This window comes from Dietzia sp. B32 (assembly GCF_024732245.1).
In the GTDB taxonomy this organism is placed as follows: Bacteria; Actinomycetota; Actinomycetes; order Mycobacteriales; family Mycobacteriaceae; genus Dietzia.
In genome coordinates, this window is record NZ_CP093845.1 from 3,465,758 (window position 1) to 3,580,512 (window position 114,755).

At 70.2% G+C, this 114,755-nt stretch carries 105 protein-coding genes and 1 tRNA gene (2 of these 106 running past the window's edge); 61 read left to right on the forward strand and 45 right to left on the reverse strand.

All coding sequences use genetic code 11. The annotated features are described in order from the left end of the window. Positions 1-2,045, forward strand: the 3' portion of a protein-coding gene (gene ileS / locus L8M95_RS16325) for an isoleucine--tRNA ligase (RefSeq protein ID WP_260487130.1). 1,165 nt of this gene lie to the left of the window's left edge; the window shows 2,045 of its 3,210 coding nt (coding positions 1,166-3,210); its start codon lies off the left edge, out of view; the stop codon is at positions 2,043-2,045. Positions 2,046-2,058: 13 nt separating this feature from the next. After that, positions 2,059-3,516 (forward strand): DNA polymerase IV, encoded by a 1,458-nt coding sequence (locus tag L8M95_RS16330; RefSeq protein WP_260487131.1) that lies wholly within the window; start codon positions 2,059-2,061, stop codon positions 3,514-3,516. A 129-nt stretch (positions 3,517-3,645) separates the two neighbouring features. On the opposite strand, the gene L8M95_RS16335 is transcribed toward L8M95_RS16330, so the two are convergent. Then, complete coding sequence (locus L8M95_RS16335; RefSeq protein ID WP_260487132.1) at positions 3,646-4,716, reverse strand: asparaginase; 1,071 nt, start codon at positions 4,714-4,716, stop codon at positions 3,646-3,648. 163 nt (positions 4,717-4,879) lie between these two features. Between L8M95_RS16335 and L8M95_RS16340 the strand changes: the two genes are divergently transcribed. Beyond that, positions 4,880-5,371 (forward strand): hypothetical protein, encoded by a 492-nt coding sequence (locus L8M95_RS16340; protein WP_260487133.1) that lies wholly within the window; start codon positions 4,880-4,882, stop codon positions 5,369-5,371. A gap of 28 nt (positions 5,372-5,399) precedes the next feature. On the opposite strand, the gene L8M95_RS16345 is transcribed toward L8M95_RS16340, so the two are convergent. Further along, a complete protein-coding gene (locus L8M95_RS16345; protein ID WP_260487134.1) occupies positions 5,400-6,410 on the reverse strand; it encodes a hypothetical protein in 1,011 nt (336 codons plus the stop codon). Positions 6,411-6,480: 70 nt separating this feature from the next. Here L8M95_RS16345 and lspA point away from each other — a divergent pair, with 70 nt between their 5' ends. The 6 genes from lspA (at position 6,481) to ilvA (ending at position 14,825) form a co-directional block, all read left to right on the forward strand. Next, positions 6,481-7,155: a signal peptidase II gene (gene lspA, locus L8M95_RS16350; protein WP_260487135.1), complete on the forward strand. Its 675-nt coding sequence runs from the start codon at positions 6,481-6,483 to the stop codon at positions 7,153-7,155. Next, positions 7,148-8,074, forward strand: coding sequence for an RluA family pseudouridine synthase (locus L8M95_RS16355; protein ID WP_260487136.1), 927 nt, complete (start codon positions 7,148-7,150; stop codon positions 8,072-8,074). The genes lspA and L8M95_RS16355 overlap by 8 nt, the downstream gene beginning before the upstream one ends. Beyond that, positions 8,071-8,859: a hypothetical protein gene (locus L8M95_RS16360; RefSeq protein WP_260487137.1), complete on the forward strand. Its 789-nt coding sequence runs from the start codon at positions 8,071-8,073 to the stop codon at positions 8,857-8,859. The genes L8M95_RS16355 and L8M95_RS16360 overlap by 4 nt, the downstream gene beginning before the upstream one ends. 181 nt (positions 8,860-9,040) lie before the next feature. Further along, positions 9,041-9,925, forward strand: a complete 885-nt coding sequence (gene rarD, locus L8M95_RS16365; protein ID WP_260489290.1) for an EamA family transporter RarD — start codon at positions 9,041-9,043, stop codon at positions 9,923-9,925. Positions 9,926-9,958: 33 nt separating this feature from the next. Next, positions 9,959-13,507 carry a DNA polymerase III subunit alpha gene (gene dnaE / locus L8M95_RS16370; RefSeq protein WP_260487138.1) on the forward strand — a complete coding sequence of 1,183 codons (3,549 nt, stop codon included), beginning with the start codon at positions 9,959-9,961 and terminating at the stop codon, positions 13,505-13,507. Between the two features lie 43 nt (positions 13,508-13,550). Next, positions 13,551-14,825, forward strand: coding sequence for a threonine ammonia-lyase IlvA (gene ilvA / locus L8M95_RS16375; protein ID WP_260487140.1), 1,275 nt, complete (start codon positions 13,551-13,553; stop codon positions 14,823-14,825). 143 nt (positions 14,826-14,968) lie between these two features. Here the strand turns inward: ilvA and L8M95_RS16380 are convergent, their stop codons facing one another. The 4 genes from L8M95_RS16380 to L8M95_RS16395 all read right to left on the reverse strand — a co-directional run bounded on the left by L8M95_RS16380 (position 14,969) and on the right by L8M95_RS16395 (position 18,084). Further along, positions 14,969-15,466, reverse strand: a complete 498-nt coding sequence (locus L8M95_RS16380) for a hypothetical protein (protein WP_260487141.1) — start codon at positions 15,464-15,466, stop codon at positions 14,969-14,971. Between the two features lie 361 nt (positions 15,467-15,827). Then, positions 15,828-16,571, reverse strand: coding sequence for a hypothetical protein (locus tag L8M95_RS16385; protein WP_260487142.1), 744 nt, complete (start codon positions 16,569-16,571; stop codon positions 15,828-15,830). Positions 16,572-16,596: 25 nt separating this feature from the next. Continuing rightward, positions 16,597-17,301 carry a hypothetical protein gene (locus tag L8M95_RS16390; RefSeq protein ID WP_260487143.1) on the reverse strand — a complete coding sequence of 235 codons (705 nt, stop codon included), beginning with the start codon at positions 17,299-17,301 and terminating at the stop codon, positions 16,597-16,599. 39 nt (positions 17,302-17,340) lie between these two features. Then, positions 17,341-18,084, reverse strand: a complete 744-nt coding sequence (locus L8M95_RS16395) for a hypothetical protein (protein ID WP_260487144.1) — start codon at positions 18,082-18,084, stop codon at positions 17,341-17,343. A 274-nt stretch (positions 18,085-18,358) separates the two neighbouring features. On the opposite strand from L8M95_RS16395, the gene L8M95_RS16400 reads away from it, so the two are divergent. Then, positions 18,359-20,017 (forward strand): hypothetical protein, encoded by a 1,659-nt coding sequence (locus tag L8M95_RS16400; RefSeq protein ID WP_260487145.1) that lies wholly within the window; start codon positions 18,359-18,361, stop codon positions 20,015-20,017. A gap of 31 nt (positions 20,018-20,048) precedes the next feature. Here L8M95_RS16400 and treZ read toward each other — a convergent pair whose 3' ends face one another. After that, positions 20,049-21,896, reverse strand: coding sequence for a malto-oligosyltrehalose trehalohydrolase (gene treZ, locus L8M95_RS16405; protein ID WP_260487146.1), 1,848 nt, complete (start codon positions 21,894-21,896; stop codon positions 20,049-20,051). Between the two features lie 98 nt (positions 21,897-21,994). On the opposite strand from treZ, the gene L8M95_RS16410 reads away from it, so the two are divergent. Continuing rightward, entirely contained in the window at positions 21,995-22,672 is a 678-nt protein-coding gene (locus tag L8M95_RS16410) for a YigZ family protein (RefSeq protein WP_260487147.1), read from the forward strand. 4 nt (positions 22,673-22,676) lie between these two features. Next, positions 22,677-22,916 (forward strand): hypothetical protein, encoded by a 240-nt coding sequence (locus L8M95_RS16415; protein ID WP_256821287.1) that lies wholly within the window; start codon positions 22,677-22,679, stop codon positions 22,914-22,916. Between the two features lie 66 nt (positions 22,917-22,982). Here the strand turns inward: L8M95_RS16415 and L8M95_RS16420 are convergent, their stop codons facing one another. Further along, complete coding sequence (locus L8M95_RS16420; protein WP_260487148.1) at positions 22,983-23,693, reverse strand: nitroreductase; 711 nt, start codon at positions 23,691-23,693, stop codon at positions 22,983-22,985. A 445-nt stretch (positions 23,694-24,138) separates the two neighbouring features. On the opposite strand from L8M95_RS16420, the gene L8M95_RS16425 reads away from it, so the two are divergent. Beyond that, the gene (locus L8M95_RS16425) at positions 24,139-25,068 is read left to right on the forward strand and encodes a type IV toxin-antitoxin system AbiEi family antitoxin domain-containing protein (RefSeq protein WP_260487149.1); all 930 of its coding nucleotides are present in this window, start codon (positions 24,139-24,141) and stop codon (positions 25,066-25,068) included. Positions 25,069-25,281: 213 nt separating this feature from the next. Next, positions 25,282-25,647: an RNA-binding S4 domain-containing protein gene (locus tag L8M95_RS16430; protein ID WP_260487150.1), complete on the forward strand. Its 366-nt coding sequence runs from the start codon at positions 25,282-25,284 to the stop codon at positions 25,645-25,647. 95 nt (positions 25,648-25,742) lie between these two features. On the opposite strand, the gene treY is transcribed toward L8M95_RS16430, so the two are convergent. Genes treY through L8M95_RS16445 form a run of 3 tightly spaced genes read right to left on the reverse strand, consistent with a single transcriptional unit; the run spans position 25,743 to position 32,587 of the window. Next, on the reverse strand, positions 25,743-28,223 hold the full coding sequence (treY, locus tag L8M95_RS16435) for a malto-oligosyltrehalose synthase (RefSeq protein WP_260487151.1): 2,481 nt from the start codon (positions 28,221-28,223) through the stop codon (positions 25,743-25,745). Positions 28,224-28,225: 2 nt separating this feature from the next. Then, positions 28,226-30,370, reverse strand: a complete 2,145-nt coding sequence (glgX, locus tag L8M95_RS16440) for a glycogen debranching protein GlgX (protein ID WP_260487152.1) — start codon at positions 30,368-30,370, stop codon at positions 28,226-28,228. A 57-nt stretch (positions 30,371-30,427) separates the two neighbouring features. Beyond that, positions 30,428-32,587 carry an acyltransferase family protein gene (locus L8M95_RS16445; RefSeq protein WP_260487153.1) on the reverse strand — a complete coding sequence of 720 codons (2,160 nt, stop codon included), beginning with the start codon at positions 32,585-32,587 and terminating at the stop codon, positions 30,428-30,430. A gap of 141 nt (positions 32,588-32,728) precedes the next feature. Here L8M95_RS16445 and L8M95_RS16450 point away from each other — a divergent pair, with 141 nt between their 5' ends. Beyond that, the gene (locus L8M95_RS16450) at positions 32,729-33,355 is read left to right on the forward strand and encodes a hypothetical protein (RefSeq protein WP_260487154.1); all 627 of its coding nucleotides are present in this window, start codon (positions 32,729-32,731) and stop codon (positions 33,353-33,355) included. Here the strand turns inward: L8M95_RS16450 and L8M95_RS16455 are convergent. Further along, the gene (locus L8M95_RS16455; RefSeq protein WP_260487155.1) at positions 33,324-34,028 is read right to left on the reverse strand and encodes an NUDIX domain-containing protein; all 705 of its coding nucleotides are present in this window, start codon (positions 34,026-34,028) and stop codon (positions 33,324-33,326) included. The genes L8M95_RS16450 and L8M95_RS16455 overlap by 32 nt on opposite strands. A gap of 75 nt (positions 34,029-34,103) precedes the next feature. Between L8M95_RS16455 and nadA the strand changes: the two genes are divergently transcribed. From nadA to L8M95_RS16470, 3 genes are all read left to right on the forward strand, one after another. Then, positions 34,104-35,198: a quinolinate synthase NadA gene (nadA, locus tag L8M95_RS16460; protein ID WP_260487156.1), complete on the forward strand. Its 1,095-nt coding sequence runs from the start codon at positions 34,104-34,106 to the stop codon at positions 35,196-35,198. Positions 35,199-35,326: 128 nt separating this feature from the next. Then, positions 35,327-36,166: a carboxylating nicotinate-nucleotide diphosphorylase gene (gene nadC, locus L8M95_RS16465; protein WP_260489291.1), complete on the forward strand. Its 840-nt coding sequence runs from the start codon at positions 35,327-35,329 to the stop codon at positions 36,164-36,166. A 64-nt stretch (positions 36,167-36,230) separates the two neighbouring features. Then, positions 36,231-36,755, forward strand: a complete 525-nt coding sequence (locus L8M95_RS16470; RefSeq protein ID WP_260487157.1) for a hypothetical protein — start codon at positions 36,231-36,233, stop codon at positions 36,753-36,755. Between the two features lie 36 nt (positions 36,756-36,791). Here L8M95_RS16470 and L8M95_RS16475 read toward each other — a convergent pair whose 3' ends face one another. From L8M95_RS16475 to L8M95_RS16520, 10 genes are all read right to left on the reverse strand, one after another. Further along, entirely contained in the window at positions 36,792-37,358 is a 567-nt protein-coding gene (locus L8M95_RS16475) for a hypothetical protein (RefSeq protein WP_260487158.1), read from the reverse strand. Between the two features lie 39 nt (positions 37,359-37,397). Then, positions 37,398-38,402 (reverse strand): cation diffusion facilitator family transporter, encoded by a 1,005-nt coding sequence (locus L8M95_RS16480; RefSeq protein ID WP_260487159.1) that lies wholly within the window; start codon positions 38,400-38,402, stop codon positions 37,398-37,400. Beyond that, positions 38,399-38,962, reverse strand: coding sequence for a transporter substrate-binding domain-containing protein (locus L8M95_RS16485; RefSeq protein WP_260487160.1), 564 nt, complete (start codon positions 38,960-38,962; stop codon positions 38,399-38,401). The genes L8M95_RS16480 and L8M95_RS16485 overlap by 4 nt, the downstream gene beginning before the upstream one ends. Before the next feature lie 29 nt (positions 38,963-38,991). Further along, the gene (locus L8M95_RS16490; RefSeq protein ID WP_260487161.1) at positions 38,992-39,873 is read right to left on the reverse strand and encodes an NAD(P)H-hydrate dehydratase; all 882 of its coding nucleotides are present in this window, start codon (positions 39,871-39,873) and stop codon (positions 38,992-38,994) included. Beyond that, positions 39,870-40,664 (reverse strand): histidine phosphatase family protein, encoded by a 795-nt coding sequence (locus L8M95_RS16495; protein ID WP_260487162.1) that lies wholly within the window; start codon positions 40,662-40,664, stop codon positions 39,870-39,872. The genes L8M95_RS16490 and L8M95_RS16495 overlap by 4 nt, the downstream gene beginning before the upstream one ends. After that, positions 40,661-41,842 (reverse strand): zinc-dependent alcohol dehydrogenase, encoded by a 1,182-nt coding sequence (locus L8M95_RS16500; RefSeq protein ID WP_260487163.1) that lies wholly within the window; start codon positions 41,840-41,842, stop codon positions 40,661-40,663. Before L8M95_RS16500 ends, L8M95_RS16495 begins: the two co-directional genes overlap by 4 nt. A 114-nt stretch (positions 41,843-41,956) precedes the next feature. Further along, positions 41,957-42,499 (reverse strand): hypothetical protein, encoded by a 543-nt coding sequence (locus L8M95_RS16505; RefSeq protein WP_260487164.1) that lies wholly within the window; start codon positions 42,497-42,499, stop codon positions 41,957-41,959. Further along, the gene (locus L8M95_RS16510; RefSeq protein WP_260487165.1) at positions 42,496-43,461 is read right to left on the reverse strand and encodes a hypothetical protein; all 966 of its coding nucleotides are present in this window, start codon (positions 43,459-43,461) and stop codon (positions 42,496-42,498) included. Before L8M95_RS16510 ends, L8M95_RS16505 begins: the two co-directional genes overlap by 4 nt. Continuing rightward, positions 43,439-44,317, reverse strand: coding sequence for a hypothetical protein (locus L8M95_RS16515; protein WP_260487166.1), 879 nt, complete (start codon positions 44,315-44,317; stop codon positions 43,439-43,441). The genes L8M95_RS16510 and L8M95_RS16515 overlap by 23 nt, the downstream gene beginning before the upstream one ends. 4 nt (positions 44,318-44,321) lie before the next feature. Further along, a complete protein-coding gene (locus L8M95_RS16520; protein WP_260487167.1) occupies positions 44,322-44,615 on the reverse strand; it encodes a hypothetical protein in 294 nt (97 codons plus the stop codon). Positions 44,616-44,905: 290 nt separating this feature from the next. Here L8M95_RS16520 and L8M95_RS16525 point away from each other — a divergent pair, with 290 nt between their 5' ends. Then, complete coding sequence (locus tag L8M95_RS16525) at positions 44,906-45,805, forward strand: hypothetical protein (protein WP_260487168.1); 900 nt, start codon at positions 44,906-44,908, stop codon at positions 45,803-45,805. 23 nt (positions 45,806-45,828) lie between these two features. Here L8M95_RS16525 and L8M95_RS16530 read toward each other — a convergent pair whose 3' ends face one another. Next, positions 45,829-46,974, reverse strand: coding sequence for an alkaline phosphatase family protein (locus tag L8M95_RS16530; protein ID WP_260487169.1), 1,146 nt, complete (start codon positions 46,972-46,974; stop codon positions 45,829-45,831). Between the two features lie 110 nt (positions 46,975-47,084). After that, positions 47,085-48,842 (reverse strand): HNH endonuclease signature motif containing protein, encoded by a 1,758-nt coding sequence (locus tag L8M95_RS16535; protein ID WP_260487170.1) that lies wholly within the window; start codon positions 48,840-48,842, stop codon positions 47,085-47,087. Positions 48,843-49,048: 206 nt separating this feature from the next. Here L8M95_RS16535 and L8M95_RS16540 point away from each other — a divergent pair, with 206 nt between their 5' ends. Next, positions 49,049-49,567 carry a hypothetical protein gene (locus L8M95_RS16540; RefSeq protein WP_260487171.1) on the forward strand — a complete coding sequence of 173 codons (519 nt, stop codon included), beginning with the start codon at positions 49,049-49,051 and terminating at the stop codon, positions 49,565-49,567. 69 nt (positions 49,568-49,636) lie between these two features. On the opposite strand, the gene L8M95_RS16545 is transcribed toward L8M95_RS16540, so the two are convergent. From L8M95_RS16545 to L8M95_RS16560, 4 genes are read right to left on the reverse strand one after another with little or no spacing between them, the layout of a single operon-like run. Beyond that, the gene (locus tag L8M95_RS16545; protein WP_260487172.1) at positions 49,637-49,990 is read right to left on the reverse strand and encodes an MmcQ/YjbR family DNA-binding protein; all 354 of its coding nucleotides are present in this window, start codon (positions 49,988-49,990) and stop codon (positions 49,637-49,639) included. Positions 49,991-50,019: 29 nt separating this feature from the next. Beyond that, on the reverse strand, positions 50,020-52,605 hold the full coding sequence (locus L8M95_RS16550) for a GNAT family N-acetyltransferase (protein ID WP_260487173.1): 2,586 nt from the start codon (positions 52,603-52,605) through the stop codon (positions 50,020-50,022). After that, a complete protein-coding gene (locus L8M95_RS16555) occupies positions 52,602-53,972 on the reverse strand; it encodes a lysine N(6)-hydroxylase/L-ornithine N(5)-oxygenase family protein (protein WP_260487175.1) in 1,371 nt (456 codons plus the stop codon). Before L8M95_RS16555 ends, L8M95_RS16550 begins: the two co-directional genes overlap by 4 nt. Next, entirely contained in the window at positions 53,969-55,510 is a 1,542-nt protein-coding gene (locus tag L8M95_RS16560) for a pyridoxal-dependent decarboxylase (RefSeq protein ID WP_260487176.1), read from the reverse strand. The genes L8M95_RS16555 and L8M95_RS16560 overlap by 4 nt, the downstream gene beginning before the upstream one ends. Positions 55,511-55,733: 223 nt before the next feature. Between L8M95_RS16560 and L8M95_RS16565 the strand changes: the two genes are divergently transcribed. From L8M95_RS16565 to L8M95_RS16585, 5 genes are all read left to right on the forward strand, one after another. Further along, positions 55,734-56,840: an iron-siderophore ABC transporter substrate-binding protein gene (locus L8M95_RS16565; RefSeq protein ID WP_260487177.1), complete on the forward strand. Its 1,107-nt coding sequence runs from the start codon at positions 55,734-55,736 to the stop codon at positions 56,838-56,840. 95 nt (positions 56,841-56,935) lie between these two features. Beyond that, the gene (locus L8M95_RS16570) at positions 56,936-57,997 is read left to right on the forward strand and encodes an iron ABC transporter permease (protein ID WP_260487178.1); all 1,062 of its coding nucleotides are present in this window, start codon (positions 56,936-56,938) and stop codon (positions 57,995-57,997) included. Then, positions 57,994-59,073: an iron chelate uptake ABC transporter family permease subunit gene (locus L8M95_RS16575; RefSeq protein ID WP_260487179.1), complete on the forward strand. Its 1,080-nt coding sequence runs from the start codon at positions 57,994-57,996 to the stop codon at positions 59,071-59,073. Before L8M95_RS16570 ends, L8M95_RS16575 begins: the two co-directional genes overlap by 4 nt. A gap of 44 nt (positions 59,074-59,117) precedes the next feature. Then, positions 59,118-59,954: an ABC transporter ATP-binding protein gene (locus L8M95_RS16580; protein ID WP_396119814.1), complete on the forward strand. Its 837-nt coding sequence runs from the start codon at positions 59,118-59,120 to the stop codon at positions 59,952-59,954. Next, on the forward strand, positions 59,951-60,889 hold the full coding sequence (locus L8M95_RS16585) for a siderophore-interacting protein (RefSeq protein ID WP_260487181.1): 939 nt from the start codon (positions 59,951-59,953) through the stop codon (positions 60,887-60,889). The genes L8M95_RS16580 and L8M95_RS16585 overlap by 4 nt, the downstream gene beginning before the upstream one ends. Before the next feature lie 6 nt (positions 60,890-60,895). On the opposite strand, the gene L8M95_RS16590 is transcribed toward L8M95_RS16585, so the two are convergent. From L8M95_RS16590 to L8M95_RS16605, 4 genes are all read right to left on the reverse strand, one after another. Then, positions 60,896-61,669: a phosphodiesterase gene (locus L8M95_RS16590; protein ID WP_260487182.1), complete on the reverse strand. Its 774-nt coding sequence runs from the start codon at positions 61,667-61,669 to the stop codon at positions 60,896-60,898. A gap of 62 nt (positions 61,670-61,731) precedes the next feature. Continuing rightward, positions 61,732-62,331 (reverse strand): energy-coupling factor transporter transmembrane protein EcfT, encoded by a 600-nt coding sequence (locus L8M95_RS16595; RefSeq protein WP_260487183.1) that lies wholly within the window; start codon positions 62,329-62,331, stop codon positions 61,732-61,734. Then, on the reverse strand, positions 62,332-63,036 hold the full coding sequence (locus tag L8M95_RS16600) for an energy-coupling factor ABC transporter ATP-binding protein (protein ID WP_260487184.1): 705 nt from the start codon (positions 63,034-63,036) through the stop codon (positions 62,332-62,334). It lies immediately after the preceding gene. Further along, a complete protein-coding gene (locus L8M95_RS16605; RefSeq protein ID WP_260487185.1) occupies positions 63,033-63,620 on the reverse strand; it encodes a biotin transporter BioY in 588 nt (195 codons plus the stop codon). Before L8M95_RS16605 ends, L8M95_RS16600 begins: the two co-directional genes overlap by 4 nt. Before the next feature lie 166 nt (positions 63,621-63,786). Here L8M95_RS16605 and L8M95_RS16610 point away from each other — a divergent pair, with 166 nt between their 5' ends. Beyond that, positions 63,787-65,043 (forward strand): hypothetical protein, encoded by a 1,257-nt coding sequence (locus tag L8M95_RS16610; protein ID WP_260487186.1) that lies wholly within the window; start codon positions 63,787-63,789, stop codon positions 65,041-65,043. Here L8M95_RS16610 and L8M95_RS16615 read toward each other — a convergent pair. The 4 genes from L8M95_RS16615 to L8M95_RS16630 form a co-directional block, all read right to left on the reverse strand. Beyond that, the gene (locus L8M95_RS16615; protein WP_260487187.1) at positions 65,030-65,587 is read right to left on the reverse strand and encodes a TetR/AcrR family transcriptional regulator; all 558 of its coding nucleotides are present in this window, start codon (positions 65,585-65,587) and stop codon (positions 65,030-65,032) included. The genes L8M95_RS16610 and L8M95_RS16615 overlap by 14 nt on opposite strands. A gap of 61 nt (positions 65,588-65,648) precedes the next feature. Next, positions 65,649-66,347, reverse strand: a complete 699-nt coding sequence (locus tag L8M95_RS16620; RefSeq protein ID WP_260487188.1) for an ABC transporter ATP-binding protein — start codon at positions 66,345-66,347, stop codon at positions 65,649-65,651. Then, positions 66,344-67,471, reverse strand: a complete 1,128-nt coding sequence (locus L8M95_RS16625; protein WP_260487189.1) for an ABC transporter permease — start codon at positions 67,469-67,471, stop codon at positions 66,344-66,346. Before L8M95_RS16625 ends, L8M95_RS16620 begins: the two co-directional genes overlap by 4 nt. Before the next feature lie 81 nt (positions 67,472-67,552). Next, positions 67,553-68,152, reverse strand: a complete 600-nt coding sequence (locus tag L8M95_RS16630) for a helix-turn-helix domain-containing protein (RefSeq protein WP_260487190.1) — start codon at positions 68,150-68,152, stop codon at positions 67,553-67,555. 105 nt (positions 68,153-68,257) lie between these two features. On the opposite strand from L8M95_RS16630, the gene L8M95_RS16635 reads away from it, so the two are divergent. The 3 genes from L8M95_RS16635 to L8M95_RS16645 are packed head-to-tail and all read left to right on the forward strand — an operon-like array spanning position 68,258 to position 71,548. After that, positions 68,258-69,211, forward strand: a complete 954-nt coding sequence (locus L8M95_RS16635) for an NAD(P)/FAD-dependent oxidoreductase (RefSeq protein ID WP_260487191.1) — start codon at positions 68,258-68,260, stop codon at positions 69,209-69,211. Continuing rightward, positions 69,195-69,878 carry a bifunctional 2-polyprenyl-6-hydroxyphenol methylase/3-demethylubiquinol 3-O-methyltransferase UbiG gene (locus L8M95_RS16640; RefSeq protein WP_260487192.1) on the forward strand — a complete coding sequence of 228 codons (684 nt, stop codon included), beginning with the start codon at positions 69,195-69,197 and terminating at the stop codon, positions 69,876-69,878. The genes L8M95_RS16635 and L8M95_RS16640 overlap by 17 nt, the downstream gene beginning before the upstream one ends. Before the next feature lie 59 nt (positions 69,879-69,937). Beyond that, positions 69,938-71,548: an NERD domain-containing protein gene (locus tag L8M95_RS16645; protein WP_260487193.1), complete on the forward strand. Its 1,611-nt coding sequence runs from the start codon at positions 69,938-69,940 to the stop codon at positions 71,546-71,548. 81 nt (positions 71,549-71,629) lie between these two features. Here the strand turns inward: L8M95_RS16645 and L8M95_RS16650 are convergent, their stop codons facing one another. Together L8M95_RS16650 and L8M95_RS16655 are read right to left on the reverse strand one after the other, a co-directional pair. After that, positions 71,630-72,088 (reverse strand): Hsp20/alpha crystallin family protein, encoded by a 459-nt coding sequence (locus L8M95_RS16650; RefSeq protein ID WP_260487194.1) that lies wholly within the window; start codon positions 72,086-72,088, stop codon positions 71,630-71,632. Positions 72,089-72,471: 383 nt separating this feature from the next. Further along, entirely contained in the window at positions 72,472-73,158 is a 687-nt protein-coding gene (locus L8M95_RS16655; protein WP_260487195.1) for a YceI family protein, read from the reverse strand. Between the two features lie 148 nt (positions 73,159-73,306). On the opposite strand from L8M95_RS16655, the gene L8M95_RS16660 reads away from it, so the two are divergent. From L8M95_RS16660 to L8M95_RS16780, 25 genes are all read left to right on the forward strand, one after another. Beyond that, a complete protein-coding gene (locus L8M95_RS16660) occupies positions 73,307-73,882 on the forward strand; it encodes a serine/threonine protein kinase (RefSeq protein ID WP_260487197.1) in 576 nt (191 codons plus the stop codon). Further along, the gene (locus L8M95_RS16665) at positions 73,882-74,835 is read left to right on the forward strand and encodes a hypothetical protein (RefSeq protein WP_260487199.1); all 954 of its coding nucleotides are present in this window, start codon (positions 73,882-73,884) and stop codon (positions 74,833-74,835) included. Before L8M95_RS16660 ends, L8M95_RS16665 begins: the two co-directional genes overlap by 1 nt. A gap of 207 nt (positions 74,836-75,042) precedes the next feature. Further along, positions 75,043-76,383 (forward strand): histidinol dehydrogenase, encoded by a 1,341-nt coding sequence (hisD, locus tag L8M95_RS16670; protein ID WP_260489292.1) that lies wholly within the window; start codon positions 75,043-75,045, stop codon positions 76,381-76,383. Beyond that, entirely contained in the window at positions 76,380-77,519 is a 1,140-nt protein-coding gene (locus L8M95_RS16675) for a histidinol-phosphate transaminase (RefSeq protein ID WP_260487200.1), read from the forward strand. Before hisD ends, L8M95_RS16675 begins: the two co-directional genes overlap by 4 nt. After that, entirely contained in the window at positions 77,516-78,139 is a 624-nt protein-coding gene (hisB, locus tag L8M95_RS16680) for an imidazoleglycerol-phosphate dehydratase HisB (RefSeq protein ID WP_163375643.1), read from the forward strand. Before L8M95_RS16675 ends, hisB begins: the two co-directional genes overlap by 4 nt. A 7-nt stretch (positions 78,140-78,146) precedes the next feature. Then, positions 78,147-79,394 carry an MFS transporter gene (locus L8M95_RS16685; protein WP_260487201.1) on the forward strand — a complete coding sequence of 416 codons (1,248 nt, stop codon included), beginning with the start codon at positions 78,147-78,149 and terminating at the stop codon, positions 79,392-79,394. Further along, the gene (gene hisH, locus L8M95_RS16690) at positions 79,391-80,059 is read left to right on the forward strand and encodes an imidazole glycerol phosphate synthase subunit HisH (protein ID WP_163375645.1); all 669 of its coding nucleotides are present in this window, start codon (positions 79,391-79,393) and stop codon (positions 80,057-80,059) included. Before L8M95_RS16685 ends, hisH begins: the two co-directional genes overlap by 4 nt. Before the next feature lie 22 nt (positions 80,060-80,081). Continuing rightward, on the forward strand, positions 80,082-80,333 hold the full coding sequence (locus L8M95_RS16695) for a hypothetical protein (RefSeq protein WP_163375646.1): 252 nt from the start codon (positions 80,082-80,084) through the stop codon (positions 80,331-80,333). Further along, positions 80,333-81,088 carry a bifunctional 1-(5-phosphoribosyl)-5-((5-phosphoribosylamino)methylideneamino)imidazole-4-carboxamide isomerase/phosphoribosylanthranilate isomerase PriA gene (priA, locus tag L8M95_RS16700; RefSeq protein WP_163375647.1) on the forward strand — a complete coding sequence of 252 codons (756 nt, stop codon included), beginning with the start codon at positions 80,333-80,335 and terminating at the stop codon, positions 81,086-81,088. Before L8M95_RS16695 ends, priA begins: the two co-directional genes overlap by 1 nt. A gap of 66 nt (positions 81,089-81,154) precedes the next feature. Further along, complete coding sequence (locus L8M95_RS16705; RefSeq protein WP_260487202.1) at positions 81,155-82,069, forward strand: inositol monophosphatase family protein; 915 nt, start codon at positions 81,155-81,157, stop codon at positions 82,067-82,069. Positions 82,070-82,076: 7 nt separating this feature from the next. Beyond that, entirely contained in the window at positions 82,077-82,850 is a 774-nt protein-coding gene (hisF, locus tag L8M95_RS16710) for an imidazole glycerol phosphate synthase subunit HisF (RefSeq protein WP_163375649.1), read from the forward strand. Further along, on the forward strand, positions 82,847-83,200 hold the full coding sequence (hisI, locus tag L8M95_RS16715; protein WP_163375650.1) for a phosphoribosyl-AMP cyclohydrolase: 354 nt from the start codon (positions 82,847-82,849) through the stop codon (positions 83,198-83,200). Before hisF ends, hisI begins: the two co-directional genes overlap by 4 nt. Positions 83,201-83,205: 5 nt before the next feature. Then, positions 83,206-83,385: a tautomerase family protein gene (locus tag L8M95_RS16720; RefSeq protein ID WP_163375651.1), complete on the forward strand. Its 180-nt coding sequence runs from the start codon at positions 83,206-83,208 to the stop codon at positions 83,383-83,385. Further along, positions 83,382-84,923 carry an anthranilate synthase component I gene (locus L8M95_RS16725; protein WP_260487203.1) on the forward strand — a complete coding sequence of 514 codons (1,542 nt, stop codon included), beginning with the start codon at positions 83,382-83,384 and terminating at the stop codon, positions 84,921-84,923. The genes L8M95_RS16720 and L8M95_RS16725 overlap by 4 nt, the downstream gene beginning before the upstream one ends. Next, positions 84,920-85,567 (forward strand): TIGR02234 family membrane protein, encoded by a 648-nt coding sequence (locus L8M95_RS16730; protein ID WP_240341258.1) that lies wholly within the window; start codon positions 84,920-84,922, stop codon positions 85,565-85,567. Before L8M95_RS16725 ends, L8M95_RS16730 begins: the two co-directional genes overlap by 4 nt. A gap of 95 nt (positions 85,568-85,662) precedes the next feature. After that, positions 85,663-86,475: an indole-3-glycerol phosphate synthase TrpC gene (trpC, locus tag L8M95_RS16735; protein WP_260487204.1), complete on the forward strand. Its 813-nt coding sequence runs from the start codon at positions 85,663-85,665 to the stop codon at positions 86,473-86,475. 66 nt (positions 86,476-86,541) lie between these two features. Next, positions 86,542-87,837, forward strand: coding sequence for a tryptophan synthase subunit beta (gene trpB, locus L8M95_RS16740; RefSeq protein WP_260489293.1), 1,296 nt, complete (start codon positions 86,542-86,544; stop codon positions 87,835-87,837). Further along, complete coding sequence (gene trpA / locus L8M95_RS16745; RefSeq protein ID WP_260487205.1) at positions 87,834-88,625, forward strand: tryptophan synthase subunit alpha; 792 nt, start codon at positions 87,834-87,836, stop codon at positions 88,623-88,625. Before trpB ends, trpA begins: the two co-directional genes overlap by 4 nt. Continuing rightward, positions 88,622-89,530 carry a prolipoprotein diacylglyceryl transferase gene (gene lgt, locus L8M95_RS16750; protein WP_260487206.1) on the forward strand — a complete coding sequence of 303 codons (909 nt, stop codon included), beginning with the start codon at positions 88,622-88,624 and terminating at the stop codon, positions 89,528-89,530. Before trpA ends, lgt begins: the two co-directional genes overlap by 4 nt. 46 nt (positions 89,531-89,576) lie before the next feature. After that, a complete protein-coding gene (pyk, locus tag L8M95_RS16755) occupies positions 89,577-90,995 on the forward strand; it encodes a pyruvate kinase (protein ID WP_163375656.1) in 1,419 nt (472 codons plus the stop codon). Positions 90,996-91,201: 206 nt separating this feature from the next. Beyond that, entirely contained in the window at positions 91,202-91,915 is a 714-nt protein-coding gene (locus tag L8M95_RS16760; protein ID WP_163375657.1) for a M23 family metallopeptidase, read from the forward strand. 139 nt (positions 91,916-92,054) lie between these two features. Then, positions 92,055-93,140, forward strand: coding sequence for an S-(hydroxymethyl)mycothiol dehydrogenase (locus L8M95_RS16765; protein WP_260487207.1), 1,086 nt, complete (start codon positions 92,055-92,057; stop codon positions 93,138-93,140). Further along, positions 93,137-93,796, forward strand: coding sequence for an MBL fold metallo-hydrolase (locus L8M95_RS16770; protein WP_205475720.1), 660 nt, complete (start codon positions 93,137-93,139; stop codon positions 93,794-93,796). The genes L8M95_RS16765 and L8M95_RS16770 overlap by 4 nt, the downstream gene beginning before the upstream one ends. Positions 93,797-93,862: 66 nt before the next feature. Further along, positions 93,863-96,610, forward strand: coding sequence for an HAD-IC family P-type ATPase (locus L8M95_RS16775; protein ID WP_260487208.1), 2,748 nt, complete (start codon positions 93,863-93,865; stop codon positions 96,608-96,610). A gap of 81 nt (positions 96,611-96,691) precedes the next feature. Next, positions 96,692-97,141, forward strand: a complete 450-nt coding sequence (locus L8M95_RS16780) for an SRPBCC family protein (RefSeq protein ID WP_260487209.1) — start codon at positions 96,692-96,694, stop codon at positions 97,139-97,141. A gap of 67 nt (positions 97,142-97,208) precedes the next feature. On the opposite strand, the gene L8M95_RS16785 is transcribed toward L8M95_RS16780, so the two are convergent. From L8M95_RS16785 to L8M95_RS16795, 3 genes are all read right to left on the reverse strand, one after another. Next, a complete protein-coding gene (locus tag L8M95_RS16785) occupies positions 97,209-99,035 on the reverse strand; it encodes an MDR family MFS transporter (RefSeq protein ID WP_240341259.1) in 1,827 nt (608 codons plus the stop codon). Continuing rightward, positions 99,032-99,502 carry a MarR family winged helix-turn-helix transcriptional regulator gene (locus tag L8M95_RS16790; RefSeq protein WP_163375661.1) on the reverse strand — a complete coding sequence of 157 codons (471 nt, stop codon included), beginning with the start codon at positions 99,500-99,502 and terminating at the stop codon, positions 99,032-99,034. Before L8M95_RS16790 ends, L8M95_RS16785 begins: the two co-directional genes overlap by 4 nt. A gap of 147 nt (positions 99,503-99,649) precedes the next feature. After that, positions 99,650-99,726: transfer RNA gene (locus L8M95_RS16795), tRNA-Leu, on the reverse strand. Between the two features lie 79 nt (positions 99,727-99,805). On the opposite strand from L8M95_RS16795, the gene polA reads away from it, so the two are divergent. The 4 genes from polA to L8M95_RS16815 all read left to right on the forward strand — a co-directional run bounded on the left by polA (position 99,806) and on the right by L8M95_RS16815 (position 105,339). Beyond that, positions 99,806-102,598, forward strand: a complete 2,793-nt coding sequence (gene polA / locus L8M95_RS16800; RefSeq protein ID WP_260487210.1) for a DNA polymerase I — start codon at positions 99,806-99,808, stop codon at positions 102,596-102,598. An 85-nt stretch (positions 102,599-102,683) separates the two neighbouring features. Continuing rightward, complete coding sequence (locus L8M95_RS16805) at positions 102,684-103,586, forward strand: ABC transporter substrate-binding protein (protein ID WP_260487211.1); 903 nt, start codon at positions 102,684-102,686, stop codon at positions 103,584-103,586. An 11-nt stretch (positions 103,587-103,597) separates the two neighbouring features. Then, positions 103,598-104,581 (forward strand): amino acid ABC transporter permease, encoded by a 984-nt coding sequence (locus L8M95_RS16810; protein WP_260487212.1) that lies wholly within the window; start codon positions 103,598-103,600, stop codon positions 104,579-104,581. After that, the gene (locus L8M95_RS16815; protein ID WP_312027425.1) at positions 104,578-105,339 is read left to right on the forward strand and encodes an amino acid ABC transporter ATP-binding protein; all 762 of its coding nucleotides are present in this window, start codon (positions 104,578-104,580) and stop codon (positions 105,337-105,339) included. Before L8M95_RS16810 ends, L8M95_RS16815 begins: the two co-directional genes overlap by 4 nt. Before the next feature lie 81 nt (positions 105,340-105,420). Here L8M95_RS16815 and L8M95_RS16820 read toward each other — a convergent pair whose 3' ends face one another. Continuing rightward, positions 105,421-106,176, reverse strand: a complete 756-nt coding sequence (locus tag L8M95_RS16820; RefSeq protein WP_260489295.1) for a class I SAM-dependent methyltransferase — start codon at positions 106,174-106,176, stop codon at positions 105,421-105,423. 142 nt (positions 106,177-106,318) lie between these two features. Between L8M95_RS16820 and rpsA the strand changes: the two genes are divergently transcribed. After that, positions 106,319-107,797, forward strand: a complete 1,479-nt coding sequence (rpsA, locus tag L8M95_RS16825) for a 30S ribosomal protein S1 (RefSeq protein WP_260487213.1) — start codon at positions 106,319-106,321, stop codon at positions 107,795-107,797. 387 nt (positions 107,798-108,184) lie between these two features. Here rpsA and L8M95_RS16830 read toward each other — a convergent pair whose 3' ends face one another. Then, positions 108,185-109,756 (reverse strand): DUF4185 domain-containing protein, encoded by a 1,572-nt coding sequence (locus L8M95_RS16830; protein ID WP_260487214.1) that lies wholly within the window; start codon positions 109,754-109,756, stop codon positions 108,185-108,187. A gap of 90 nt (positions 109,757-109,846) precedes the next feature. Here L8M95_RS16830 and coaE point away from each other — a divergent pair, with 90 nt between their 5' ends. Then, positions 109,847-110,938 carry a dephospho-CoA kinase gene (gene coaE / locus L8M95_RS16835; RefSeq protein ID WP_260487215.1) on the forward strand — a complete coding sequence of 364 codons (1,092 nt, stop codon included), beginning with the start codon at positions 109,847-109,849 and terminating at the stop codon, positions 110,936-110,938. Between the two features lie 38 nt (positions 110,939-110,976). Here the strand turns inward: coaE and L8M95_RS16840 are convergent, their stop codons facing one another. Next, positions 110,977-112,533: a DUF4185 domain-containing protein gene (locus L8M95_RS16840; RefSeq protein WP_260487216.1), complete on the reverse strand. Its 1,557-nt coding sequence runs from the start codon at positions 112,531-112,533 to the stop codon at positions 110,977-110,979. A gap of 1 nt (position 112,534) precedes the next feature. Next, positions 112,535-113,953, reverse strand: coding sequence for a DUF4185 domain-containing protein (locus L8M95_RS16845; RefSeq protein ID WP_312027426.1), 1,419 nt, complete (start codon positions 113,951-113,953; stop codon positions 112,535-112,537). Positions 113,954-114,079: 126 nt separating this feature from the next. Between L8M95_RS16845 and uvrB the strand changes: the two genes are divergently transcribed. Beyond that, positions 114,080-114,755, forward strand: the start of a protein-coding gene (uvrB, locus tag L8M95_RS16850; RefSeq protein WP_260487217.1) for an excinuclease ABC subunit UvrB. The gene runs 1,454 nt beyond the window's last position; the window shows 676 of its 2,130 coding nt (coding positions 1-676); it begins with the start codon at positions 114,080-114,082; the stop codon falls past the right edge of the window.

The window sequence follows — 114,755 nt, forward strand, 5'->3', positions numbered from 1 at the left end:
TCACCTACGAGGTCCCGCCGTACGCCGGCCAGCTCGTCTTTGACGCCAACGCGCCGATCTCCCGCGACCTGCGGGCCGACGGCCGGCTGATCCGCCACGAGACCATCGAGCACTCCTACCCGCACTCGTGGCGTTCCGGGCAGCCGCTCATCTACATGGCGTTGCCGGCGTGGTTCGTCAAGGTCACCGCGTTCCGGGACCGCATGGTCGAGCTCAACCGCGAGCACATCACCTGGATGCCGGAGCACGTCCGCGACGGGCAGTTCGGCAAGTGGCTCGAGGGCGCCCGCGACTGGAACATCAACCGCAACCGCTACTGGGGGGCGCCGATCCCGGTGTGGGAGTCCGACGACCCCGCCTACCCGCGCGTCGACGTCTACGGGTCCCTCGACGAGCTGGAGGCCGACTTCGGCGTCCGGCCCACCGACCTGCACCGCCCGTACATCGACGAGTTGACCCGACCCAACCCCGACGACCCGACCGGCAAGTCCACGATGCGCCGCATCCCGGACGTGTTCGACTGCTGGTTCGAGTCCGGCTCGATGCCGTTCGCCCAGGTCCACTACCCCTTCGAGAACAAGGAGTGGTTCGAGACCCACAACCCGGGCGACTTCATCGTCGAGTACAACGGCCAGACCCGCGGCTGGTTCTACACGCTGCACGTGCTGGCGACCGCGCTGTTCGACCGCCCGGCGTTCACGCACGTCGCCGCCCACGGGATCGTCCTGGGCAACGACGGCCTCAAGATGAGCAAGTCCAAGGGCAACTACCCGGACGTCAACGAGGTCTTCTCCCGCGACGGCTCGGACGCCATGCGCTGGTTCCTCATGAGCTCGCCGATCCTGCGGGGCGGCAACCTCGTGGTGACCGAGCAGGGCATCCGCGAGGGCGTCCGCCAGGCCATGCTGCCGCTGTGGAACACCTACAGCTTCTTCCAGCTGTACGCCGCCCGGCGGGCCACCTGGCGCACGGACTCCCCGCACGTACTGGACCGCTACATCCTGTCCCGTCTGGCCTCGACCCGCGACGCCATGACCGACGCACTGGACGCCACCGACATCGCCGCGGCCTGCGACGAGCTGCGCCTGTTCGCGGACGCCCTGACCAACTGGTACGTCCGCCGGTCGCGCTCGCGCTTCTGGGCCGGCGAGGACAGTGGCCAGGATTCCCGCGACGCCTTCGACACCCTCTACACGGTGCTCGAGACCACCATGCGCCTCGCGGCCCCGCTGCTGCCGCTGATGAGCGAGGTCGTGTGGACCGGCCTCACCGGCGAGGAGTCGGTGCACCTGGTGGACTGGCCGACCGCCGACGAACTGCCGGGGGATGAGGGCCTGGTCGAGGCGATGGAGGCGGTGCGCGACGTGTGCTCGACCGTGTCCTCGATCCGCAAGGCCAAGCACCTGCGCGTGCGCCTGCCGCTCAACTCGCTCACCGTCGCGATGCCCGACGCCGGGCGGCTCCAGCCGTTCACCGGGCTCATCGCCGACGAGGTCAATGTGCGCGAGGTGCGCCTCACCAGTGACGTGGCCGCCCACGGCCGGATGGAGCTGGCGGTCAACGCGCGCGCCGCCGGGCCGCGGCTGGGCAAGCAGGTCCAGGCCTGCATCAAGGCCGCGAAGTCCGGCGACTGGACCGAGACCGACGGTGTCGTGGTCGCCGGCGGCGTGGAGCTCCAGGAGGGTGAGTACGAGCACCGGCTCGTGGCCGCCGATCCCGAGTCCACGGCGGCGCTGCCCGGCGGTGCCGGTCTGGTCGTGCTCGACCTGACGGTCACGGAGGAGCTCGAGGCCGAGGGCTGGGCCAAGGACCGGATCCGGGAGATCCAGGAGGCCCGCCGCGGCGCCGGGTTCGACATCTCCGACCGCATCCGGGTGCGCATGGAGGTACCGGCCGCCCGCCGCGAGTGGGCGGACCGTCACGCGCAGCTCATCGCCGGCGAGGTGCTGGCCACCGATTTCGCGGTGGTCGACGCGTTGGACCCGGCTGACGGGACCCCGGCCGAACTAGCCGAGGGCGTCCGGATGACGCTGGCTCGGGTCTGACCGGCGGCTCGTCATGAGTGGCGGGCAGGACCGGTGGGTCCTGCACGTGGACATGGACGCGTTCTTCGCGTCCTGTGAGCAGTTGACCCGGCCGACCCTGCGGGGTCGGCCGGTGCTCGTCGGCGGGCAGGGTGGCCGCGGCGTGGTGGCGGGCTGTTCGTACGAGGCACGGGCCTTCGGGGCGCGGTCGGCGATGCCGTCGCACCAGGCCCGCCGGCTCGTGGGCCCCTCGGCGGTGTTCGTCTCCCCGCGGATGCCGGTCTACCGGGCACTGAGCCGCCGGGTGTTCGAGGTGTTCGCCGAGCACGCGCCGGTCGTGGAGCAGATCTCCGTGGACGAGGCGTTCCTCGAGCCGCCCGAACTGCGCGGTGCGGATGTCGAGCGGACGCGGCGGTGGGCCCACGAGTTGCGGGCCGCGATCCGCGAGGCCACCGGGCTACCCGCCTCGGTGGGGGCGGGCGCGGGGAAGCAGTACGCCAAGATCGCGTCGGAGTTGGCCAAGCCCGACGGGGTGGCGGTGGTGCCGCGTCGCGATCACGCCGAGGTGCTGTATCCGCTGCCCGTCCGGAGCCTGTGGGGTGTGGGCCCGGTGGCGGGGGAGCGGTTGTCCCAGTTCGGTGTGGCCACGATCGGGGACCTCGCGGAGATGGACGACGACGACGTGGCCCACGCGCTCGGCAGGTCCGTGGGCCCGGCGATCGCCCGGATCGCCCGCGGGTACGACGACCGTCCGGTCCACGAGCGCGCCGAGGCCAAGCAGATCAGTGCGGAGAGCACGTTCGCCGCCGATCTCACCACTCCGGGCCAGGTCACGGCAGCGGTGCGCCGGGCGGCGGAGGCCGCGCACCGCCGACTCCTGTCCGACGGCCGCGCGGCGCGCACGGTGACGGTCAAGGTCAAGCGGTCGGATTTCACCTCGATCACCCGCTCGTACACCCTGCCGCAGGGCACCACGTCACTGGAGACGATCGTCGCGGTCGCCCGATCGCTGGCACCGGACCCGGTGGAGTTCGGGGCGATTCGGTTGCTGGGCGTGGGGGTGTCGGGCCTCACCGACTTCTACCAGGACGCGCTCTTCGAGCAGGAGTTCGTCCCCGGGGACCGGACGGGGCCGGGTGACGACGACGAGGACCTGCCCGACATCGTGGGAGTGGGCACCACGGTCACCACCGATGGATCAGACGTGGCCGACCCCGGGTCGGGGCCAGCGGGCGACGGGGCGTCCGCGGGGCGGGAGGCCGCGGAACTCCCGGCGATCGGGGCGTGGCGGCAGGCCGGGCACCAGAGTTTCGAGACGGGCGCGGACGTGCGACACCCGGAGTTCGGGCACGGCTGGGTGCAGGGGTCGGGTCACGGCCGGGTGTCGGTGCGGTTCGAGACGGCGGCGACGGGTCCGGGCCGGATGCGCACGTTCGCCGAGGACGACCCGGACCTCGAACCCGCGGACCCCCTGGACTCCCTGGGCTGGTAGTTCGCCGACCATCCCCCGGGACGTACGCGCCCGGATCGGTCCATTCCGGCAGCGCACCCGGGCGGTTCGTGGGCGAAGAGGGCGCGCAGGCCGAAGGGGGCGCGGCGCCTAAGGGGTTGCGCAGGCCGCTCAGCTGTAGAGGTGGTAGCGCGCCCACCGTCGACGCACCTCTGCGGCCGCACCGTCACCGCCGTCACCGCCGTCGCCATTGTCACCGCCGGCACCGTTTGCAGCGTCCGCGGTGGACAGGAGCGCCGCGAGCAGGACCCTGGCCTGCCCGGACCGCAGGTACCCGCAGCTCAGCACGCCGCGGGTCGCGAGCTCGGCGCCACCGCCCCGCCCACCGTAGGTCGAGCTCGCCTCGCCCCGCGGCACCCGGGTGGACGCGACCACCACGAGGTCCGGTCGGTCGTCGGCGAGGCGGGCGACCGCGTCGGCGACGAGCGGTGGCAGGTTTCCGGATCCCGAGCCCTCGAGCACCAGTCCGCGCGCGCCGGCCTCGACACAGGCGAGCAGTGCGACCGCGTCCGCGCCGGGCGGGCAGGCGACCACGTCGACCCGGGTGTCGGCGAACCGGGCCCGGGCGGGCAGGGTGGGGCGTTCGAGTTCCGGGGGCAGGTCCTCGACCGGGTGCTCGGGTGAGTTGCGGGCGAAGGCGACGGGGTCGGTCGTGTGCCACTTGCGCACGCCGCGGGCCTGGAGGATCGCCCGGCCCAGCACCACGAGCACCCCCAGGCCGCCGGAGACGGGGTCCGCCGCCAGGAGCACGGCGTCCAGCAGATTGGCGGGCCCGTCGGCCTCGGGGTGGTCGGCGGGGAGCTGCGCCCCGGTGATCGCCACGGGCCGCGGGTCGTCGTGGTGCAGATCGAGCGCGATCGCGGTCTCCTCGAGGGTGTCGGTCCCGTGGGTCACCACGACCCCGGACACCCCGGGATCGGACAACACGTCGGCCACCGCGTCGACGAGCAGGTCCCACTCGGCGGGGCCGAAGGTGGAGGAGTCGGCGTCGAGAACCGTCCGCGCGCTCACCCGGATCTCCTCCGGTAACACCGCGCGGAGGCCGTCGAGCATGGCGTGCGTCGCGGGGTCGGAATCGCCGGCCAGGACCGCCCCCTCGGGCGTCGTCGAGGCGGTGATCGTGCCCCCGGTGGTGCAGATCACGATGTGGGGGGTATCGGTGCTGGTCTCGGCGTTGGTCACCCGGTCCACAGTGCTGGGCTGACGGCCCGTCGTCAACCATCCCGGCCGCCGACGATGGAACAATGGCGCATCAGTGTTCGTTGGGCCGGTGACCCGGCCCGCCAGCCATGACCAGCTCGGTACCGCATGCCCGGTGCCGAACATCTCGACGAAAGGACCCCGTGTGAGCCTTCGACGCACCATCGCCGCCGTCTCCCTGTCCGCCTTCGCCCTGGGCGGCCTCGCCGCCTGTGGAGGCGGGGAGGACGGCGGGCGTGAGACCGCCCCCGCGCCCACCACGAGCGCGCAGGAGACCGCCATCCCCACCGCCGAGGAGCTGACCCAGCTGCTCGCCCGGGCGTCCGACCCGGCGGTCCCGGTCGAGGAGAAGGTCAACCTGGTCGAGGGCGGTGCGGAGGCGCCCGAGATCTTCGACCAGATCGCCGCCCTCAAGGCCGAGCAGGGGGCCGACGTGACGATCACGGGCGCGGCGGAGGGAGACATCCCCGGAACGCTCATCGCCAACGCGGTGATCGCCCAGCCCGGCCAGGAGAACATCAACGTCCAGGCCCAGTTCATCGACCAGGGCGGTCAGTGGCAGCTGCAGAAGGCGTTCGCCTGCGCGCTCATCACCAACGCCGGTCTGGAGCCGCCGGCCACCTGCGCCGGCGTCTGATCGCGGATCGCACCGGACTGCTCGCGAGTCAGTCCACGCTGCGGAACTGCAGCACCGAGTCCTCGTCGTAGGTCGTCCGTCGTCCCGAGTCGGGATCGACGTAGACGGCCCGCGTCGAGGACTCGGTCGTTCCGTCCACGGGTAACGCGGCCCGCAGATCCACCGTGAGCTCGCCCGAGCCGTCGACCTCGTAGGACTCCACATCGAGGGTCACGCCGGGCCCGCCGTCAGAGGCGGGCGCGGCCAGGGTGGCGGCCGGGTCGGGGGCGGTGGTCGTCGACCGGACCGTGGCCACGTCGCCCTCGAGCCCGACCAGTTCGTAGGTGACGACCCGCGTCGGGGCCACCGCGTCGTCGACCTGTCGGGTGACGGTCCAGCGGGCGCCGACGCCGATCGCCTCGGTGGGGAACGCCACCGTCGCGTCCGACACCGCGTTGGCGGTGATCTCCACGCCGGCGCGTGCGGCATCGGTGGCCGCCGACGGCGCGGCCAGCGACAGCTCCCGGACCACGCCGTCGGCGCTGCGGTTCCAGGTGACGGTGAAACCGGGAGCGGTGGCGAACTGGGCGTTGCGGAGTTCGTCGACGGAGGTGAACTCCCGCGCGGTGACGGTGGCCCGCTGCGCGCCGTCGACGTCGGGCTCCGACCGCCCCTCGACGGTGAGCGTCTGCGCGGGGGTGTCGTCGGAGCGCGGCTCCGCCCCCGGAACCTCGGTCCGCGAGGTGGCGGACCGGGTGACGGCCACGACCGCCGGCTCCCGGGAGGGGGCGTACGCCAGGACCCGCCGCTCGCCCCCACCGGCGTCGATCAGGTCCACGACCGGGGCGGGGCCGGGATCGACGGTCAACTCCGGCTCGAGGTCCTGTCCGTCCTGCGCAGATGACGACCCCGGGCCGCTGGCGGCGAGGTCCGCGGCATCGTCCTCGCCGCACGCGGACGCGCCTGCCACCAGCGTCACGGCCAGCGCCGCCGCGACGAGACGTCGACCGCGGCGGGCGGTGCGGGAGGGGCTGGGGGAGACGATCGATCGCAGATCCACGGCCCCGAGCCTAGAGGGTCGCCCACCCGGCGCAGGCGGGCCCGCGGCGGGATCAGGGATACTGGTGCCCATGACGGAGACCAACGGGACGCCGCCCGACGCACCGGGGCCCACGCCCGGCAGTGCGGCACCCCAGGATGCCTCGCCCGCGAGCACCGCGCCCCACAACCCCGCGCACCACAACCCCGCGCCCCACAACCCTCTGCCCCACTACTTCCGGCACGGGCCGGTGGTCATGCTGGTGATCGCCGCGGTGATCATCCTCATCGACCAGGTCGCCAAGGTGCTGGCCGTGGCGAACCTGGAGAACGCGCGGCCCGTGGAACTCGTCGGCGACACGGTCCGTCTGGTCCTGCTCCGCAATCCGGGCGCCGCGTTCTCCATGGGTACCGAGTTCACGGTGGTGCTGAGCATCATCGCCACGGTCGTGGTGGCGGGGCTGATCTGGTTCTCCCGCCGGGTCCACTCACGGTGGTGGGCGTGGGGCCTCGGCCTCATCCTGGGCGGCGCCGCCGGCAACCTCGTGGACCGCTACCTCCGGGCGCCCGGCATCCTGCAGGGCCACGTCGTGGACTACGTGTCCATCGGCTGGTGGCCCGTGTTCAATGTCGCGGACTCCTGCCTGGTCGCCGGGGTGATCGTGGTGGCTGTGGCCGTGTTCCGCAACATCGACGTCGACGGCTCGCGGGTGTCGGGCCACTCCGGCGCCGCGGGCGAGGCCGAGAGGGACCCCGCCGATGGGTGAGGTCCGCACCTTCCCCGTCCCCGACGGGCTCGACGGGATGCGGGTCGACGCCGGGGTCTCCCGGCTCCTGGGCATCTCGCGGACCGCGGTGGCCGACCTTGCCGGCGAGGGCAAGGTCCTGCTCGACGGGCACACCGTGGGCAAGTCCGACAAGCTCACCGGGATGTCCTGGATCGAGGTCGAGATGCCCGCACCGCGGGCCGAGCCGGCCGTGGTGGCCGAGCCGGTCGAGGGGATGGCGGTCCTGTACTCGGATGAGGACATCGTCGTCGTCGACAAACCGGTCGGCGTCGCCGCACACGCCTCGGTCGGCTGGACCGGTCCCACCGTGATCGGCGGCCTGGCCGCCGCCGGGTACCGCATCTCCACCTCCGGCCCGCCGGAGCGCAAGGGGATCGTCCACCGGCTCGACGTGGGCACCTCCGGCCTCATGGTGGTGGCGGCGTCCGAGCGGGCGTACACGCTGCTCAAGCGGGCGTTCCGCGACCGCACCGTGGACAAGACCTACCACGCGCTGGTGCAGGGCCACCCCGATCCGATCTCGGGCACCATCGACGCGCCGATCGGGCGTCACACGTCCAACGACTGGCGCTTCGCCGTCACCTCCGACGGTAAGCACTCGATCACCCACTACGACACCCTCGAGGCACACCAGGCCGCGACGCTCGTGGAGGTCAAGCTCGAGACGGGCCGCACCCACCAGATCCGCGTGCACTTCTCCGCGCTGCACCACCCGTGCGCCGGTGACCTCACCTACGGCGCCGACCCGGTCCTGGCCAGGCGGCTGGGGCTCGAGCGGCAGTGGCTGCACGCGGTGGGGCTGGGCTTCGAGCACCCGGGGACCGGCTCGCGGGTGGACTTCACCAGTACCTACCCCGACGATCTCCAGCACGCGATCGACGTCCTGCGCTCGGCATGACCCTCGCCGCGCGGGTGCTCAAGGTGGCCGGCGTGGGGGTGGTGATCGTGCTGTCACTGGTCGCGGTCCTCACCGCGCTGCGCACCGAGCTGCCGCGCAGTCCCGGCGTGATGACCGACGCCCTGGGTCCCACCGACGGCGAGCGCGTCGACGACTACCTCGCCCGCGCGGCCGACTCACTGGTCGCCGCGGACGGCGGGGGAGAGGCCGCACGGGGTTCCGGCGGAGATGACGACGACGACGACGCCCCCGCCTCCGACACCGACGCCCACCGCTGGGCCCTCGTGACGGCGGGCTGGGCGTGGACGGTGCCCGAGGCGGCCGGCGTGGTCCGGGAACTGCCGCGCGTCTCGGGGCTGTACGTGCAGGTGCCGGTCGACGGGGTCGCGATGCCCGTCACCGGGGCGACCCTGGCCGAGCCGGTGGCGGGGGAGACCGGACGCGAGCCAGTCTTCCACCGCGGTCTCGAGCAGGTGATCCGGCGCCTCGAGGCGGGGCCGCCGACCGGACCCGGGGTGCCGCAGCCGTCCGACGCCGGACGGGCCGCCGCCACCTCCAACCTGACCGTCGCGCGAATCCGTACCGGGGAGCCGGCGATCATCGGGTTGCTCGCCCGCGGCACCACCGCGCAGTTGCGCGCGGTGGCCGATCAACCCTGGGTCCGCGCGGTCGAGGCCCTGCCGCCGGACGCGGTGTGGGAACGCTTCGCCGTCCGCCCGCTGCAGCCGCAGCAGGTCGACGCGGCCTACCCGCTGCCCGACGACGGCCCCGTCCCGGCCTCCTGAACCGCGCACACCCACCGACGGCGCGTGCTCGTCCTCGGGACGGCACCTGCCGGCGGGCCCCCCACCCCCGAACGGCGCACGCCCCGCGGGCCCGAGCCGGGGCGTGGCTAGGGTTGCGCCGGTGAGCAACAGGGGTCCGAGCGGGCGGGTGAGCAACAGCGAGAAGTCGGCCGCCGGCGGGATGGTCGCCGGCATCGCCGCCTACACCCTGTGGGGATTCTTCCCCGCGTTCTTCCCACTGCTCGAGCCCGCCGGCGCCGTCGAGATCGTCGGTCACCGGATCGTGTGGTCGCTCGTCGTGATGGCAGTGGTCCTCACGGTGCTGCGGCGCTGGCGCGACCTGTGGGCCATCGACCGCGTCTCGTGGGCCCGGGTCGCGGGCGCAGCCCTGTTCATCACCGCCAACTGGGGCGTGTACGTCTACGCGGTGAACTCCGAGCGGGTCACCGAAGCCGCCCTCGGGTACACCATCAACCCTCTGGTCTCGGTCCTGCTGGGCGTCCTGCTGTTCCGCGAACGGCTCACCCGCCCACAGTGGCTCGCGGTGGCCCTCGCCGTCGTCGCCGTGGGGGTCCTCACCGCCGGATACGGTCACTTCCCGTACCTCTCGGTCATCCTCGCGCTGAGCTTCGGCATGTACGGGGTGTTCAAGAAGAAGCTGCGCGTGGACCCGGTGATCGGGATGACGGGCGAGGTGCTGGTGATCGCCCCGTTCGCGACGGTCCTGCTGCTGTGGCTGGGGGCGACCGGCGCGGGCACGTTCAGCACCGAGGGCGTGGGGCACTCCGCCCTGCTGGCGACGTCGGGCCTGGTCACGGTGGTCCCGCTGCTGCTGTTCGCCGTGGCCGCGCAGCGCATCCCGCTGGCCACCGTGGGGATGCTGCAGTACATCGTCCCGGTGCTGCAGATGGCCTGGGGACTGCTCGTCGTGGGCGAGCGGCTCGACGCCGTGCAATGGGTCGGGTTCGCGCTCATCTGGGCCGCGGTGATCGCGTTCACGCTGGCCGGTAGGCAACCACGCTCCCGTCGAACTGGCGTTTCTGGTCCTGTCGGAGAACCGACCTAGACTGTCTCGGACAAGCCGTAGGAGGAATGCTGCGTGGGCGACCAGTTCGTGCATCTGCACAATCACACCGAGTTCTCGATGCTCGACGGGATGGCGCAGATCGACCCGCTGTTCGCGGAGGCGTCCAGGCTCGGGATGCCGGCGGTCGGGATGACCGACCACGGCAACATGTACGGCTCCTCGGACTTCTACAAGCAGGCCAAGAAGTCCGGCATCAAGCCGATCATCGGGATCGAGGCGTACGTCGCCCCCGAGTCGCGCTTCAACAAGAAGCGCGTGCTGTGGGGCGAGAAGCACCAGAAGAGCGACGACGTCGCCGGCTCGGGCGCGTACACCCACATGACGATGGTCGCCGAGAACGCCACCGGCCTGCGCAACCTCTTCCTGCTGTCCTCGCTGGCCTCCTACGAGGGACAGCTGGGCAAGTGGGCGCGCATGGACGCCGAGATCCTCGCCGAGCACTCCGAGGGGATCATCGCGACCTCCGGGTGCCCCTCCGGTGAGATCCAGACGCGGCTGCGCCTGGGCCACACGAAGGAGGCCTACGAGGCCGCGGAGAAGTGGCAGTCGATCTTCGGCAAGGACAACTTCTTCCTCGAGCTGATGGACCACGGGATCGACATCGAGCGGCGCGTCCGCGAGGACCTGCTCAAGCTCGGCAGGGACCTGGGGATGCCGCCGCTGGTGACCAACGACTGCCACTACGTCACCCGCGAGCAGGCCCACTACCACGAGGCCATGCTGTGCGTGCAGACCGGAAAGACCCTCGCCGACGAGAACCGCTTCAAGTTCGACGGTGACGGTTACTACCTCAAGTCCGCCGACGAGATGCGCGCCCAGTGGGACACCGAGGTCCCCGGCGGGTGCGACAACACCCTGTGGATCGCCGAGCGCGTCCAGCCGTACGACGACATCTGGGCGCCCAAGGACCGGATGCCCAAGTTCCCCGTGCCCGAGGGCGAGACCGAGGACACCTGGCTGGCCCGGGAGGTCCACAAGGGCCTCGAGTGGCGGTTCCCGGACGGCGTCCCGCAGGAGTATCTCGATCGCGCAGCGTTCGAGCTCGAGGTCATCAAGGGCAAGGGCTACCCCGGCTACTTCCTCGTGGTCGGTGACCTCATCGAGCACGCCCGTTCCATCGGGATCAAGGTCGGCCCCGGCCGAGGCTCCGCCGCCGGCGCCCTGGTCGCGTACGCGCTGAAGATCACCAACATCGACCCGATCGAGCACGGGCTGCTGTTCGAGAGGTTCCTCAACCCCGAGCGCCCGTCCGCGCCGGATATCGATATCGACTTCGACGACCGCCGCCGCGGCGAGATGATCCGCTACGCGTCCGACAAGTGGGGCGCCGACAAGATCGCCCAGGTCATCACGTTCGGCACCATCAAGACCAAGGCCGCGATCAAGGACGCCGCGCGCGTGAACTTCGGCCAGCCCGGATACGCGATCGCCGACCGGATCACCAAGGCGCTGCCGCCGGCGATCATGGCCAAGGACATCCCGCTATCCGGCATCACCGACCCCAAGCACGAGCGCTTCGGTGAGGCCGCCGAGGTCCGTCAGCTCATCGAGACCGATCCCGACGTCAAGCGGATCTACGACACGGCCCGCGGGCTCGAGGGCATGGTCCGCCAGGCCGGCGTGCACGCGTGCGCGGTGATCATGTCCTCCGAGCCCCTGCTCGACGTGATCCCCATGTGGAAGCGCGCCCAAGACGGCGCCCTCATCACCGGCTGGGACTACCCGTCGTGTGAGGACATCGGCCTGCTCAAGATGGACTTCCTGGGCCTGCGCAACCTCACGGTGATCGGCGACTGCCTGGAGAACATCAAGCTCAACCGCGGCGAGGAGATCGACCTCGACACCCTGAGCACCGAGGACCAGGCGACGTACGACCTGCTGGCCCGCGGCGACACCCTGGGCGTGTTCCAGCTCGACTCCGGTGGCATGCGCGAGCTGCTCAAGCGGATGAAGCCCACCGGCTTCAACGACATTGTGGCCGCCCTCGCCCTGTACCGCCCCGGCCCCATGGGCATGGGGACGCACTGGAACTACGCCGACCGCAAGAACGGCAAGCAGGATCTGGTGCCCATCCACCCCGAGCTCGAGGAGCCGCTGCGGGAGATCCTCGGTGAGACCCACGGTCTGATCGTGTACCAGGAGCAGATCATGGCGATCTCCCGCGAGCTCGCGGGATACACGGCCGGCGAGGCCGACGGTTTCCGTAAGGCCATGGGCAAGAAGAAGGCCGAGGTGCTGGCCGCCGAGTACGAGAAGTTCTCCGGCGGAATGTTCGAGCGGGGCTTCTCCAAGGACGCCGTCGACGCGCTGTGGGGCACCATCGAGCCCTTCGCCTCGTACGCGTTCAACAAGTCCCACGCCGCCGGCTACGGCCTGGTGTCCTTCTGGACCGGTTATCTCAAGGCCAACTACCCGGCCGAGTACATGGCGGCGCTGCTCACCTCCGTCGGTGACGACAAGGACAAGGCCGCCCTGTACCTGTCCAACTGCCGCCAGATGGGCATCAAGGTCCTGCCGCCCTCGGTGAACGAGTCGCTGACCAACTTCCTCTCGGTGGGCACGGACATCCGCTTCGGGCTCGGCGCCGTGCGCAACGTCGGCGCCCAGGTGGTGGACTCGATCGTCGCGGCCCGCGAGGCCAAGGGCGAGTTCAGCGACTTCTCGGACTACCTGGCAAAGATCGACCAGACCGCCTGCACCAAGAAGGTCACCGAGTCCCTCGTCAAGGCCGGCGCCTTCGACTCGCTCGGCCACCCGCGCAAGGGCCTGTTCCTGGTCCACGCCGACGCCGTGGAATCGGTGATGTCCACCAAGAAGGCCGAGGCGGTGGGGCAGTTCGACCTGTTCGGCGGGGGAGACACCGACGACTCCGGCGCGGAGTCGTTCAATGACGTCTTCGCCGTGCGGGTCCCCGACGAGGAATGGGATATCAAACAGAAGCTCGCGCTGGAACGCGAGATGCTGGGTCTGTACGTGTCCGGTCATCCCCTCGACGGGCTCGAGGCCGCACTGGAGGCCAAGACCGACACCACCATCGCCACCATCCACGAGGGCGAGCTCTCCCACGGCACCGCCGTGACGATCGGCGGGATCATCTCGGGCGTCGACCGGCGGGTGAACAAGAACGGCGAGCCGTGGGCGATCGTCACCATCGAGGACTTCAACGGTAGCGTCGAGGTGCTGTTCTTCCCCAAGACCTACCGACTCGCGGCAATGGACATCGCCGAGGACGCGGTGGTCCTGGTAAAGGCGCGCATCAACATCCGTGAGGACCGCGTCTCGGTGTTCGGAGACACCCTCGAGGTGCCGGATCTGGTCGTCGGCGGGAACGGGGCGCCGCTGGCGCTCACGCTGCCGACGAGGATGTGCACCATCGAGACCGTCACCGCCCTCAAGCAGGTTCTGGGGCGACACCCGGGCCCGTCGGACGTGCACCTGCGATTGGTCAACGGCAGTTCCTCGACCGTCCTGCGGCTCGACGACCACCTGCGGGTCGAGACATCGTCTTCACTGATGGGGGATCTCAAGGCGCTGCTCGGCCCCGGCTGCCTCACGGGCTGACCGGGTTGGCGGTGATCGTGGGCGCGGTGGGACACTGGTGGCTGTGACCGTCACCGATTCCACCACGACCCAGGTCGTCACCCCCGACGACATCGACGAAGCCGCCCGCCGGATCGGTGACGTGGTCCGGTGCACCGACCTCCAGATCAGTGAGCGGCTGAGTGAGCAGACCGGCGCGCACATCCTGCTCAAGCGCGAGGACCAGCAGGACGTCCGCTCGTACAAGATCCGCGGCGCCTACAACCTCATGGCGCAGCTGAACAGTGACGAGCGCAGCGCCGGCGTCGTGACGGCCAGTGCCGGGAACCACGCCCAGGGCGTGGCGTTCGCCTGCCGGGTGCTGGGCATCAACGGGCGGATCTACGTACCGACCAACACGCCCAAACAGAAGCGGGACCGGATCCTCGCCCACGGACGCAGCTGGGTGGAGCTCGTGGTGACGGGGACGAACTTCGACGCCGCCCAGACCGCGGCCCGGGCCGACGCGGAGCGCACCGGGGCGACGATGGTCCCGCCGTTCGACCACCCCGACACGATGGCGGGGCAGGGCACCATCGCCGCCGAGATCCTCGCCCAGCTCGACGAGACGCCCGACGCCGTGGTGGTCCCCGTCGGCGGCGGCGGCCTGGTCGGTGGCGTGGCGACCTATCTCGCCGAGTACGCGCCCGACTGCAAGATCATCGCGGTCGAGCCCACCGGGGCCCCGTCGCTGACCAAGGCGCTCGAGGCGGGGGAGCCGATCACCCTCGAGACCGTCGACACCTTCGTCGACGGGGCGTCGGTCGCCCGACTCGGCGAGTTCCCCTTCGGCATCATCTCGTCGATGTCCGAGCGGATCCAGGTCCTCACCGTGGACGAGGGTGCTGTCTGCACCGAGATGTTGGAGCTGTACCAGAACGAGGGCATCATCTCCGAGCCCGCCGGCGCGCTGTCGGTGACGGCTCTGCATCAGCTCGAGATCGACGAGGGCGCCACCGTCGTCTGCCTGGTCTCGGGCGGCAACAATGACGTCTCGCGCTACAGCGAGATCATCGAGCGCTCCCTGGTCCACAAGGGGCTCAAGCACTACTTCCTGGTCAAGTTCCCGCAGGAGCCCGGCCAGCTCCGTCGGTTCCTCGACGAGGTCCTGGGCCCCGAGGACGACATCACGCAGTTCGAGTACCTCAAGCGCAACAACCGCGAATACGGCGCCGCGCTCGTGGGTATCGAGCTCGGCTCGGCCACCGGCCTGCACTCGCTGCTGGAGCGGATGGACGCCTCCCGGATCGACTGCGAGCGCCTCGAGCCCGGCACCGCCGCGTACGAGTATCTGACCTGACGGGCGGGCTGCGCCGCCGTACCGACGGCTCCCTCCGTTCCGACCGCTGACACGACAGAACCCCTGCCGGACGATCTCTCGTCCTGCAGGGGTTCTGCCGATCAGGCGCGTACGGGCGAAGGTCGGGAGTCCGACCCCAGGCGCTAGTTCAGGTTGGCCAGCCCGTCGGATGCGGACTCGATCATGCCGCCGACCGAGCCGGCCTGGACTCCGGTGAGCATCCCGAGCAGGTCGGAGGACATTCCAGCGGAACCGGTGTTGGCCTCCTCGAGACCGCCGGGGTCGATGTTCCCGGCGATCTGGCCCATCGAACCCGCGGACCCGGTCGACGAACCCGCCTCGAGGCCATCGACCGCCTGCTCCTGAGAACCGAGGTCGCCGGCGGAGTCCGACACCGATCCCACAGAACCGGTGAGGGAGCCGTTGGCGCCGACAGAACCGTCGAAGAAGCCGTCGAGGTTCCCGGCGTTCTCATCGGCGATCAGGCCGGCCAGTGAGCCGAGACTGCCGAAAGACGGAGCCGCGACGACGGGCCCGGTCTGGGCGCCGGCGGTGGCCGCGGTGCCGAACACTGCGAGTGCACCGAACGCGCCGACGGCGACGGCGGTACGCAGGGTCGAACGAAGCGAGGCGGATGCCATGAAGAGTCCCCTTAAGGAAGTTGGAAGGTCTCGTTCCCCTGATGGCCGAGACTGTGATGCGCCTAACAAATTGGACGCTTGCTAAGCGTTACATATGCGGGGTGTGATTGCAAACACATTTCTGAAAAGTGTCCAGCAGCAGTGCTTTTCGGTGGTGAAAGCCCCTATGAGCAGCGCGGATAAGTCCGTTGCTTCTTCGCCTCCGGGGCGTTGAGCGCGGTCCGTGACGCCCCTCGGGTCAAGCGTGAGGATTTAATCACTGCTCTCGTGATGATCTCGTAACCACACGTGGCCGCCCGCATGGTCGCCGAGAACCATGTCCCGGCGATCATGTGAGCGACTGAGTGGTCCCGCCCCGGTGCTAGCGGTTGCCCGTCGAACCGATCGGCAGAGTTCCCTCGTTGGTTGGCGACGGAGGCCCGTTCTCGTACCCGGCGAACGCGAAGGCGTCGTCCCCGGACGTGCATACGAGGTAGACACCGGCGTCGAGCTTGTTCATGTCCCGCACCCCGTTGCTCGGCGGTCCGAGGTTGATGGTTCTTGTCAGGGGGGCGGCGCCGCTGTTGAGGGAGAAGTTGGCGGTCGTGCCGGTCTGACCCTTCATTGTCGCTTTGTAATGCTGACTGGAGATCCAGTCGCGAGCGGCGTAGGAGTCGCCGAGGAACGGCGCGATGCTTCCGGTCGGGAGAAAACCGAGAATGGGCGCCCATCCGATATCAACCGTGAGGTCGCCATCGCCCGCCCCGACGTTGCCGGTGCTGCCGAAACTGTCCTTGGGGTCGGGTTTGTAGGGAAAGTTCGCGTAGTACTGGACAGCGGCCTGGGCGACCCTCGCAGTCGTCGCCGTCGCGCCGATCCCGGAGTCGTTGGCAGGTCCATTACATGTGAGATTGCGGCCGGAATTGTTCGTCATCACGAATCGCACGCTCGCGGAATCCGGCTGGGTTACGGCGATGTCGACCCCGGGCAGCCAGGTGATGACGGTTTTCCCGGCAGCAAGGTCTCCGGGGATCACGTTCTGGGCCAGTGCTGTTGTCGGTGCCGCGACTGCGGCGATGGCCATGGCTGCCGCGGCGATGAGCGTGGCGCGTCGTGCCAGTGTCATAGGTTCTCTCCGTCGGGATCTTCGGTCAGATGGTGGGCGCGGAGCCGGTCTCGTAGCCGGCGAACACGTAGTGGCGTTCAGGGCTGCCGCTGGTGGTGCGGCAGTAGAACATCGCGCCTGCGTCGAAGTCGGTCCGGATTCCGGAGGCCGGAGTTCCGAGGGCTGCGGTCCAGTTGACGGTTGCATTACCGCCCACGTTGAACGCCGTGGCGTTGCTGACCTTGGGGTCTCCCGTGTGGCCGTTGATCCGCGCGTCGGTCTGGGCGGCGTAGATGCCCATGTATTCGGAGCGGGTGTCGCCCACCGGCTTGTTGAAGCTCCCGGTCGGGAAGAAATCCAGGAGACTTCCGAAGGCCAGGGGGTCGAGGGTGATGGGCGCCTCCACGTCCAACTCGACGCCCCCGACCGGAACGAACACGTTCTTGGAGTAGTACTTCATCGACCTCGCCACGATCATGGCTTCGGTGACTTGCCCCGGGTACTCGTTTCCACGGACGCCGGGCGTGGCGCACCGGAAGGTGGTTCCGGTGGTGTTCTGAATGGTGCCCGTGACCTGTGTGGCGGCCGCTCCCGCGGGATTGACACGGACGAGAAGGCGGTCGCTGTTGGTGATCACCACCGTTCCGGTGTCTATTGCTCCAGGAATCTGGGCGCTTGCGGCGCCCGGCGAGCTCAAGCCCACGACGATGGCGGCCATGCCGGCGAGGGCACGACGGGACGGTTTCTTCAATGGTCTCTCCTGGTACGGCACGAGGGGGCAATTCTGGGGTCAGCTGCCGAAGCGGCCGGTCTCGGAAGAGGAGATGCTCCCCAACGGAATGCTCGGGGTGTCCTCTCCGTGATAGCCGGAGTAGATGTAGTCCTGCCCACCGCGCTGGCAGCCAAATACAGCGCCCGGTCGGAAGTTCGCAGGACGAAGCCCGGCGGCGGCATCGTTCAGTTGGGCGGTGAAGGTGATTCCGCTCCGTGCCGGAATGGACACGGAACCGACCGTGGCGACCAGCCCGTTTACGCGCGCCTCGGTGTACAGCTCGCCCAGGCGGCCGGCCGCCCCGAACTCCGGGCGAAGCCCCCCGGTCATGCTGCCCGGGACCAGGTCGGTGACACTCCCGAGGCCCGCCGCCATGTTCATATCGATTAGCGCCCCGCTGCCGACGTGAATGGGCAGGCTGGGGTCGAAAGCGTGAAGGTATTTGGCGTAGTAGTCGACCGTGCGGCTGACGATCTCCGAGGTGGTGACGGTCCCGGCCGGGGTCATGGTGCCTGACCTGTCGCCGCGGATTCCGGAGCACGTCACAGCGGAGTCCGAATTGTTCTGCAGGCTCACCCCGACGGTGCCGGCCTCGAGGTTGGGGGCGTCGACGGCGACCTGAATGGTCGTGTCGTCCACGATCACCACGCTCTTGCCCGGAGTCACCCCGGGCAGCTGTGCCGACGCTGTCGCGCCCGTCCCGGATGCGCTGACGACGGCAACCGCCACCGCGAGGCGACTGAGTGTGCGAGATCTGGGCATCCGTCTAGCTCCTGGTTGTAGGTGTCACGCGTGCGGAGTGCACTGGACGGTGTGCGACCAGGCTAGGGGAAGTATGGATGCGAGTGATGAGAAACACAACCCGATTCTCTAAGTCGCCGTTAAGTTGCTGCGGTGCAGGTCTTGGTCCTATGGAGGCCCCGCGTGGACTAAAACTAATCATCGACTGCTAATGTGATGAACGTCTCAGAAAGTGCTGCAGGGGTCCCCCTGGGGTCGTCGCCATCGATCACAATTTCGTTAAGGAGCCGCGTTAATGGCCCTGTGGAAGAAGTCGTCCACCGTTGTGGCTACCGTCCTTCTCGGAGGCCTTCTAGCGCCGCTCGCGCCGCCCGCGTACGGGCAGGATGCTGCGATCGTGGTGCCGGTCACTCACTCCTGCCAGTCGATCTACAACGGCACGGACGTCGAGAAGGAGTTCAAGATCGGCCTCGGCACGGGGCCGGGTGGAGCAAACCAGGTTGTAGTGCGCTACCCGGCGCAGGTGGCTCCGGGTGAAGTGTTCACCGCGTACGTCCAGCCTGGGGCGATGACGACGGCAACGGGTCCGAACAATCAGTACGAAGCCGGGCGACTGAGCTACGACGTCGCTATTCCCACGAACGCGACGATTCTTGGTGTGGACGCCATCGGAGGCGAGATGGGGATCTCGTCGGGCAGCAGCGCACTGCGGATCGACCGGTACGACAGTCTTGATGGATGGAATGGTCCAGTTGCCCGCATCTGGGGTGGCGCTACCGTCGTCTTGAACACCAACACGACCGGCGTAATCGAATCGGGTTACTGGGACGCCGGGCTCAGGGTCAACGGGGGATCCACATTCCGCTTCCCGGAGCTGGCGCTACGCATGCGAGCCCCCGTGACCAGGTCTGGCGAATCGATCGCAGTCGGGCTCAAGGGTGCCGGGTCCCACACGCGGGGAAGTGCCACCAACGGGGCTCTCAACACCTTTCAGGGCGCACACCGGTCCGGATACACGATCGGTTCGTACTGGTGGAGCTCTCGCTTCTACTGTAGTTCCTCCCAGAACGCGTCGGCTCTCACATCAACGCTGGTCAGCGGCTCGTCTGCCCGCTACCTCGCCAAGACCACCACCGTGATGACGAGCGAGGGAGCCCACCTACCCCGCTCGGCCAGGACACCGACGCTGTCCGCGAAAGTCTCGACGACCGAAGAACTAATGTCCAACGTCCGTGCGGGCGGCGCCGTGATGAGGTTCGATATCAAGGACCTGTCCACCGGAACCGTGATCGGTTCTTCGACCGCGTCGATCAATGCCGACGGAACCGCCTCGACCAACTCGTTCCAATTCCCCGACATCAGCGCAGGAGAGATCCGCGACAACTACGAGGTGACCGCCACGTACACCGGGCGAGCGGATGACATCGAGGCCAGCACGTCCGCGCCGACGAGCTACTCGGTGGGCTACAACGAGATCAACGCGACGGTTGCCCTCTCGTCCACCAACGGGCAGCTCGCGAATGGCACCATGCCCGTCACTCTCAGGGCCAACGTCACCCCACCGTCCGGGCGCTCGTTCCCGGCGAACCTCCAGATCCAGCTGTACAAGGACGACCAGCCGCACGGTGCCCCGCTGCCCGTGCCCAGCGGCACGGGCACCAAGCAGATCGCCTTTCCGGTGGACACCCTGACGCAGGCGCAGAACACGAAGACCTACCGCTACCGCGCCGAGATCGTGCCCCTGATCATCAACGACCTGGACCGTTACGCGGGACAATCGCCGGTCTCCGTCGCTGCCATTGTCACCGGGACGAACCCGAGCTCGCCCCTGCCAGAGGGCGGCGAGGGCTCGGTCAGCCTCGAAGGATTCTTCCGCGCTCCTCAGCTGGTGTGGGATTGGCTGACCGGGAGTATCGGGCAGGGCGGCAGGTTCTCGGTGGGGTTCGCAAACTAGAGCCTGGTCGGCCCGGACACTGCTGTCCCATTCAGCCGGTCCGCACCACCGCGAACCCGAACGCCTGGCAGAACACCGAGTCGTCGTCGGCGACCGCCCCCGAGGCGAACACCGCCTCGCCGGTCAGCGGGACCCGCGACGGCTCGGTGCCCAGGTTCACCACCAGGGCCAGGGATCCGCGGTGGACCACCAGCCAGCGGTTGTCGTCGGCCTCCACGCCGCAGTCCACCCGGACCGAGCCCAGCCACGGATCACTGAGTTCGGGCTCGGCCTTCCGTAGGGCGATGAGCGCGCGGTAGGTCCGCAGGATCTCGGCATGCTCATCGGCCGCCTGCTCCGTGCGGTCGAGCACCGAACGACGGTACGTGTCCGGATCCTGCGGGTCCGCCACCGTGTCCGGATCCCAGCCCATCGCCGCGAATTCGCGGGTCCGGCCCCGGCGTACCGCCTCGGCCAGCTCGGGCTCGGGATGCGAGGTGAAGAAGCAGAACGGCGTCCGCGCCCCCCACTCCTCGCCCTGGAACAGCATCGGGGTGAACGGCGAACACAGCACGATCGCGGCCTTGGCCAGCTGCTGTTGCGGCGTGAGGTTCATCGACGGCCGATCGCCGGCCGCGCGGTTGCCCACCTGGTCGTGCGTCAGCGTGTAGGCCACGAACCGCGATCCCGACACGCGGCCCACGTCCAGCGGCCGCCCGTGCACGCGCCCGCGGAACGTCGAGAACGTCCCCGCGTGCAGGAACGCGCCCGTGAGCACCTGCCGCAGTGACTCGAGCGACCCGAAGTCGGCGTAGTAGCCCTGGCGCTCCCCGGACACGGCGGCGTGGATCGCGTGGTGCACGTCGTCGTCCCACTGCCCGTCCAGGCCGTAGCCGCCACCCTCGCGCGCGGTGACCAGTCGCGGATCGTTCTGGTCCGACTCCGCCACCAGCGACAACGGCCGCCCCAGATGCGTCGACAGCGACTCCACCTCCACCGTCAACTGCTCGAGCAGATGCACGGCCGACGCGTCGTGCAGCGCGTGGACCGCGTCCAGCCGCAGCGCATCCACATGGAACTCGTCGAACCAGCGCAGCGCGTTGTCGATGATGTAGCGCCGCACCTCGCCCGCGTGCTCGCCGTCCAGGTTGAGCCCCGACCCCCACGGGCCGTCCGCGGCGGACAGGTACGGGCCGAACTCCGGCAGGTAGTTCCCAGATGGGCCCAGGTGGTTGTAGACCACGTCCAGACACACGCCCAGACCCCGTGTGTGGCAGGCGTCGACGAAATCCTGGAACGCGTCCGGCCCGCCGTACGGCTCGTGCACCGCGAACCACGCGACGCCGTCGTAACCCCAGCCGTACTCGCCGTTGAAGGCATTGAGCGGCATCACCTCGACCATGTCCACGCCCAGTTCGACCAGCTCGTCGAGGTGCCCGATCGCGCTGGTCAGCGTCCCGCCGGCCGAGAAGGTGCCCACGTGCATCTCATAGATCACCGATCCGGCCAGCTGTCGCCCCGTCCACCCCTCGTCCGTCCAGCGGGACGGGTCGAGGCGGTGCACCCGCGACAGCCCGTGCACCCCGTTCGGTTGACGCGGCGACCGCGGGTCGGGCCGCGGCGGGCCGACCTCGTCGTCGTCGCCGGTCAGCACGAACCCGTAGTCCCTGCCCTGCTCACGGGGGATGCCGCACGTCCACCAGCCGTCCGAGGCGCGTCGCATGGGGACCGGGTCTGCGGCGGGGGAGTCCAGCACCAGCCCCACCCCGCGGGCCGTGGGCGCCCAGACGGAGAACATCTCGTCGCGCGGGGTGGCGCCGGCGGGGACGGTGGACGAGGTCGGCGCGGTCGTGGCTGCCGCGCTCGAGTCGGGCGGGGTCGCTTGGCTCGGTGAGGTCACACCGCCCAGCGTAGGGAAAACGCGCCGCCGCGGGGAGACGCGAGCGATCACCGTCGGCCGACCTGCGCCCATCCACGACCAACGGCGATACTGGGGACATGACCGACTCCCCGCCCCGCGTGCTCCGGCTCACCGCCGGACCGGACGTGACGGGGGAGTACGAGGAGAAACGCTCCAGGTTCGTGGCCGTGCTGAGACGGTGCGACGACGAGGAGGACGCCCGCGTCCTGATCGCCGAACTCCGGGCGGCGCACCCGTCGGCTCGCCACCACTGCAGTGCCTTCATCGTGGACGTTCCCGGGTCCAGCCGAATCGAGCGGTCAAACGACGACGGCGAGCCCTCCGGCACCGCCGGGACACCCATGCTGGACGTGCTGCGGGGAAGTGGCCTCACCGGGGTGTGCGCGGTGGTCGTGCGGTGGTTCGGCGGCACCAAGTTGGGCACCGGCGGGCTGGCGCGGGCCTACTCGGCGGCGGTGTCCGAGGCGGTCGACTCCGCGTGGCTTGATGGTCGCGTCGCGGAGGTCACCCGCACCCCCGCGTGGGCGGCCGAGGTCGACCACGCCGTGGCCGGCGGTCTCGAGGGGGCGCTGCGCTCGGTCGGTGCCCGGGTGATGGACGTCGACTACGGCCGGCGGGTGCGGTTGACCGTCGCCGGCCAGATCGACGTGCTCGGTCCGATCCTCGCCGCCCGCACCTCGGGCGGGGTCGAATGGGAGTCCGCGGGTGTGGCCACCACCGAGAACGCGGCCGTTCGCCCGGATATGGAATCCTGACTACATGAGCATGCAGCCCTACCAACCGAACTCGATCGAGCAGCAGAAGCAGCAGGTCCGCAAGGATGCGCGCACCACCGCGATCGCGCTGGGTGTGACGGCTGTGTCGCTGCCCATCGCGCTGTTCGCGAGCTCGTTCTTCACGGTGGTGGCGATCCTGGCCGCGATCGTGGCGATCTACAACGGCAACAAGGTCCGCAAGGCCATCTCCGGCAAGTCCGGGCAGAAGCGCGAGCTGTACTGAGACGAACCGGGATGGACCGGCTGCGACGCGGGCGGAGTCGACCGCGGCGAGCCGGTCGCTCCGGGCTCAGCCGTGGCGGCGCACCACGTCGGTCAGGTCGGCACGCTCGGCCCTGAACGTGTTGGCCGGGTGGTCGGCGTCGGCGTAACCGAACGAGATCCCGCACACGATGAGCCGGTCCTCGGGGATCTGCAGGTGCTCGCGGACCGCGTCCGAATAGAGGGCGATCGCGGCCTGGGCGCAGGTGGCCACTCCCAGTGACGTTGCGGCCGCCAGGAACGTCGACACATAGCCGCCGCAGTCCACCGCGCCGTACGTGCCGAGGCCCGCGTCCGAAGTGATCACCGCGACGTGCGGGGCGCCGAAGAAGCGGTAGTTCTCCAGCATCTGACGCAGCCGCGCATCCTTGTCCGACCGCTCGATGCCGAGCGCCGAGTAGAGCCCGAATCCGCTCGCCCGGCGGCGATCGCCATACACACCGTCATACCGCTCCGGTGCGGGAAAATCCGAGCTCATGTCGCTGGAGAGCACGTGGTCGGTGAGGTGCTTACCGAATGCGGCCGTCGCCTGCCCCGTCACCAGCTCCACCTGCCAGGCCTGCGAGTTGCACCACGACGCCGTGCGCTGGGCCATCCGGAAGATCCGGTCGATCGTCTCCTCCGGGACCGGCTCCGAGGTGAAGCCTCGGCAGCTGTTGCGGCCGTCGAGGATCTGCTCGAGCGTGGCAGCGGCGTCGAGCGTGGCGGCGGCGTCGAGCGTGGCGGCGGCGTCGGTCATGGGTCCTCCAGTGGGCGGCGGGGCGATGTGATCCCAGTCTCGCACGGTGCCCCGGGCGACGTGACAGGGGCTGCAGCCGCCTGCGCTGCCACTACTGCCCCAGCCGCCCCACCCGCACCCGCATCCGACGCCGCACCCGCCGCCGCACCCGCCGCCGCACCCGCGGCTGAGCACAACACGAGCCACGGGACCGCGGGCGATCGACTGACCTGTCGGATTCCGACTGACCTGTCGGATTCCGACTGACGCGCGGGATCCCGCAGGTGAGTCGGAATCGGACAGGTCACGATGCGTCGCCCCGGCCCAGGGCAGTCGCCGCTCGGCGGACGAGGGTCCAACGGGAGTGGCGGTGCCCGTTATCCACAACCGCTGCCGCCTCCACAGGTGAGCGTGAATCGGGCGTCTGAAACCCGGCCCGGAGCGGTGCCTCGGTGATCATCAGCGTGTGCACGAGATCAACGAACTACGCCAGATGCTGTTGACGACCGACGAATTGGTCGGCCGGGGAATGTCCAGCCAGTTGCTCAGCCGATCGGTGGCCTCCGGAGAACTGGTCAGGCTGCGACCCGGGTTCTATGTCCCGGGCACCGCCAAGGAGCTCCCGCGGGAGTCCCGTCACCTGCTGTCGGTGTTGGCGGCGGATGCTGCCCTGGGCTCGCCCGTGTTCTCCCACTCGTCTGCCGCTCTGGTGCACGGCTTGCCCGGATGGGGTCTGCCGCTGGGGCGGGTCACCACCTCGGCTGCGGGTGACAAGGGCCGCAGCCGTACGTCGCGTCTGGTCACGCACCACACGGTGGGGCTCGACGAGGAGGAGGTCACCAGAGTCGACGGGCTGCAGGTGACGACTCCGGCGAGGACTGTGGTGGATGTCGCGCTGTCAACGGGAAGGGACGCTGCGGTGTCGGTCGCGGACGCCGCCCGGCATCGTGGACTCGTCACGGACCCGGACGTGGAACTCGCGTTGCAGCAGGCCTCGGGACGAATGGGGATAAGGAAGGCCCGGTCGGCGTTGGGCCTGGTCGATCATCGGAGCGAGAGCGTGGCGGAGACGCTGAGCCGGCTGACGTTCATCGATCACGGGCTGCCGACGCCCGAGACCCAGGCGAACATTTTCGACACCCACGGCAACCGCATCGCGCGGGTGGATTTCTTGTGGCGCGAGTTCGGGGTGATCGGGGAATGCGATGGGTTCGGCAAGTACTTCGACGGCGCGGACGGGTTCGAACTCAGACGCCGACTGGCTCGTGAGAAAGACCGGGACGCTGAGTTGCTGGCCCTCGGCTATCGGGTCCTGCACTGGCGGTGGGCGGATCTCGAGCAGCCGCGTCTCCTCGCCGAGCGGATTCGAAGAGTCCTCTACCCGGCCGCCGCGTGAGCCGAGGGAGTGCGGAGGGCGCCGGGGAACCACGACACGGCGCGGCAAGACCCGTCACTCCGTCCCGCCCGCCCTGCCCGTCGTGGCTACCCATCCCGGCTGACCTGTCCGATTCTGCCTGACCTGTCCGATTCTGCCTGACCCGTGGGGTCCCGCAGGTGAGGCGGAATCCGAGAGGTCAGGTTGCGGGCATGGTGGGGTTATCCTCGCGCCATGAGTGTTCGGGTGGACGCGTGGACGTGGTCGGTGCGGTTGTTCCCGTCGCGGACCAAGGCGGCGGCAGCCTGCCGTGGCGGGCACGTCAAGGTCAACGGCGAGGCGGTGCAGCCGTCGAAGCCCGTCGTACCCGGCGACCGCGTGCAGGTCACCGGCGCCCTCGGGCGGGTCCGCATCCTCGAGGTGGTGCGGACGGTCAACAAGCGGGTCGGCGCCCCGGTGGCCGCGACCTGCTACATCGACCATTCGCCCCCGCCTCCGCCCAAGGAGGTCCTGGCCTCCCAGCCGCGGCGGGACCGCGGCGCCGGACGGCCCACCAAGCGGGAGCGGAGGGAGACCGACCGGCTGCTGGGCCGCGACTGAGAGCCCGCGGCTGAGCGCCCCGCGAATGACGGATCCGCAGCTGAGCGCCCCGCGACCGAGGGCCCCGCGTCCGAGCGACCCGGCGAGCTCGCGAGTCAGCCGTCCTCGCGGACGATCACCACGACCGCCGTGTCACTGAGCAGCTCGCCGAGATCGACGCGGCCCGAGATCGGCGACCCGTCCGGGCGGACCGACCACGACCCCTCCGGCAAGAGCACCTCGGTCCCGGTGAACTCCGCGGCGGGCAACACCGCGGTGCGCCGCCGCGCGATCATCCCGACCGCCGGCCGATCATCGACGGCCCGCGTGAACGCCACCACGTCGGAGGCGGCGGGCCCCTGCACGGGCAGCGGCACGTACGCCCCGCCGGTCAGGGCCTCCGGATACGCCCGCCGCAACCGCAGCAGTTCGCGGACCAGCACGAACTTCGGGTGTCCCGCGCGGGCGACGGCGCCGGAGCGCAGCGGCCCGTAATCAACGAACCGGCGGTTGTCGGGGTCGACGAGGGAGTCCTCCCACACCTCCGTCCCCTGGTAGACGTCGGGGATGCCGGGGCCGAGCAGCTGCGCGGCCTTGGCGATCAGCGAGTTGTCCCGGCCCGCCGGCGCGATGCGCTCGACGAACGGCCCGAGCACCCCGCCGCCGGAGTCGATCAGAGCATCGATCCACCGGTGCACGCCGGACTCGAAATCGGCATCCTGATCAGTCCACGTGGTGTGGACGGCGGCCTCACGCATCGCCTTGTCGGCGTAGTCGTGCAGGCGCGACCGCAGTTCGTCGGTCGGTCCGCCCCGCTCGGGCCACACACCAACGATCACCTGGAGCAGGAAGTATCCGGCGTCCTCGGCGGGCGGCGGGAACCGGTCGAACACGCGCGAGACGAAGTCCGCCCACTCGTCGGGGAGCTGCGAGAGCACCGAGATCCGCGCGCGGACGTCCTCGCCGCGCTTGGTGTCGTGGGTACTCAGGGCCGTCATCGCCAGCGGGGTGTCGCGGGCCCGTTCGGCCATCGTCAGGTGGAACGCCTCGACCGGCAGGCCCATCCGCCCGGGGGAGCCGCCGACCTCGTTGAGTGAGACCAGCCGCCCGAGCCGGTAGAACAACCGGTCCTCCTCGGCCTTGGCGGTGGCGGCGCCGGTGACCTGCGCGAGCCGGGTGGACGCCTCGCCGCCGCGGGCCAGCGCCCCGGCCACGAGCCCCAGCGCGGGTGCCAGCTCGGCCCGCTGCCGACGCAGCTCCCCGAGGATCATGGGCAGGGTGCCGCGCAGGACGGGGTAGTCGGCGCGGTAGAACGGCGTGCGCGCGACCACCGAGATCAGTGCTTCCCGGAGGAGGGCGTCCTCGTCGTCGTCGCTTCCATATCCGTCGTCGCTTCCATACCCGTCGACCCCGGAGCCGTCCGGCCCCACAGCGGCCTCGCGGCGCACCGCGCGCGCCAACCGCGCCAGCTCGGGCGCCAGATCCTCCTCCACGATCTGCCGCTTGAGTTCGGCGGACTGGGCGTGGACCTGGTCCTCGTCGCCGGGGCCGCCGCTGTACCGTCGGGCCAGTTCCGACAGCGGGCCCTCACCGCGGGGGTCGACGAGCAGGTGGTCGATCAGCCGCAGCGCGTCGTACCCGGTGGTGCCGTCGACGCCCATGGTGGGGTCGAGCACCTCGGGCGGGGTCGAATCGGTACCGGGCGCGAGGATCTTCTCCACCAGCAGTACACGGTCGTCACCGGCGAGTTCCCGCAGTCGACGCGCGTACCCGACGGGGTCGGCGAGCCCGTCGGGGTGATCGACGCGGATGGCGTCGACGAGGTCCTCCTCGCACCAGCGGCGTACCTCGGCGTGGGTGGCGTCGAAGACCGCGGGGTCCTCCTGCCGCAGCCCGGCCAGCCCCGTCACGGTGAAGAACCGCCGGTAGCCCAGCAGCGGCTCACGCCAGTGGACGAGTCGGTAGTGCTGGCGGTCGTGGACCTCCTGCGCGGTGCCGTCGGCGGTGCCCGGTGTGATGGGGAACCGGTGGTCGTAGAAGCCGAGCTCGGCCTCGCCGGAGTCGGTGTCGGTGGGTGCGACGACGACGAGGTCGGCCACGTCGTCCGGTGACCCCAGGACGGGGATCGCGATCTTGCCGCCGGCCCCGTTCGCGTCCTCGGTGTCGAAGTCGAAGAACGGGAACTGCGGCGAGTCGGAGCCCCGCTTCAGCGCGTCCCACCACCACGGGTTGGCGGCCGGCTCGTCCACACCGAGGTGGTTGGGGACGATGTCCACCACGAGACCCAGCCCGTGGGACCGGCACGCCGCCCGCAGTGAGCGCAGCGCGTCGATCCCGCCGAGTTCCGCCGAGACCGTGGTCGGATCCACGACGTCGTATCCGTGCGTGGAACCGGGTGTGGCGGTCAGGACGGGCGAGAGGTACACCGCGCCCACGCCGAGGTCTGCCAGGTAGGGCACGAGGTCCTCGGCGTCGGCCAGGGTGAAGCCGCGGCCGTCGGGGTCCGAGGCGGGGGTGCGCAGCTGGAGGCGGTAGGTGCTCGCCAGCACTGCTGCGCGGGCCAGCGGCGTCGCCCCGGTCGGGTCCTCGACGGCCATGCTCAGCTGACCTTGCGCAGGACGATGGTGCCCCGGTCGGCGACGCTGATGGTGTCGTCCGAGCTCAGCTCACCCGCGCGCTCCTCCAGGTGGTCGGCGGTGTCGAGGACGACCTCCCATGTCTCGGCGTAGTCGGAGCCGAGGAGGGAGAAGTCGATGGGCTCGTGGTGGGCGTTGAACAGCATGAGGAACGAGTCGTCGACGATCCTCTGGCCGCGCGGATCCGGCTCGTGGATCCCCTCGCCGTTGAGGTACACGGCCATGGACTTGCCGAACCCGGAGTCCCAGTCCTTGCTGGTCATCTCCGACCCCTCGGGCGTGAACCACCCGATGTCCTGAGGCTCCTCCTCGCCCCGCAGCGGGGAACCGAAGAACCGGCGGCGACGGAACACGGGGTGGTCTTTGCGCAGCTGGACCAGGCGACGGGTGAAGTCCAGGAGATCCTGCTTCTCGTCGTCGAGATCCCAGTCCATCCAGGAGATCTCGTTGTCCTGGCAGTAGACGTTGTTGTTGCCGTCCTGGGTGCGGGCGATCTCGTCGCCGTGGGCGATCATCGGCGTGCCCTGCGAGAGGATCAACGTGGTGAGCAGGTTGCGTCGTTGACGGTGGCGCAGCCGGAGGACCTCCGGGTCGTCGGTCGGCCCCTCGACGCCACAGTTCCAGGAGCGGTTGTGGCTCTCGCCGTCGTTGCCGTCCTCACCATTGGCATCGTTGTGCTTCTCGTTGTAGCTCACCAGGTCGTTGAGCGTGAAGCCGTCGTGGGCGGTGACGAAGTTGATCGAGGCGTTGGGCCGGCGACCGGTGTGCTCGTACAGGTCCGAGGACCCGGTGAGGCGCGACGCGAATTCCCCCAGGGTCGCGGGCTCGCCGCGCCAGAAGTCGCGCACGGTGTCGCGGAACTGCCCGTTCCACTCGGTCCACAACGGTGGGAAGTTGCCCACCTGGTACCCGCCCTCGCCCACGTCCCACGGCTCGGCGATGAGCTTGACCTGGCTGACGACCGGGTCCTGCTGGACGAGATCGAAGAACGAGGACAGCCGGTCGACGTCGTGCAGGCCCCGGGCCAGCGCGGAGGCCAGGTCGAAGCGGAACCCGTCGACGTGCATCTCCAGGATCCAGTACCGAAGGGAGTCCATGATGAGCTGCAGCGAGTGCGGGTGCCGGACGTTGAGGGTGTTGCCGGTACCCGTGTAGTCCATGTAGTGCTTCTCGTCGCCCTCGACCAGCCGGTAGTAGGCCTGGTTGTCGATGCCACGGAAACCGATGGTCGGGCCCATGTGGTTGCCCTCGGCGGTGTGGTTGTAGACCACGTCGAGGATCACCTCGATGTCGGCTTCGTGGAAGGCCTTCACCATGGCCTTGAACTCGCTGACCGCGTCCCCGGGTCGGTCGGAGAACGCGTACTCGTTGTGCGGCGCCAGGAACCCGAAGCTGTTGTAGCCCCAGTAGTTGCGCAGCCCCATGTCGATCAGTCTCTGGTCCTGCATGAACTGGTGGACCGGCATGAGCTCGATCGCGGTGACGCCCAACTCGGTGAGGTAGTCGATGATCGCCGGGTGGGTCATCCCGGCGTAGGTGCCGCGCATCTCGGCGGGGATCTCCGGGTGCGTGGCGGTCATGCCCTTGACGTGGGCCTCGTAGATCACCGTGTTGTGGTACTCGTGCCCGGGCGCCCGGTCGTTGCCCCAGTCGAAGTAGGGGTTGATCACGACGGTGGTCATGGTGTGCCCGAGCGAATCGTCGGTGTTGCGCTCGTCCGGGTTCTCGAGGTCGTAGCTGTGCAGACTCGGGTCCCCGTCGAAGGAGCCGTCGAAGGCTTTGCCGTACGGGTCCATGAGCAGCTTGGACGCGTCGCACCGCAGGCCGTTCTCGGGTTCGTACGGTCCGTGGACGCGGAATCCGTACCGCTGCCCCGGCGTGACGCCGAACAGGTAGCAGTGCCAGATGTGGTAGTCGACCTCGGTGAGCTCGATGCGCTGTTCGTTGCCGTCGTCGTCGATCAGGCAGAGCTCCACCCGCTCGGCTACCTCGGAGAACAGCGAGAAGTTCGTGCCGGTGCCGTCATAGGTGGCCCCCAGCGGGTAGGGGGTACCGGGCCAGGCTCGGATGAGCTCCGGGGCGGACTGCGTCTCGTCGTCTTGGGTCACGAGAACCAAGGGTAGTGCCTAGCGGCGTCGAGCCGCCGTTGTGCGGACAGCGGCGGGTCACCACCACCCGGTGGCGGGCCCCATCTGACGGGCGAGTTCGCCAGAGGCGGACCGGACCCACGAGCCCGAGAGGTGGTGGGAGTCGTGGTAGACGATCACGTTGCCCACCACGGCGGGGCAGTCCTCCGGGTTGCACAGGCCGTCGCTGAGGTCGAGCAGGCGAACCGAGTCCAGGCCCGCGGCGGCGATCGCGGCGGGGTTGATGGGGGAGATGGAGCGCTCCCGCGGCATACCGCACTCCTCCGGGGTGCCGCCGTCGCCGAGGCAGTCGCTGGCGCGGATGGGGCCGCGGCCCCGGTTGAGCCACGGGGTGTCGCGGATGGCGATCACGCCGATGCCCTGCTCGCCCAGCGCCCGCCACAGGTCCACGTACTGGCGGGGGGTGACGTCGGGCCCCACGACGCCGACCGGGCGGGTGGCGGTGGTGAACACGAAGTCCGGGTTCAGTCCGACGAGGGCGGCGAGCGCCTCGGGGGTCCATTGTGCGCAGCTCTCGTACAGCGGTTCGTCACCGTCGGAGACCGAGGCGTCGAGTGTGAGCGGGCAGCCCATCTTGAGGACGGTGACCACCCGGAAGCCGTAGTGCCGGCCGACCTCGTCGAGGCCGCTGATCCAGTGTTCGGCGTGGGATCCGCCGGTCAGGGCGATCGTGCGGGGGGAGGTGACGTCGCCGTACACGCACATCTCGACCTCGGTGGACTCGAAGTCGGAGATGCAGCCGTCCAGGGTGCTGGCGGGGAGGTCGTTGCCGACCTGGATGAGGGAGGGCACGTACGACACGTCGTCGGGCACGGGGACGTCCTCGAGGTACGCCCGCGCGCCGGGGTGGTCCGGGTCGGTGAGGGAGTCGACGTAGGGGACGGCCGAGCGGGAGTTGGAGGTGGCGCCCCACCAGCCGACGGTGCCCAGATTGGCGACGGCGGCGACGACGACGAGGACGCTGGCGCCCACGAACAGCCTCTGCTCACGGGCCGAACGGGCCGGACCGCCCCGTTTCCGGTCGCGTGCCGCAGCCGCCGGGGTGGTGCGTCCGCGTGCCCGGCTGGGCATCCGCACCGGGCGTTCGACGTACTTCTCGGTGATGAGCGCCAGCACGATCGAGATGGCGATGATCACGAGTCCGGAGACCACGGTGATCTCGGCCTCGCGGTCGTGGGACAACCACAGGATGAGCAGCGGCCAGTGCCACAGGTACAGCGAGTAGGAGATGTCTCCCAGGCGCCGGAACACCCGCGCGGACAGGAGCCAGGTGATCGGGTCCTTCCACGGGGTGGCGCGCTGTCCGGGCGGCAGGTTGCCGCCGAGGATGATGAGCAGGGCGCCGCCGATGGGGTACCAGGCGAGGGGGCCGGGGAAGTAGCCGGCGCCGTCGAAGAGGAAGCCGGTGCTCACCACGAGGAACAGGCCGGCGGCAGTGGCGAGCAGTCGCAGCGGCCAGGGCAGGACGATCCCGGCGAGCACGATGGCCACCAGTCCACCGACGAGGAGCTCCCACATGCGGGCGCCGGTGTCGTAGTAGTTCCACGCCTGGTTGGTGGCCTGCCCGAGGACCGCCCACCATGCCGAGGCCGCGGTCCCCGCGGCGACGACGCCCACGAGCAGCCATTTCGGTGTTCCGCGTCGGATCACGAGGCGCCAGAGGGCGGTCCCGCCCAGGATCACCGCGAGGGCCACGAGGTAGAACTGCCCCTGGACGGACATGGACCACAGGTGCTGCAGCGGCGAGATGGTGGCGTCGGCCGCGGCGTAGTCCGACGCCGTGAACGCCAGTTCCCAGTTCTGGTAGTAGAGCAGCGAGGCGACGGTCTGCTCGAAGATGGCCGACCACTGGGTGGGCGGCTTGATGAGCACGGTGCCCAGGACGGTGGCGGCGATCGTCACGACCAGGGCGGGGTAGAGCCTGCGGACCAGCCGCTTGAGGTGCGGCAGGGGGGAGAGCGGGGAGCCCGGGTCTCCGGCGCCGCGCAGGAGCGACCCGAGGAAGAAGAAGCCGGACAGGGTGAGGAAGACGTCCACGCCGCCGGAGACCCGGCCCATCCAGATGTGGAAGACCACCACGAGTGCGATCGCCAGGCCGCGCAGGCCATCGATGTCGTGCCGGTAGGCCATCGTCCCGCGGCGCCGACCGGCAGGCGCGGGAGCAGATGTGGTGGCCACTGGCGGGTACTTCCTGACGTGTCGTCCGGTTGGTCGGTGGGGCCCGGCCCGGCGTCCGGGCACCGTGCCGGAAGCCGGCGGAGCCGGGTCCGATTACACCACAACGGGTCGGCACCACCGGCGTTGGTACAGTCCGTGCGCATGACCAGCCCGTCGTCGTCGACCACTCCCGCGCGCCCGGGCGGTACGGTCGCGCACGCGGCGTCGACCCTGCTCGGCGTGGTGGGCCCGTTCCTCGCCGCGGTGCTGTTGTGGATCGTCGCGGCGCCCCGCGCGGAACTGTTGTCGGTGGGCGACGGCCGGGGGCTGCGGCTACCGGATTCGGGGGCGGACGGCGGCAGTCAGCTGCTCGTCCTGGTCGTCCTGCTGGGGTTCGCGACCGTCTGCGCGGTAATGGTGCTGTGGCGGCGACATCCTCATCTCCGGCGGCCGGCGGGCGTTCCCGCGCTCGCGGTGCTGCCGGGCCTGATCTGCGCGCTCGCCGCCGCGGCCGCCACCCCGCTGGCCGATGTGCTGGCCGCGCCCCCGGGCGATGCCCCCTACGGCGAGCTCGTCCGGCAGGCGCCGGCCGCCGGCGATCTGTTCTTCGACCGCATGGTCTTCGGGACCTCCGGCCCCGCGTGGGACTGGTTCCCTCCCGGCCTCGACTGGGTGGTCCTCGGGGCCATGATCGCGGCGTTCACCGTGGCGGTCCTGGCGTACCTCAGTCCCGCGGGGGATCTGGGTGACCCGTCCGTCACCCGGCCGTCGTCGGCGGGCGCAGCGTAGCGAACTGGTCGGTGATCCGTAGCCGTCGTTCGGCGAACGCGTACAGCGCCGCCGGCCGACCCCCCGACGGCCCCGGCGGAGCGCTGCGCCCGCACCGCACGAGCTCGCCGCGGCGGGTGAGGACGCGCTGCAGGTTGGTCGGGTCCACCGGGTGGCCGAGGGCGGCGCCGTAGAGCTGCGCGAGGAATGACAGCGTGAACTCCTCGGGCGCCAGGGCGAACCCCAGGGTGGAGTAGGAGAGCTTGGCCGCCAGCCGGGCTCGTGCGCGGGCCACGATCTCGGCGTGGTCATAGACGGTGTCCGGCAGCTGGTCGACCCGGAACCATGCCGTGTCGGTGGGGATCGCCGGGTCCGCGTCGCTGGGCAGGACTCCGAGGAAGCCGGAGGCGAACACGCGCCGGCCGGGGATGCGGGCGGGGTCGGAGAACTCGGCGACGGACTCCAGGTGGCTCAGTGATCGGACGTCGACCTTCTCGGCGAGTTGCCGGGTGGCGGAGGCGGGGAGGTCCTCGTCGTCGCGGACCTCGCCACCGGGTAGAGCCCACCTGCCGGCGGCCGGCCCGAGGGAGTGTTGCCACAGCAGGACGTGGAGCGCGGGAGCGGCGGCCCCGGGGACCGGCCGCACCTGGGTCACCACGACGAGGACCTCGTGACCGGTGTTACACTGCATCATGTTTTCGATTGTAAGTCGAAAACGACCGGCCGGTGGTTTGCCGGTCCGCACCGATTCACCCGGGAGGGGGCAGCGATGAGCACTGCCACAGGACTGAACACCGCGAGCACGACGGTCGCACCGAGGCCGGACACCGTCGTCGGGCGGCTCGATTCGCCGCTCGCGGCGAAGATCCGTCACGACGGCGCGGTGTACACGGGCGTCGAGCCCGACGCGCAGTGGGCGTCCGAGATCCGCCGACTCGCCGCCGAGCGCGACGCGGTGATCCTCGCGCACAACTACGAGGTCCCCGCGATCCAGGACATCGCCCACCATGTGGGCGACTCCCTCGCCCTGTCGCGCATCGCGGCGGAGGCGGAGCAGTCGACCATCATCTTCTGCGGCGTCCACTTCATGGCGGAGACCGCGAAGATCCTGTCCCCGGACAAGACGGTCCTCATCCCCGACGAGGCCGCGGGCTGCTCGCTGGCCGATTCCATCACCGCCGAGCAGCTGGCGGAGTGGAAGTCCGAGCACCCGGACGCGGTGGTGGTCTCCTACGTCAACACCACCGCCGCCGTGAAGGCCCTCACCGACATCTGCTGCACCAGTTCCAACGCGGTCGAGGTGGTCGAGTCGATCGACCCGGACCGCGAGGTGCTGTTCCTGCCCGATCAGTTCCTCGGCGCGCACGTCCGGCGCAAGACGGGCCGCGAGAACGTCCTGGTGTGGGCGGGCGAGTGTCACGTCCACGCCGCGATCAACGGTGACCAGCTCACCGCCAAGTCGCAGGCGCACCCGGGCGCCGAGCTGTTCGTCCACCCCGAGTGCGGTTGCGCCACGAGTGCCCTGCACCTGGCCACCGAGGGTGCGGTCCCGGCCGACCAGGTCAAGATCCTGTCCACCGGCGGGATGGTCGACGCCGCCCGCGCCTCGGGTGCCCGCGAGGTCCTCGTGGCCACCGAGGTCGGGATGATCCACCAGCTGCGCAAGGCCGCCCCGGAGATCGACTTCCTGCCGGTCAACGACCAGGCCAGCTGCCCCTACATGAAGATGATCACCCCGGCCGCGCTGCTGCGCGCGCTCGTGGAGGGGGCCGACGAGGTGCACGTCGACCCGGTCACCGCCGAGGCCGCGCGCGGGTCCGTCGAGCGGATGATCGCGATCGGCAACCCGGGGTCGGGGGAGTGAGCGGGGCCGGCGCGTCGAACGTGGCGCCCGGGGCCGACCGTGACGACCCCCGCGCCGACGACCCCCGCGCCGACGACCACCGGGGCGACGACGACGAGGTCTTCGACCCCGACACCCGTGCCGACGCCCTGATCGCGGTACGGCGTGCCCTCGAGGAGGACCTGCGATACGGCCCGGATGCCACCTCGCTGGCGACGGTGCCCGCAGACGCCCGCGCCACGGCCCGCCTCGCGACCCGCTCCGACGGGGTCGTGGCCGGACTGCCGCTGGTGGAGATGGTCCTGGCCGAGGTGTTCGGCCGGGCCGAGCCGGGGCGGGCGGACTTCTCGGTGGTTCTGCACGCCCACGACGGGGACCGCGTCTCGGCCGGCGACGTGGTCGCCGAGATCAGCGCTCCGACGCTCGGGTTGCTCACCGCCGAGCGGACCCTGCTCAACCTCGTGTGCCACCTGTCCGGCGTGGCCACCGCGACCCGCGCGTGGGCCGACGAGCTCGCCGGGACGGGCTGCGCCGTTCGCGACACCCGCAAGACCATGCCCGGGATGCGGTTGCTGCAGAAGTACGCGGTCCGCTGCGGTGGCGGGGTCAACCATCGACTGGGCCTGGGCGACGCGGTGTTGGTCAAGGACAACCACGTGGTGGCCGCTGGCGGGGTGCTCCCGGCGTTGGCCGCGGTGCGGGAGCGCTTCCCGGATCTGCCGTGCGAGGTCGAGGTGGACTCGCTCGAGCAACTGGACGAGATGCTGGGAGCCGGCGTGGACCTCGTCCTGCTCGACAACTTCCCCGTCTGGCAGACCCAGATCGCGGTCCAGCGCCGCGACAAGGTCTCACCGGCCACCCGCCTGGAGTCCAGCGGTGGGTTGACGCTCGACGCGGCGGCCGATTACGCCCGCTGCGGGGTCGATTATCTGGCGGTCGGGGGCCTGACCCACTCCGTCGCGGTGCTCGATCTGGGACTGGATATGTGAGGTCCGCCCCACCGTGGCCTTCGGGCTCGGGCCACCGGCCGCGGTCCGCGTAAAGTCGAGGACCATGACGGGGTTCTGGGACTCAGGCGAGAAGAGCACGGCAGCGGAACGACGATTGCAGCGGATGGAGGAGGCGCGCCGCCGCGTCGAGGCGGGGGAGAACACCTCGCCGCCCCCTCCGCCCGCACCCGCCAGGAGCACCAGGCCGACGCGCTCCGCCCGCACCGCCAAGGCCCCGACCGTCGACCCGCTCGCGGTGACCGGAGCGCAGTTCGCGGTGTGGCGCAGTGTGCAGCACTTCTGCAGTACCGATTCCACGCCCGACGCCCGTGGCGCCGACCTCGACCTGCTGGTGGCCTGGTCCGACACGATCCAGCCGTTCCGGCTCCGGCAGCGCATCGTCGCCAGGTTGGACAACGAGGGGGCCTGGCTGCCCGTCAGTTACGCCAAGGACGGTGCCCGCGAGCCCATCACCCAGGCTCAGGCGGAGCGCTACCGGGAGGCCCGTCTCGGCGAGACCACCCTGTCCGGCGGGGCCCAGAAGCCGCTCAAGGAGACCGATCACCCGGACGAGACGGTCGCCCTGTAACCAGCCCTGACGTGCCCCGGCCCCGCCGGCCGCGTGTCAGCGGTCCCCGAGCGCGAATCGCCGCCCCTCGGGCCGCGGGCCCGTGGCGAGGACGATCTCGTCGGCTCCGGCCTCGGCGGCCGCCGCGTCGGTGGTCTCCTTGGCAGCGGTGACCTCGTCGTCGTCGCTCCCACCGGTCTCGCCCGCAGCGCTGTCCCCCGCAGCGCTGTCACCCGCAGCGCCATCACCCGAACCGCCTCCGGCAGGGTCGCCCTCGCCGGTCGCGCGGACCATCTCACCGTCGCCGGGTAGCGGATCGACGGCCACGATCGTCCCCTCCTCGAGCAGGTCGATGATCGCCGTGCGCGCGGCGCGGGCGTAACGCAGGTTGCGCAGGGCCGGGGTGTCCGCCTCGGGGGCGGACGGGTCAACGTCGACCAGCCGGAGCGGCTCGCCCGACGGTGCCTCGTAGGCCTCGCACACCGACTCGATCAGTTCGTCGAGTGCCAGGCTGTCGCGCTCGCCGAGTTTGTCGACCACGATCATGCGGGCTCGTTCGAGCGCGGGCTGCTCGGGTTCGGTGGCGGCGTCGATGGCGGTTCGGATGGTCTCGAGTGAGGTCATACCCCGAGCCTGCCAGTCCGGGCGGCGGCGTGCAGCCGGTCAGCAGGGGCGGTGGGCGTCGTGCACCTGCGGCACCACCGTCACCACCACGTCTTCGATCTTCCAGCTCAGCTCGGCCAGCCGACGCCGGACGTCCGCGAGCCGCTCGACGGTGACCTCCCGGCCGGGCGACGGGACCAGGAAGGCCTCCACATGGAAGACGTGCCCCTGGTCGCGAACCCGCGCGCCGTGGTCGTCTGCCCAGTCGACACCCGCCAGGAGGTCGTCGATCCGGTACACGAGTGGATGCGGGTCGGTGCCGTCGAACCGGGTGGGACGCGCGTCGGCCAGGCCTTCGATCGCACCGCGCAGGTTCGACCACCCGTCCCGCACGATCGACACGCTCACGACCAACGCCGCCACCGCATCCGCCCACCACAGGCCCACCGCGATCCCGAGGACGCCGACGATGGTGGCCAGGCCGGTCTTCCAGTCCGCGCGGTTCATGTCCGCATCGGCGTAGAGGACCTTGTCGTGCAGCGTCTCGGCGGGTGCGGCCTTCATCCGGCCGAGGAAGAACGGCCCGATGACGGACAACCCCATCACCACGATCATCAGCCACCCGGACCAGACCACCCGCCCGCCGATCTCCACGACCCCCAGCGGCGGCCGCTCGCCCGTCACCAGACCCGTCGCGGAGTCAAAGACGAGGAACGCCCCCATCGTCAGTAGAGCCACCGCGGCGACGAGATGCCCGATCCCGACGGCGCGATGCCGGCCGTAGGGGAAACGAGCCGACGGCGGAGTCCGCGCGATCCGCACCGCCACGAGGAACGCGATCGGCGGCAGGAGGGACAGCGAGTCCTCGATCCAGGCGGCCTTCATCGCCTGCGACTGGCCGGACACGGCGTACACCGCTGCGACGGTGACGACCAGTACCGCGAGGGTCGCCCACTCCAGGCGGACCGCGCGACGCAGCGCGGCCCGTTGATCGTCGGGCAGGTCGTCGCGCCCGATCCCCGACGCGCCGCGGCTCCGTCGGTCGTCGTCCCTCTCGGCACTCATGATGCGCCCCCGGATTCGGCGAGGTAGGTCTCCAGCGCCACCAACAGCGCGTTCTCCCCGAGGGGAGTGGCCATCACCATCTTCTCGGTGTCCCCGTCGGGGGTGACCTCGTCGGTGTACGGCCTCGTCAACGCGATCTCCTTCTCCCACGGGGAGTCGGAGGTCAGCCCGCCCACGACCACGTCGAGGTCCCCGCGGGCCATCGCCATCACGAGTTCACTCTCCGCGCCGGGCGTCCACTCGACGTCCGCGGCGTACGACTCGGCGAATCCGGTGACCAGGTCGATCTCCCGCCCGGCGACCCGGCCGTCGTCGTACACCTCGGTCCACGGCGGGTTCTCCGACACGCCCACCCTCAGCACGCCGTCGGTGATGCGCCCGAGACTGCCGTCGGTGTCCTTGGGGAGTGGTCCGCCGCAGGCGGCGCCGAGGACCGCGACGAGGACCGCGACAACGACGGTGAGAACGACGGAGTGAGCGACGGAGACGACGCCTCGGCCGGTCGTCTCCAGCGGGCCGCGGGTACGACCACGCTCGACTGGATTTCGACGGACGTGCATGGGATTCCCCACCTTCCGCGTCGACCCGTTCAGGACGAGAGTTCCACCAGCACACCGGGGATCTCGGGCAGCAGTTCGCGCGCGAGGAATCCGGTCACACCGACCCGGGCGGACAACCGCTCCCCGGCCCGACCGTGACCGAAGGTCGCCCACGCGGCGGCCTGGGCGGGTTCGGCCCCACGGGCGAGCAACCCGCCGATGAGCCCGGCCTTGACGTCACCCGACCCCGAGACGCCGAGACCGAACGAGCCGGATTCGTCCCGCCATAACCGGCCGTCCGGCGCGGCGATCCACGAGGTCGCAGTGCCGGTCACCACCACGGCCCCGGCTCGCCCGGCGAGCTCGATGGCGTGTCCCGGGGTGTCGGACTCCACCTCGTCCTCGGGCACGTCGAGGGTGCGGGCGAGCTCCCTGGGATTAGGGCTGAGGACCGCGCGCCCCTCGAGGTGCGCGAGCCCGTCGGGATTCTCCGTGACGTAGGCCATCCCCAGCGCGTCCAGCACGAGCGTGGTGTCCAGCCGGGGCACGACATCGGAGAGCAGCTCCACCGCGGCGACCTTGTCGCATATGCCCGGACCCAACACCACTGCGTCACACCCCTGAGCGAGTTCGACGATCGTGTCCGCGCCCGCGGCGGTGAGCTCGCCGGCGTCGTCCTCGGGTAGACCGACGGTCTTCGATTCCGGGATATGGATCGCGAGGGTCGACGCCACCGACCCGGCCGTGGCGATCTGCAGTTTGCCGGCCCCGCACCGCAGCGCCGCCTCCGCGGCCAGCAGCACCGCGCCCGGGGTGGACCGGCTGCCACCGACGACCAGGACCCGCCCTCGACCCTCCTTCCCGCCGTCGGGGGAGGGGAGAGCCCACCCGCGGAGCAGGTGCGGCGTGAGGACCGACTCGCTGCTGCTCACCGCGCCGCCTCCTCGGTCCCAGCCGGGATCTCCCGGGTCATCGGCTCGTCAGCTCGCTCTACGGCCGTCGTGTCCGCGTAGCGTTCGAGTTCGAGTCGCTCGGTCCGGGCGCCGGCGCGCGGGCCTGTGCCCGTGCCCACCCGGTACGTCGTCACCGAACAATTGGGCAGGGGGTCCTCCCGGTCGATCCGGAGGACCTCCTCCTCGGCCATCTGCTCCAGCGCCACGCGGAAACACATGATGACCGCCTGGTGGCTGAAGACCGCGACCCGCTCGCCGGCGTACTGCTGACGCAGATCCGTCAGTAGATAGCGCACCCGCAGGAGCACATCGGTCCAGCTCTCGCCACCGGGAGGACGGTAGTAGAACTTGCCGATACGGTCCCGCCGCTCGGCTTCCTCCGGATACCGCTCCCGGATCCCACGGCCGGTGAATCCGTCGAGAATCCCCAGATCACGCTCACGCAGCCGTTCGTCGGTGAGCAGCGCGGCACCGCCGGACCCATCTCCGCGCGCATGACCACCGACCACCTCGAGTGCCGCCGAGGCCGTGTCCGCCGCCCGGCGATACGGCGAGGTCAGCCACACGGTCGGGCGGGCCTCGGTGGGCAGGTCCCCGAGCCAGGCACCCACCGCCCGGGACTGGCGCACCCCGGCGTCCGACAACGGCGTGTCGGCGTCGCGGTGGTCCAGGTCGAGTTGGTGGGCACCGGCGGCGCGGGCATTGTCGTTGGCGACGTTGCCGACACTCTGGCCGTGGCGGACAAGCAGGAGTCCCGCGAGTTCGGTCACGGCTCGAGGACCACCTTCACGGCGCCGTCCTCCTTCTTCTGGAACATCTCGTATGCGCGGGGTGCGTCGGCCAGCGGGAGCCGGTGGGTGGCGAAGTCGTCGACGCCCAACGGATCGTCGTCGGTGAGCAGCGGCATGATCTCCGGAACCCAGCGCTTGACGTTGGCCTGGCCCATCTTCAGGGTGATCTGCTTGTCGAACAACGTGAGCATGGGCACCGGATCGGCGGTGCCTCCGTACACACCCGAGAGCGAGATTGCCCCGCCGCGGCGCACGATGTCTATCGCCGAGTAGAACGCCCCGAGTCGGTCGACCCCGGCGTGCTCCATCATCTTCTTGCCGAAGAACTTGGGCATCAGACCGACCGCGGCATGCGCAGCGCTCGCCACGGGAGAACCATGGGCTTCCATGCCGACCGCGTCGATCACCGATTCGGGCCCGCGGCCGTCCGTCATGTCGCGGATGACGTCGCCGATCTCGCCGGGAACGTCAGTTGGATCGATCACCTCCACCCCGCGGTGGGCCTGGCGGGCCCGGCGCTCGGCTACGGGGTCCACGCCGATCACGCGGTGTCCACGGTGCGCGGCGATGCGTGCGGCCATGTCGCCGATCGGCCCGAGGCCCAACACGACGACCGTGCCACCGTCGGGGATCTCCGCGTACTCCACGGCCTGCCAGGCGGTGGGCAGGACGTCGGAGAGGTAAAGGTATCGGTCATCCGAATGCTCGTGCGGCACCTTGATGTGGGTGTTCTGCGCCTGGGGGACCCGCAGGTATTCGGCCTGACCGCCCGAGACACTGCCGTACAGCTCGGAGTAGCCGAACAACGCCGCCCCCATGCCCTGGTCACGCACCTGGGTGGTCTCGCACTGGGTGTTCAGGCCCTTGTCGCACATGAAGCAGTGGCCGCAGGAGATCTGGAAGGGCATCACCACGCGGTCGCCGGGCTTGAGCCCGGTCACCTCCGCGCCGACCTCCTCCACGATTCCCATGGGCTCGTGTCCGAGGATGTCGCCCTCGTTCATGAAGGGACCCAGCACCTCGTACAGGTGTAGATCCGATCCGCAGATGTTGGTGCTGGTGATCTTGACGATCGCGTCGGTGGGCTCCTGGATCTGTGGATCAGGGACGTCCTCGACGCGGACGTCGCGCTTGCCGTGCCAGGTGACTGCCTTCATGAGCGGGCTCCTCTCTGGTCGTGCCATGCGCGTTCACGCATGCCTCCGACCGTAATAACGCAGGGCGGCCTCCGCATCCGGTAGACGTGGCCACCGGCTCGCCGCGGTCGGAGGTCAATCCAGTGCGCGTAAGACCTCCGCATGACTCGTCAACTGGTCGGCGAATGTCGTCACAACCACCTGGCGCAGTACCGTCGCCCCACCTCCCGATCCACAGGCGGTGTCTCCGCTGACGACTCCTTCGCCGCTGTCGCCTCCGTCGTCGCGCCACACGGTGGCGATCGTGGAGGCTGTGAGTTCATGGTCGCCCACGCGGAACTCGCCCAGGGTGTCCGCGACCCACCGGCCTCGGTCATCCTTCACCCGCTGTGTCGCCCGTAGCCGCCACCCGCCGAGAACTGCCGCAGTATCGGCGAGCCTGTCGAGGACCGTCGTGCAGTCCACCGCCGGTCTGATCCTCGCAGTGGAGACCACGACCGTCGGTTGGAAACCCTCCCTGCCCAGGCCCGGGTGCACCCACACCGCGGCGTTGCCGACCGGTTCGTTCTGCTCGACCAACCGCCAGCCGTCGCCGGGGTCGAGGCTTCTCAGTGACGGCTCCTCCAGCGGTTCGAGGACGCAGCCGTGAATCTGCAGGAATTCTGGGAGCGTCGTCATCGGGCGCTTTCCTCGCCGGCGCGGATGATCTCTCCGGTACCGCGCTCCCAGCGGTCCCCGACGCGCATCTTCCGGCGGGTGTTCCATCCCGGACCGACGAACAGTTCAGCACCCCAGGGCGTGGCCAGCAGCGGACGCAGCTCTGGGTTCTCGATCAGCAGGTAAGTGGCATTGATCAGGGTATTGGGGTCGATCTTGTACCCGGAGCAATCGATATTGATCACGTCGACGCCGTTGAACCGGAATCGCTTCCCCCTTCCGCGGCTCGGGACCTCGTCTCGCACCGCCACCTGTACCCCGGCCCGTAGGTTGCGCCTGTTCGCGTAGTAAATCCGGGAGCCGCCGCCGTGCTTGAGGTTCGCGTCGCCGATCGCCCTGACGTCGAGTACCTCTGTCCACGGAATGGTCGTGCGGAAGCGCCCGCGGTGGTGTTCCAACCCTTCCGGGGTGAAACGCAGTAGGTGCCGATGCCCGGCGAGGAGAAACGACAACAGAACGAATCCGTACAACCCGACAGCCGTCACGAGCAGTCGCGGCGGTGCGAATCGTGAGCCGAGCGTCATGTGGGGTTCGAGGTACTCGAGTGCCGCGAAGGTGGCCAATGCGACAACGCCGACGAGCGTCGGTACATGGAAGCGTGCAAGGGTGACCGTGGGAATCGGTCCGGTCGGCTCCTTGAGCCGTCGGGCCGGACTGAGATAGACGAACCCACCCACGACCGGGACAAGCCCCAACAGGGAGAACATCGTGATTGCGCCGGCCAGGGACGAGACCGTTGCCCGGCCCGGATCGTGAAAGAAATCTGCGCTGGTCTCCACTCCGAGCGCGAGGAACAGCGGTGCCGACAGCACCCAGATCCACCGGGGATTCTGCGCCACGCGGTATTCCCACGCCATCTCGGCTGTGACTCCGTGGGTGGTCCTGACATGAGTCATCTGATCAGCCGCCTTCTCGCTCGTCATCGAAGTGATTCCGAATAGCGACGGTGGTGAAGTAACCGGCGCCGCTCGCCATGAGGAGTCCGAACGCGGCGCCCGCGACAGTCCCGGCACCGGGGATGAAACTGCCGGCCGCAGCGCCCACGAACAACCCCGCGACCAGTCCGCCGCCCTCGGCGGCGAGCGTCTCCGACATCCGCTCGTCGTCCGGTGCTCCTGCGATTCCGGCGACGAACCCGAGTGCGTTCCCGAAAGGACCCAGTACTTTCGCCACGAGCCGCGTGCCCCGCAACCCATCGTCGCTCGCGTCGATGAGGGCTCCGAGCGGCTGCGTCATGGCGCCCATGACCAACCCTGCGATCGCAGTCCTCGGATCGGCGTTGTCACCGTATAACGCAATGGACTCATTGAGGAGAGCGAGCTCCCGGGACGTCTCGACATCGAGCGAGTCGAGCGCCCGCAGCGTGGCTATGATCGACTTTCCGAGTTCGTCGAGTTCTTCCTCGACAGCAGACTCCGCAGCTGCCGGGGGCGTCACCGTCCCGTCCTCTCCGACTGCACCACCCCTCTGATGAACGGACTCCACATCCACGGCCAACCGGTCCCGGTGGAACGCCGCGGCCCGAGCGAACGACGACAACGTGTCGGCGGTACTACGCAAGTCGTCCCCGACCGCGAAGGACCTTCTCCGCAGGTCGCCGAGAGCGAGTCGCGCCGATTCGACGGAGTGACCCCGCATCTCGTCGAGTGTTCGTTCCACGTCGTCCCGCAGAAGATCCGCCACGTCGCTCGTGGTGGCGACTCCGGCACGAACCGCGGTCAGTTGCGACTCGACCGCGTCCAGTCGCCAGGAGAGGGCCTCGCTCAGGCGCACGGACACCGGGTCACCTCCCGCCGAAGGTCGTCGCGTTGTGGACATCCGAGTCGACGATCGCGTCGGTAGCGTTCCGAAGTCGGTCTGCTGCCGCGGACAGGTCGGAGCTCAGCCTGTCGGTCGACTCGCCCAACCGGGAGGCGAGTGTGCGCGTGACGGCAGCGACCCTGCTCTCTCCCAGGACAGCGGCCGCGGCCGTGAGCGAGACCTCCGGTGCGATCTCACCGACGTCGACGCAGTATCCATCGATCCGCCCGGCCAGATCGTGCAATTCGACCGGTGCGACGTGCAGCGGCCCGGTCATCGCGAGCCCCGCTTCGACGACAATGCGTCCCCGAACCGGTTCAGCTCATCCCGGTGCGAGCGCACTGGAGGTGTGGTCGTCCTCGTCGTCGTCTTCATACCCGCCCTGCTGTCGTGATGGCCGTACCCCGGCGCTGTTCCATTCCTGCAACCTGTATGACGCGCGGGGCGTGACGGCTGGTTCCGCGCCGGGCCGAACCGAATCGAAGATTCTTCGACGCCGAGCCGAATAAAGTAACCACCATTCAGATCGGATAGGTCGGTTACCCGGCCCCGTCAACGGTGGTGACCATGAGTAGTCCGCCCAACGGATCTGGCTGGAGCGACGACGGATGGGGGCACGCCCCGTATGGAACACCTCCGTCGGTCCCGCGACGCAGCCCACTGGTCTGGGCGATGGGGGTGCTCATCGTGGTACTGCTGATCGCCCTCGCAGGCATCGTCGGGTACCTCCTCGCATCCGACGAACACCGGCCGGTTGCAGCCCCTGCCCCCAGGTCGACCACCATCGAGCCCTCGACGCCGCGGACCACCCCCACGGGTTCGAACGAGGACGGCGTGCCGATCTCCCCGGCTGGAGTGACCGCCTGCGACCCCGACGAAATCTCGGGCGAAGCGGGAATAGCCCGTCGAAATGTGAACATCGACCGATGTCTGGGCGACTGGGCGCTCGCCCACGTCTATGTTCCGCCCGGCGAACCGGCCGGCGACACGCAGTACATCGTCGGCCGCGTCGACGGGGCATGGAGCCGGTACACCAGCATTCCCTCGGGTATCTGCGCAGACGACGCGGAGAGTGACGGGATGCCGGCCGAACTGTCGCGGCTTCTCGACGAGTGCCCGCGATCAGAGGTGTCGACGGGAGACCTCGGCCTGTCCACGCCCATGACGAGGCCACTCTGCGACGGGCGGGGGATCGTGGTGCTCTACTCCGCCGTCACCCCCGGCGCCTATGCACAGGAGATCTCCTCCGCACTGGCCACGTACCCCGGGTCGTCGTACCTCCGCACGGACATGGCGTGCCCGTCGCTGCGCCCCCGGGACGAGAACGGCAACGTCATCTACGCGGTCTACCAGCCGTCTGGTTATACGAGGCAGGAGCTGTGCGGCGACGTGCGGGCAGCGGGCCCGCCGGCCTACGGGCGATGGCTGGACACAACTAGTGATCCGTCCGCCCTCGTGAGCTGCTGAACCCGCGACGGGCCGGACAGTAGTTATCGCACGAGAAGTGGGATGTGCTGCTCGGCCGCGGTGTTGGCCCCGTGATGACCGAGAAGGGAGGATTCCATCTTCTCGAGTTGTGGCCGCGCGAGAATAACGCCGCCGGTCGCGATGGCGATGACGTCCCCGAGGCGGTCGGCGTGGTCGCGGTCTGGGCCGAAAAGCTGCTCGTCGAGGGCCTGCTCGCGGCTGATGACCCGGGCGAGGTCGGTCAATTGTGCCCGCCACGAGTGCAGGACGTCCCGCGCCGCCCCGTGGCGGGCATAGACATGACGAACCCGGGCCTCCCCGGCCACTGCCTCGACGTCGGTGAGGAGCGCTGGGGTCGCGTCGATGTCGATCACGGTCTCAGCGGCGACCATTCCGTGGTCCGCCGTCAGCAGGAGCTTGCAGTCGCGGGGGAGATCGGTGGCGAGGTCCGTGACGAACTTGTCCACTTCGCGCAGGGACTGAAGCCACTGGGATGATCCCGGGCCGTGGATATGGCCGATGAGGTCGAGGTCGCCGAAGTAGGCGTATGCGAATCGTCGGGCGCGGGACGGCTGACTGAAGGTGTCCAGGATTCCCTGACGGATCTCGTCAAGTGAGTTCGCCGGGAGGTAGTCGCCTCCCGCCCGGAACGCCGCTCGGGTCAGGCCGGAATCACGGAAGTCCTCACGCATGACGTAGGTGACATCGACCCCGTCGGCTGCCAACAACTCGAGCAGGCTCGGCTGTTGCTGGACCTGCCGGGGCGGGAAGCGATCCAACGCCGAGGGGCCGCTTGACGACTCGAGAGTCCACCGCAGCGGATTGAACGACGTCGGTGGGGCGCCGGAGTCGTCTGACATGCGGAAGCTGTATCCCACGATGCCGTGCTTGGAGCAGGGGGCGCCCACCGCGAGGCTCGTCAAACTCGTGGCCGTCGTCGCGGGGAACCCGGCAGAGATCATTCGGTTGGTCGTCGCCGCGAGGGTGGGAGCCGCCTCGGCGTGCTGGCGGATGAGTTCGGCCCCCAGGCCATCGATGAGTACGAGCACCGCATCGCTCGTGGGGGCTATCTCCAGCGGGCTGCGGAAGCCGGTACCCAAGGCGGCGGCGATCGACGGCATGACATCGGCGAGCGAATTCTCGGACGGGCTGGTGGGGATCGCGATCATGTCCTCACGATCCCTCAAGTCCCGCGGGTCGGGGGAGATACGCGGCTGATGGGCGACTGCATCTCATGGCGGGGCCCGACTGCCCGACTGCCCGGCTTCCGGCTGCGTCGTCAGAAGGGTGGTGGGTCGATGATGTCGTCGAGGCGTTGGCGGTGGTGGTCGAGTAGGAGGGTGCGGATGCCGAGTTCGATGGCGCTGGCGTGTGGGGCGTTGCGGTTCCACCAGCGGCTGGACTCGGCCGGTGGGGTGGGGATGGTGTCGGTGGTGGCGCGGGCGCGTTCGGTGTTGTGGCGTTCGGCGTTGTGGCGGGCGGCGCGGCGGGACCAGTAGGTCGGTTCGGCGTCGGCCCGGTCGTCGCCGGTGGGGTCGGGGGTGCGGCGTTGCTGACGGGCCCAGGCCTGGGTCTCGGTGTGGGCGTGTTCTCGTCGGTAGTCGGCCAGTGGGCCGGAGGGTCGGGTGAGCATGGTCGAGCCCTCGGGGGTGGTCACGGTCAGGGTGCCGTCGGGGTGGAGGTGGTAGCGCCAGTCGGAGAAGGTCTTGAACCGGTGGTGGCGCCGGCACATCGCGGCGAGGTTGGCCTCGGTGGTGTGCCCGCCACGCTCGGGGTCGGTGTGATCGAACGGCACCACATGGTCCAGATCACAGGACTCGGCCGGGATCGCGCAGCCGGGGTGGCGGCAGGTGCCGTCGCGTAGTCGGATGCGGCGGGCCAGGTCGGCGCTGGGCCGGTAGGTCAGGGCGGCTCGGGCGTCGTCGGCGGCCCCGATCCGGGGATCGACGGCCTCAAACGTGGCCCCGTCGCTGGTGGCGAGCATGTCGAGCAGGGCCTGCAGGGCGGCCTGGCCGGTGCGGGTGAACTCCACCCGGGCTCCGCCGTCGTCGCGGGCGTGGTTGCCGGTGGCGATGACGGTGACCCGTGGCCGCAGCGGCGCCACCCCGGCACCCGCGGTGGCGGACTGGCCCGCGGCACCGGGCTGGCCGGGGCCGGTGTCGCCGCAGACCAGGGACATCAACGCGTCGGCGCGGCGTTCGGCGAGGGAGTAGTCGTCGACCTCACCGGCGGCCTCACCATCACCGTCGCCATCGCGGGCGTTGGCGGCGGCGTCGGCGGCAGCTGCGGCGTCGGCGGCCCGGTGGTCGGCGACGCGGTGGTCGAGGGCCTCGGCCAGGACGGCGGCTTCCTCGGTTGCCAGGATCGCCGAGATGGTGGACATGCCGTCGATGCCTTTGTTCACGCGTACCCCGCGGGTGCGGGCGGCTTCCTGGCGGCGCAGGCGGATGCCATTGGCGTCGTAGCCGGCGATGATGGCATCGACGTTGCTGCGGATGGCTTTCTCGCCCAGGCGGATCCCGCCCTCGATCGCGGCGAGGTACTCGTCGACGACCTGTTGCTGCACCAAATCGAGCACGTCGACGTGGACGGTGGCCATCTGGGAGGCGAGCACCTCGGCGGCGCGCTGGTCCAGACGCCCCTGCGCCATCGCTGTCAGGATCGCCGGGTACCGGGTGTGCAGGTCGAAGGCGAAGGAGATCATGGTGGTGGCCCGCCGGGACGAGATCGCCATCGCCGCGACCACGTACCCGGTCGCGACGTCGATGGGATCGACCACCGCATGCCCGGGTCGGCATTCACCGGCGCCCGCCCCGGACTCCTCCCGGCGCTGGCATTCGAGGAACAACTCGTAACACGCCACGAACCGGCGTGCCGCTGCACGATTCTCGCCCATCCAGCCCTCACGCACCGCCGCCCGCAGACCCGACAACGAACTCGAGGAACCAGACGAGGCGGGCGAGGCGGACGAGCCGGACGAGCCGGGCGAGGCGGGGGAGGCGTGGCCAGCGGCCGCGCGATCCGCGTCCTCCTGCATCCACCCACCCCCTCCGTCGTCGCTAACCCGGCATCGAACTTGTGTTCTAGTATACGAAAGTAGGTTCGCACCGGCAAGGGTCACTTCAGAGGATCTTGGTGCAGGGGCTCCGGAGCAACGGGAGCCCACCTCGGCCTGATCTGTGGTCCACTCTTTTTTATCGTTCGGGGTGAATGCCCCGTGGACCCACACCTCGGAGGCGTTCCATGTCCAAGACTCTTGCCTGTGCCGGAGCGGTCGCTGCCGCGCTAGTCGTCATGTCGACGGGAGCCGCAACTGCGCAGAGTTCAGGCGCAACCAGCTCGAACTCCTTCCCGGGATCGTCCGAGACCGAGGGCGACTACCTCGGTGAGGCAGGCGAGCTGCTGCCGGGTTCCGTGACGGGGTCGTTGCCCGGTTACGCCACCGGTCCGCTGGGGTCCACCGCCACGCTCGCGTGCAACATCGGGTCCGCGGTCGGTGCCGCCGCCAACCTGATGGGGGCGCCGTTGCAGGTTCCGGTCGGCGTGGTCTGCATGGTGCTCAACCCAGTGGCCGCGTCTGCGGATTCACTGCTCAAGGGTGACGTCGCGGGCTCCGTGGGTGCCGTGGTCTCAGGCGTGCCGCTGGTCGGCAACTCGCTCGAGGATCAACTGGACACAGGGTCGGCCACCGAGTCGGTGGAAGGTTCTGTGGGCGATCGGCTCGGCTCTCTCGCCGAGACCTCGCTGACGCCGGGGAACTGAGACGCGCCCCGCCCCGCGCCCGACCGAGGGGTGAGGGGCCGGGTGAATCCCGGGTAGGGGTGCCGGAAGCTACCGCTGCCCGCGGCCGAACGCGTGCGGCTCGACGGGCTGCTGCGTCCTGGGCAGGCCGGCGACCACGAGCCGATAGGACTCGGTGACCAGCTCGGACACCATGTCCGCGTCCAGGGATCCGCCCGGGTGCAGCGAGATCCAGTGCCGCTTGTTCATGTGGTATCCGGGCGTGATGTCGGCGTGCGCATCGCGGAGCGACATCGAATCAGACGGCAACGCCTTGAGGATCACCTGGCGTTCGCCGTCGACGGTCGTGTGGAACATGAACATCTTCCCGCGGACCTTGAACACGTCGACGCCCGGCCCGAACGGGAACTCCAGAGTCGATGCGGGCAGTTCGCGGGCCCGCATCGCGGCGCACTTCTAAAGTTCCCGTCCGTTCACGGCGTCGACGCTACCGCCACCGCCCCGGCGTCCGGCCGGGTGTCCCGCCCCGAGTGCTCCTGCGTGTCGTTCGCGCATGACGACCCGGCGACGAGAGGGTTGGCCAGCGTCCCGGCGAACTGCAGCGACCCGGCCTGATCGGTCAGGTCCACCATCTGCCGGGTGTTCCGCAGCTGCAGTCGGTTGAGGCACGAATGTCTGAATCGCGGAGCGAACAGCGCCTCCCAGGTGGGACGGTGCACCTCGTTGTCGTCGTCGTCCTCGTTGTCGCCGCGCCCGCCGCCGTCACGACCGCCGCCGCGACCTCCCGCGCCGGGCCCCAGGGTCTCCAGGCACTGCCGCGTCTCGTCCCAGAACTGATCGGCGTCCAGCGCCCCGGCGACGTCGAGGACCGCGGCGAGGTGGCGCAGCACCCCGTCCATGACGTCGGTGTGGACACTCAGCGCGCCGGTCTCGGCGTCCACCACGTGGCGGATCCGCTCGAGCCCCGCGGGCAGGGGGCGGTCGCGAACGACGGCAACCTCCTCGCCGATGTCCTTGAACAGCACCCGGCGCACCGTGTGGTCGGGACCCATCACCACGATGACGTTCTCGCCGTGCGGCATGAACACCAGTCCGTGCACGAGCAGGCACCGCGCGACGGGCACCACGTAGGCGTCGAGCAGCGCCCGGAGCCAGGTGCGGGCGTCCAGGCCGGACCGCTCGAGGTGTTCGACGGCGAGGGCCCGCCCGTGGAGGTCCACGTGCAGCATCGAGGCGAGCGTGACGGCCCGCTCTCCGGGAGTCAGTCGGGGCACGGGGCTCTCGCGCCAGAGTGCCGCGATCATCTTGGTGTGCGGGCCCTCGTCGGAGATCCCGGCCGCGGCCGCCCGGTGATAGGCGTCGCCGGTGTACCCCACGGCGGCGACCTCGCGCAGGATCTGGAAATCCAGCGCGCGCAACACCGGATCGGAGGCGACGACCCCGGCCACCCAGTCGTTGACCGCCGGGGTGTCGCGCATGTACTTGGGCGACAGGCCGCGGGTGAACCCCATGTTCTGCACGGCGAGAGCGGTCTTGACGTAGCCGCGCTCGGGGTGGGAGACATCGAAGAAGGTGCGCACCGACTGCTGTGGCCGGTACTCGCTGTCAGACTCGCCGAGGTGGACCAGGTCGTGGCGGGCGAGATCGGGGCCGAACGCCACCGCGACCTCGTGCTCCCACTGCCACGGGTGCACGGGCAGGATGCGGTAGTCGGCGGGGTCGAGCCCCAGTGAACGCAACCGATCGTCGCAACGCTCGAGCGTGTCGGCGCCGAACTCGCGCACATAGAGTTCCTGCTCGTCGAGGCCCGCAACGGTGGCCAGATGGCTGAGGCCGCGGCGGGCGGCCAGCCACACCAGCCGGACGGTCGACGGGGCCTCGGGCGTGTAACGGTGACGGTCGGACAGCCCCAGGCCCACGCGGCCGTTGTTGGCGACGAACCCGGGATGGCCCTCGGTCATCGCGCCCTCGACCTCCTGCAGGCCCGCCTCCGCCAGCTGCTGTGCGGGGCGATCGCGATGATGTAGACAGAACGCCGCCGAGCCGAGCGTGGCCGCGATCTCCTCCAGGTAGATGCCCACGAGCGACTCGGGGATCCCCAGGTGCGGCGCGAGGGCGATGACCAGTTCCTGCGCGTCCGGTTCGGTCGGGGCGCCGTCGACCTCGCGGCGCAGCGTGGCCTCGTCGATCGCCCAGTGCTCCAGCGGCAACACCCGCGCTCGAAACGTCCACCGCTCGTCGCCGGCGCGCACCTCGTAGGTGTCGGGGCCAGCGTCGGTTTCGGTGTCGGTGGTGCGGACGGGCGCCAGGAGTCGTTCATGGGAGAACTCGGCCAGCGCCTTGGCACAGAGGTGGCGGTGCGCGCGGCGCATCGCGTGACCGGTGAGATGGGCGTGGGCGTGGATGCCGGTCAGCGACGGCAGCGCCGGGAACGGGGTCGACGACGAGACCGACCTCGTCACGCGGCCGAGCTCCGAACCGCGGAACTCGTCGGCGCTACAGATGGAGAGCAGTGCCGTCTTGTCGGGCAGGTCGACGGGGCCGTCCTCGCGAAAGCCGGCGCGGGCGTTGAGCCGGTGCACGGCGGTGTTCCGGATGTCGGGCTCCACCACGACCCGGCGGGCCGGTGAGTTCCCGGACAACGGCACCTCGAACGCGGTCGCGCAGATCGCACCCATCACGGCCGCGGAGGTCCCGGGTACCGGGGTGCGGGTCGGCGCGACGAGGAGGTGCATCCCGAGATCGCCGGGCTCGTGCGGGTATCGACCGACGAGTTCTACGGCGGCCGGGTCGTAGAACACCGCCAGGCCCACGCGCAGGCCGTCGATGCGCACCATGTGCAACGACCGGTGCTGACTCGCCGACCAGTCGGACAGGAACGCCTCGACCTGCGTCGGGGTCGTGCCCCGCAGTCCCCAGTAGGCCGAACCGGGGTGATCGAACCAGGCGTGGAGGGTGTGGACGGTGTCGGCGTCGAGGGTCAGGGACTCGAGCGTGACCAACCCGGCGGGGGAGTGGAACGTGCTGGTGCAGGTGGTGCTGGTGCGGGTGGGGCTCATCGTGCCTCCTGGTGCCGGGCGGCGGGGGCGCCGAACTGCTGGAATGCGATCGAGGACTCGATCGGGTAGACCTCGCGGCCGCAGATGCCGCGCAGGATGATGCTGTTGCGCATCGCGCCCATGCCCAGGTCCGGGGCGGTGAGCCCGTGGGTGTGCTCCTCGGCGTTCTGGACGTGGATGAACGAGTGCGCGCGATCGACCGTGTGGTCGCGGGCCACGCGGTAGCGGCCCCGCTCGTCCCGGTCGATCTCGTCGGCGATCCCGTCGAGGAACCGCGGCGGCGTGGGGGAGTAGCCCGTCGCCAGGACGAGCCCCTCCGTGTGGTGGGTCCACGGCCTGCCCGTGTCGGTGCAGTGCAGGTCCAGGCGCAGGGCGGCACCGGTGGCGGGGTCGGCCTCCCGGCGGGCACCGTCGAGGGCCGTGGCGGCCGCCAGCAGCCCGGTGCCGAGGCCCTGCACCGAGCGGCGGTAGAGCAGGTCGTGGATCTGGTTGATCAGCTCGGCATCGATGCCCTTGTACAGCGAGCGCTGCTCCCGCAGCATCCGGTCTCGTCGGTCCGGGGGCAGCGCGTGGAAGTGGTCGATGTACTCCGGCGAGGTCATCTCGAGCGTGAGCTTGGTGTACTCCATCGGGAAGAACCGCGGCGAGCGGGTCACCCAGTCGATCCGCGGGCCGGCCGCCCCGGTGGCGGACAGCAGATCGTGGTAGATCTCCGCAGCCGACTGGCCACTGCCCACCACGGTCACCGACCCGAGTGAGAGCAGATCCTCCCGCCGGTGGAGGTAGTCGGAGGCGTGGAGAGCCACGGTGTCGCCACCGTCGAGCGGGTCCACCTCGATCGGCGTCCAGGGCGTGGTGCCGATCCCCAGCACCAGGTGTCGGGCGCGATAGGTCTCGGTGCCCTCGGAGGTGATGGCGGTGACCCGGTAGACGGGGGACTCGTCGTCGTTCCCCTCTTCCCGTCGGACGTCGACCACCTCCCGTCCCCACCGCACTCCGCGGACCCGGTCCGCGGCCCATCGGCAGTAGGCGTCGTACTCGGCACGGAGCGGTTGGAAGTCTTCACGGATGTAGAAGGGATACAGGCGCCCGATCTCTTTGAGGTACGCGAGGAACGAGTACGGCGATGTGGGGTCGGCCAACGTGACCAGGTCGGCGAGGAACGGGACCTGGATGGTGGCGTCGTCGAACATGAGCCCGTGGTGCCAGGCGAAGCCGTCGCGGGCGTCGAGGAAGACCGCGTCGAGTCCGAGTGGTTCGGACAGGCAGGCCAGGCCGAGGTTGAACGGCCCGATACCGACGCCGAGCAGGTCGTGGACGTGCTCGGGGTGCGGGGGTCTCCGGGCGTGGTGGGCGCTCGCGCTCATGTCAGTACCCCCGCGGTCGTGGCCTGTCGCATCCCCTCGGCGAGGTAGCTCGCGGCGTCACGGACATCGGCCAGTACGGCGTCCACGTCCTCGTCGCGCAGGTACGGGTCGAGCACGGTCAACTTGAGGCAGGGCCTGCCGTCCACCACCGTCGCCGCGACCACGGAACGGCCCTCCGCGAACAGCGCGTCGCGGACGGGACGTACGAGGGCGTCGGACTCGTCGCCGGCGACCGCAGCGGGGCGGGGTCGGAACAGCACGGTCGACAGGTCGGGGCGGCGCACCAGCTCGAGTTCCGGGTCGGCGTCGATCGTCCGGCCGATCCGGGCGGCGACGTCGATCGCTCCGTCGAGCAAGCGGCCGATGCCGTCGGCGCCCATCACCCGCAGCGTCATCCACAGTTTGAGGGCGTCGAAACGGCGGGTGGTCTGCAGGGACTTGTCCACTGCGTGGTCCTCGCCGTCGGCGGGGTTGAGGTAGTCGGCGCTCACGGTGGAGTGGCGGAAGCCCGAACCGTCGCGCAACAGCAGCGCCGAGGCGGCCACCGGGAGGAAGAAGGTCTTGTGGAAGTCCACCGTCACCGAATCGGCGAGCTCGATCCCGTCGAGCAGCTCCCGGCGCGTGGGGGAGACCAGGAGCCCGCCGCCGTAGGCCGCATCGACGTGCAGCCAGACGTCGTGGCGGCGGCAGATCCCACCGACCTCCCGCAGTGGGTCGATCGCTCCGTGGTCGGTCGTACCGGCCAGCGCGACGACCGCCGCGACCTCGTCCCCGGCGTCGGTCAGTGCGGACAGGGTCCGGTCCAGGGTCGCGGGGTCCATGCGATCGCCGTCGCCGGGCAGGGTGATGACGGCGTCCGGCGCGAGTCCCAGCAGGCGGGCCGCCTTGACCACGCTGAGGTGGGCGTGTTCGCCGGTGACGATGCGCAGGCGCGACAGTCGCGCGCCCCGATCGGAGGCCCCGTCGCTACCGGTGCGCCGCCCGGGCCCCGGCCTGCTGAGGCGGTCCTCCCTGGCGGTGAACAGACCCTGCAGGTTGGAGGCCGTACCACCGGTGGTGAACACGCCGTCAGGACCGGCGCCGCGTGTCCGGTGGGAGTCGTCCGGGTGGTCGGGGGTGTCTTCGGAGGACGCGAACCCGATGAGGCCGGTGACCCAGTCGATGAGCCTCTGCTCGATCAGGCATGCCGAGGTGCCCTGGTCCCACGTCTCGACTGCGGTGTTCACCGACGTCGCCAGCGTCTCGGCGGCGACGGCGGGGATGGTGATCGGGCAGTTGAGATGGGCGAGATAGCGCGGGTGGTGGTACCCGACCGCATGGTCGAGGTACAGGCCGCGGACCTCGTCGAGCGCCTTGTCCAGTGTGCCCAGGGGTGTGGTGAGGTCGACGGCGGCGGTCTGGGCGGCCAGCGTCGCCGGTGACACGGACGAGCGGGGTGTGGTCCGACCGACGAGATAGCGATTCACCTCGGCGGCCGCGGCCGCGAGGGCGGCGGCGTGGGCCTCCCGGTTTCGACTGCCCAACAACGGATCGTTCACGGGTACTCCGACCTACTCGGGGAATTCGGTACGGCGCACGCTATGCAGGCTAGCCTTACCTAAGCAACCGTTGGGTGATATGAATCACTCACTGATACAGGCGAACTGGAAATCTTCGGCGTAGCTGTTGCGTTGGGGGTCATTTCGCCCCTACTGTGGCGCCCACCAAGGTAAGCCATGCCTAAGTCGCCTGGGCGACGTTCCCACAGCAGATGGAGACCCGATGACCGCACCTGCCGCACGCTCCCGGCTGACCCTCGCCCGACCCGGGGCGCCCGAGCGCCGGCGGGCCCGGGCGATGCTGGTCGTCCTCGCGGCGTTCGTCGCCCTCCTCGCGGTGCTCGCCGGCTGCTCGACCGGCGCGGTCGGCGGGTCGGGGGAGTCCGGCACGACAGGCGGCGTCGAGCGGCAGGGTGAGTTCCCCCGCACCATCACGCATGCCTACGGCGAGACCGAGATCGCCGAGGCACCCCAGCGGGTGGCCACGATCTCCTGGGTCAACGCCGACGTCTCGCTGGCGCTGGGCGTCGTGCCGGTGGGGATGCCCCGCAACTCGTTCGGTGCCAACGCGGGCGGCTCCACCGACTGGTTCGACGCGGAGCTCGAGGCCGTCGGTGGCGAGATGCCCACGCTCTACTCGGAGACCGACGGGATCAACACCGAGGCGATCGCGGCCCTCGAGCCCGACCTCATCCTGGGTGCCTACTCCGGGATGACCGCGGAGGAGTACGAGACCCTCTCCAAGATCGCTCCCACGATCGCGATGCCGGAGGGAGACGTCGCGTTCGGCACCGCCTGGCAGGACTCGACCCGGCTCATCGGCGAGGCCCTCGGGCGTTCCGATGCGGCCGAGGAGCTCATCGCCGACGTCGAGGGCCAGATCGAGCAGGTCGCCTCAGACACCCCGGGCATCCGCGACACGACCTTCATCTACGGCACGGTCGACCCGGACGCCGCGGAGAAGATCTACGCCTTCACCGACGTCGACAACCGGCCCCGCTTCCTCGAGCAGCTCGGGATGGTGCAGGCACCGGTCATCGCCGAGGCCTCCAGTGGATCGCCCGACGAGTTCGCGGTGACCTGGTCGCCCGAGCGCGCCGACGAACTGGCCTCCGACATCCTCGTCACCTACGCCGCGTCCCCGGACGTCCGCCGGGCCATCGAGGCCGACCCGCTGCTCGGGCGCATCCCCGCGGTCGAGGCCGGCCGCATAGTGGTCCAGACCGACGAGCAGCAGGTGCTCTCGATCTCGGCCGCCTCGCCGCTGAGCCTGCCGTGGGCGTTGGAGAACGTCGTGCCCGACATCATCGCGGCGGCAGAGCGGGCCTGACCCCGGTGACCGGCCCCGAGACGAGCACGGTCCCGCCCGCCCCACGGGCGGGCGGATCTGCCGTGCCCGCGGGATCCGGGGCGGCGACGCCCCCCGTGCCGACGCCCCCCGTGCCGGGGCGCCGGCGTGTCGCGATCGGTACGGCGGCGTCGCTGGTGCTGCTCGCCGCGGGCGTGGCCGCGTCGTTGTTCGTGGGCGCCCGCCCCGTCGACCCCGCCGTGGTGTGGGCGGCGCTGACGGCGTTGCCCGGCCAGCTGTTCGCCGGGGACCTCTCGGCCGCCCTCGCCCCCGGATCCGGTGCCGGGATGGACGAGGTGGTGGTGGCCGCACGGGTGCCGCGCACGATCACCGCGATCCTCGTCGGCGCCGCTCTCGCGGTGGCCGGTGCCGGTCTGCAGGGCGCGACGCGCAACCCTCTCGGGGACCCGGGCCTGCTCGGACTGACCGCGGGCGCCGCGCTCGGTGTGGTGCTCGGCCTGGCCCTGGCGCCGGCCGCGGGCCCGTCCGCCGTCGCCGTGTTCGCCGTCGTCGGTGCCCTGACCGCCGGAATAGTGGTGGTGGCCGCCGGCAGACTCGGCGCCGACTCCGGGACCGGGCTCGTCCTCGCCGGGGCCGCAGTCACCGCGGGCTGCACCGCGGTCACCTCATCCCTGGTCATCGCCCTCCCGGGCGTTCTCGACCGGTTCCGCTTCTGGGGTCTGGGCTCGGTCGCCCGTGCGGCCGCCCCCGAGATCGGCGCCACCGCGCCGTTGATTCTCCTGGGGCTCATACTGGTCCTGGCCGGGGCCGCTACCCTCGATGCCCTCGCGCTGGGGGACGACCTGGCCCGGGGACTGGGCGTGGGACCCGTCGCCGGGCGCGCCGTTGTCCTCGCCGGCGTCGTGATCCTGTCCGGGGTCGCCACGGCGCTCGCCGGCCCCATAGTTTTCCTCGGACTGCTCGTGCCGCACCTGCTCCGTCGGCTGGTCGGGGTGGGCAACCGCGTCGTCCTGGGACTGTCGGCGATCGTGGGGCCCGTGGTCCTGCTGTTCGCGGACACGGTCGGGCGAGTGATCGCCCCGCCCGGGGAGATCGCCGTCGGCGTGATGACCGTGGCGATAGGGGTGCCCTTCCTCATCGCCCTCCTGCGCGCGAACCGGGGGGTGAGCGGCTCGTGAGCCCCGACGTCCTCGACCGCTCCGCCGACCCCGCCGCCCGCGCCGACCACCCCGGGACCGAGCGGGTGGTGCGCGGTCTGTCGGCCCGCCGGCGCAGGCACGCGCTCCTCGTGATCGTCGGGCTCGGCGCCACCCTGCTGGCGGTGATGGCGGCGCGCGTGTTGCTGGGGCGCTACATGGTGACCATCCCCGACTTCATATCCATCCTCGGCGGCGCGACGATCCCCGGCGCCACGTTCGTCGTGATGGAGGACAAACTGCCGCGCGCGGTCCTCGGCGCGCTCGCCGGTTTGGCGTTCGGCGCGTCCGGGGCGTTGTTCCGTCGCGTCCTGGGCAACCCCCTGGCCAGCCCCGACATCCTCGGCATCTCCCACGGGGCCTCCGCGGGGGCCGTGGCGGGGATGACGCTGTGGGGACTGCGCGGGGTCGGGGTCGTGCCCGCCGCGCTGCTCGGGTCCGCAGCCGCGCTCGCTGTCGTCCTGGCGGCCTCCGCGGGACGGCACACCGGTATCGTCGGCCAGCGGTTCCTGCTCGGTGGCGTGGCGGTGGCCGCGCTCGGCACCGCCGTGGTCACCCAGCTCATCGCACGAGTGCCGTTGAACGGCGCCCGGGAGGCCGCGGTGTGGACCGTCGGTTCGTTGTCCGGGGCGTCGGGGGAGCGCATCGTCTGGCTCGCCGTCGCGCTGGTGGTGTTGCTCCCGCCGGGCATGTGGCTGCACGCCGCTCTCCGGCCCGCCGAGCTGGGGCCCGAGCTCGCCGTCGGACTCGGGTCGCGCCCGATCCCCACCCGCGCCGCCGCGCTGGGGGTGGGGAGCCTGCTCGCCGCCGTCGCGACGGCCGTGGCCGGCCCGCTCGCGTTCGTCGCCCTGTTGTCCACCCCGGTCGCCGCCGCGCTCGGTCGCGGGCGGCCTCACATCGGGGCGGCCGCGCTCACCGGCGCCGTGATCGTCGTGGCCGCCGACATCGTCGCCTCCGAAGCCCTGGGCACCGTCGACCTGCCCACCGGCGTGGTGACCGGTGCCCTCGGTGCCCCCGCCATGCTGTGGATCCTCCTGCGCTCGAGAAAGGTGGCCTGATGAGCATCCCCGCGCCCGTCGCGTCCGTGACCCCGGTCCTGCCCATGGACCTCGGACCCGAACCCGCCCCCGCCTTCCGCATGCGCGGCCTGACCCTGGGATACGGCGCCGAACCGGTGATCCGCGACCTCGACTTGGACATCCCCGCCGGGCGGACCACCGTGCTGATCGGCGCCAACGGCTGCGGCAAGTCCACGATCCTTCGCGCCCTGGGGAGACAGCTGCGGCCACTGTCCGGCTCGATCGAGACCGATGGCCGCCCGCTGTCCCAGGTCGGGGCCCGTGAGCACGCCCGGTCGGTGGCGTTCCTGCCGCAGTCACCACTGGTGCCGGAGGGACTCACCGTGGCCGAACTCGTCGCGCGTGGTCGGCACCCGCACCGTCGCTGGTGGGGAGGGGGCGACGACGACGACACCGCAGTCGCCGACGCCCTGGACATGACCGGCACGGCCGAATTCGCCCACCGGCGGGTCGACGAGTTGTCCGGCGGCCAACGTCAACGCGTCTGGGTCGCACTCGTGCTGGCCCAGGCCACCCCCACCCTCCTGCTGGATGAACCCTGTTCGTTCCTCGACCTCGCGCATCAACTCGACGTGCTGGACCTCGTCCGCGACCTGCCGCTGCCCGCCGTCCACGGCGGCAGGGGCAGCGGCCGACGCACCGTGGTGGCGGTGCTGCACGAACTCAGCCTGGCAGCCCGGGTGGCCGATCACCTGGTGGCGGTCGCCGAGGGCGGCGTCGTCGCCGCCGGCCCGCCGGACCAGGTGATCACCCAGGAGACCCTGCGTCGCGTGTTCGACCTGGACGCCGACATCATCACCGACCCGGCCACCGGCCACCCCGTGGTACTCCCACGGGGACGACGGAAGGGGACACCATGACCGCACTCGCCGTAGAGGCACCGATCGTCGTCTCGCAGACCCGGGTCATCGCCGCCCGCCCGCTGGGCGACTCGTTCGTCCGCCTCGTGGTGGCCGGGCCCGAGCTGCTCCGCTGGTCAGCCGACGTGGTGGACCCGGGCACCGCGCGGGACGCCTATATCAAGGTCATCGTGCCCCCACCGGGCGGCGGCGGTGTACTCCCGGACGCCGCGGCGATCCGCGACTGGCTCGCCCTGTCCGAGTGCGAGCGCGGTTGGATGCGCACGTACACCGTGCGTCGCGCGGACACCGTCGACATGGACGGGGGACCGGTTCCCGCGTTGACGGTGGACATGGTGGTCCACCCCGGCGGCGACGAGGGACCGGGATCCGCCTGGGCTCGCTCCGTACGGCCCGGCGACATCGTGCACATCGCCGGCCCGGGCCGCGGTCACGCACCGTGGGCCGCCTGGGCCCCCGGGCAGGCCGAACGTGTGGTGTGTGCCGGCGACGAGACCGCGGCCCCGGCGCTGCTCGCGATCGCCGAGGAACTCGCCGCGGAGGCGAAGGCGGTCGGGTCGGCCCACCGGCGGCAGGTACGGATCGTCGTGGAGGTCCCGACCCCCGCCGACGCCGTGGCGCTCGCCGACGGCGCCCCCGACTTCGTCACCGTGCTGCCGCGGGAGGGGGAGCCCGGCACCGCGGTGGCCCGACGCCTGGCGGGCGTGCTGGACCTCGGCGACGAGTGCGTGCGGACCGTCCTGGGCGGGCGCCGACCCGCGGAGCGCGAATGGCAGCCGGCGACCGCCGTCTCCTCCGGCCAGCCGTACGTGTTCCTCGCGGGAGAGGCGGGGCTCGTCCGTGCCATGCGCCGCCTCGCCGTGGACGCCGCCGGGGTGCCCAAGGAGGCCGTGGCGTTCATGGGCTACTGGCGGCGTGGGACCGCCGAGTGCTGACCGGTTCTAAACGCCGCGGTCGGCCGGCGGGTACGACGGGTCCCGCAACGCCCTGAGGACATGCGGATAGCGCGACCCGGGCAGACGGTTCCCGATCGGATCGAAGTGCAGGCCCTCGTCGTCGTCCTCCCACGAGTCCACCTCGAGCCGGCCCAGCGTCTTCCACCTGCCGAGCGGCGTCGCGTGCTGCAGGGTCCACGTGCCGCCGTCGCCGGCGGGGATCGCGGCCAGGAGGAGCGGGCGACCGGCGATGAGCACCGGGAACATGGACGTCATGGTGCGGCCCATCGTGCGCCAGCCCGCGGTGAGGAGGTAGCGGCTCAGCGGGCCCGTCCCCGTGCTCGCGAGCAGGATGTCGACCGGCCTCTCGGCGTGGATCCGGACCGCCATGCCGCCGATGTCGGGCACCGCGTCCGGGAGGCCCACCGCGCGGGAGAACCGGATGGTCGCCGGCCAGCGGCCCGTCACGTCCAGCAAGGGCGAACCCGTGCGTCCCACCCCGGTCACGCTCAGCGTGGCCTCGGCGATGACGCCCTTGGGGTGCAGGGCCTTGGGGCGGGCCAGCCGCGCCACCGCGGCGACGGCGCCGAATGCCGACCCGGCCAGGCTGGCCAGCGGAGCCGAGCGCAGTGCGACCTCCTTCGACTCGCGCGTGGAGGGCACGAGGGCGGAGGGCACGAGGGCGGAGGGCACGAGGGCGGAGGGCTGGGGGGAAGAAGGCTCAGCTGGCGAACCCGCTTCGGCGTAGTCGCGGCCGGCGTTCCGGGTGCGTCGGGACATGGCCCCACGATACGCAGCGCTGCGCGGAACGGCGCGGGCCCGGGCTCGGTCGTCGGTCGTGTTCAGTCATCCACGCCGCGGGCGGCCAACGCGTCGCCCAGCTGGTCGGCGGTCGTCAGCGCGCCGAGCACGGTCGGTACCACGAGCGCGCGGATCGACATCCCCAGGCCGCGGGCCCTGCGGGCCTCGGTGACCTGGCGGAGTTGACGCGCGAGCAGGGGGATGGCCCGGATGGTGAGGACCAGCACGAGCGCGATCCGGTCCGGCGAGACCCCGACGTGCCGCAGCGGCTGGGCTGCGCGGGTGACCGCGTCGAGCATGTCCGAGATCCGCGTGGTCAGCGCGACCAGACCCGCGACCGTGATCGCCACCAGCAGCGCGCCGCACACCCTCAGGGCGGTGTCGAGATCGGCGACGATCCACTGCAGGACGAGGATCGCGATGAGCATCGGCAGCACCGGGCGGACCTGATCCCACGCCGCCCGGGGACGGATACGCCCGACCGCGTAGAGGACCGCGGTCAGCCCGAGGGCGGGCAGTACGTGCCAGGGCTCCCGGATCGCCAGAGTGGCGGCGAGGATGAGCACGCACACCAGCAGGATCTTGAGTCCCGCAGGCAGTCGGTGCAGGAGCGAGTTCCCCGGTTGATAGGTGGCGAACACCTAGGCCCCCGGCCCCGGGCCCAGGGCGATGCGCCGGTAGCCCGCCAGCGCGGGGCCGGGGGCGTCGTCGATCACCACGCGGCCACCGTCCACCACCAGGACGCGGTCGAAGTCGGCCACGAGGTCCAGGTCGTGCGTGACCACCACGAGCTGCTGCTCCAACCCGGCGAACGTCTCGGCAACCAGTGCGCGGTTACGCAGATCGAGCAGGGTCGTGGGCTCGTCTGCCACCACCACGGCGGGTTCGACCACCAACACCGCAGCCAGGGCCAGCAACTGCTTCTGCCCCCCGGAGAGGAGATGGCACGGATGTTCGGCATGGCCGGCCAGGCCGTAGGTCTCGAGCACCTGCGCTACTCGTCGTCGTCGTTCCTCCCGGTTCAGACCCGAACGGCGCAGGGAGAAGTCCACGTCCTCCTCCACGGTCGGCATGACGATCTGGGTGTCCGGGTCGGTGAAGCAGAACCCCACCCGGCGGCGGATCGCCGCGCCCTTGCGGCGGGTGTCGAGACCGCCGACGGTCACCGTGCCGGAGGTGGGGACGACGAGCCCGTTGATCATCCGCGCCAGCGTGGACTTGCCGCCGCCGTTGACCCCGACGATCCCGATGCGGCGCTCGGTGAGCGTCAGGTCGACGTCGGCGAGGACGGTCCGGTCACCGTAGGCGTGACCGACACCGTCGAACCGGATCTCCGTGCTGGTCACTTCCGGCGCAGCGGGGCGATCAGGCCGGGGCGTGCCTTGTGGACCTGGGTCGCGACGACCGCCGTGACGACCGCCTTGACCAGGTCACCCGGCAGGAACACCGTGTTGGCGGCGATCGCACCACCGAGCGTCAGTTCGGTGCGGAGCAACATGCCGGCCACGCCGACGGCGTAGATGACGACGATGCCGCCGAGGACGTTGATGAGCAGTCCCGGGACGAGGCGGTAGCGCGGCATGATCCACGCGGTGAGCAGGCCGATCACGATGACCGCCGGGATCCAGCCGATGAGGAAGCCCGCGGTGGGGCCGGCCAGCGAGGTGAGCGTGGTCCGGCCGCCCGCGAGCACGGGCAGTGCCAGGCCGATGACCATGACCGCGAGCACCGAGAGGGCGCCCTTGCGCCACCCGAGCAGTGAGCCGGCGAGCATCACGCCGAGCGTCTGCAGGGTGATGGGCACGCCGGCCGAGCCGATGCTGATCTGACCGGGCAGGCCCAGGACGACGATGAGGGCGGCGAACACCGCGATCTGGGCGAGGTCTCGGGTGGCGCTACGGGCCGGGGCCCGGTCGACGGGGATGCTCACTGGACTCCTTGGCTCCGCGGGTGCTGGTTGACACCCCTGATGCGGTCCATTGTCGCGCCTGTCACGTCGGATGACCTCATCGGGCACCGGCGGGTTCGGTCGCCACCGGCCGGGATCGTGCCTAAAGTGACGTGAATCACACACCACGGTCCGGGGGCGGTACGGGATGGCACGAGCACGAAGCGGACCCGGCGCGATCCTCACCGCCCTCCTGGCGGCGCTCATCCTCGTCGTGGCGTCCGGTGTCCACTCGTCGGCGGCAGCCGACGCCGCGACGTACGCGGCCTACCTCGACGTCCCCGCCGACAACGCGGACGGTGAGTCTGCGGGCGGCGTCTCCACCGGGCTGACCACCGATGTCGACGAGCTCCGCGCCGCGCTCGACGTGGTGAGGGCGGCCGGGGTGGACCCGCGACGCTATTCGACCCTGACGCGCCAGTACTGGCTGGCGGTGGGCGCGGAACACGCCCGCATCGACCTCGACGAGTGGGCGCCGGCCCGGGGCCTGGCGGCGAATCTCGACACGGTCGACAAGGTGTACGTCAACTACCTCCGGCTGTACAACTCCCACGACGGGTTCTGGTGGTCGGGGATGGCGGGGCTCGCGGGGATGTCGTTCGCCGCCGGGTTCTGGGACCTCGACGAGGTCGGTGGGCTGCTCACCGTGCCGGGCGTGCACGAGGTGGGACTCGGGGTCGGGGGAGCGATGGCCGGGATGCCGTGGGAGGTGGCCCGCGAGATGCCCCGGGACGTGCGCCTATTGGCCACCGCCGGTCCGACCCTGCGGCGACCCGACGTCGACTGGTACATGCACCGGCTACTCGTCATGCAGCGCCACATCTTCACCGACATGATCCCGGTGCACGAGGCCTACGCCGCGGGGGGACTGGCGGCCGTCGACGAGCTGGCCGCGGGAGGGGCGTACGACGACTACGCGCTCGAGGCGTGGCGGATGCTCGATGACGGGTCCCCGGAGGGGCGATCCGACGCCCTGCTGCGGATGGCGTCCCGGGAGCAGAACCAGATCATCGCCGACCAGTGGGACGCCACCGCCGCCGGGCGCGGGGACCACGGCAGGGTGCTCACCTACATCACCACCGTCGGCGGTGCCCCCGACATCCCTGGTGCCCGCACGCTGGGTCAGTTCCGGCCGCTCTCCGTCCGCGCGGACGTGGGTGGTCGGCCGATGATGGCGCACACGCCGCTGCCGGCCTTCAACTGGGCCGACAGGGAGCCGCGGTGGGAGTACATCGAACAGGAGCTGGTGCCCGCGTACCGATCGCTCGTCCGCGATCGGCCCGACGAGGCGCCGCAGTATCTCGACGTGGGCTTCCGCCCGCGCGCGGAGCAGAACCGGATAGTGATGCGTCTTCCGGAGTTCGCCGGGCAGATGACCTCGGGGTGGGCGGTCACCCCGGGGTGATGGGTGCGGGCGCCAACAGCACCTCGACCGCGGGCAGTACCTCGTCCACCCGCCGGCCACCCTCGACCAGCTCGGACGCCTTGAAGGTCGCCGCCATGACGATCTCCGTCAGCACCTCGGGGTCCGCGGAGGACATCTCCGCGAGGCACTCGCGCAGTGGGGCTGTCATCTGGCCGTGCATCCGGTGCAGGTCATCCCGTGCGGAGCCCTCGGGGAGTTGGGCGGCCAGTGCGGTGAGGATCGCGTGGTCGCCCGCCGCCACGCGGTCGAGGGTCGCCCGGATGAATGCGAGGACTCCGGCCCGGCCGCCGTCGGTTTCCCGGACCGCGCCGGTGACGGTGTCGATCCACCGGGGCATGAGGTCCTCGGCGACGCCCACGATCAGCTCCGCCCGCGACGGGAAGTAGGTGTAGAAGTTCGACCTCGTCATCCCGGAGCGGGTGGTCAGTTCGTTGATGTCCGGAGGGGTCCCCGGTGCCTCGGAGAGCATCGAGCGCGCGGCGTCGAGCAGGGCCCGGCGCCGCGCGTCACGGTGTTCGCCCACGGTGGGGGCGTCGATGCGGGGGATGGAAACCTCCCGGGTCAGCGAACTGCGGAACAGTCGATCATACGTGCGCTGCGAGGCGCCCGTCGACCATCTCGAGGACCCTGTCGCAGTGCTCGAGGATCTCGTGGTCGTGGGTCACCAGCACCGTGGCCACCCCGTGCTCATGCGTCTCCTCGGCCAGCAGTCGGACCACGTCGTGGCTGTTCTTCCGGTCGAGCGCGGCAGTGGGCTCGTCGACCAGCAGCAGATCAGGCGAGGACATCAGGGCGCGCGCGATTCCCACCCGCTGCCGCTCGCCACCCGACATGGTGGCGGGGCGGCGCCGGGCGCGGTGCGTGAGACCGACCGCCTCGAGCAGCTGGTCCGGGTCGCGAAGTCGGGAGCGGTCGCCGCCCAGCGTGCCCACCAGCCGGAGCTGGTCGCGGGCGGTGAGGGCGGGCACGAGGTTGCCCGACTGGAACACGAAGCCCACGTGGTCGCGGCGGAAGCGGGTGAGCTCGCGGCGGCCGAGGCCGGTGATGTCGCGGCCACCCACCTCGACGGTGCCCGCGGTGGGGGTCGCCAGGCCGCCGGCCACGGCCAGCAGGCTGGACTTGCCCGCGCCGGAGGGGCCGACCACGGCGAGGACCTCCCCGCGGGCGACCTCGAGGTCGATCCCCGCCAGCGCGTAGAGGGTCTCGTCGCCGTCCTGGAAGGCCAGCTCGACCCCGCTCAAGCGCAGTCCCGCGGTGGCGTCGGTGTGTGCGGTCGTGGTCATCGGTTCTCTCCCAGTGCGCTGTGCGGGGCGACGGAGCTGATACGGACAGTGGCGAGCGTGGCGCCGACCAGGCCCAGGACCAGCAGGAGGACGGCCCCGAGGACGATCGGTCCGGCCTCGAGTGCGAACGGCATCCCGGTCCCGACCAGCAGTGAGCCCAGGCCCACGCCGATCGCGACGCCGACGGTGATGGCGGCCGCCAACAGGATGAGCGCCTGGCCGACCGCGTCGATCAGCAGCTTGGCGGTCGACGCGCCCATGGCGCGCAGGACCGCGATCTCGCGGGAGCGCTGGACGGTGAGGATCGCGAAGAAGGCGCCCACGACGAGCGCGGAGATCGCGTAGAGGAACCAGGTGATCATCGACATCGTCGTCGTCTCCGCCTGATAACCGGGGGAGGCGTTGTAGGCGTCCTCCATCGGGCGCGCCGAGGTGTCGGCGACGGCGTCGCCGGCGGCCAGGTCGGGGATCTTCCCGTCGACGCCGGCCAGGGCGACCACGCTGTACTCCTCGCGGGCGCCGGCACGGGGCTCCTCGCCGAAGCGGGTGCCGGAGTTGACGTCCTGCCAGGTGGTCAGGGTGGTGAAGGCCATGTCGACGTGGCCGAAGGTGTGCTGGTCGGCGGCGATGCCGACAACGGTCAGCGGGATCTCCAGCCGGTCGACCGTCACCGTGTCGCCGATCGAGACGTTCTCGGCGGCCGTGGAGCTGACGAGGATCTCGCCGTCCGCGGTCGGGGTGCGGCCCTCCGCCGCAGCGGGCACGAGCGGCCCGTCCGGGTCGGCGCCGATCAACGTGAGATCGACGGGCGTGCCGGCCGAGGACTTGGCGTTGATGATCGACAGGCCCATCGGGGTGGCGATCTCGACGTCCGGTTGTGCGGCCCAGGCCTCGACCTGGTCCGGCCCGACCACGGAGCGGGTGAAGGCCGAGTCGGTCTTGGTCTCCGGGGCGAAGGCGACCGCCTGTACGGGCATGCGCTGCAGGCCGGAGACGCCGTCGTTGACGAGGCCGGAGGTCAGCCCTGCCAGCAGGACCATCAGGACGCTGATCAGGGCTACGACGGAGCCCATCAGGGTGAATCGGGAACGCGCGTGTATGAGTTCGCGCCAAGCGAGGAACATGGAGGCCTTCCGGCGTCGACGTGGGGGACGAGAATTATCCTAACTCTGTGTCGGCAAGATGCTGACATCATGTCGCGAAGATCACCGGGCCGGTGTCGCCCGGATGTGCGCCCGCTCGCCCTGTCTGCCCACCAGGCTGAGGAACTCGACCGGGCCTGCGCTCGTGGCGCCGAACCAGTGCGGGGTGCGGGTGTCGAACTCGGCCGCTTCGCCCGGCGTGAGGATGAGGTCGTGCTCGCCCAGGACCAATCGCAGCCTGCCGTCCAGGACGAACACCCAGTCGTAGCCCTCGTGGACGTGGAGGTGGGGTTCGTCGTCGTCGCGACCGGTGGGGAGTACGAACTTGTACGCCTGGATCCCGCCTGGTCGGCGCGACAGCGGGATCACGGTCGCGCCGTGGTCGGTGGCGATCGGACGTAGCGTCACCCGCGGGTCGCCGGTCGGCGGGGCGTCGACGAGTTGGTCCAGGGTGACGCCGTGTGCCCGCGCCAGCGGCAGCAGTAGTTCGAGGGTGGGGCGGCGTTGCCCGGACTCGAGTCGGGAGAGCGTGCTGGTGGAGATGCCGGTGGACTCCGCCAGCGCGGTCAGCGTGAGGTCGCGGCGTTGCCGGAGGGCCCGCAGTCGGGGCCCCACCGCGTCGAGGGTGCGGGCGGTCGGGTCGGTCCCGTTCGGATCGGTCATGGGACCGACTTTGCCAGAACGGCAATGAATGTTGCGTCTCGTGCGCGCGGAGGTCATCGTCGAGGGATGTGGGCCGGAACCGGTGGCCCGGACAGGGGGACGGACATGGACACGCACGACCGGGAACTGCGGGACGTGGTGGTGGTCGGCGGCGGAGCGGCCGGTTTGGGTGCCGCCCTGACGTTGGCCCGTGCACGCCGTCGGGTGACGGTGGTGGACGCTGGCGAGCCGCGCAACGCACCCGCCGAGGGCGTCCACGGGCTACTCGCCCTGGACGGGGTGGGCCCGGTGGAGCTGCTCGCCCGGGGCCGCGCGGAGGTCAGGGGATACGACGGCGAGGTCATCGACGGCGAGGTCGTGGACACCCGCGCTGCCGGACACGGCTTCGACGTGATCCTGCGTGACGGGGCCGTGCTGCCCACCCGCACGCTGCTCATCGGGACCGGCGTGACCGATGAACTGCCCGACGTCCCCGGCGTCCGGGAGCAGTGGGGACACGGCGTCCTGCACTGCCCGTACTGCCACGGCTGGGAGGTGCGCGACCAGCGGATCGGGATCCTGGGGACCCATCCGATGTCCGCCCACCAGGCTGTGCTGTTCCACCAGTGGAGTCGCAGCATCACGTTCTTCAGCGGCGGTCGCCCGATCGAGGAGCAGGACCGGCTCCACCTGGCCGCGCTCGGCATCCCGATCGAGGAGCGTGGGCTCTCGCGGGTGGAGGCCGACGGTGGGCGGGTGGTCGGGGTCAGGGTCGACGACGACGAGGTCATCGGACTCGACGCGGTGGTGGTGGCCACCCGGATCACCGTTCGGGTGGAGCCCTACGCGGCCATCGGTCTGGTGGCGGTCGATCACCCGGTCGGCACGGTCATCCCGACCGACGAGTTCGGCGCCACCCCGGTGCCGGGGGTGTGGGCCGCGGGCAACTGCGCGGACCCCATGGCGCAGGTCGGCGGCGCGGCGGCGCAGGGGACCCGGGCCGCGCAGCAGATCAATGCCGCGCTGATCATGGCCGATCTCAAGAAGGCGATCGAGGTGCACGATGGCGCCCGAGTTTGACCGCGCCTACTGGGGCGACGTCTGGACGGGTGCCGGCGACCGCGCGGCCGCGATGGCCGCGAGCCCTCCCAACCCGCACCTGATCCGGGCGGTCACTCCGCTGGATCCGGGCACGGCACTCGAGGCCGGGTGCGGCGCCGGGTCCGAGGCGCTGTGGCTCGCCTCGCAGGGGTGGCAGGTCACCGGGGCGGATATCGCCGCCGAGGCGCTGGCGATCGCCGCCCGGCGCGCTGCGGAACGCGGGCTGTCCGATCGGGTGTCGTGGGTCGAGGCCGACCTCTCCGGCTGGGAACCCCCGGCGCGGTACGACCTCGTCACCACGCACTACGCGCACCCGTCGATACCGCAGTTGGACTTCTACGACCGGCTGGCCCGGTGGGTGGCGCCCGGCGGGACGCTGTTCATAGTCGGGCACCTGCACCACGAGGAGCAGGGGCATGGCCAGGGGCAGGGACATCACCAGGGGCACGGACATCACCAGGGGCACGGTGGCGGTGCTCATCCGCCGGCCGGGGCCGGCGTCACCGCGGCCACCGTCACCGCGCGGCTCGAGGCGCAGGGGTGGGAGATCGGATTCGCCGAGGAGACCTCTCGTGCCATGCCGGGTCGCGGGGTCGTCCCGGTGACGGTCCACGATGTCGTCGTCAAGGCCGTCCGGAGGCCCTGACGCGGTGAGTCGCGGCGTGTGGCCCGCCCGCGGGGTGGTGGCGAAGGTAGTTCTTATGTATGCCCCGTGTCATCCCCGCTCACCCCGTCTACGGACACCCCTCCGAGAAGAGTGTGGTCGACCTCCTGCGCGACCAACTCTCCGACGACAGCCTCATTGTGGTGGGCCAACGGGTGTCCACCGACGAGAAGGAACACGAGGTCGACATCCTGGTGGCGATGCCCGGCGCGGGGATCGTGGCGATCGAGGTGAAGGCCGGACAGATCGTGATCGAGGACGGGGTGTGGGTGCAGGGCAGCGGCACCAGGAAGTTCACGATCGACCCGGTCAACCAGTGTCGTGACGCCCTGTACGCGCTGCGGGGATACGTCAGCGACGACCCGCGGTGGCCGGACCGGTTACAGCGGTGGACCCACATGCTGGTGTTCCCCAACGCCTCGATCCCCGAGGACTTCGCGCGGCCGGAGATCCAGCGCAACCGGATCGTGGACCGCGATCAACTCGATCAACTCGCTCATCGTGCGTACCTGTTGGCACAGAACTCCGGCCCGGCGGATCGCCCCTTCCCGTCCGCGGACACTGTCAGCCGGCTGGCGGAGATCCTCGGAGGTCGAGGACTGCCCCAACGCGACGTCGTGGCCCGCGCCGCCGAGAACGCCGACATCGCCGACGCTCTCACCCGCGAGCAATCGGTTCTGTTGCGGGCGGTCGACGCGCTGCCTCGGGTGGAGATCCGCGGCGGCGCCGGCAGCGGTAAGACCTATCTGGCACTGGAGCAGGCGCGCCGCCTGTCGAGGGACGGGCAGCGGGTCGCGTTGCTCTGCTACTCGCACGGCCTGGCCAGCTACCTCAAGCGGGTCACCAGCGGGTGGAAGCGGCGGGAGCGACCCGCCTACGTCGGCGAATTCCACGCCCTGGGCGTCGAATGGGGAGCGCCGGCGGGTCCGGACGAGAGGATCCGGTCCACCGAGACGGTGCGGTGGTGGGAGGAGGACCTGCCCGGGCTGATGTCCGACCTCGCCGACGAGCTTCCCGACGGCAAGCGCTTCGATGCCGTGATCGTGGACGAGGCGCAGGACTTCGCGGACAGCTGGTGGCAGCCGGTGGTGGGGGCGTTGCGTGACAGGGAGAACGGTCGGCTCATGATCGTCGGCGACGCGGGCCAGAGCGTGTTCGAGCGTGCGGGCCGCCCACCCGTGGATCTCGTTCCGCTCGTGCTGGATCACAACCTCCGCAATACCCGGCAGATCGCCAGCGCCTTCATGCCGCTGGTGGGTCAGCGGATGGAGCTGCGCGGTGGCACCGGTCCCGCCGTCCGGTACGTGGGCGTCCCGGAGGGCGCGGATCCCGTCGCGGTGGGCGACGACGAGGCCATGCGGCTGCTCGACGAGGGGTGGGAGCCCGGCGACGTGGCGCTGTTGACCATCGGCTCGCGCCATCCGATGCAGGTCGAACTCCAGGAGGACGGCAACGACGCCTACTGGGAGACGTTCTGGGACGGGGAGGACATCTTCTACGGTCACGTCCTCGGCTTCAAGGGTCTCGAACGACGAGCTGTCGTGCTGGTGTGCAACGGCTACGAGGGGATCGACCGCCTCCGCGAACGGATCTACGTGGGATTGTCACGAGCCACGGACATGCTGGTGGTGGTGGGGGACGCCGACCTCTGACATCGTGCGGACCGACGCGACCGCCCCCCGCCTCGGACGAGGCGGGGGGCGGAGGCGGTACGCCCGCGTCGGAACGGGTCGTCAGCTACCGAGGTCGGACGAGCCCTCGACGATCTCCGCCTGCTCGGTGCGCTGCGTTCCGCGCGAGACGGCGATCTTGCGTGGCTGCGCCTCCTCGGCGACCGGGATGACCAGCCGGAGGACTCCGTCGGTGTAGTCGGCCTCGATCCGGTCGGTGGCCAGGCCCTTGCCGAGGGCGAGCTGCCGGGCGAACGTGCCCGACTGCCGCTCGTGCATGAGCCACTGCGCCTCGCCACCGATCGGCGCGCGGCGCTCGGCGCGGACGGTCAACGTGCGGTCCTCCACATCGATATCGATGCTGTCGGGGTCCACACCGGGCATGTCGATGAGTCCGACGAACCGCTCGCCGTCCTTGAACAGATCCATCGGGAGTGAGGTCGAGCCGGTCGCGGTGCGTAGCCCCTCGCCCAGGAGGCGGTCGAGCTCACGGAACGGATCGAAACGGTTACTGGTGGCCATGGCTGGTCTCCTTCAGGACTGGTCGGGAGCGCCCGGTCTCTCCGGGATCGCACCCGTAACAACTGCGATCCGTAGTTGAGTATTCCCGACTCACGTTTCGATTCTCGCGCGGTTCAGATGTCGGCAGGCTGGCCGACGCCAGCACGAACGCCTCGACCGGTCCGAATCCCGTCCGGGTGGACACCACCGTGACGGACACCAGGGTGACCACGACTAACACGACGGTCTCCGCCCGGGAACGAAGCAACAGCGCCCACAGGACGATCACCCCCGACACGGGCCAGTGCAAGGGAGAACCCGGACTCCTCGTGGACTCCCAGGCGACCGACGATGGTGGGCGGTGTCTCCTGGCGGATCCGCGGGCAACCCTGAGAGGGGAGGGCTCAGCTCTTCTCCAGGACCACCCGGAAGTCGACAGTCCCGTCGGGGGAGACGGTCACGAATCCCAGGCTGGGTGGCTGCACTCCCACCTCGGTCCACGTCACCGGGACCCGCCCCGAGGCGATGAGCTGGTCTCCCGCCCGCAGTACGGTCACCTCGGCCTGTCTGCGGACCGTGGTCCCCTTGATGGTCAGGTCGACGAGCATCGGCACCGTGGAGGTGGTGCCGTCGCCGGGCAGACCGGCCAGGTCGACCGGCTCGGCGAGGGTGAGGGTCGAGACCGGGTGGCCGTCCGCGTCGAGGATGTCCGCCGACCGGGCCCGGTTGTCCCGCGCGCTGATGTCGGTCTCGAGGCCATCCATCCGGACCTCGAAACCGCCGGATTCGAGGATGCGGCCGGTGATGATGACCTCACCGTCCACCTGGCCGGTGGTGCCGACGACCGTCACCGGTTCGCCCCTGAGGACCTCGTCGACGGTGTACCCGGCGACCGTGCCGTTCGGTGGGGTGCCCGGGACCACCTCCCAGGCGCCGTCGAGCTCCGTCGCCGCGGCGTCGACGTCCCGGGTGTCGATCACGGTGGGCGGCGCGTCGTCTCCGCCACGAGCCGCCTTGTAGACGAACGGAGCGGCGATCACGACGACGATGACGACGACGAGGACGCCGATCACCCAGAACAGTCTGCGCATGCACCTGAGCTTAGAAAGCCCGGCGGGCCGGTGGATGAGAGCGGGCTGACAACAGGTGCGTCGGGATGTCCCGAATGCTCAGTGAACCTAAGATAAAGTCAATGTTTACTGCGGGCACCCCGGCCACGCGGAACCGACAGGACTTCCCATGACGCCCGACCAGCCCCCACGATGGGACAACGCCCCGAGCTGGAGCTCCCCGTCCGACGCGCAGTTCAGACCGGCGCCTCCCGGTGGGTACGGGATGCCGCCCCAGCGATCCGGGCTCTCCGTCCCGGTGATCGTGTTCCTGGTTCTGGGGTCCGTCCTGCTGTTGGGGATCCTGGTCGCCGGCGCGATCGTCCTGGCCCCTCGCTTCTCCGGGACCGCGGCAGCTCCGGCCACCTGGACGGTATCGGCGACCGCCACCGCCCCTGCCGAGGCGGCCAACCCCCCGACCGTCCAGCCGGCACGACCCGCCCAGGGAAGTCGACCCGCCGGCGCGTACGAGTGCATGGATCGTGGGGCCGGTCCGTACTCGGCGGCGGCGGTGGGGTCTTCGGCGACCTCCTGCGAGTTCGCCGAGGTCGTCTGGTCGCAGTACGTGGGATCCGGCGGAACCGGGCAGGCGATGACGGTGAACGCCTACAGTCCGGTCACCGGACAGAGCTACGCGATGTCGTGCGCTGGTGGCCCCGTCGTGACCTGCACGGGCGGCAACAACGCTGTCGTACATCTCTACTGATGACCCCGACACCAGGTGGGCGGTCGACGGGAGTGATCTCGCTGATCGCGTTGCTCGCGGTGGCGGCCGCCGGCGGGGGATGCGCTGCCCTCTCGCCCACTTATGGCCCCCCACAGGTGGTGGTGACCGAGACCGTGGCGACGGTGACCGGCCTCCCCGTCCAGGGCGGGGTGGGCGCACCGGGCGACCTCGCGTCGCTGTCCGCCGAACCGCCGCCCGCCGATCTCGTGTCGCCGCCTGCACCTGTGGCAACGGGGGCGACGGCAGTCGATCTCGACTCGGTCGTGGCTGCCGTGCCCGAGGACGCCGGTATCGCCGTCGTCCCGGTCGGTGGCGGTGAGCCCCGGGAGGCCGGGACCTGGCGCACCGGCGTCGCCTGGTCGACGATCAAGGTCCCGTTGGCGGTCGCCGTGGCGCGGACTGACCCGCGGGTCCTCCGGGACAACGCCGCCGCCATCTCCGTCTCCGACAACCGGGCGGCGGAGAACCTCTGGTCCCACCTGGGCGGTGGCGCGGCCTCGGCGGCGGCCACCGGCCGAATCCTCACCGAGGGCGGAGACGTCACCTCCGAGGTGCCCTCGGTCCGGATGCGACCTGGGTACACCGTCTTCGGTCAGACCCGGTGGGCGTTGGTCGATCAGACCCGGTTCGCATCCGCCCTGCCGTGCATGGACGGAGCCTCACCGGTCATCGAGCTCATGGGACGGATCGCGCCCGACCAGCGCTGGGGTCTCGGACGTCTTCCCGGCGCGCGGTTCAAGGGCGGATGGGGTCCGGGAGACGGTGGCGGGTACCTCGTCCGCCAGTTCGGGCTGATCCCCGCCGCAGGGGGTGACGTCGCGGTCTCACTCGCGGTCGACGCCCCGACCTTCGAAGCCGGGACAGCGGCGTTGAGCACGATGGCGGACGCGCTCGCACCGCAGCTCGCGTCCCTTCCCGGCGGAGGGTGCTGATCCGAGGGGGATCGCGCCCGGTCGGGCCACACGGGGCCAGGCCGGTCGATGTCGGGGCCACCCGCGCAGGTGCCCGAGTCGCGGTCGGGTGACCCACAACTAGACTGGTGCCAGGTGGTCCCGCGGGCCACGGGCGTCCACGTCCTGCCGGAATCCATCGCCGGGTTCCCGCTCGCGGCCACGGCGCTCCCGAAGAAAGGCCACACCATGCTCTCCCGCATCGACCTGCGCGGTCGCTCACTCGGCACGGCCGAGTTGCGACGTACCCTCCCGCGCGGTGCCGCCGACGTCGACTCCGTCGTCGACACCGTCCGCCCGGTGGTCGACGCGATCCGCGAGCACGGGGCCAAGGCGGCGCTCGACTACGGCGAGAGGTTCGACTCGGTCCGCCCGGAGACCGTCCGGGTCCCGACCGAGGTCATCGCGCGGGCGGTCGAGGATCTGGACCCGGACATCCGCGCCGCGCTGTCCGAGGCGATCCGTCGTGCCCGCATCGTCCACTCCGCGCAGCGTCGCAGCGACACCGTCACGGAGGTCGCTCCCGGCGGATTCGTCACCGAGCGTTGGGTACCGGTCGAGCGGGTGGGCCTCTACGTCCCGGGTGGCAAGGCCGTCTACCCGTCCAGCGTCATCATGAACGTCGTTCCCGCGCAGGTCGCGGGAGTCGGGTCGCTGGTGGTGGCCTCTCCTCCCCAGGCAGACTTCGACGGGTGGCCGCACCCGACCATCCTCGCCGCGTGCTCGCTGCTCGGGGTGGAGGAGGTCTGGGCCGTGGGCGGCGCCCAGGCAGTGGCGCTGCTCGCCTACGGCGGGCGGGACACGGATGACTCCGGTCTCGAGCCCGTCGACATGGTCACCGGCCCCGGCAACGTGTACGTCACCGCGGCCAAGCGTCTGTGCCGCAGCGTCGTCGGCATCGACTCCGAGGCGGGTCCCACCGAGATCGCGGTCCTGGCGGACGACACGGCCGACCCGGTCCACGTCGCCTACGACCTCATCAGCCAGGCGGAGCACGACCCGAACGCCGCGAGCGTCCTGGTGACCGACTCCGAGTGGTTTGCGGACGCCGTGGACCGTGAGATCGAGGCGCGCTACGACGTGACCCTCAACTCGGATCGGGTGCGGGACGCGCTGGAGGGGCCCCAGTCGGGCATCGTCCTGGTGGACGACATCGAGGCAGGGCTCCGCGTGGTCGACGCCTACGCCGCCGAGCACCTCGAGGTACAGACCCGCAATTCGGCGGCCGACGCGGCCCGCGTGCGCAACGCCGGCGCGATCTTCGTGGGCGCCTACTCGCCGGTCCCGCTCGGCGATTACGCCGCCGGGTCCAACCACGTCCTGCCCACCTCCGGGACGGCCCGTCACTCGTCGGGGTTGAGCGTGCAGACCTTCCTGCGGGGAATCCACGTCATCGACTACGACCAGGCCGCACTCAAGGAGATCGCGCCGACCGTCGTCGCGCTCGCGGACGCCGAGCGCCTGCCCGCGCACGGTGAGGCGGTGCGTGCACGCTTCGAGGATCTCAGCGCAGGGGAGGACGGACAGTGACCGGATCGCCACGTCCGGGGGTGGGACTGAGCGCCCTTCCACTGCGGGAGAACCTGCGCGGACGGAGCGCGTACGGTGCCCCGCAGCTCGAGGTGCCCGTGCAACTCAACACCAACGAGAACCCGCACCCGCCCAGTGCGGAACTGGTCGCCGACATCGCCGGCGCGGTCTCGGCGGCCGCCACGGACCTCAACCGCTATCCCGACCGTGACGCCGTCGCGTTGCGGGGTGATCTCGCCGCGTACCTGACCCGGCAGACCGGCGCGGACCTCGACACCGACATGGTGTGGGCCGCCAACGGGTCCAACGAGATCCTGCAGCAGCTCCTGCAGGCGTTCGGCGGGCCCGGGCGCAGCGCCATGGGCTTCGTCCCCAGCTACTCGATGCACCCGATCCTCGCGGCCGGTACCGACACCGAGTGGATCCCGGTGGACCGCGGGCCCGACCTGTCCATCGACATCGACGCCGCGGTGGCGGCAATAGGGGAGCACCGGCCGGACGTCGTGTTCGTCACCACGCCCAACAACCCCACAGGGCACGTGGTCGACCTCGACGACCTGCGCCGCCTGCTCGACGCCGCGCCCGGCATCGTGGTGGTGGACGAGGCGTACGCGGAGTTCTCGCCCTCCCCGAGCGCCTGCACCCTGCTCGCCGACTACCCGGCCACGCTCGTCGTGTCGCGGACGATGAGCAAGGCGTTCGCCTTCGCCGGCGGCAGGCTCGGGTACTTCGCGGCCGACCCGTCCTTCGTCGAGGCGGTGTTGCTCGTGCGGCTGCCGTACCACCTGTCGATGATCGCGCAGGCCGCCGCCCGGGCAGCTCTCCGGCACGCCGACGAGACACTCGCCTCCGTCGCGCTCCTCGCCGAGGAACGCAAGCGCGTCACCGCCGGGCTGGAGGAACAGGGGTACGAGGTACTTCCCAGTGAGGCCAACTTCGTGCTCTACGGGCCGTTCGTCGACGCGGGGCGCGCCTGGCAGCGATACCTGGACGCGGGCGTCCTGATCCGCGACGTGGGCATCCCGGGTCGACTTCGTGCGACCATCGGGCTCGAGCACGAGAACGATCAGCTGTTGCAGGTGAGCGCCGCACTGGCGGCCGAGGAGATCGAGACCGGAACCGAGGAGAAGCGATGAGTGAACAGACCGCGCGGCGGGGACGGGTCGAGAGGACGACCAAGGAGTCGTCGATCGTCGTGGAGATCGACCTCGACGGGACCGGCCGGACCGACATCTCGACCGGGGTGCCGTTCTTCGACCACATGCTCACGGCCTTCGGCCAACACGGCGCCTTCGACCTCACCGTGCGCGCGACGGGTGACAGCGAGATCGAGGCACACCACACGGTGGAGGACACGTCGATCGTCCTGGGGCAGGCCCTCGCGCAGGCCCTCGGCGACAAGCGCGGCATCCGACGCTTCGGCCAGTGCTCGCTGCCGATGGACGAGACTCTCGCGGAGGCCGTCGTCGACGTCTCCGGGCGGCCCTACTTCGTGCACACCGGTGAGCCGGAGTTGATGATCGGATACGTGGTCATCGGCCATGCCAGCGCGCCCTACGGCACGGTCCTCAACCGCCACGTGTTCGAGACCCTCGCCTACAACGCCCGGATCGCGCTGCATGTCCGCGTGCACTACGGCCGCGATCCGCACCACATCACCGAGGCCGAGTACAAGGCGGTGGCGCGGGCGCTGCGCGCAGCCGTCGAACCGGATCCGAGGATCACCGGAATCCCGTCGACAAAGGGCGCGCTGTGATGCCGGCGTGACCCCGCGCGTCGCCACGCCGGGGGCGTTCTCGACGCTGGCCCGCACCCCCGGCGTCGCGGCCGCGTTCGTCCTGGTCCTGCTCGCGTTCGGGGGCTTCTCCCTCCTGCTGCCGGTGGTACCGCTCGCCGTTGTCCGCGGAGGCGGCACCGAGTTCGTGGCCGGCGCCACCACCGGCGTGTTCATGACGGTGACCGTCCTGTTCCAGCTCGCCACCCCGCGTGTCACGAGTGCGATCGGTTATCGCTGGGTCCTGGGGATCGGCAGCTCCCTGCTCGGACTGCCCTCGGGACTGCTCGCCCTCTCCGACAACCCGATCGCGGTGTTGGCGATCAGCGGCGTGCGCGGTGCGGGGTTCGGCATGATGACCGTCGCCGGTTCCGCCCTCGTGGCCGAGCTCGCCCCGCCCGGCATGCTCGGTCGGGCCACGTCGCTGATCGGTCTCGCCGTGGGCATCTCCGAAGCGATCTTCCTGCCGGTCGGACTGTGGCTGCTCGACCTCCTCGGGCTGCCGACGGTGGCCTGGGCCGCCACCGCGTTCGGCGTCGTCGGCCTGGTCGCCGCGGCGCGACTGCCCCACGTCTACCCGAGCCCACCGGGGGAGACGGACCGGTCGACGCTCGGTACCAAGCAGGTCGTGCTCCTCCTCGCGGGCCCGTTCCTCGTCATGGTGGCGGTGACCCTGCCCTACGGGGCGGCGGCGTCGTTCCTGTCGCCGGCGTTGGATTCCCTGGTCTCCGGTAGCGGCGCTGTCGTCGCCGGCGTCGGGCTCGGACTGCTGGGCGTCGGTGTCATCGTCGGACGCACCGTCGCCGGCCTCATCTCGGACCGGCGTGGCCCGGGGTCGCTGGTCTGGCCGGGCCTCGGTGTCGCGGCACTCGGAATGCTCGGCATCGCCGGGTTGTTGACGATGGAGGTGAACCCGTGGTGGTTCCTCGTCCCGACCGTCGTCTTCGGCCTCGGGTTCGGTGCTGTACAGAACGAGGCCCTGGTGGCGTCGTTCGAGCGGATGCCGCGCTCGCGACTGGGGACGGCGTCCGCGTCGTGGAACATCTCCTTCGACGCCGGAACCGGTCTCGGCTCCGTGGTCATGGGCGGGTTCGCGGGCTTCGGCTACGTCGTGCTGTTCACCGTCGCGGCGGGGGTCGTCCTCGCGGTGGGCGGCCCTGCGGCGGTGGGTGCCCGGCGTACGAGACCCACGCGCGATCTGACCCCGAACGACCCCGGCGATAAGGTGGACCAATGACGAATTCGGCGACGCGGGTGGCACTCCTGGACTACGGCTCCGGAAACCTGCGTTCGGCGCATCGTGCGCTCGAGCGGGTCGGCGCCCGGGTCGAACTCACGTCGGACCCCCGCGTCGCCACCGAGGCCGAGGCGTTGGTCGTCCCCGGGGTCGGCGCGTTCGCGGCGTGCATGAAGGGCCTCGAGGCGGTCAAGGGACCGCGGATCATCGGAGAGCGTCTCGCCGGTGGTCGCCCCGTTCTGGGGATCTGCGTGGGAATGCAGGTCATGTTCGATCGGGGCACCGAGTTCTCGGACGGTGAGCACGAGGGTTCGCCCGGTGTTCCCGGATGCGGTGAGTGGCCCGGCGTGGTGGAGAGGCTGGACGCACCCGTGCTGCCGCACATGGGGTGGAACACCGTCGAGGCGCCGTCGGAATCGGTGTTGTTCGCGGGCATGCCCGCTGACGAACGCTTCTACTTCGTCCACTCGTACGGCGTGCAGCGCTGGGAGATGGAGCCGTCGGACCACCTCCGTGCCCCGGACGTCACCTGGGCCGAACACGGCACGAGGTTCATCGCCGCGGTGGAGAACGGGCCCTTGTCCGCCACCCAGTTCCACCCCGAGAAGTCGGGCGATGCCGGACTGCATCTGCTCGAGAACTGGATTCGTTCTGTCCGCCGTTGACGGCTCTCGGGACCCCGCCCCGGTGTCCTTCGCCCAGCTCGCCCTGGGAGTCGCGGGGGCGGGGGTGTCGGGTCTCGCCCTGACCGCGCTCGCGGTGGCCCTCCTGCCCGTGCCGCCGGCCGGCAAGGCTCTCGTCGCGCTGGTCGGCGTGATCCTGTCGATCGTCGCGATGGGCCTGGTGTCCAACCGCATCACCGATCGCGCGATCCGCGCCGAGTACGGCGAGGAGCCCGGCGGGCAGGCGGAGCACGCCGGTGACGACGGACTAGGCTGATGGCCGTGACCAACGCCAATTACCTCGAACTCCTTCCCGCCGTCGACGTCGCCGACGGTCAGGCCGTCCGTCTCGTCCAGGGGGAGGCCGGGACCGAGACGTCCTACGGTGCCCCGCTGGACGCGGCTCTGCAGTGGCAGCGGGACGGCGCGGAATGGGTCCACCTGGTGGATCTCGACGCCGCTTTCGGTCGGGGGTCGAACCGGGACCTGCTCGCCGAGGTCGTGGGGGCGCTCGACGTCAGGGTCGAGATGTCCGGTGGTATCCGCGACGACGACTCGCTCGAGGCCGCCCTGGCCACCGGGTGCGCCCGCGTGAACCTCGGGACGGCCGCGCTGGAGAACCCGGAGTGGTGTGCCTCGGCCATCGCCCGTCACGGTGACCGCATCGCGGTGGGCCTCGATGTGCGGGTGGTCGACGGCGAGCCCAGGTTGCGCGGTCGTGGATGGGTTTCCGACGGTGGCAACCTCTGGGAGGTCCTCGAACGTCTGGACAAGGACGGCTGCGCCCGGTACGTCGTCACCGACGTCTCCAAGGACGGCATGCTCAACGGACCCAACCTGGAGATGCTCTCGCAGGTGTGCGCGGCCACCAACGCCCCCGTGGTGGCGTCGGGCGGCGTCTCGTCGGTCGCGGATCTCGAGGCCATCGCCTCGCTGGTGCCACAGGGCGTGGAGGGGGCGATCGTGGGCAAGGCCCTCTACGCGGGCAGGTTCACCCTCCCCGAGGCGCTCGCTGCCGTCAGCCGCCGCTGACTCCACGACGCCGTCACCCCCCTGGCAGCTTCCCGACCCCGCATGACCTCGAGCAGGAGGCCCGAGATGGACGATCAGACCGGAAACACCCTGCCGACGGACCTCCCCGTCGACCCGGCCGAGGCCCTCGCGCTGGCGACGCGCGTCCTCGATGAGGTGACGCCCCGCTTCGTCGAGGGGGTGGGGGCGCAGGGCATCCAGAACAAGGGCTCGCGCAACGACTTCGCCACCGAACTGGACCTGGAGCTGGAGCGCCGGATCTCGGAGGCGCTGCGGGAGGGGACCGGGCTCGAGGTGCACGGCGAGGAGTACGGCGGTCCGCCCGTGAACGAGGGCACCCTGTGGGTCGTCGACCCCGTCGACGGCACCGCCAACTACTCCCTCGGTATCCCCACCGCCGGCATCCTGGTCTCGCTGGTCCACGAGCGCCAGCCGGTGCTCGGCCTGACGTGGCTGCCGCTGCTGGGGTTGACGTTCACCTCCGTCGCGGGCGGACCGCTCAAGGAGAACGGTGAGGAGGTCGCACGGATCCCCGACGTCTCCATCCGCGACGTCGCCCTGGGACTGGGGTCGCTCAACACCGGTGCGCGTACGACCTACCCGCCGGCCTATCGACGCGAGGTCTTCGAGCAGCTCACGCTCGACGCCGCACGGACCCGGAAGTTCGGCTCCACCGGGGTCGATCTGTCGTTCGTCGCGTCGGGCAGGCTGTCCGCCGCGGTCAGCTTCGGCAACCGAGCCTGGGACAACGCGGCCGGCGCCTCCCACGTCCGCGCCGCGGGTGGTGTGGTCACGGACCTCGCGGGGGAGCCCTGGTCCACCGACTCCCAGTCCATCCTCGTCGCGGGCCCTCGGGCCCACGCCGAGGTCCTCGACACCATCCGACAGCTCGGCGAGCCGAGCAACTTCTTCGAGGCGGGGCGACGTCGCGCCACTCCGGAACCCGAGAGCCCCCGTCCGTGGCTCCAGAACGGGCGGTAACCGGGTCATGACACTCGCAACCAGGGTCATCCCGTGTCTCGACGTGGACGCCGGCCGCGTGGTCAAGGGCGTCAACTTCCTCGACCTCCGGGATGCGGGAGATCCCGTCGAACTGGCGGCCGCCTACGACGAGCAGGGTGCCGACGAACTCACCTTCCTCGACGTCACCGCGTCGTCGTCGGGACGCAGCACCATGATCGACGTGGTCAGGCGCACCGCCGAGCAGATCTTCATCCCGCTCACCGTCGGAGGTGGGGTGCGGACCGAGGAGGACGTCAACCAGCTCCTGCGGGCGGGTGCGGACAAGGTCAGCGTCAACACCGCCGCGATCGCCCGTCCCGAGCTCCTCGGCGAGCTCAGTCGCCGCTTCGGCTCGCAGTGCATCGTCCTGTCGGTGGACGCGCGCACCGTGCCCGAGGGGTCCGAGCCCACCCCGTCCGGCTGGGAGGTCACCACCCACGGCGGTCGTCGTGGGACCGGGATCGACGCCGTCGAGTGGGCCAGGCGGGGCCAGGACCTCGGTGTGGGTGAGATCCTGCTCAACTCGATGGACGCCGACGGCACCAAGGCGGGTTTCGACCTGGCGATGGTGCGGGCGGTCCGTGAGGCCGTGTCCATCCCCGTCATCGCCTCGGGCGGGGCCGGCGCGGTGGAGCACTTCGCTCCGGCGGTCCACGCCGGGGCCGACGCCGTCCTCGCCGCCAGTGTCTTCCACTTCGGCGAGATGACCATCGGTGATGTGAAGTCGGCGCTCGCGGCCGAGGGGATCACGGTCCGATGAGCACTCACGTCCTGGACCGTTCCATCGCCGAGCGGCTGTCCCGCAACGTCGACGGGCTGGTCGCCGCGGTCGTGCAGGACGCCACCTCGGGCCGGGTGCTCATGATGGCGTGGATGGACGACGCGGCCCTCGCCGAGACCCTGGCGACCCGGCGGGGTGTGTACTACTCCCGCTCGCGGGGTCAGCGGTGGGTCAAGGGGGAGACCTCCGGCCACGTCCAGCACGTGCGTCGTGTGGAGATCGATTGCGACGGCGACGCCGTCCTGCTCCACGTCGACCAGACCGGGGCGGCCTGCCACAACGGCACCACCAGCTGTTTCGACACCGCAACCCTGCTCGGAGAGGACTGATCGGCGTGCCCTTCATCCAGATCAACCAGCTCGACGGGATGGCCGCGGCGGACAAGGCCCGCGTCATCGAGGCCGTCACGGCCGCGTACGCGGAGGCCTCGGGCAAGGACCCGGCGAAAGTGTGGGTCCACGTCAACGACATGCCGCGTGATTCCTTCGGGATCGGCGGCAAGGCCCTCGGATGAGCACCGAGACCACGACGTTCGAACAGTTCCGCGCGCTCGCCGCGGGGCACCGGGTCGTGCCGGTGGTGCGCACGGTGCTGGCGGACTCCGAGACGCCGCTGTCCGCGTACATCAAGCTCGCCGGGGACCGGCCGGGCACCTTCCTCCTGGAGTCGGCCGAGCACGGACGCTCCTGGTCGCGGTGGTCCTTCATCGGTTGTGGCGCGGCCGCCGCGCTGACCGTCGACGACGCGGGGGAGGCCACGTGGTGGGGCCACGTGCCGGCGGGTGCGCCCACCGGCGGTGACCCGCTGGACGCGCTCCGGAGGACCCTGGACCTGTTGCGGACCGATCAGATCCCGGGTCTGCCCCCGTTGACGTCGGGGATGGTGGGTTACCTCGGGTACGACATCGTGCGTCGACTCGAGCGGATCGAACCGGACACGGTGGACGACCTGCAGGTGCCGGAGCTCGTCCAGCTGCTCGCCACCGACCTGGCGGCCTTCGACCATCACGAGGGCCGGATCCATCTCATCGCCAATGCGGTGAACTGGGACGGCAGCGACGAGCGGGTCGGTGAGGCCTACGCGGACGCCGTGGCAAGGGTCGACTCCATGACGGCGCGACTCGCCGCGCCCGGCGCGGGCGGGGTAAGCGTGTTCGACACCCCGGCTCCCGACGTACGTCGCTGCACGGATGAGGAGACCTACCACTCGCGGGTCGCCGACATCATCGAGCAGATCTACTCGGGCGAGGCCTTCCAGGTGGTCCTCAGCCAGCGGTTCGAGGTCGACACCCAGGCCTCCCCGCGGGACGTCTATCGGATCCTGCGCACCACCAACCCGAGCCCGTACATGTTCCTCATGACGATCCCGGACGGGAGCGGGGAGGACGGTTTCGGCGGGACCGCCTTCACCATCGTGGGATCGAGCCCCGAGGCGTTGGTGACCGTCAAGGACGGTGTGGCGACGACCCATCCGATCGCGGGGACCAGGCCGAGGGGCGACGACGACGAGCACGACATCCTGCTCGGCAAGGACCTGGTGGACGACGCCAAGGAGAACGCCGAACATCTGATGCTGGTCGATCTCGGCCGCAACGACCTCGGCCGGGTCTGCGTGCCGGGCACGGTGGAGGTGACGGAGTTCCGTCAGGTCGAGCGCTACAGCCACGTCATGCACCTGGTGTCGACGGTGACCGGTCGACTGGCCGAGGGGCAGACCGGCATCGAGGCGGTGACCGCGTGTTTCCCGGCGGGCACGCTGTCCGGGTCGCCCAAGCCCCGTGCGCTGCAGATCATCGAGGACCTCGAGGACACGCGACGCGGTGTCTACGGGGGAGTGGTGGGCTACGTCGACTTCGCCGGAAACACCGACCAGGCCATCGCGATCCGGTCGGCAGTGATCAAGGACGGCACGGCCTATGTCCAGGCGGGTGCCGGGATCGTCGCCGACTCGGTGGCGACCTCGGAGGATGCCGAGTGCCGCAACAAGGCGATGGCGGTCCTGCGGGCCGTCGCCGCCGCGGAGACGCTGCGCGACGCGGGGCGGAGCCGGTGACCCAGCGCTCCCGTCTCCTGGTTCCGGTCGTCCTGTTGCTCGTGGGGGCGGCCCTGCTGTGGGTCGCCTCGCGGATGGTGTGGCTCGACGTGGAGGCCTTCAACGACCAATCGGGACAGGCTCGGCGGGCCCTGACCGGCGCGGACTGGCAACCCGCTCTCGTCCCGCTCGCGCTGGGCGCCCTGGCGGCGGTCGCCGCGGTGGCTCTGGTCCGCGGCGCCGCCGCCCGCGCGGTGGGCGCCGTCATCGCACTTCTCGGCGTGGCCGCCGGGGGCCTGATGGTGATGTCGGTGGGGGAGGTCGACGCCGACCGGGTCCACTCGGTGATCACGAGTGACGAGGGCCTGGCCCGGACCGATGCCGGGCCGGGTTCCGAGGGCGCGGAGGCGATCCCGCAGTGGTCGGAGATCATCGAGTTGTCGACCCGGCCCGCGGGACCCGTGATCACCGGCGCGGGGGCCGTCGCCCTGCTGGCGGCGGGGATCGTCGTCCTCGTCAATCCGGCCCGTCCGGTGCGCCGCGACGACCGGTACGTGACCCCGGCGGCCCGGCGGGAGAGTGCGGCGACCGGACCGGGCCCGGAGGACGACGCCGGGCGGGATCTGTGGCAGGAACTGGACGACGGACGGGATCCGACCGGCTGACCGGGTCGGGGGTCCCGATTCGGGAACCCCGGCCGGGACCTCTATTGTTGATCTCGATCACACTTTCCGCCCTACGACTGCAGAGGGAGGTCACGGTGGGTACCGTGCTCGACTCGATTCTCGACGGGGTCCGTGAGGACGTCGCGGCCCGTGAGGCCGTCATCGATATGGCGGCGGTGAAGCAGGCGGCCCAGTCGGCGCCGGACCCACTCGACGCGCTCAAGGCGTTGCGCGATCCCGGAGTGGGCGTCATCGCCGAGGTCAAGAGGGCCAGCCCGTCCAAGGGTGCCCTGGCCGAGATCCCCGACCCCGCGGTCCTTGCCCGGATGTACGAGGAGGGCGGGGCGCGCATCATCTCGTGCCTCACCGAGGAGCGCCGTTTCCACGGCAGCCTGGCAGATCTCGACGCGGTCCGACGCGCGGTCGACATCCCGGTCCTGCGGAAGGACTTCGTGGTGGGGCCATACCAGATCCACGAGGCGCGGGCGCACGGCGCGGATCTGATCCTGCTGATCGTGGCCGCGCTCGAGCAGGACGCCCTGGTGTCGCTCCTCGATCGCACGGAGTCGTTGGGTATGACGGCTCTGGTGGAGGTCCATACCGAGGAGGAGGCCGACCGCGCGCTGGAAGCCGGCGCCACGGTCATCGGTGTCAACGCCCGCAACCTCAAGACACTCGAGGTCGACAGGGACGTGTTCTCCAGGATCGCGCCGGGGCTTCCGTCCGACGTCGTCAAGATCGCCGAGTCCGGGGTCCGGGACGCCTCGGACCTCCTGGCGTACGCCAGCGTCGGGGCGGACGCCGTGCTCGTGGGCGAGGGACTGGTGACGCAGGGCGACCCGCGGGCGGCCTGCAACGCCCTGGCCACGGCCGGTGCCCACCCGTCCTGCCCGCAAGGACCCCGCTAGGCCGGGGCCGCGGGCTTCCGGCAGACTGGGGGCGTGAACTCCAAGGATTTTCCGTCACTGCCCACCATGGGAGTGGTGCTCCGGTCCACCACCGGACATGAGCCCGACCAACGGGGCCACTGGGGGCCGTTCGGCGGCCGGTACGTCCCCGAGGCGCTGATGGCGGTGGTCGACGAGGTGACCGACGCCTATGCCAAGGCCAGGGCCGACGAGGACTACCTCGACGAGCTCGACCGGCTGCAGCGTCACTACTCGGGCCGGCCGTCGCCGTTGTACGAGGCGAAGCGGTTCGGTGCGGAGATCGGTGCGCGGGTCTTCCTCAAGCGTGAGGATCTCAACCACACGGGCTCCCACAAGATCAACAACGTCCTCGGCCAGGCGCTGCTCGCGCAGCGGATGGGCAAGAAGCGGGTGATCGCGGAGACCGGTGCCGGCCAACACGGTGTGGCCACCGCCACCGCCTGCGCCCTCCTCGGCCTGGAGTGCAAGGTCTACATGGGCGCGGTGGACGTGCGCAGGCAGGCGCTCAACGTCGCCCGGATGCGCCTGCTCGGTGCCGAGGTGGAGGCCGTGGAGATCGGCTCGGCCACACTCAAGGACGCGATCAACGAGGCCATGCGGGACTGGGTCGCCCACGCGGACGACACCTACTATGCCTTCGGTACCGCGGCCGGGCCGCACCCCTTCCCGACCATGGTCCGCGACTTCCAGCGCATCGTCGGTGCGGAGGCCAGGGTGCAGATCCTCGAGCAGGCCGGGCGTCTGCCGGACGCCGCCGTGGCGTGCGTCGGCGGCGGTTCCAACGCGATCGGCCTGTTCCACCCGTTCCTCGGGGACGAGTCGGTCCGTCTCGTCGGCTGCGAGGCCGGGGGCGACGGCGTGGCGTCCGGACGAACCGCGGCGACCGTCAACGCCGGTACGCCGGGCGTCTTCCAGGGGTCGTACGCCCATCTCATGCAGGACACCGACGGGCAGACGATCGAGTCCCACTCAATCTCGGCCGGCCTGGACTACCCGGGTGTCGGGCCCGAGCACTCGCGCCTGGCCGAGATCGGGCGGGCCGAGTACCGCCCGATCACGGATACCCAGGCCATGGATGCGTTCGCACAGTTGTGCCGCACCGAGGGCATCATCCCCGCGATCGAGTCGGCTCACGCGATCGCCGGCGCCGCGCAGCTCGCCGCGGAGGGCGTGGGGCTGATCCTGGTCAACGTCTCGGGTCGTGGCGACAAGGACGTCGACACCGCCGCCCGGTGGTTCGGCCTGTTGGACGGGGGGACCCCGCCCGAGGCCGGGGTGGATTCGAGCCAGGGCGCCGACGACGGCGAGGGCGAGTACGCGGACGGGGGAGTCGAGGGATGAGCGTTCTCAGTGACGTGTTCGAGCGGTGCCGGGGCGAGAACCGGGCCGCACTCATCGGGTACTACCCGGCCGGTTACCCGACCGTCGAGGGATCGATCGACGCCGTGCACGCGATGGTCGAGGGCGGGTGCGACATCGTCGAGGTCGGCATCCCCTATTCCGACCCCATGATGGACGGGCCGACCATCCAGGCCGCCGCCGACACCGCACTCGAGGCCGGGTTCCGCGTCGCGGACACCTTCGAGGTGGTACGCGCCGTCGCCGAGGCAGGGGCGGTGCCCGTGGTGATGACGTATTGGAACCCGGTGCTGCAGTACGGCGTCGACCGTTTCGCGGCGGACCTCGCCGCCGCCGGCGGGACCGGCGTCATCACGCCGGACCTCATCCCGGACGAGGCCGACGACTGGATCGCCGCGTCGGACGCAAACGGCATCGACCGGGTGTTCCTCGTCGCCCCGTCGTCGACCCCCGAGCGCCTCGCGATGACGCTCTCCCACACGGGCGGTTTCGTCTACGTCCAGGCGGTCATGGGGGTCACCGGCGCCCGCGACGTCGTCTCGGACGCGCCCCGGATCCTCACCGAGCGCGTCCGCGAGGTCTCCGACCTCGCCTGCGGGGTCGGACTCGGGGTCCGCAACGGCGACCAGGCGGCCGAGATCGCCTCCTACGCCGACGGCGTGATCGTCGGGTCGGCGCTCATCACGGCGGCGACCGAGGGACTGGACTCCCTGAGGCGACTGACCGCCGAGCTGGCGGAGGGCGTCCGTCGTCCCGGGGCGGGCTCGTGATCCCCAGCCCTCCCCAGGGGGTGTGGGAGCTCGGGCCGTTCCCTCTGCGCGCGTACGCCCTGTGGATCATCCTCGGCATCGTCATCGCCATCTGGTGGGGAGAGAAGCGCTGGGTCGCCCGCGGGGGTCGCGCCGGGGTCGTGCTCGACACGGCACTGTGGGCCGTCCCGTTCGGTCTGATCGGCGGCCGCGTGTACCACGTCGCCACGGATTGGTACCGGTACTTCGGGGAGGGGCGCAACCCGGTTGACGCGCTGAAGATCTGGGACGGCGGCCTGGGGATCTGGGGTGCGGTCGCGTTCGGTGCTCTCGGCGCCTACATCGGGCTGCGCCAACAGGGGATCCGGGCACTGGGCGCCCTGGGCGACTCGATCGCGCCCGGCGTCGTGCTGGCGCAGGGGATCGGCCGACTCGGCAACTACTTCAACCAGGAACTCTACGGTCGCGAGACGGACGTGCCCTGGGCGCTGGAGATCTACCAGCGTTACGACGAGTCCTACGGGTATTCCGAGACCATCGGGCGGTCGACCGGCCAGGTCCTGGCGACCGTCCATCCGACGTTCCTGTACGAACTCCTGTGGAACGTGTTGGTCGCGCTCGTGTTGGTGCTCGTCGACAGACGGTTCCGACTCGGCCACGGTCGGCTCTTCGCGCTCTACGTGGCGTTGTACTGCTTCGGACGCTTCTGGGTGGAGCTGCTGCGCGCGGACGCCTCCACCGAGGTGTTCGGACTGCGCATCAACACCATCGTCTCGCTGGTCGTCATGCTCGGCGCACTGGTGTACCTCTGGCGGGCGCGCCGCGGTCGCGAGGAGCCGTCCGAGCTGCGGGCCCCCGACGACGGTGTGGACGACACGGCATCGGGCGGTTCCGCCGGCGACGCACCCCCGTTGGCCGGTCGTTGACCTCGGGTTAACCGGGCGGCCGGTCGAGGGGACTAGATTGGGTGGAGTGAATCGTCGTACCAAGATCGTCTGCACCCTGGGTCCCGCCGTCGCCTCCGAGGAGGGAATCCGCGAGCTGGTCGACGCGGGGATGGATGTCGCCCGCCTCAACTTCAGCCACGGAGAGCACGCCGACCACGAGGCCAACTACCGGTGGGTCCGCAAGGCCTCCGACGAGTCCGGCAGGGCCGTCGGCGTCCTCGCGGACCTGCAGGGCCCCAAGATCCGACTCGGACGCTTCATCGAGGGCAAGCACGAGTGGGTCGAGGGTGACCGTGTCGTCATCACCGTCGCGGAGGTGGAGGGCACCAAGGACCGCGTCTCCACCACCTACAAGGGGCTGGCAAACGACGCCCGCCCGGGCGATCGGCTGCTGGTCGACGACGGCAACATCGGACTCACCGTCGAACAGGTCGACGGGGACGACGTCCACTGTGTCGTCACCGAGGGCGGCACGGTCTCCAACAACAAGGGCGTCTCCCTCCCCGGGATGAACGTCTCCGTCCCCGCGTTGAGCGAGAAGGACATCGCCGACCTGCGTTTCGCCCTCGACCTGGGGGTGGACTTCATCGCCCTGTCGTTCGTGCGGTCGCCGGCGGACGTCGAACTCGTGCACGAGGTGATGGACGAGATGGGGATCCACGTGCCCGTCATCGCCAAGCTCGAGAAGCCGGAGGCCGTCAAGAACCTCGAGTCGATCGTCCTGGCGTTCGACGCCATCATGGTGGCCCGGGGTGATCTGGGTGTGGAGCTGCCGCTGCAGGAGGTGCCGCTGGTCCAGAAGCGCGCCATCCAGATCGCGCGCGAGAACGCGAAGCCGGTGATCGTGGCCACCCAGATGCTCGAGTCGATGATCACGAACTCCCGGCCCACCCGGGCCGAGGCGTCCGATGTGGCGAACGCCGTCCTCGACGGGGCGGACGCGGTGATGCTGTCGGGCGAGACCTCGGTGGGCAAGTACCCGATCGAGACCGTGCGGACCATGTCGTCGATCGCGCTCGCAGTGGAGTCGGACTCCACGGCCGCGCCCGAACTGGTGCACGTCCCGCGGACCAAGAGGGGTGTCATCTCGGCCTCGGCCCGGGAGATCGGTGAGCGGCTGGGGGCGAAGGCGCTCGTCGCGGTCACCTCGACCGGGGACACGGTGCGGCGGCTGGCCCGGCTGCACAGCCACCTTCCGCTCATCGCGATCACCAGCGACCCGCGTATCCGTAGTCAGCTCGCCCTGACGTGGGGGACCGAGACCTTCCTCACCGACCGCATCACCGAGACCGCCGAGATCGTCAAGGTGACCGACGAGATGCTCCTCCCGCTCGACGGGTACAACGAGGACGACCTGATCGTGCTCGTCGCGGGGAACGTGCCGGGCGTCGAAGGATCGACCAACTTCATCCTCGTCCACCGGATGGGCGAGGTCGACCACTGAAGTAGCAACTGCGACACCGACTTCGCCTGATCACCGTCAGGTAACGAAGTCGCGGCGCCGGTGAGCACCCCGCTCACCGGCGCTTTCGTATCCTTTCGTGCTTTTGACGTGACAGGGCCGAGACACTTCTGTTACCTTCTTGGAGTCGACCGGGGAAGCCGGTCACGTCCCTGCTTCACCCGCTTTCCAGTCTCTGAGGTTCCCTGATGTCCGACGCCACTCGCATTCCCTTCGCCGAGCTCGCCGATCGACTCGGTGTCGAGGGCTCCGGCGCGACCGCCGGGCGCCACCGCGCGGCCCGCTCGACCCACATGGGCCGCATCGTGGCCGGCACCGTCGCGGGCGCCGCCCTCTCGGGAGGCCTGGCCATGGCCGCGGCCCCCGTCGCCTCCGCCCAGTCCGCGGACGTCAACGCGGACCAGCTCGCCGAGATGGCGCAGGGCGTCATCCAGGGAATCGGCTTGACCGAGGACCAGCTGCGCGAGTACGCCATCGACCCGGCCGTCTTCGGCTCGCTCGGTATCCCGGCGATCGGCGGCGGCCACGCCCCGACCTACGGGCCCATCACCTCCGGCTTCGGCCCCCGCTGGGGCACCTTCCACAACGGCACGGACTTCGGTGCGCCGATCGGCACCCCGATGTTCGCCGCCAAGTCCGGCACCGTCGTCGCGGCCGGCCCGGCCTCCGGTTACGGTCTGTGGATCCGCATCCAGACCGACGACGGGCACCTGCTCGAGTACGGCCACAACGACAAGAACTACGTCGCGGTCGGCCAGCGCGTCAACGCCGGCCAGGTCATCGGAACGGTCGGCAACCGCGGCTACTCCACCGGTCCGCACCTGCACTTCGGCGTCCGCAACCCGGCCGGCCAGTGGATCGATCCCGTGCCGTGGCTGCGCGCCAACGGCGTCGCCGTCTGATCGGTCGCCGGCCACCCGCCACGCACGTCGCGCCCCGTCTCCCCTCGAGGAGGCGGGGCGCGCCGCGTTGTCCGGCCACGTGTCGGGCGTTTCTGACACAGTGGGTCGAGAGAATCCACCAACAGTCGAGAGGCGATCCATGTCGCAGACCGTCAAGGGCGTCATCGCCCGCAGCAAGGGGTCCGAGGTCGAGTTGGTCGACGTCGTCGTCCCCGATCCCGGACCGAACGATGTGATCGTGCGGGTGCAGGCGTGCGGCGTCTGCCATACGGACCTGGCATACCGGGACGGCGGGATCAACGACGAGTACCCGTTCCTGCTCGGCCACGAGGCCGCGGGCATCGTCGAGACCATCGGGGATCGGGTCACGCACGTGGCGGAGGGCGACTTCGTCGTCCTCAACTGGCGCGCCGTGTGCGGCGAGTGCCGGGCATGCAAGAGGGGTCAGCAGCAGTACTGCTTCGCCACCCACAACGCTTCGCAGAAGATGACGCTGACGGACGGCACCGTGCTCACCCCCGCCCTGGGGATCGGCGCGTTCATCGACAAGACCCTCGTCCACGAGGGTCAGTGCACCAAGGTCGACCCGGCCGCCGACCCGGCCGTGGCGGGGCTGCTCGGCTGCGGCGTCATGGCCGGCCTCGGTGCGGCCGTCAACACCGGTCAGGTCAGCCGCGGTCAGTCCGTCGCCGTCATCGGCTGTGGTGGCGTCGGCGTCGCCGCGGTCGTGGGCGCCCGGCTCGCGGGCGCGTCGACGATCATCGCGGTGGACATCGACGACACCAAGCTCGAGTGGGCGAAGGACTTCGGGGCGACCCACGCGGTCAACTCGACCTCGACCGATCCGGTGGCCGCGATCCAGGAGCTCACGGGTGGCTTCGGGGCCGACGTCGTGATCGACGCCGTCGGTCGGCCGGAGACGTACGAGCAGGCCTTCTACGCGCGGGATCTCGCCGGGACCGTGGTCCTGGTTGGCGTGCCCACGCCGGAGATGCGGTTGGAGTTGCCGCTGCTGGACTTCTTCGGCCGCGGTGGTTCGCTCAAGTCGTCCTGGTACGGCGACTGCCTGCCCGAGCGTGATTTCCCGATGCTCGTCGACCTGCACCTGCAGGGTCGACTCCCGCTGGAGAAGTTCGTCTCCGAGCGGATCGGCATCGACGCCGTCGAGGCGGCGTTCGACGCCATGAAGTCCGGGTCCGTCCTCCGATCGGTGGTGACGTTGTGAGCGAGATCCACACCAGCGCCGGCACTGCCGGTGGTCTGCGTATCGAGAAGGTCGTGACGAGCGGGATCTTCGCGCTCGACGGCGGCGAGTGGGAGGTGGACAACAACATCTGGATCCTCGGGGACGACTCCGAGGTGTTCGTGATCGACGCGGCCCACTCCGCGCAGCCGATCATCGATGCGGTGGCGGGCCGCAAGGTCAAGGGCATCCTGTGCTCGCACGCCCACAACGACCACATCACCGTGGCACCGGAGCTGTCGGAGAAGTTGGATGCGCCGATCCTGGTGCACCCGGGTGATCAGATGCTGTGGGACGAGACCCATCCCACGGTCTCCCACGGTGATCTGGAGGACGGGCAGCGGCTCGAGATCGCGGGTACCCGCGTCGAGGTGATGAACACGCCGGGGCACTCACCGGGATCCTGCGTGTTCCACGTTCCCGAGGCGGGCGTGCTGTTCTCCGGCGACACCCTGTTCTCCGGCGGTCCGGGCGCGACGGGCCGGTCGTACTCGGATTTCCCGACCATCATCACCTCCATCCGCGAGCGCATCCTCACGCTGCCCGCGGAGACCTTGGTGCACACCGGCCACGGTGACGGGACGAAGGTCGGGGACGAGTCCCCGCACCTGGAGGAGTGGATCGCCCGCGGGCACTGACACCGCGGTGGCGGTCGCGACCCGGACCGGTGCGGCCCGGGCCGGTGGGGCGGGAGGACCGGGGAGATGACGACGACGAGGTCGGCAGCGGAGTCCGGTACACCCACGCCGTGGCACGCCCTCCCGCCGGAGGAGGTGCTCTCCCGTCTCGGAACGGGCCCGGGCGGGCTCAGCAGTACCGAGGCGGGGGAGCGCCTGGCCGGGCACGGGCCCAACACGATGCCCGACGCCGCGCCGGTGTCCGCGTTGCGGCGGGTGGCGAGGCTGTTGGCGGACCCGATGATCCTCGTGCTCGCAGTGGCGGCGGCGGTGAGCGCGGGGGTCTCCCGGGAGTGGGAGACCCCGGTGGTCATCCTGCTGGTGGTAGTGCTCAACACGATCCTCAACTATGTCCAGGAGACCCGCGCGGAGGCCGGTCTCGCGGCGTTGCGCGACATGTCGGTTCCCCGCAGTCGGGTCGTGCGGGATGGCGTGGAGATCGAGGTCGACAGCAGCGATCTCGTGGCGGGCGACATCGTGGTGGTGGAATCCGGGGACCGTGTGCCCGCCGACGGCAGGGTGCTCGCCGAGTCGAGGGTGCAGGTGGCCGAGTCGTCGTTGACAGGGGAGTCGGTCCCCGTCGACAAGTCCCCTCGGGCGGTGGAGGACGTCGATGCACCGCTGGGTGACCGCTCGAGCATGGTGTTCATGAACACGGAGGTCACCCGCGGCCGGGCCCGCCTGGTGGTGACCGGCACCGGCGAACACACCGAGATGGGCGCTATCGCCGACCTGCTCAGCGGGGCGGCGCCCGGGCAGACCCCGCTGCAGAAGCGGATCGGGGCGCTCGCGCGCGTCCTCACCGCGATCGCACTGGTCGTGGTGGGCCTGGTCCTGGTGATCGGGCTCGTCCGTGGTCAGACCTGGGAGGACATGCTCCTGTCCGCGGTCTCCCTGGCCGTGGCCACGATTCCGGAAGGGCTCACGGCGGTCGTGGCGTTCACGCTCGCCATGGGTGCCTCTCGCCTCGCCCGTGAGGGCGCGATCATCAAGAACCTCGCAGCCGTCGAGACCCTCGGGTCGACGAGTCACATCGCCACGGACAAGACCGGCACCCTGACCCTCAACGAGATGACCGTGACGCGGATCGTCGCGGGTGGCGGGTCATACTCCGTGACCGGGACCGGATACGGCGGGTCCGGGGCCGTCCTCTCGTCCGACCCGGACGTCGTACCGGACCTGAGGCGGGCCGCGGTGGCAATGTCGCTGTGCAACGACGCGATCATCGACGACGGGGTCCTGGTGGGCGACCCGACCGAGGGCGCCCTGCTCGTGGCGGCGACCAAGTGCGGGATCGACGTGGAGGGCCTGCGCGCCGCCCGGCCGCGCGTGGCAGAGGTACCGTTCGACTCGGCGTACAAGTTCATGGCGACGGTCAACCGGTCACCGAGCGGGGACCCCGTCCTGTACGTCAAGGGTGCCACCGGCGCGGTACTGCCGCGGGCGACGCAGGTCTGGGACGGCACCTCGGAGGCGGAGCTCACCGACGAGCGCCGCGAGGCGTTGCGGGCCGCGACGGACGGGCTCGCCGCGTCCGGCCTGCGTACCCTGCTCGTGGCGGCGCGGCCGTTCGACGGAGCCGACGGCCCACCGGACGAGGACACGCTGCTCGACGAGGTCCGTGATCTGACCGTGCTCGCGGTCCTGGGAATCGTCGACCCACCGCGCACGCAGGCGGCGGAGGCGATCCGCATCGCACACGAAGCGGGCATCTCGGTACACATGATCACCGGGGACCACCTGGTGACCGCCTCGGCCATCGCCCGCGATCTCGGCATCGGCGGGGAGGCCGTGAGCGGTGCCGAGCTGGACCGGATGGACGATGACGAGCTGCGCACCCGGGCAGGTCGGCTCGGTGTACTGGCCCGCGTGACCCCCGAGCACAAGATCCGGATGGTACGTGCCCTGCAGTCCGGCGGGCACGTGGTCGCCATGACCGGCGACGGGGTCAACGACGCGCCCGCCCTGGGTCAGGCCGACATCGGGATCGCGATGGGGATCACCGGCACGGATGTGTCCAAGGGCGCGGCGAACATGGTGCTCACCGACGACAACTTCTCGACGATCGTCTCCTCGGTACACCAGGGGCGGGGGATCTACGACAACATCGTCAAGTTCGTGAAGTTCCAGCTCACCACCGCGTGGGCGTTCGTGCTCGTCTTCCTGGCCAGTGGCCTGCTGGGCCTGGCGTCGGTGCCGTTCACGGCCCTGCAGGTGCTGCTCGTCAACATCGTCATGGACGGCCCACCCGCGATGGCGCTGGGCGTGGAGCCGGTGGAGAAGGACGCCATGCGGAGGCGGCCTCGACCGGCGGACGAACAGATCCTCACCCCGGTACGGCTGATGCGGATCCTGTGGCTGGGCGTGGTGATGGCCGCGGGAACCCTGCTCGTCCTGGCGTTCGCGGAGGTCGTCTTCCCCGAGCGAACGGGGGAGACCCTGTTCGCCACGACGCTCGCGTACGCGACGTTCGTCTTCTTTCAGGTGTTCAACCTGATGAACGTGCGGTCCGACCACGGTTCGGTCTTCTCCCGCGACATGGCGCGCAACGCCCCGATCTGGGTGGCGCTGGGGGCCGTGCCGCTCCTACTGGTGGCGGTGATCCAGGTTCCGTTCCTCCAAGGGGTGTTCGACACGACCTCGCTGCGGGCCGACGAATGGTTGCTCGCCGTCGCCGTGGGGTCGTCGATCCTCTGGCTGGAGGAGCTCCGCAAGGCCGGCGTGAGATGGCGTACGCGGCGCGCCGCCGGGTCGGGCAGGATGGACGTGGTCTGACGCGCCCACCCGAGGGTGCCGCCGCCGCGAACGCGTCCGGTGCGGAACGATCGGTCGGACCGTCGAGGAGGAGTCATCACCATGGCCAGGGTCACCGCCACCAACACCATCGTCATCGAGGCACCCGTCGAGGCCGTGACCGCGGCGATCGCCGATTACGCGCAGGTCCGCCCCCGCATCCAACCCGAGCAGTTCAGCGCCTACCGTCTGATCCAGGGCGGGCAGGGAGACGGCACCGTCGCCGCCTGGAATCTCCAGGCCACCAAGAAGCGCAACCGGGACGTCAAGGCCAACGTCACCGTGGATGACGCCGCCGCCCACTGGTCGCTGGTGGAAGAAGACGAGAATTCGTCCATGGCCACCACCTACACGGTGCGCGAGGCGACAGGGGGCTCGCTCGTCGAGATGACGACGTCGTGGGACGGCGCCGGGGGTGTCGGCGGCTTCTTCGAGCGGACCTTCGCTCCGGCCGGTCTCAAGCGCATCCAGCACGCCCTGCTGACCAACCTCAAGGACGACGTCGAGGGATAGCCGACCGGGCTCCGTCCGCCCGCTCGAGCTCAGCCCAGCCGACCGGGCTCAGCCCAGCCGACCGGGCTCAGTCCGTTCGCTCGGCCGACCGCGATCGATCCGCCGGGGCGGTCCTCGTCGTCGTCCCCTTTCCCGTCGGGGTCGGTGACGCGTCGGTTCCGGTGGCGGCCTCGGCGGCGTCGGCGTCGGTCCCCGTGGGCGCGGCCGCGGCGGCCGCCTCGCGGGCGGCCTCGGCCTGCGCGGAGCCGGTCCGGAGCACGATCTGCGGCATGAACGCCAGGATCACCGAGGCGGCCACGGCGAGGATGCCGGCCACCAGGTAGATCTCGGACATGCTCAGCGCGTAACCCTGCTCGAAGGGATGCGCCACCAGCTCGGGAAGCCGGTTGATCACCGAGGAATCCTTGGTGACCGTCTCCAGTGCCCCCGCGCCGGTGGTGGGGTCGGCGAGGGCCCGGACGATCCCGTACGCGTCGGGATCCCGCTGCAGTGCGGGATCGGTGAGGCCCTCCTGAACGCCGCGGGCGAGACTACCGTCGGCGGCGGCCTGCTCGAGTTGGCCGGAGATGGAGCCGCCGACGCGGCTGAACAGGATGGACAGGAACACCGCGACGCCGGCGGTACCGCCGAGTTGGCGGAAGAAGGTCGCCGAGGCGGTGGCCACTCCGATCTCGCGGGGACTCACGGCGTTCTGGACTATGAGGGTGAGCGGCTGCATGCAGTTGCCGAGCCCGATGCCCAGCACCAGCATGTAGACCATCACCAGCGTCAGCGACGTGTCGGCATCGATCGTCCACAGCAGGAACAGGCCGGCAGCGGCCACCGCCGTTCCGAATATCGGGAACTCGCGGACACGGCCGGTCCTGGAGATGAGCTGGCCCGACACGATCGAGGCACCCATCATCCCCGCGACCAGCGGGAGCATCATGAGCCCGGACTCCATGGGGTCGGCGCCGTGCACGATCTGCATGTACAGCGGCAGCGTCATCATGCCGCCGAACATGGCCATACCCACGATCACGCCGCCGACCGTGACGATCGCGAAGGTGCGGTCGCGGAACAGGCGGAGCGGGATGAGGGCCTGGTCGCCCGCGCGGGCCTCGACGAGGAGGAAGAGCCCGATGCCGGCCAGCCCGACGACGTAGCAGCCGAGGGCGGCGGTGGAACCCCACCCCCAGGTGTTGCCCTGCTCGGCCACCAGCAGGAGAGGTACCAGACCGACGACGATCGCGGCGGCCCCCGCCCAGTCCACGCGATGATCGACCCGGACGTTCTTGACGTTGAGGGTGATCATCACGAGGGTCAGCGCCACCGCGCCGATGGGGATGTTGATGAGGAAGATCCAGCGCCACCCGTCGATGCCGAAGATCGTGTCCGCCCCGGCGAAGAACCCGCCGATCACCGGCCCGAGGACCGACGACGACGCGAAGACCGCCAGCATGTAGCCCTGGTACTTGGCGCGGTCACGGGGCGGGATGATGTCGCCGATGATCGCGAGCGCCAGGGACATCAGTGCGCCGGCACCCAGTCCCTGGATGCCGCGGAAGACGGCGAGCATGTACATCGAGGTGGCGAGCGTGCACAGCAGAGAGCCGAACACGAAGATCACGATGCCGATCACGAAGAACGGCTTGCGTCCGTAGATGTCCGAGAGCTTGCCGTACAGGGGCGTCGAGATCGTGGACGTCATGAGATAGGCGGTGGTGACCCATGCCTGGGCGTCGAGGCCCTGGAGGTCGTCGGCGATGGTCCGGATCGCGGTGCTCACGATCGTCTGATCCAGGCTGGCCAGGAACATCGCGGACATGAGCCCGGCGAGGATCACGAGGATCTGACGGTGCGTGAACTCGCCGTCCTCGCCTGCGAGCGCCGTGGAGGTCTTGGCGGTGGTCATCGGCTCTCCTCGGCGGACGTGAGGGAGCAGAGTTCGGTGTGGAGGGAATCGGCGAGTCGGCGCAGGTCCGAGATGAAGGTGTCCGCCTGGTCCGGTGTCCAGTCCCGGAGGAGGCCGGCCATCCACTCCCCGCTGCTGTCGAGGACCCGGGAGATGAGCTCGGCGCCCGCGGAGGTGAGCGTGACGAGGCTGGCGCGCCCGTCATCGGGGTCGGGGACCTTGGTGATGAGGCCGCGGCTCTCGAGCTGGCTGACCTGGCGGCTCACCACCGACACGTCGGTGTGGATCCGCGCGGCCAGATCGGTGACCCGGGCGGGGCCGTCATGGATGGCGAACAGGAGCGGATGGGCGGTCGGTTCGACGGCCTCGTCGTAGCTGGGGACCGAGAGGTTCACCGCACGAAGGAGTTTGACCACCCGCGACAGGTCCACCACCACTCGCCCGCCGCGTTCCGCGTCTATCGGCATGCCCACCCCTCGCTTCGGTTGCTTGCAGCAAGCAAACATTACGCGCGGAGCGCACCATCGCGCCACCGGGTGGGCTGCGGGGTGGAGGGGAGAGGGCGGTTAAGCGTGATGAGGGGAACGCGAGCGGGTCCGACCTCGCTCGGGATGTGGTGCCCCCGGTCGGACTCGAACCGACACTGGACGGGTTTTGAATCCGTTGCCTCTGCCAATTGGGCTACGGGGGCGAACGCGGCGAACCGCTGGTCCGGAAGTCTAACCGACGACCGATGAGCTTCTGTCCGACGCCCACCCTAGAGTGGCCCTGTGAGCACCACGAGTAAGACCGCAGAAGCCAGCACCACCCCCGGCACCGGACCCGGCGCCGCTTCCGGGGCCACCGCGGGGGAGGGGCCGACCCGCCTGCTGCTCCTGGACGGGCACTCGCTCGCGTTCCGCGCGTTCTACGCGCTGCCGGCAGAGAACTTCTCCACGGCCTCCGGCCAACACACCAACGCCGTGTACGGCTTCCTGTCGATGGTGGCCAACCTGGTGACCGAGGAGGAGCCCACGCATCTGGCCGTGGCGTTCGACGTCTCGCGGGCGACGCTGCACCGCACGGCGGAGTACCCGGAGTACAAGTCGACCCGTTCGGCCGCGCCCGAGGAGTTCAAGGGGCAGGTCGAGCTCATCCAGGAGGCGCTGGCGGCACTGGGCGTGCGGACCCTGTCCCTGGAAGGGCACGAGGCCGACGACATCATCGCCACCCTCGCCACCCACGCGGGCGTCGCCGAGACGCTGATCTGCACCGGGGACCGCGACGCCCTGCAACTGGTGACGGACGAGGTCACCGTCCTCTATCCGGTCAAGGGCGTCTCCGAACTCGCCCGGTTCACGCCCGAATCGGTCGAGGCGAAATACGGGGTGACGCCCACCCAGTACCCGGACGTGGCCGCGCTGCGGGGCGACACCTCAGACAACCTCCCGGGTGTGCCCAAGGTCGGCGACAAGACCGCCGCCAAGTGGATCACCCAGTACGGCACCCTCTCCGAACTCATCGCGCACGCGGACGAGATCAAGGGCAAGGTCGGAGAGAGCTTCCGCGAGCACCTACCCCAGGTCCAGCTCAACCGCCGGATCACCGAGCTCACCCGCGACCTGGACCTCGGCGTCGGGATCGGCGACCTCGTCCGGGCGACCCCGGAGCGCGCTGACGTCAACGCACTGTTCGACCGGCTGGAGTTCGGGCCGCAGGCTCGCGATCGATTCCTCACGGCGTTCCTGCCGGAGGGTTCCCCCGCGCCGGCAGCGGAGGTGGAACTGGAGCAGGCCTCGGTCCTGCACGCCGGCGAGGTCTCCGACTGGCTCGCAGCCCATGCGCCGGCCGGGCAGCGGCACGGCCTCGTCGTCGTCGGACCCTCCCGACCCGGCGCGGGCGACGCGCAGACGATCACCATCGCCGCCGCCGGCGGCGCCTCCGGGCACCTCGATCTGGCGACACTCGGACCCGACGACGAGCAGGCCCTCCGGGACTGGCTGGCCGACGACGCGGTGCACAAGGCGGTCCACGACGCCAAGGCGGCCACCCACGCGCTGATGGGGCGCGAGTTCCGGTTGGGCGGGGTCACCATGGACGTGGCCCTGGCGGCCTACCTGGTGCGGCCCGGCCAGCGCAGTTACGGCCTGGCGGAACTGTTCCAGCGTCACCTGCGGCGCGAACTGCCCGAGGCGGAGGTGGGGGACAAGCAACTGTCCCTGCTCGACGAGGTCGATGACGCCGAGGCGGAACAGAAGAACGCCGACGCCGCCGCGACCCGCGCCCGCGCGGTGGTCGATCTCGCGGAGCGGCTGGACGTGGAACTGGAGCAGGTGCACGGGGCGCGCCTGATGGCCGAGATGGAACTGCCGCTCGTACCGGTGCTGGCGCGGATGGAGTCGATCGGCATCGCGGTGGACGGTGGCGCCCTGGACGGGCTGCGGGACGACTTCGCCGACCGCGGTCGGCAGGCTGCCGACGCGGCCTACGCCGCGATCGGCGGGGAACAGATCAACCTGGGCTCACCCAAGCAGCTCCAGGTGGTGCTGTTCGAGACCCTCGGTATGCCCAAGACCAAGAAGACCAAGACCGGGTACACGACCGACGCCAAGGCCCTCGAGGAACTGCTCGCCAAGGAGACGGGGGACACCCCGGGTCGGGCGTTCCTCGAGGCACTGCTGCTGCACCGCGAGACCACCAAGATGCGGACGACGGTCGAGGGGCTCATCAAGACCATCGGTGACGACGGACGAATCCACACCACCTTCAACCAGACCGTGGCAGCGACCGGCCGGTTGTCCTCGACCGACCCGAACCTGCAGAACATCCCCGTACGCACCGAGGATGGTCGACGCATCCGCGGATCGTTCGTCGTGGGCGACGGCTACGACTGCCTCCTCACCGCTGACTACAGCCAGATCGAGATGCGGGTGATGGCGCACCTGTCCGGAGACGCCGGGCTCATCGAGGCGTTCCGGACGGGGGAGGACCTCCACTCGTTCGTGGGCTCCCGTGCGTTCGGCGTTCCCATCGACGAGGTCACCCCGGAGCTCCGTCGCCGGGTGAAGGCCATGAGTTACGGCTTGGCCTACGGGCTCAGTGCGTTCGGCCTCGCCGCCCAGCTCGGGATCAGCCAAGGCGAGGCGAAAGAGCAGATGGAGGCCTACTTCTCGCGCTTCGGCGGCGTGCGCGACTACCTGCGCGCAGTGGTCGAACAGGCCCGCCGCGACGGGTACACGGAGACCCTGTTCGGTCGGCGCCGCTACCTGCCCGAGCTCAACTCGGACAACCGGCTCAAGCGAGAGAACGCCGAACGTGCTGCGCTCAACGCGCCCATCCAGGGCACGGCCGCCGACATCATCAAGGCGGCCATGCTCAAGGTCGACGCGGACCTCGCCGAGCGGCGGCTGAAGAGCCGTCTTCTGCTCCAGGTCCACGACGAACTGGTGCTCGAGGTGGCGCAGGGTGAACTCGACGAGGTCCGCGACCTGGTCGTGGACCGCATGTTCTCCGCCATCGAGCTCGACGTCCCGCTGGACGTGTCCACCGGCACCGGCCCGAACTGGGACTCTGCGGCGCACTGACATCCCCGTCCACCTCCTCGGAGCCCGCCGACCTGTACCCTAAGTTCATTTCAGATTCGGCTCCACGACGCCTGAAAGGGCAACCATGACCCTCACCTCTCGGCGCGGTCTACGCGCCGCCCTGGCACTCACGGCCACCGCTGCCCTCGCGCTGACCGGCTGCACCACCAACACCGAGGGGCCGCAGGACTCCGGGGAGCCCCGCGAGGAGGTGTCCCTCGAGACCGACGAGGAGATCGCAGCCCTCGTCCCGGCCGAGATCCGGGACAAGGGCGTCATCGTGATCGGCACCAACCCGCCGTACGCGCCCAACGAGTTCAAGAACGAGAAGGGCGAGATCGTCGGTTTCGACATCGACGTGATGACCGCGGCCGCCCAGCTGATGGGGCTGCGCGCCGAGTTCCGGGAGTCCGACTTCGAGAAGATCATCCCGGCGATCGAGGGCGGCACCATGGACATGGGCGCCTCCTCGTTCACCGTCAACGACGAGCGGCTCCAGACCGTCGACTTCGTCACCTACTTCGAGGCCGGTATCCAGTGGGCCTCCGCCGCCGGGAACGAGGTGGACCCGGATGACGCCTGTGGCCTGAACGTGGCCGTCCAGCGCACCACGGTCTCCGATCAGGAGGACGTGCCCGCCCGTAGCAAGGCCTGCACGGACGCCGGCAAGCCCGCGATCGAGAAGGTCCAGTTCGACTCCCAGGACGAGGCCTCCACCGCTGTCGCCCTGGGCAAGGTCGACGCGATGTCCGCCGACTCGCCCATCTCGGCCTATGCGGTCAAGCAGTCCGAGGGCAAGATGCAGCTGGCCGGCGACGTCTTCGACTCCGCACCCTACGGCTGGCCCGTCCGCAAGGACTCCGAGCTGACCGCCGCCCTGGAAGCCGCCGCAGACAAGCTCATCGAGACCGGCGACTTCGAGAAGATCGCCCAGAACTGGGGCCTCGAGGCCGGGCTCATCGACGACGCCGAGATCCGGAAGGGTTGAGTGACCGGTAGGTGAGTACCGCGGAACAGGGGGCGACGACCCCCCGGGCGGACGCCCCGGAACCCATCAAGGCGGTGCCCCTGCGGCATCCGTGGCGATGGGTCTCGGCGACGGTCGTCCTGGTGCTGGTGTTCCTCTTCATCTGGGGCGCGGCGACCAATCCGGCCTACGGCTGGAGCACGTACGGGAGGTATCTGTTCGACACCCGGTTCGGCATGGCGGTGTTCTACACCATCGCGCTCACCCTGCTGTCGATGATCCTCGCCGTCGTCCTGGGCGTCATCCTCTCGGTGATGCGGATGAGCAGCAACCCGGTCCTCAAGGCCGTGGCGTGGGTGTACCTGTGGATCTTCCGCGGGACCCCGATCTACGTGCAGCTGCTGTTCTGGGGCCTGATCTTCACCCTGTACCGCCAGGTCCAGTTCGGGATCCCGTTCACCGACTTCCAGATCGTCCGCTTCGACGACACGATGGTGCTGTACTCGGCCTTCTGGTTGGCCGTGGTGGGACTCGCCATGAACGAGGCCGCGTACATGGCGGAGATCGTCCGCGCCGGCATCTCCTCGGTGCCGGAGGGGCAGGCCGAGGCCTCGACCGCACTGGGCATGACGTGGGGCCAGACCATGCGGCGGACGATCCTGCCGCAGGCCATGCGGGTCATCATCCCCCCGACCGGCAACGAGTTCATCTCGATGCTCAAGACCACCTCGCTCGTCGTCGCCATCCCCTTCTCCGGTGAGCTGTACGGGCAGGCGCGCGACATCTCGGGCGTCAACTTCCAGCCCATCCCGTTGCTACTGGTGGCCGCCACCTGGTATCTGGTCATCACCAGCGTCCTCATGGTGGGCCAGCACTACCTCGAGAAGCGCTTCTCCCGCGGCGCCACCCGTCAGCTCACGGGTCGACAGCTGCGTGCACTCGCCGATGCGGACGGGCTCACCCCGTCCTCTCTCGCCGCGGCCCGGGCCGCCGACCCGTCCGGAGGCAAGCCATGACGCCGATGGTCAGGGCCGAGCAGGTCTGTAAGAATTTCGGGTCACTCCGCGTCCTCAAGGGCATCGACCTCGAGGTCGCCGCTGGTGAGGTGCTGTGCCTGGTCGGGCCCTCCGGCTCGGGCAAGTCCACGTTCCTCCGGTGCATCAACCACCTGGAGAGGGTCGACGCGGGCAGGCTCTACGTCGACGGGGAGCTCGTGGGATACCGCGAGAAGGGCGACAAGCTCTACGAGATCTCCCCGAAGCAGGCCGCGCGCCAGCGCCGGGACATCGGCATGGTGTTCCAGCACTTCAACCTCTTCCTCCACCGCACCGCCCTCGAGAACGTGATCGAGGCACCGATGCTGGTGAAGGGTCAGTCACGTTCGGACGCCACCGAGCGGGCCCGGGAGCTGCTCGCCAAGGTCGGCCTCGCAGCGAAGGCCGACACCTATCCGGCTCAGTTGTCCGGCGGGCAGCAGCAGCGTGTCGCTATCGCCCGCGCCCTGGCGATGGACCCCAAGCTGATGCTGTTCGACGAGCCCACCTCCGCGCTTGATCCCGAACTGGTCGGAGAGGTCCTGGGCGTGATGCGGGATCTCGCGGACGCGGGGATGACCATGGTCGTGGTCACCCACGAGATGGGCTTCGCCCGCGAGGTCGCCGACACCGTGGCGTTCATGGACGACGGCGTCGTGGTGGAATCCGGCAAGCCGGCCGACGTGCTCAGGTCGCCGTCCCACCAGCGTACGAAGGACTTCCTGTCGAAGATCCTCTGACGCGCAGGCGCCCCGGGTCGGCGGCCCTGATCCCCTGCGGACGCGGGGGATCAGGGCCGTCTCGGCCCGGCGTCGAATCGTTCAGGGAAGCGTGGCCACGAAGATCGCCGTGCCGGGGAAGATCCCGCCCCGGAGCGGGCTCCACTGCCCCCACTCCCTGTCGAGCCATTCCGGCCACTCCGGCTCGATGAGGTCTTGCACCACGAAACCGGCGGCGACGAGTTCGCGGATTCGGTCACCCACCGTCCTGTGGTGCTCGACGTAGGTCAACTCGCCGGAGTCGTCGTACTCGGTGTACGGCGACCGGTCGAAGTACGGGAACATCGCCAGCAGTCCCTCCGGCCCCGGGTCGTCACGGAATATCCACCGCATGGGGTGGTTCACGGAGAAGACGAACCGGCCGCCCGGCCGCAGGACGCGAGCCGCCTCCGCCATGACACCCGCGGAATCGGCCACGAACGGGACCGCGCCGAATGCAGAGAAGACGACATCGAAGCTGTCCTCCGCGAACGGGAGCCGACCGGCATCGGCCTGGATGAGAGGAACAGTCGCGGCCGGGCCCGTCGACCGGCTCGCCGCCTCGGCCCCCACTCGGAGCATCCCGGCGGACAGGTCCACGGCCACGGCGCGGGCATCCTGGCCCGCGAGCCACCGCGAGCACGGCGCCGACCCGCACCCGATCTCGAGTACATCGCGGCCCGCCACGTCGCCGAGCAGATGCCAGTCACCCTCGTGCAGGCCCTCGGGGCACCAGATGAACTCACCCTCGGGGGAGTGGGCGCCGAGGAAGTCGCCGTGTTGATCGTGGTAGACGGTCGCTTCCGAGTCCCACCACATCCGTGAGGCTCGGACCGACTCTCCATGTCCGGGGGGGTTTGTGGACGTCACGTGTGAAGCGTACAGTTGACGGTCGCGTGCGTACGCGCTCGCTTTCTTCCTGTCCGCTACGATTCCTATCCACTCCGGAGCACCCCACCATATGACCACCAACACCACGTCCCCGCAGGTAGCCGTCAACGACATCGGCTCTGCTGAGGACTTCCTCGCCGCCATCGACGCCACGATCAAGTACTTCAACGATGGCGACATCGTCGAGGGCACGATCGTCAAGGTCGATCGTGATGAGGTCCTGCTCGACATCGGCTACAAGACCGAGGGTGTCATCCCCTCGCGCGAGCTCTCCATCAAGCACGATGTCGACCCGGGTGAGGTCGTCGAGGTGGGCGATGAGGTCGAGGCCCTGGTCCTGACCAAGGAGGACAAGGACGGCCGTCTGATCCTGTCCAAGAAGCGCGCCCAGTACGAGCGCGCCTGGGGCACGATCGAGGAGCTCAAGGAGAAGGACGAGGCCGTCAAGGGCACCGTCATCGAGGTCGTCAAGGGCGGCCTGATCCTCGACATCGGTCTCCGTGGCTTCCTCCCCGCCTCGCTGGTGGAGATGCGTCGCGTGCGCGACCTCCTGCCCTACGTGGGCCAGGAGCTCGAGGCCAAGATCATCGAGCTGGACAAGAACCGCAACAACGTCGTGCTCTCGCGTCGTGCGTGGCTCGAGCAGACCCAGTCGGCCGTGCGCTCCGAGTTCCTGCACCAGCTGCAGAAGGGCCAGGTCCGCAAGGGCGTCGTCTCCTCGATCGTCAACTTCGGTGCGTTCGTCGACCTCGGCGGCGTCGACGGTCTGGTCCACGTCTCCGAGCTGTCTTGGAAGCACATCGATCACCCGTCCGAGGTCGTCGAGGTGGGCCAGGAGGTCACCGTCGAGGTCCTCGACGTCGACTTGGACCGCGAGCGCGTCTCGCTGTCGCTCAAGGCCACGCAGGAGGATCCGTGGCGGCACTTCGCCCGGACCCACGCGATCGGTCAGATCGTCCCGGGCAAGGTCACCAAGCTCGTGCCGTTCGGCGCCTTCGTGCGCGTCGACGAGGGCATCGAGGGCCTCGTCCACATCTCCGAGCTGGCCGAGCGCCACGTCGAGGTCCCGGACCAGGTCGTCACGGTCAACGACGACGCCATGGTCAAGGTCATCGACATCGACCTCGACCGTCGTCGTATCTCGCTCTCGCTGAAGCAGGCGGACGAGGACTACACGGAGGAGTTCGACCCGTCGAAGTACGGCATGGCCGACAGCTACGACGAGGCCGGCAACTACATCTTCCCCGAGGGCTTCGATCCCGAGACCAACGAGTGGCTCGAGGGTTTCGAGAAGCAGCGCGAGGAGTGGGAGAACCGCTACGCGGAGGCCGAGCGTCGCCACAAGATGCACACGGCCCAGATCGAGAAGGGTCGGGCCGCTGCGGCGGAGGCCGCCGAGGCCGCTCCGACCAACTACTCGTCGGAGTCCACCCCGTCGTCGCGTCCCGCTGCTGCGGCCGACGCCGCTCCGGCGGAGACCACCGGCGGTTCGCTGGCCTCGGACGAGCAGCTGGCCGCCCTGCGGGCCAAGCTCGCCGGTGGTGAGTGATCGTCGCTGACTGAGGCGCTGATCGTCTCATAGCACGTCGCACGGCCCCGGCCGCGCGCACCACCACATGGTGGGCGCGGCCGGGGCCGCCGCGCATTTGTCGCCCGATTGTCTCTGAAGCGTGTGGCCCGGTGGGGAGGCGGCCCCACTGCTATCTCCGTATGCGATCGGGACTGCCATGCCCGTGAGTCCTCTGAGTACGGGACATCGGCCGCTGCAGAGCCCGGCGCCAGCGGCGACCGAGCAGCGTGGTGGGACAGTCCTCCGCCGGGCCTCGGACGAACTCACCGGCGACGATGGCGGTGAGTCCGACGGTGGTGAGTATTCGACGCCCGCGCAATCAGGTGTGCGACCCGACAGATCGAAGGTTCATCTGCCGGAGGGGCGTTAGCGGCCCGGCGGCTCGGCGATCGGCTCCGGGGCCGCGGGCATGACCTCGGAGGCATCCTCCAGACGCTGTTCGTCGATCACGCCCTCGTCATCGATGGCCCCGGCCTCCACGGCGTCGCTCACTCTGACGCGCGACTGCACTTCGGTGTGCGTGTTCGTGTCGGGGGCGTTGAAGTTGAACTGGCTGAGATCGGTGCGCAGGAAGAAGACGTTGTACGCATCCCAGGTGGACAGAGTGAAAAACAGGTGGGAGCCGTCTGAGGTGATCGAGTCCGGGTGGATCATCGGGGCGTAGGCGTTGGGGAACATACGGCGATCGACGAGCGTCTGGGGCGCAGACCAGGGGCCCTCCGGTGCGCTCGCCACCCGCATCGAGACGACTCCCGACGCGGTGGACGTCAGTGATATGTACTTGTTCAGGTACTCGTTGTAGGCGACCGACAACTCCTCGACCGGCGCCGGCAGGATCACCTCGCTCGCGCTCGGGTCGGACTCCCAGGTGGAACCTCCCTTGAACCACTGGTAAGCGCCGGGGTTCTCGACCTGATCGATCGGCACTCGCGCGAGCGTGGCCGGCCCGCGACGCCCGGACGGTGTCAGATACTCGTACAGATAGCCGTCCTTCTCGAGGAATGCGCTCATCTGCATCCCGTACCAGAGGCTGCTGTCGGCCTCGGGCAGGTCGTCGGCGTCGGGTTCGAACTCGACGTCGTTGTTCCAGCCGGTGAACTCGGTGACCCGGCGCATCGAGTTGGCGAGGATCTTCCACGTGTTGCCGTCGTCATCCGACTTCACCAGCGCGGAGTAGTTGGTGTTCCAGCCGCCCGGGGCGTTCCAGTCGCGGACCGACATGACGCGCATGTACAGGGCGTCGCCGGTGGCGTTGTTCGGGTCAGGGAGGCTGATCGCGGCGGTGGGGATCACCGTTACCTCGCCGATGCCGTTCGGCTGATGGGCGCCCTGAACCAACGCCGTGGCGTAGCCGGTAAGTCCGCTCGGTCGTGCACCAGTGATCTTGAGGCCGTTTTCGGGCGGTCCACTCTGGGCAGTGAGCATGACATTGGAGCGCCAGTCGTTGCCTGACGGGGTGCAGTCGCCGAAGGTGTCGCCGAACAGCACCATCGTCTCGTCGCCGTGCTCGAACATGATCCCGAGGTCGGTCCCGTAGATGTTGTATGCGGAATCGGTATTTGCAGGGCTGGTGGGGCCGGTGATCAACTGAAGCACTGACGTGGCGCCCTTGAGGACGGGGATCGTGCCCTGGTCCCCGGTGATCCATCGCGGGAAGTCGCGTACGGAGGAGGCAGCGGTACCGGCGACGGAATTGGCCGCGTTCGCGAGCGAGCCCGTCGCGAGGTTGAGGCCAAGCGATCCGGGAGGGAAGTTGCCGAAAAAGTTGTTGCACGGCCCGCTCTCGAAGCCGCTGGAACCCGACGATCCAGCGGACCCTGACGAACCAGGGACCTCCGCGGAGCCCGCCGTGCCGAGTGAGCCCGAGGACTGGGCGTTCGCGGTGGCGGGAACAAGAAGGGAGGTGGCCAGGATCGTCACGGGGACCGTGAGGAGCACTGAGGTTCTTGCTGAGTGTCGAACCATGCGTGCGACCTTATAGTTGCGTCGATGCGCTGTAAACATCCCGGGTTCACTTACACTCCTGGAATGCTGATGGTGGGTCTGACCGGTGGGATCGGTGCCGGCAAGTCGACGGTGACGGCGGTGCTCGCGGAGGCGGGGGCGGTGATCGTGGACGCGGACCTCATCGCCCGCGAAGTCGTCGAACCGGGATCCCCGGGTCTGGCGATGCTGGTCGCCGAGTTCGGTGAGGACATCCTGGGGCCCGACGGCGCGCTCGACCGCGCGGCCCTCGCCGCCCGCGCCTTCGTCGATGCCGACCGGACCGCGGCCCTCAACGCCATCACCCATCCGCTCATCGGCGAGCGGACGGCGGAGCTGTTCGGCTCGGCCCCGGAGGACGCGATCGTCGTACACGACATGCCGCTGCTGGTAGAGGGCGGGATGACGCCCGGTTACCACCTGGTGATCGTCGTGGACACCCCGGCGGAGATCCGTCTCCGGCGCCTTGTGGAGTTCCGGGGGATGCCGGAGGACGATGCCCGGGCCCGTATGGCGCGGCAGGCGACCGATGAGGCCCGGCGGGCCGTCGCCGACGTGCTGATCGACAACTCCGGGGATCGACAGACGGTCGTGGACCTGACCCGTGCCCTGGTCGAGATCCGGCTGGATCCGTTCGAACACAATCTGCGCACCGGGACCCCGGTGGTGGGTGATCGCACCGTCGTGCCGTTCCGTCCGGAATGGGCGGGGGAGGCGGAGAGGGCGTGTGCCCGGTTGCGTCACGTGGTGGGGGAGATCGCGACCAGGATCGACCATGTCGGTCCGACCGCGGTCGAGGGGCTGGACGCCCCCGACGTCATCGACCTCCAGGTGACGGTCCGCGACGCCGCGGCGGTGGAGGCGGCCTTGACCACGCTCACCGGGGCCGGCTACGTACGCGACCGGTCCAGCGAACGCCCGTTGTTGCACTGGTGCGATCCCGCGCGTCCTCTGGAGGTCTCGATTCTCGCCGAGGACGACCCCGAGCACGAGTTCTCGCTTCTCATAGCGGAGGCGATCGGCGCGGACTCCGCCGCCCGAGCCGAGTACTCGGAGATCCTCCGTCGGGCGGATCGCGAGGAGACCCGGCAGTGGGAACGCACCCTGAGTGAGGCCCTGCTGCGCGGCCGGTTGTGACGACCGCGGGCGGGTCCGAGACCCGCCCGCCGCCGCGCTCACGCCGTCGGGACCACTCCGTCCACCAGCTCGGAAACCGGCACCCGGCGGATGACCTCGGTCTCCACGGGCTGTGCGGCCGCTCGGCGCAGGTTCGGGTTGGGGAACACCTCCGACAGGCGGGTGCGTACGAGGAAGACGTTGTACGCGTTCCACGTGGTGACGAGGTAGTAGAGGTCCTCACCCTGCGCCCACGGGTGCATGAACGCCCCGTACACGCCCGGCAGCACGGAGTAGTCCACCAGGACCGTCGCCGAGCTCCACGGCCCCTCGGGCCGGTCGGCCGTACGCATGACCACCGAGTTGTAGCCCTGCGAGTACATGGCCGTGTACTTGCCGAGGTACTCGTTGTACATGGTCGAGATCTCGCTCGCCGGAGCTGGCAGGACCCGCTCCGCCGCGCCGATGTCCGAGACCCACTCCGAACCGTCCCAGTACTCGTAGTCCGTCGGGTCGAGGACACCTGCGGTGGGCGGGGTGCTCGAGGCGTCGAGCTCGCCCGCGGTCGGGGAACCGGCGAGTGGGACGCGGGCGACGATCGCCGAGCCCTGCCGCCCGGACGGGGTGAGGTACTCGTAGAGATGCGAGTCCGCCTTGAGGAACGAGCTCATCTGGGCGCCCCGCCAGGCGGAGTCCACGGTCGGGGCCCCTTCGCCGAGGGGGATGGTGTCGGTGATGGGGCGGGCCATCGCCGGCACGGCGGTCCAGTTCTCGCCGTTGTCCGTCGAGTACGCCATCCCCGAGTAGTTGGTGGTCCACGTTCCCGGTTGGCCCCAGTGGGCCACGGACATGTACCGCAGGTACTGGACACCGTCGACCGAGATGCCCGCGGTGGGGATGATGGTGACCTCACCGGGCAGCCCGGATCGCGGGACGAGCGACTTGGCGAGTCCGTCGGTGCCCACGGCCGCCGAGTCGACGGAGATGCCGTCGGTCAGGTCCGTGTCAGCGGATCGGAACAGGACGTTCGATCGCCACTGGTTGCCGGGCACGGTGCAGTCGCCCATGGTGTCGCCGAAGGCCATGAGGACCTCCGGATGGTCGGGATCGCCGTTGTCCCACATGATGCCGAGGTCCGTTCCGGCCACCCCGAATCTGTTGACGGAGTCGCCGGGGCTCGTGGGGCCGGTGACCAGCTGTTCGAAGCGGGTGGGGCCGCGGAGGACGGGCACCGTGCCCTCCTCGCCCGTGATCCACGGCGGCATCCCGTAGACCGAGCCGATCATCGGGTCGAGGGAGCCGGACAGTCCGTTGCCGAGCGAACCGGTCTCCAACTGCTGGACCAGCGATCCTGAGCGGTCCGCGGATCCGAGGGCGCGGGAGGCGGAACCGAGCGACCCGGATTCTCCGGTCGAACCGAGTGAGCCGAGAGAGCCGGTGGCCATTCCGGCCCCGGTCCGGTTCTCGAGCAGGGAGCCGAAGTTGCCGAACATCTCACTGCACGGGCCGGCCGAGGCGGTGCCGGCACCGATCGTGCCGATGGTGACGACCGACGCGGCCGTGGTCATCGTCGCCGCGACCACCGTGCTGAGGAGACGAGTGAGAGGGCGGGACATGTCATGCCTCCGGGATGGGGAGTCGATCGACGAGGACGGTCTCTCCGGTGTCCGCCGGATCGGGGGTGTTGCGGGTCCAGCTGTCATCGGACGTCTGCATCCGCGCCCGGGCGTCGGGCAGGGTCCTCGTGGGGATCTGGGTCAGGTCGGTCCTCATGAGGAAGACGTTGTAGGCGTCCCACGTGGACATGGTGAAGTACAGGTCCTCGCCGCGGGTCTCCACGGCCGGACTCCACGGGTGGACGAAGGCGCCGTAGAGGGTGGGGACGTGCTGGTACGAGAGGAGGATGTCCTCACCGGACCACGGCCCCCACGGAGTGGCCGCCTGGCTCATGACGATGTTGTTGGCGCGGTTGTTGTACAGCGCGATGAATCGGCCCAGATGCTCGCTCCAGGACACGGACAACTCACTCACCGACGTCCCGTTCGGGGCGCCGAGCACCGGGACGGCGTCGCGGTGATCGACGACCCAGTCGCTGCCGTCCCAGAACCGGTAGGCCGCCATCTCCTCGATCTGTGCCTCGGGAACCCGCGCCAGCCGCGCGGACCCGCTGCGGCCCGATGGCGTGAGGTACTCGTAGACGAACCCGTCGTGCTTGACGAACGCGCTCATCTGCCCGGCGACGTGGGTCGTCGACTCCGCGCCCAGGTCGGCCGGGAGAGGCATCGGCGCGGTTCCCCGGCGTGCGGTGCCGCGTACGGGACGCCAGTTCTCACCGTTGTCCGTCGACCGGGCGAGCGCGGAGTAGTTGGTGGTCCACTCGCCGGGGTCGCCCCAGCGCTCCACCGACATGTAGCGCAGGTACTGGGTGCCGCCCACCTCGACGCCGGCGGTCGGGATCACCGTGGTCTCGCCGGGTTGGCCGGTGCGGGGGAGGATCGACTTGGCCATCCCGGGCCGTTCCATCGGTGCGTCGGTGACGCGCATCCCGTCGGTGAGGGTGCGGTCGTCGGACCGGAAGAGGATGTTGCTGCGCCACTCGTCATCGGGCGCGGTGCAGTCGCCCATCGTGTCGCCGAGGGCCATCATCACCTGCGGACGGGCGGAGTCGCCGTTGTCCCACAGGATCCCCAGGTCAGTGCCGGTGATGCCGAACCGGTCGACCGTGTCGTTGGGGCTGGTCGGCCCCGTGAGCAGTTCGACCGTGGTGGTGCGGCCCTGGAGGACCGGGATGTATCCCCGTTCACCGTTGGCCCACGGGGTGGCAGGCTCTGGTGCGGACCCGCCCAGGGAGCCCGAGAGGGATCCCGATCCCGCGCCCGCGCCGGCCGGGGGCCACGGGTCACAGGGCGCGGCCACGGCGATCGGAGCGAGAAGGGTGAGAGCCCCCGCCGCGAGTGAGGCGGCGGTGACCGCCGTGATCGGCCGACGCACGCCGTGTGGGCAGGCGGTACGACGACGAAGGGAGCTGCGGGCCACGGGTGATCTCCAGACGAGTGGGCAGGGGCTGCAAGGGGTGTTAGACGACACGGTAGTTGGCACCTCTGACATCTGAGCCGGGAACTCCGGTGGGCGGGGGTGAACAGCTGCTCGTACGCTGGTGACATGGCATTCGCGACCGAGATCCCCGACGACGGGGTCCCCGCCGACCCGACAGTGCTCTCCTATTCGGAATTCCGACCGATCGGCGACGTCGAACGGAGCACGACGCGCTTCGAGGTGGTGAGCGAATTCACCCCGTCGGGCGATCAGCCCACCGCGATCGCGGAGCTGACCGAGCGCCTGGCACGGGGAGAGCGCGACATCGTCCTCCTGGGTGCGACGGGCACCGGCAAGTCGGCGACCACCGCGTGGCTCATCGAGAAGGTGCAGCGGCCGACCCTGGTGATGGCGCCCAACAAGACGCTCGCCGCGCAGCTCGCCAACGAGTTGCGCGAGATGCTGCCCAACAACGCGGTCGAGTACTTCGTCTCCTATTACGACTATTACCAACCTGAGGCGTACATCGCCCAGACGGACACCTTCATCGAGAAGGACTCGTCCATCAACGATGACGTGGAGAGGCTTCGGCACTCCGCGACTTCGTCGCTGCTGTCCAGGCGTGACGTCGTCGTCGTCAGCTCCGTCTCGTGCATCTACGGACTCGGCACCCCCCAGTCGTACCTGGACAGGTCGGTGGCCCTGTCCATCGGGCAGGAGGTCGACCGTGACCAGCTCCTCCGACTACTGGTGGATGTCCAGTACGAACGCAACGACGTGTCCATGACCCGCGGCACGTTCC

What these genes read in the sequence shown, in the direction of transcription:
- L8M95_RS16805 (WP_260487211.1), top strand. Translation starts at nt 102,684, where the DNA reads ATGACCCTCACCTCTCGGCGCGGTCTACGCGCCGCCCTGGCACTCACG.
- L8M95_RS16555 (WP_260487175.1), bottom strand. Translation starts at nt 53,972, where the DNA reads ATGAGCGCGAGCGCCCACCACGCCCGGAGACCCCCGCACCCCGAGCAC.
- L8M95_RS16760 (WP_163375657.1), top strand. Translation starts at nt 91,202, where the DNA reads ATGTCCGACGCCACTCGCATTCCCTTCGCCGAGCTCGCCGATCGACTC.
- L8M95_RS16475 (WP_260487158.1), bottom strand. Translation starts at nt 37,358, where the DNA reads ATGACCTCACTCGAGACCATCCGAACCGCCATCGACGCCGCCACCGAA.
- hisB (WP_163375643.1), top strand. Translation starts at nt 77,516, where the DNA reads ATGAGTGAACAGACCGCGCGGCGGGGACGGGTCGAGAGGACGACCAAG.
- hisF (WP_163375649.1), top strand. Translation starts at nt 82,077, where the DNA reads ATGACACTCGCAACCAGGGTCATCCCGTGTCTCGACGTGGACGCCGGC.
- L8M95_RS16840 (WP_260487216.1), bottom strand. Translation starts at nt 112,533, where the DNA reads ATGTCCCGCCCTCTCACTCGTCTCCTCAGCACGGTGGTCGCGGCGACG.
- L8M95_RS16640 (WP_260487192.1), top strand. Translation starts at nt 69,195, where the DNA reads ATGGCGCCCGAGTTTGACCGCGCCTACTGGGGCGACGTCTGGACGGGT.
- L8M95_RS16630 (WP_260487190.1), bottom strand. Translation starts at nt 68,152, where the DNA reads ATGACCGATCCGAACGGGACCGACCCGACCGCCCGCACCCTCGACGCG.
- priA (WP_163375647.1), top strand. Translation starts at nt 80,333, where the DNA reads ATGGCCGTGACCAACGCCAATTACCTCGAACTCCTTCCCGCCGTCGAC.
- L8M95_RS16585 (WP_260487181.1), top strand. Translation starts at nt 59,951, where the DNA reads ATGACCGCACTCGCCGTAGAGGCACCGATCGTCGTCTCGCAGACCCGG.
- L8M95_RS16455 (WP_260487155.1), bottom strand. Translation starts at nt 34,028, where the DNA reads ATGATGCAGTGTAACACCGGTCACGAGGTCCTCGTCGTGGTGACCCAG.
- L8M95_RS16820 (WP_260489295.1), bottom strand. Translation starts at nt 106,176, where the DNA reads ATGTGGTGGGACTCGGAAGCGACCGTCTACCACGATCAACACGGCGAC.
- L8M95_RS16400 (WP_260487145.1), top strand. Translation starts at nt 18,359, where the DNA reads ATGGCCCTGTGGAAGAAGTCGTCCACCGTTGTGGCTACCGTCCTTCTC.
- L8M95_RS16665 (WP_260487199.1), top strand. Translation starts at nt 73,882, where the DNA reads ATGACCCCGACACCAGGTGGGCGGTCGACGGGAGTGATCTCGCTGATC.
- L8M95_RS16505 (WP_260487164.1), bottom strand. Translation starts at nt 42,499, where the DNA reads ATGACGACGCTCCCAGAATTCCTGCAGATTCACGGCTGCGTCCTCGAA.
- L8M95_RS16635 (WP_260487191.1), top strand. Translation starts at nt 68,258, where the DNA reads ATGGACACGCACGACCGGGAACTGCGGGACGTGGTGGTGGTCGGCGGC.
- L8M95_RS16625 (WP_260487189.1), bottom strand. Translation starts at nt 67,471, where the DNA reads ATGTTCCTCGCTTGGCGCGAACTCATACACGCGCGTTCCCGATTCACC.
- L8M95_RS16775 (WP_260487208.1), top strand. Translation starts at nt 93,863, where the DNA reads ATGACGACGACGAGGTCGGCAGCGGAGTCCGGTACACCCACGCCGTGG.
- L8M95_RS16525 (WP_260487168.1), top strand. Translation starts at nt 44,906, where the DNA reads ATGAGTAGTCCGCCCAACGGATCTGGCTGGAGCGACGACGGATGGGGG.
- L8M95_RS16780 (WP_260487209.1), top strand. Translation starts at nt 96,692, where the DNA reads ATGGCCAGGGTCACCGCCACCAACACCATCGTCATCGAGGCACCCGTC.
- L8M95_RS16660 (WP_260487197.1), top strand. Translation starts at nt 73,307, where the DNA reads ATGACGCCCGACCAGCCCCCACGATGGGACAACGCCCCGAGCTGGAGC.
- hisD (WP_260489292.1), top strand. Translation starts at nt 75,043, where the DNA reads ATGCTCTCCCGCATCGACCTGCGCGGTCGCTCACTCGGCACGGCCGAG.
- L8M95_RS16330 (WP_260487131.1), top strand. Translation starts at nt 2,059, where the DNA reads ATGAGTGGCGGGCAGGACCGGTGGGTCCTGCACGTGGACATGGACGCG.
- L8M95_RS16360 (WP_260487137.1), top strand. Translation starts at nt 8,071, where the DNA reads ATGACCCTCGCCGCGCGGGTGCTCAAGGTGGCCGGCGTGGGGGTGGTG.
- hisH (WP_163375645.1), top strand. Translation starts at nt 79,391, where the DNA reads ATGACGAATTCGGCGACGCGGGTGGCACTCCTGGACTACGGCTCCGGA.
- trpA (WP_260487205.1), top strand. Translation starts at nt 87,834, where the DNA reads ATGAGCGTTCTCAGTGACGTGTTCGAGCGGTGCCGGGGCGAGAACCGG.
- L8M95_RS16510 (WP_260487165.1), bottom strand. Translation starts at nt 43,461, where the DNA reads ATGACGAGCGAGAAGGCGGCTGATCAGATGACTCATGTCAGGACCACC.
- hisI (WP_163375650.1), top strand. Translation starts at nt 82,847, where the DNA reads ATGAGCACTCACGTCCTGGACCGTTCCATCGCCGAGCGGCTGTCCCGC.
- L8M95_RS16550 (WP_260487173.1), bottom strand. Translation starts at nt 52,605, where the DNA reads ATGAGCCCCACCCGCACCAGCACCACCTGCACCAGCACGTTCCACTCC.
- lspA (WP_260487135.1), top strand. Translation starts at nt 6,481, where the DNA reads ATGACGGAGACCAACGGGACGCCGCCCGACGCACCGGGGCCCACGCCC.
- L8M95_RS16485 (WP_260487160.1), bottom strand. Translation starts at nt 38,962, where the DNA reads ATGCACGTCCGTCGAAATCCAGTCGAGCGTGGTCGTACCCGCGGCCCG.
- L8M95_RS16380 (WP_260487141.1), bottom strand. Translation starts at nt 15,466, where the DNA reads ATGGCATCCGCCTCGCTTCGTTCGACCCTGCGTACCGCCGTCGCCGTC.
- L8M95_RS16535 (WP_260487170.1), bottom strand. Translation starts at nt 48,842, where the DNA reads ATGCAGGAGGACGCGGATCGCGCGGCCGCTGGCCACGCCTCCCCCGCC.
- L8M95_RS16540 (WP_260487171.1), top strand. Translation starts at nt 49,049, where the DNA reads ATGTCCAAGACTCTTGCCTGTGCCGGAGCGGTCGCTGCCGCGCTAGTC.
- rpsA (WP_260487213.1), top strand. Translation starts at nt 106,319, where the DNA reads ATGACCACCAACACCACGTCCCCGCAGGTAGCCGTCAACGACATCGGC.
- L8M95_RS16420 (WP_260487148.1), bottom strand. Translation starts at nt 23,693, where the DNA reads ATGACCGACGCCGCCGCCACGCTCGACGCCGCCGCCACGCTCGACGCC.
- L8M95_RS16500 (WP_260487163.1), bottom strand. Translation starts at nt 41,842, where the DNA reads ATGAAGGCAGTCACCTGGCACGGCAAGCGCGACGTCCGCGTCGAGGAC.
- L8M95_RS16545 (WP_260487172.1), bottom strand. Translation starts at nt 49,990, where the DNA reads ATGCGGGCCCGCGAACTGCCCGCATCGACTCTGGAGTTCCCGTTCGGG.
- L8M95_RS16530 (WP_260487169.1), bottom strand. Translation starts at nt 46,974, where the DNA reads ATGATCGCGATCCCCACCAGCCCGTCCGAGAATTCGCTCGCCGATGTC.
- L8M95_RS16610 (WP_260487186.1), top strand. Translation starts at nt 63,787, where the DNA reads ATGGCACGAGCACGAAGCGGACCCGGCGCGATCCTCACCGCCCTCCTG.
- L8M95_RS16580 (WP_396119814.1), top strand. Translation starts at nt 59,118, where the DNA reads ATGGACCTCGGACCCGAACCCGCCCCCGCCTTCCGCATGCGCGGCCTG.
- treY (WP_260487151.1), bottom strand. Translation starts at nt 28,223, where the DNA reads ATGGCCGTCGAGGACCCGACCGGGGCGACGCCGCTGGCCCGCGCAGCA.
- L8M95_RS16385 (WP_260487142.1), bottom strand. Translation starts at nt 16,571, where the DNA reads ATGACACTGGCACGACGCGCCACGCTCATCGCCGCGGCAGCCATGGCC.
- L8M95_RS16565 (WP_260487177.1), top strand. Translation starts at nt 55,734, where the DNA reads ATGACCGCACCTGCCGCACGCTCCCGGCTGACCCTCGCCCGACCCGGG.
- L8M95_RS16480 (WP_260487159.1), bottom strand. Translation starts at nt 38,402, where the DNA reads ATGAGTGCCGAGAGGGACGACGACCGACGGAGCCGCGGCGCGTCGGGG.
- L8M95_RS16815 (WP_312027425.1), top strand. Translation starts at nt 104,578, where the DNA reads ATGACGCCGATGGTCAGGGCCGAGCAGGTCTGTAAGAATTTCGGGTCA.
- L8M95_RS16430 (WP_260487150.1), top strand. Translation starts at nt 25,282, where the DNA reads ATGAGTGTTCGGGTGGACGCGTGGACGTGGTCGGTGCGGTTGTTCCCG.
- L8M95_RS16790 (WP_163375661.1), bottom strand. Translation starts at nt 99,502, where the DNA reads ATGCCGATAGACGCGGAACGCGGCGGGCGAGTGGTGGTGGACCTGTCG.
- L8M95_RS16450 (WP_260487154.1), top strand. Translation starts at nt 32,729, where the DNA reads ATGACCAGCCCGTCGTCGTCGACCACTCCCGCGCGCCCGGGCGGTACG.
- L8M95_RS16355 (WP_260487136.1), top strand. Translation starts at nt 7,148, where the DNA reads ATGGGTGAGGTCCGCACCTTCCCCGTCCCCGACGGGCTCGACGGGATG.
- nadA (WP_260487156.1), top strand. Translation starts at nt 34,104, where the DNA reads ATGAGCACTGCCACAGGACTGAACACCGCGAGCACGACGGTCGCACCG.
- L8M95_RS16590 (WP_260487182.1), bottom strand. Translation starts at nt 61,669, where the DNA reads ATGTCCCGACGCACCCGGAACGCCGGCCGCGACTACGCCGAAGCGGGT.
- L8M95_RS16650 (WP_260487194.1), bottom strand. Translation starts at nt 72,088, where the DNA reads ATGGCCACCAGTAACCGTTTCGATCCGTTCCGTGAGCTCGACCGCCTC.
- L8M95_RS16470 (WP_260487157.1), top strand. Translation starts at nt 36,231, where the DNA reads ATGACGGGGTTCTGGGACTCAGGCGAGAAGAGCACGGCAGCGGAACGA.
- L8M95_RS16765 (WP_260487207.1), top strand. Translation starts at nt 92,055, where the DNA reads ATGTCGCAGACCGTCAAGGGCGTCATCGCCCGCAGCAAGGGGTCCGAG.
- L8M95_RS16410 (WP_260487147.1), top strand. Translation starts at nt 21,995, where the DNA reads ATGACCGACTCCCCGCCCCGCGTGCTCCGGCTCACCGCCGGACCGGAC.
- coaE (WP_260487215.1), top strand. Translation starts at nt 109,847, where the DNA reads ATGCTGATGGTGGGTCTGACCGGTGGGATCGGTGCCGGCAAGTCGACG.
- L8M95_RS16645 (WP_260487193.1), top strand. Translation starts at nt 69,938, where the DNA reads ATGCCCCGTGTCATCCCCGCTCACCCCGTCTACGGACACCCCTCCGAG.
- L8M95_RS16415 (WP_256821287.1), top strand. Translation starts at nt 22,677, where the DNA reads ATGAGCATGCAGCCCTACCAACCGAACTCGATCGAGCAGCAGAAGCAG.
- L8M95_RS16520 (WP_260487167.1), bottom strand. Translation starts at nt 44,615, where the DNA reads ATGACCGGGCCGCTGCACGTCGCACCGGTCGAATTGCACGATCTGGCC.
- L8M95_RS16620 (WP_260487188.1), bottom strand. Translation starts at nt 66,347, where the DNA reads ATGACCACGACCGCACACACCGACGCCACCGCGGGACTGCGCTTGAGC.
- L8M95_RS16725 (WP_260487203.1), top strand. Translation starts at nt 83,382, where the DNA reads ATGAGCACCGAGACCACGACGTTCGAACAGTTCCGCGCGCTCGCCGCG.
- trpB (WP_260489293.1), top strand. Translation starts at nt 86,542, where the DNA reads ATGGGAGTGGTGCTCCGGTCCACCACCGGACATGAGCCCGACCAACGG.
- L8M95_RS16785 (WP_240341259.1), bottom strand. Translation starts at nt 99,035, where the DNA reads ATGACCACCGCCAAGACCTCCACGGCGCTCGCAGGCGAGGACGGCGAG.
- L8M95_RS16395 (WP_260487144.1), bottom strand. Translation starts at nt 18,084, where the DNA reads ATGCCCAGATCTCGCACACTCAGTCGCCTCGCGGTGGCGGTTGCCGTC.
- rarD (WP_260489290.1), top strand. Translation starts at nt 9,041, where the DNA reads ATGGTCGCCGGCATCGCCGCCTACACCCTGTGGGGATTCTTCCCCGCG.
- L8M95_RS16705 (WP_260487202.1), top strand. Translation starts at nt 81,155, where the DNA reads ATGGACGATCAGACCGGAAACACCCTGCCGACGGACCTCCCCGTCGAC.
- L8M95_RS16655 (WP_260487195.1), bottom strand. Translation starts at nt 73,158, where the DNA reads ATGCGCAGACTGTTCTGGGTGATCGGCGTCCTCGTCGTCGTCATCGTC.